This is a genomic window from Cupriavidus sp. PB-02 (genome assembly GCF_058252315.1).
Window position 1 is genome coordinate 2827927 of sequence record NZ_CM177694.1, and the last position, 114915, is coordinate 2942841.

The window sequence follows — 114915 nt, forward strand, 5'->3', positions numbered from 1 at the left end:
AGGACATTGCCAGGTAGTTCATCGGACGGATCACGATCTGGCCGTCTTCCACCACCGGGCGGTCCTTGGTGGCGTGCACGCCCAGGATGGCCGATTGCGGCGGGTTGATGATCGGGGTCGACAGCATCGAGCCGAACACGCCACCGTTGGAGATCGAGAAGGTACCGCCGCTCAGTTCGTCCAGCGACAGCTTGCCGTCACGGGCCTTGACGCCGAACTCGGCGATCTTCTTCTCGATGTCGGCCAGGCTCATCTGGTCGGCATTGCGCAGGATGGGCACCACCAGGCCGCGCGGCGAGCCCACGGCGATACCGATGTCGAAGTAGCCGTGGTAAACGATGTCGTTGCCGTCGATCGAAGCGTTGATCAGCGGGAACTTCTTCAGCGCGTGCACCGCGGCCTTGACGAAGAACGACATGAAGCCCAGCTTCACACCGTGTTCCTTCTCGAAGCGGTCCTTGTACTTGTTGCGCAGGTCCATCACCGGCTTCATGTTCACTTCATTGAAGGTGGTGAGGATGGCGTTGGTGGATTGCGACTGGAGCAGGCGCTCGGCGATACGGGCGCGCAGGCGGCTCATCGGCACGCGCTCTTCCGGGCGGTCGCCCAGCGCGGCAAAGTCGACCGGGGCCGAAACCTGCTGCAGCGCCGGCTTGGCCGCGGCCGGAGCCGGGGCGGCCTTGGCGGCCGGGGCAGCTGCGGCGGCCAGCGCGTCACCCTTGGTGATGCGGCCGTCCTTGCCGGTGCCGGCGACCTGGCCAGCCGACAGGCCGGCTTCGGCCATCAGCTTGGCAGCCGACGGCATGGCCACGCCGCCAGCGGCGGCAGGAGCGGCGGCGGCAGCGGCCGGTGCCGGGGCAGCGGCGGCAGGAGCCGGAGCGGCAGCAGCCGGAGCGGCGGCGCCAGCGGTGGCTTCGGTGTCGATCTTGGCGATGATCTCATCGGCCACGACAGTGTCGCCGTCGTTCTTGACGATCTGCGAGAGCACACCAGCCGACGGGGCCGGCACTTCCAGCACGACCTTGTCGGTTTCGATTTCGATCAGGATTTCGTCCTGGGCGACGGCTTCGCCAGGCTTCTTCTTCCAGTTAAGCATGGTCGCTTCGGCGACCGATTCGGACAGTTGCGGAACCTTGACGTCAACAATAGCCATGGTTGTGAATTCCTCGTGTTATGCGTGTTGTCTTTATGCTGGCAATGCCACGGTGAGCACCTGCGCGCGTCGCCGTGGCTGCCGCTTGATTTACTTGGTCAGAACAAAACCCTTGAGCTTGGCGAAGGCAGCATCCAGCAGCGCCTTCTGTTGCTCGTTGTGCTTTGCGTAGTAGCCCACCGCCGGCGAAGCCGAGGCGGGACGACCGGCATAACCGAGCTTCTGGCCATCCGTCATGTTTTCCATGATGTAGTGCTGCACGAAGAACCAGGCACCCTGGTTCTGCGGCTCATCCTGGCACCACACGATTTCGGTGGCGTTCGGATACTTCTTCAGTTCCGCGGCAACAGCCTTGTGCGGGAACGGGTACAGCTGTTCCAGGCGGATGATCGCGGCGTCGTTGGCCTCGCGTTCCTTGCGCGTGTTGACCAGGTCGTAGTAGACCTTGCCCGAGCACATGATGACGCGCTTGACCTTGCTGGCGTTCAGTTCTTCCTGGTCGGCGATCACGGTCTCGAAGTGGCCCTTGGCCAGCTCCGACAGCGACGACACGGCGTCCTTGTTACGCAGCAGCGACTTCGGCGTCATGATCACCAGCGGCTTGCGGAACAGGCGGATCATCTGGCGGCGCAGCAGGTGGAAGATCTGGGCCGGCGTGGTCGGCTGGCAGACCTGCATGTTGTGGTCCGCGCAGAGCTGCAGGAAGCGCTCGATACGGGCCGAGCTGTGTTCCGGACCCTGGCCTTCGTAGCCGTGCGGCAGCATCAGGGTCAGGCCCGAGGCGCGGCCCCACTTCACTTCGCCCGACGAGATGAACTGGTCGATCACCACCTGGGCGCCGTTGACGAAGTCGCCGAACTGGGCTTCCCAGATCACCAGCGCGTTCGGTTCGGCGGCCGAGTAGCCGTATTCGAAGCCGAGCACGGCCTCTTCGGACAGCACCGAGTCGATCACCGTGAACGGTGCCTGGTTCTCCGACACGTTCTGCAGCGGCACGTAGCTGCCGGCATCCCAGCGCTCGCGGGCCTGGTCGTGCAGCACGGAGTGGCGGTGGGTGAAGGTGCCGCGGCCGGCGTCCTGGCCGGTGATACGCACCGGATAGCCCGACGACACCAGCGAAGCGAAGGCCAGGTGCTCACCCATGCCCCAGTCCAGCGGCTGGTCGCCGCGGCCCATGTTGGCGCGGTCCCTGACGACCTTTTCCACCAGCGGGTGCAGCTTCAGCGTCTCAGGCGTGGTGGTGATCCGTTCAGCCAGGCGCTTCAGTTCGGTCACCGGCACGGCCGTGTCGGCGGCGTCGGTCCACTTGCGGTTCAGGAACGGCATCCAGTCCACGGCGAACTTGTTCTTGAAGTTCGACAGGACGGGGTCGGCGGTGTGCTTGCCGGCGTCCATCGCGGCGCGGTATTCCTTGACCTTCTCGTCGCCGAACTCGGCCGGGACCAGCTTCTGCGCGGCCAGCTTTTCGGCGTACAGCTTGCGCGTGCCGGGGTGCTGGCCAATCTTCTTGTACATCAGCGGCTGCGTGACCGCCGGGGTGTCCTGCTCGTTGTGGCCCAGCTTGCGGAAGCAGATGATGTCGACCACGACGTCCTTGTTGAATTCCATGCGGAAATCAACGGCCAGCTGCATGGCGTACACCACGGCTTCGGGATCGTCGCCGTTCACGTGCAGCACAGGGGCCTCGATCATCTTGACCACGTCCGTGCAGTACAGCGTCGAACGGGCGTCGCGCGGATCGGAGGTGGTGAAGCCGATCTGGTTGTTGATGACGATGTGCATCGTGCCGCCCGTGCCGTAGCCGCGGGTCTGCGCGAGGTTCAGCGTCTCCATCACCACGCCCTGGCCGGCAAAGGCGGCGTCGCCGTGCACTTGCACCGGCAGCACTTCCTTGTGGCCGACTTCGCCGCGGCGTTCCTGGCGGGCCTTGGCCGAGCCTTCCACCACCGGGTTGACGATTTCCAGGTGCGACGGGTTGAACGCCAGCGACAGGTGGACCGGGCCGCCGTCGGTCGAGACATCGCTCGAGAAGCCCTTGTGGTACTTGACGTCACCGGCCGGCAGGTCGTCGACGTGCTTGCCTTCGAATTCGGCGAACAGGTCGGCGGGCATCTTGCCCAGCGTGTTGACCAGCACGTTCAGGCGGCCGCGGTGGGCCATGCCGATCACGATTTCCTGCACACCCTTGCTGCCGGCGTGCTGGACCAGTTCGTCCATCGCGGCGATGAAGCTTTCGCCGCCTTCCAGCGAGAAGCGCTTCTGGCCGACGTACTTGGTGTGGAGGAAGCGCTCCAGGCCTTCGGCCGCGGTCAGGCGGTCGAGGATGTGCTTCTTCTTCTCCAGCGTGAAGACCGGCTTGGAACGCGTGGTTTCCAGGCGCTCCTGCCACCAGCGCTTTTGCGCCTGGTCGCTCACGTACATGAATTCGGCGCCGATGGTGCCGCAGTAGGTTTCGCGCAGGTTGTTGAGCAGATCGCGCAGGCTCATCGACTCCTTGCCAAAGTACGTATTGCTGGCATTGAAGACGATGTCGAGATCAGCTTCGGAAAAACCGTAGAACGCGGGGTCCAGATCCGGCAGGGGCGGACGCTCCTGGCGCTTGAGCGGGTCCAGGTCGGCCCAGTGCGAACCGATGTTGCGGTAGGCGGCGATCAACTGGGTGGCAGCGACGCGCTTGCGGCCCATGTCGGAATCGGCCGAGGCAACGATGGTCTTGATGGGGCCTTGCTTGGCGCGCTCGGCGAACGAGGCAACGATAGGGGCGTGGGCGACATCCCGGCCGTTCGAGCCGTCGACGGCGGGAACGTTCTGCATGGCGTCGAAGTACGAACGCCAGTTGTCGGGAACCGAGGCGGGATTCTGGAGGTAGGCTTCGTACAGTTCTTCGACATACGGGGCGTTACCGCCGAAGAGGTACGAATTGCTCTGATACTGCTGCATCATGGGACGCTCACTATTCTCCGGGAATGCCGGAGTTCAGCGGGTTATTCAACCTTCCGCGACACGGCTTGACCGGTTAGCGGATTGCAAACAACTCTTGGGAGCCCAACTGAGGCGCTTACGCAAACGGCACCATTAGGTGCCGGATGTGCTGGCGTCCTCACAAGGCCCGAAAGGGCAAGTTGTGCGGGGAAGGACCTAAGTCTTCACGGCGGTAAGCATAGCATGTTTGCTTTGCAGGCATGTTGACTTTTCGCGATACGAAACCCTGTGGCACGACAATTCGTCGCGCCATCGGCGTTTTCGCAACATCTGCACAACAATTAGAATCGCGACTCTATCTGGTCCACCGCGTCGGTGATCAGTCCGTCGAGCCCCCATTCAAGCAATTGCGCTGCCCGCGCCGGGTCGTTCACGGTATAGCTGAGCACCCGATAACCAGCCGCATGCGCGGCGGCGATGACGTCGGCATCGAGCTCACGGTGGTTGGCATCCAGCGCCACGCAGCCCAGCCGGCACAGCCGCTCAGGCCAGTCCGAGGGCAGCTTGTCGAGCAGCAGCGCGCGCGGCAGGTCAGGCGCCACGCGCGCGGCCGCGGCCAGTGCCTCTTCGGAAAAGGACGACAGTAGCGGCGGCACCGCGGCGCCCGCCCACAGCGATTGCGCATCGAGCGCCACCGCCGCGCCGGTGCGGTCCTCGGTACCGGGCACCGGCTTGATCTCGAGATTGACCATAAAGCCGTTGGCCTGCGTATAGCGCGCGATGGCGGCCAGCGTCGGCACCGGCTCGCCGGCGTAGGCCGCGCTGTGCCAGCTGCCGGCGTCGAGGTGCGCGAGCTCGCCCAGCGTCAGCGCATCCACCCTGCCCTTGCCACTGGTGGTGCGGTCGAGCGTGGCGTCGTGCATCAGCACCGCCTTGCCATCTGCCGACAGCTTCACGTCGAACTCGAACATCCGGTAGCCGAAGCCCGCGCCATGGCGGAACGCGGCCAGCGTGTTCTCTGGCGCGAGCTTGCCGGCGCCGCGATGCGCGATGTAGCGGGGATACGGCCAGGCCTGCGCTGCCTGCTGAGTGTCTGCTGCGTGTGCCATGTCAGGCCTCGATGCGCTTGCCGGTGTCCGGCGCAAAGAAATGCAGGTGGTCGGCCGATGACGTCACCGGCAGCCGGTCGCCGGCGCGCACGCGCGCATGGCTTTCCAGACGCACCACCACCGGCTGGCCGCCGAGCGAGCCATAGGCGAAGGAGTCCGCACCGAGCGCCTCGACCACGCGCACATCGACTTCAGCGATAGCCTCGTGCGTCGCGCACGGCTCGATATGCTCCGGCCGCAACCCGAGCAGCGCCTGCTCCGGCAGGTGCAGCCCCATCGGCAAGTGACCCAGCGTGGCCGTGGCCGCGTCGCTGCCCTCCTTCGCCACCACGCGCATCTGCGCGCTGCTGTCGCCGGCGGCGTTGCGCACTACCGGGATCAGGTTCATCGGCGGCGAGCCGATAAAGCCGGCGACAAAGGTGCTGGCCGGGCGCGAATAGACTTCCAGCGGCGTGCCGATCTGCTCCACGCGTCCTGCGTTGAGCACCATCATGCGGTCGGCCAGCGTCATCGCCTCAACCTGGTCGTGGGTCACGTACAGGCTGGTGGTGCCCAGACGGCGGTGCAGTTCCTTCAGCTCCAGCCGCATCTGCACGCGCAGCTTGGCGTCCAGGTTGGACAGCGGCTCATCGAACAGGAATACCGCCGGCTCGCGCACGATGGCGCGGCCCATGGCCACGCGCTGGCGCTGTCCGCCCGAGAGCTGGCGCGGCTTGCGCTCCAGCAGCGGCGCCAGTTCCAGGATGCCGGCAGCGTGTTTCACGCGCTGCTCGATCTCGGCCTTGGGCATGCCGCGGATCTTCAGGCCGTAGGCCATGTTGTCGTACACGCTCATATGCGGATAGAGCGCGTAGTTCTGGAACACCATGGCGATGTCCCGCTCGGCCGGCTCCAGGTCGTTGACGACCTTCGCGCCGATATGGATCTCGCCACCGGTGATGGTTTCCAGACCCGCCACCATGCGCAGCAGCGTGGACTTGCCGCAGCCCGAGGGGCCGACGATGACGATGAACTCGCCGTCGGCGATCTCCATGTCGATGCCGTGCACCACCTGGACGTTGCCGGCGTAGGTTTTCTGAACGTTGCGAAGCGACAGTTTTGCCATTGCTTTTTTCCTGCGGGCGACCGGCGTCCTCAGACGCCTTGTCGCATCGCCTTATTTTTCCGTTTCGACCAGGCCCTTGACGAACCACTTCTGCATCAGCACCACCACCACCGCCGGCGGGATCATCGCCAGCATCACGGTGGCCATCACCAGGTTCCAGTCTGTGGCCGCGTCACCCGAGCGCGAGATCATCTGCGTCACGCCCACCACCACCGGCGTCATCGACTTCTGCGTCGTGATCAGGAGCGGCCACAGGTACTGGTTCCAGCCGTAGATAAACTGGATCACAAAGAGCGCCGCGATGCTGGTGCGCGACAGCGGCAGCACCACGTCCCAGAAGAAGCGCAGCGGCCCGGCGCCGTCGATCCGCGCGGCCTCGGCCAGTTCGTCCGGGATCGTCAGGAAGAACTGGCGGAACAGGAAGGTGGCGGTGGCCGATGCGATGATCGGGATGGTCAGGCCGAAATAGCTGTCGAGCATGCCCAGGTCGGACACCACCTTGTAGGTCGGCAGGATCCGCACCTCAACCGGCAGCATCAGCGTGATGAAGATCAGCCAGAAGAAGGTCTTGCGCAGCGGGAACTTGAAATAGACGATGGCGAAGGCCGAGATGATCGAAATCGCGATCTTCCCGAGCGCGATGCCCAGCGCCATGATCAGGCTGTTCTTCATCATGGTCGAGACCGGCGAAGCGGCCTCGCCCACGCCCTGGAACAGCACGGTGCGATAGTTCTCGAACAGGTGGCTGCCGGGGATCAGTGTCATCGGCGCATCAAGCACCTCCTCGGCGGTCAGCGTGGATGCCACGAAGGTCAGGTACACCGGAAACACCACCACCACGATGCCGAGGATCAGCACCACGTGGGTCAGGAAATCCAGGAGGGGACGTCGTTCTACCATGGGTGTCTCCGTCAGTACTGGACCTTGCGTTCCACGTAGCGGAACTGCACCACGGTCAGCGCGATCACGATCACCATCAGCACCACCGACTGCGCGGCGGAGCCACCGATATCCATGCCGCGGAAGCCGTCATGGAAGACCTTGTACACCAGCGTGTTGGTCGAATTGAAGGGGCCGCCGTGCGTGACCGCGTCGATGATCGCGAAGGTGTCAAAGAACGCGTAGACCACGTTGATCACCATCAGGAAGAACGTGGTCGGCGACAGCAGCGGGAAGATGATCGACCAGAACCGGCGCCACGGGCCGGCACCGTCGATGGCCGCGGCCTCGATCAGCGAGCGCGGGATGCTCTGCAGCCCGGCGAGGAAGAACAGGAAGTTGTAGCTGATCTGCTTCCAGGCCGCAGCCAGCACCACCAGCAGCAGCGCCTGGTTGCCGTTGAGCAGGAAGTTCCACTCGATGCCCATCTTGCGCAGCGCGTAGGACACCACGCCCAGCGTCGGGTTGAACATGAACATCCACAGCACGCCGGCCACCGCCGGCGCGACCGCATACGGCCAGATCAGCAGGGTCTTGTAGCCCACGGCCGCGCGGATCACGCGGTCGGCAAAGTAGGCCAGCGCCAGCGCGGTGGACAACCCCACCACCGTGACACCGATGGCGAAGATCGCCGTGATCTGGAACGACTCCACATACAGCGAGTCGTTCCACAGCATGCGGAAGTTGTCGAGGCCGACGAACTCCAGGTTGATGCCGAAGGCATCCTGCTGCAGCATAGATTGGTACAGCGCCTGCCCGGCTGGCAGGAAGAAAAAGATCAGCGTGATCGCGATCTGCGGCAAGACCAGCAGATACGGCAGCCACGGCGAGCGGAAAACAACGCGTTTTTCCATAGACGGATTCCGGCGGATGCCGCGGGTCGCGGCATCGGACTAGGTACAAAGCTGCAGCCGGCCCGATGAGGCCGGCCACAATGCAAGCGGGCGGAGGTTTCGCCGCCGCCCGCTTGTCACATCAGCTTGCTGGCAATGCCGCGCTTACTCGCGCGCGGTCTTCTGGAAGCGTTCCAGCAGGTCGTTGCCGCGGGCAACGGCCGAGTCCAGCGCTGCCTTGGGCTCCTTCTTGCCGGCCCAGACGGCTTCCAGCTCCTCGTCCACCACGGTGCGGATCTGCACCAGATTGCCCAGGCGCACGCCGCGCGACTTGTCGGTGGTCTTGACCACCATCTGCTGCACCGACACATCGGCACCCGGGTTCTTGTCGTAGTAGCCCGACTTCTTGGTCAGTTCGTAGGCCGCCGTCGTCACCGGCAGGTAGCCGGTGGCCTGGTGCCAGTCGGACTGGATCTCAGGGCGCGACAGGTAATTGAAGAACTTGGCCACGCCCTTGTACTCTTCCGGCTTCTTGCCGCCCATCACCCACAGCGAAGCGCCGCCGATGATAGTGTTCTGCGGCGCGCCCTGCACGTCCGGGTAGTACGGCAGCTGCGCCACCGCGAACGCAAACTTGGCGTTCTTGCGGATATTGGCCAGCGATGCCGACGAGCCGGTGAACATCGCGCATTCGCCGTTATAGAACTTGGCCTGCGACTCGGCCTTGCGGCCGCCGTAGCTGAAGTAGCCCTTCTTCACCATGTCCTGCAGGTTGGTGATGTGCTTGACATGCAGCGGGCTGTTGAACACGAGGCGCGCATCGGTGCCACCGAAGCCGTTGTTCTTGGTCGCGTACAGCGTGTTGTGCCAGGCCGAGAAGCTCTCCAGGTGGACCCAGCCCTGCCAGTCGGTGGTGTAGGCGCAGTTGGTGCCAGAGGCCTTGAGCTTGGCCGAGTACTGCATCACTTCCGGCCAGGTCTTGGGCGGCTTCTCCGGGTCCAGGCCGGCCTTCTTGAAGGCGTCCTTGTTGTAGTAGAACACCGTGGTCGAGCTGTTGAACGGGAACGACAGCATCTCGCCCTTGGATGAGGTGTAGTAGCCCGCCACCGCCGGGATATAGGCCTTCTGGTCGAATTTCTCGCCGGCGTCCTTCATCACCGCCGACACTGGCTTGATCGCGCCCTTGGCGCTCATCATGGTGGCGGTGCCGACCTCGAACACCTGCAGGATCGCCGGCGCGCCACCGGCGCGGAAGGCGGCGATGCCCGCGGCCATGGTTTCGTCGTAGTTGCCCTTGTTGACCGGCACGATCTTGTAGTCGGACTGGCTGGCGTTGAACTTGTTGGCGATCTCGTTCACCTTGTCGTTCAGCGCGCCTTGCATGGCGTGCCACCATTGGATTTCAACGGCGGCCTGGGCGCTGCCGGCCCCGCTCAGGGCTGCCAGCGCTGCGAATTTGAGCGCGGTACGGGAAAAGGACATCAGTGGCTCCTGGTGTTGTCTGGTGGTCGGTCGAAAATCCCGACACTATGTGATTCTTTTATGACAGCGGCATGTTACGCCTGTCGCACCCGGGCAAGCAAATCAGCAACTTCACCAGTACGCGGCATTTTGCAGTGCAATAACGGACGAAGACGACGGGAGCCCAGTTACAATGGCCCGCCATGCAATCCCTGAACAAGCTCTCTAATTCCGTGCTGCAGCGCGTGCGCGGCGTGCTGACCGACATCGACGGCACGCTGACCACCGACGGGCGTCTGCCCGCCTCCACCTACCTGGCGCTCGACGGCCTGCGTCAGGCCGGCCTGCATGTGATCCCAGTCACCGGGCGCTGCATCGCCTGGGCGGAAATTCTGACCCGGCTGTGGCCGGTCGACGCGATCATCGGCGAAAACGGGGCCTTCTATTCGCACCTGAACAATGGCCGGCTGCAAACCCGTTTTCTCGACGATGCCGAGACCCGCGCGCGCAACCTGAAGCGAATCCATGCGCTGGGCGAGCGGATCCTGCGCGAGGTGCCGGGCTGCGCGCTGGCGTCAGACCAGGCCTGGCATGCGGCCGACCTGGCGATCGATCATGCGGAAGATGTAGAGCCGTTGCCTGAGGAGGCCGTGGCGCGCATTGCCGAAATCATGCGCGAAACCGGCATGACCGCCACCGTCAGTTCTATTCACGTCAATGGTTGGTTCGGCCGGCATGACAAGCTGTCGATGAGCAAGCTGTGCGTGGCCGAGTTGCTTGGCGAAGACCTGGACGCACGCCACGACGAATGGCTGTTCATCGGTGATTCGGCCAACGATGCGACCATGTTCGCGCATTTTCCGCTGTCGGTCGGGGTGGCCAATGTGCGGGACATCCTGCCGCAGCTTCCGGTGCCGCCGGCTTTTATCACGGCTGCCGCGGGCGGTGAGGGCTTTGCCGAGATGGCGCAGCGGCTGGTCGAGGCGCGCGGCTGAAGCGTCGGCGCAAGAAAAAGGCCGGGATCCCGGCCTTTTTCTTTGGTGCACTGCCCGCTCAGTCGAAGCCCAGTTCCTGCAGCTTGCGCGTGATGGTATTGCGCCCGATGCCGAGGCGGGTCGCGGCCTCGACGCGGCGGCCTCGCGTCACGCCCAGTGCGGCCTCGAGCACTGCCTTCTCGAAGCGCCGCGTCAGCACGTCCATGACCTCCGGCTGGCCAGACTCCAGCATCGCGCGGGCCTCGCCGGCCAGCAGGCTTTCCCAGCCGGCCGCGGTCGAAACCGGCGCGGCCGTCGCCACCGGTCCAGCCCGTACTGCGGTGGCGGTGTCGCCCTCCGCCACCGGCATGGCAAACCCACCATAGTCGGCCAGCTCGTGCGCGCCTTCGTATTCGGCTGTACGCACCTCGGCAACACGCTCCGGCCGCGGCGCATTGATGGGCTCCGACGTCCCTGCTTCCAGCATCTCGCGCGGCAGGTCCTTGACCTCGATGGTCTGCGCCGGCGCCATCACGGTCAGCCAGTTGCACAGGTTCTCAAGCTGGCGCACGTTGCCGGGGAACGGCAGCGTGCTGACGTAGACCAGCGCCTCGTCGGACATGCGCTTGGGCTCGACGCCCAGTTCCTTGGCACTCTTCTGCAGGAAATGACGGGCCAGCAATGTGATGTCTTCCGGGCGTTCGCGCAGGGGCGGCAGGCGCAGCCGGATCACGTTCAGGCGGTGGAACAAGTCCTCGCGGAACAGCCCTTCCTTGACGCGCAGCTCCAGATTCTGGTGCGTTGCAGCAATGACGCGGACATTGGCGCGCAGCGGGTTGTGGCCGCCGACGCGATAGAAGTTGCCATCGGACAGCACACGCAGCAGGCGCGTCTGCAGGTCGAACGGCATGTCGCCGATTTCATCGAGGAACAGCGTGCCGCCCTCGGCCTGCTCGAAGCGCCCCCGACGCATGGTCTGCGCGCCCGTGAAGGCGCCGCGCTCATGGCCGAACAGTTCGGATTCCAGCAGGTCCTTGGGGATGGCCGCGGTATTGAGCGCGATAAAAGGCCCGTTGGCGCGCGGGCTGTGCTTGTGCAGCGCGCGCGCGACCAGTTCCTTGCCGGTGCCGGACTCGCCGGTGATCATCACCGTCACGTTGGACTGCGACAGGCGCCCGATCGCGCGGAACACGTCCTGCATCGCCGGCGCCTGGCCGAGGATCTCGGGCGCGTCGACCAGGCGGTCGTCCAGCTCTTCCTCGCGCAGGCTTTCCTCCAGCGCGCGGCGGATCAGTTCGACGGCCTTGTCGACATCGAAGGGCTTGGCCAGGTATTCGAAGGCGCCGCCCTGGAACGCGGCCACGGCGCTGTCCAGGTCCGAGTACGCGGTCATCACGATGACCGGCAGTCCCGGATGACGCGCCTTGAGGGCCTGCAGCAGGTCCAGGCCGGAGCCGCCCGGCATGCGGATATCGGAGATCAGCACCTGCGGCTGGTCTTCCTCCAGCGCGGCGAGCACGTCCCGCACATTGGTGAAGCTGCGCGAGAGCAGGCTTTCACGGGCAAGGGCCTTTTCCAGGACCCAGCGGATTGATTGATCGTCGTCGACTATCCAGATCGGCTTCATGTGCGTCGCTTGTCTGCTCGGTGTCATTTGGTCTTCCGCATGGCCCGCCCACGGCGGGTACACGATCGCTCGCGGACGCCAGCGAAGCGGCTGGTGCAACGAGCTAGTGCAGCGGCAGCAGGATGCGGAAGTCGGTACAGCCCGGCCTGCTCTCGCATTCGATCAAGCCCTCGTGCTGCTGCACGAAGGTTTGAGCGAGTGTGAGACCGAGACCGCTGCCGCCATCCCTACCCGATACCAGTGGATAGAAAATGCGTTCGCGAATGTCTTCGGGGATTCCCGGGCCGTTGTCGATCACATGCAAGTCCAATGCCAGCTTGAACAGCCGCTTCGCAATCGTGACCTGGCGTGCGACGCGCGTGCGCAGCACGATCTGCGCATCACCGCGCGCGATGTGGTCGGCCAGCGCCTGCGCGGCGTTGTGCACGATGTTAAGCACCGCCTGGATCAACTGCTCCATGTCGCCCTGCAGCTCGGGCAGGCTGGCGTCGTAGTCGCGCACAATGTCCAGCCCGTTCGGAAACTCCGCCAACACCACCGAGCGCACGCGCTCGAGCACCTCGTGGATATTCAGGCTCGACACGATATGCGGATGCCGGTGCGGCTCGAGCAGCCGGTCCACCAGCGTCTGCAGCCGGTCCGATTCCTTGATGATGACCTGCGTGTACTCGCGCAGCGAGCGCTCGGGCAGCTCGAACTCCAGCAGCTGCGCCGCGCCGCGGATGCCACCGAGCGGGTTCTTGATCTCGTGGGCCAGGTTGCGGATGAGTTCTTTGTTGGCGGCGGTGAGGTCGAGGATGCGCTCTTCGCGGTCGCTGCGCACCTTCTGTTCGTTGGGCAGGATCTCCACCACCACGGTGTCGCCGACCGTTTCCAGCGCGGCGATCACCACGTGCACGTGGAGCGGCTCCTGCAGCGGCGGATGCAGGACCAGGTCCTGCCGGCGCACGTCGAACTGCCGCGTGACCACGGTATCGAGCATGCTTTGCAGCTCGTCGGAGCGGCCAAACAGGTCGGGCAGCTTCAGCTCGACCATGCCTTTGCGCGACACACCGAAGGTCGCCTCGGCGGCCGGATTCGCGTAGACCACCTGCAGCCCCGGCTGCCGTACCAGCAGCACCGGGTTGGCCACCACGTCGAGGCCGGCATGGTAGGCCACTGCCCCCATGCTCAGCACCTGGGCACTGGCCTCGGGCTGGGCCAGGCCTGGCGCCGGCGTCTCGCCACCGGCGCCGCTGACCTTGCGCGACACACCGCGAATCAGACGACGCATAAGACTAGTCCTTCAGGTTGCCAAGCTCGCGCCGCAGCGACGCCGCATTGGCCTCGCTGCGCGAGATGTCGTCGCGCAGCGCCGCTGTGCGATCGAGGTATTTCTGATAATTGCGCTCATTACCCTGACGCTCCGGCTGGCCGTTGTTGTACTCGGTACGCAGCGCCTGCAGCTTGGCCTCTTCGGCCTGCAGCTCCTGCGTGAGCACCGCGCGGCGCTCGCTGTCGCGGCTCTTCTGCGTGGCGCTGTCCACACGCGGAAAGCTGGTGTTGCTGGACGTGGCGCTGCTACCGCTCTTCGCCGACGGTGCCGCCACGCGTCCGCCCGGCACGGTCACCACCTCGGGCAGGTTCAGCTTCTTGCAGCCCTTGCCGGCATTGCCGTTGCGGTACTCCGGTACCCCATTGGGTCCGGTGCAGACATAGACATCGGAGGACTGCGCACGCGGCTGGCCCGCCCAAGTACCGAGCGCCAGCGCCACGGCACTCACCAGAACAGGGAATCCGATACGAATTTGGTGCAATGACGTGGCCCGACTGGCAGTGCGCGAAGTGGCGTCCATGGACATGGCTTGAGGTTTGAACAGGGATGGGATCGGGATAGGATCGGATTCCCCATTCTAGCGAGCAAAGCAAAAAGGGACAGCCGAAGCCGCCCCTTTCTGGTGCAACTGTTGCCCGATCACAACCTGCGTCATTCCCGGGCGAGGGCCACTTACAGCGAGTAGTACATCTCGAACTCGATCGGGTGCGTGGTCATGCGGAAACGCGTGACTTCTTCCATCTTCAGTTCGATGTAGGCATCGATCATCGAGTTCGAGAACACGCCGCCGCGGGTCAGGAACTCGCGGTCGTTGTCCAGGTACTCCAGCGACTGATCCAGGCTCGAGCAGACGGTCGGGATCTTTGCATCCTCTTCCGGCGGCAGGTCATACAGGTTCTTGTCGGCGGCTTCGCCCGGGTGGATCTTGTTCATCACGCCGTCCAGGCCGGCCATCAGCAGTGCCGAGAAGCCCAGGTACGGGTTCATCAGCGGATCCGGGAAGCGGGTCTCGATGCGGCGGCCCTTCGGGTTGGCCACATACGGGATACGGATCGAAGCCGAACGGTTGCGGGCCGAGTAAGCCAGCTTCACCGGAGCCTCGAAGCCCGGCACCAGGCGCTTGTACGAGTTCGTCCCCGGGTTGGTGATGGCGTTCAGCGCGCGGGCGTGCTTGATGATGCCGCCGATGTAGTACAGCGCGAATTCCGACAGGCCGGCGTAGCCGTTGCCAGCGAACAGGTTCTGGCCGTCCTTCCACACGGACTGATGCACATGCATGCCCGAGCCGTTGTCGCCAACCACCGGCTTCGGCATGAAGGTAGCGGTCTTGCCGTAGGTGTGGGCGACGTTCTGGATCACGTACTTCTGCAGCTGGGTCCAGTCGGCGCGCTGCACCAGCGTGCTGAACTTGGTGCCGATTTCGTTCTGGCCCTGGCCGGCCACTTCGTGGTGGTGGACTTCAACGGGGATGCCCAGCGATTCCAGGATCAGGCACATTTCCGAACGCATGTCCTGGAAGGTGTCGATCGGGGCAACCGGGAAGTAGCCGCCCTTCTTGCCCGGACGGTGGCCGCTGTTGCCGTGCTCGAATTCCTTGCCCGACGACCACGGGGCTTCTTCGGAATGGATCTTCACGAAGCTGCCTTGCATGTCGACGTTCCAGGTCACGCCGTCGAAGATGAAGAATTCGGGTTCCGGGCCAAAGTAAGCGGTGTCGCCCAGGCCGGTGCTCTTCAGGTAGGCTTCGGCGCGCTTGGCGATCGAGCGCGGGTCGCGGTCATAGCCCTTGCCGTCCGACGGCTCGACTACGTCGCAAGTCAGCACCAGCGTCGGTTCTTCGTAGAACGGATCGACGTTGGCGGTATTCGGATCCGGCATCAGCAGCATGTCCGAAGCTTCGATACCCTTCCAGCCGGCAATCGACGAACCGTCGAAGGCGTGGCCGCTTTCGAACTTGTCTTCATCGAAGTGCGACACGGGCACGGAGACGTGTTGCTCCTTGCCTTTGGTATCGGTGAAACGGAAATCGACGAACTTGACGTCGTTTTCCTTCACCAGCTTCATCACGTCTGCAACGCTGTGGGCCATGCCAATCTCCTGGATATTCGGCGGAAGTCTGAGAAAGCCAATTCTTGGGCCTGTCGCCACCGGCACCGCTGCATAGTTGCCGCGCCGATCCGACCAGCCACGAAAGGACGAGGAATGTTAGCAGAAAGCATGCCAAGCAAACGCAACCTCTGCCACGCCCGGCCCGAAAAATGTGCAAGTCCGGGCGAACCGCGCACCGTGGCGGGGTTGGCGAGTAATGTCGAGCGACGACAATTCCCTGCCGGGTGGCGCACCAATAACACGCGAAAACGCGTGGCACCTCCCTATAAAACACCACAATGGTGCAATCAGCAAGTTGTCGCACCGTATCAGTGCGTACGCACCAAAATCGACCGGAACCTGCCCGCCGGTGACGCACTCCCGCGAGCAATCAGTCGCCGGGCCTTCGTGGCGCTATAGAATAGTGTGCTGCGGTCCTTCCGTCCGCCCCGGTTTGCCCCTATTCCATCCCTGTAATTTGTCACGCAGATGACCACCCGAGACGATCTCCTTCAGGCTGCCAGCCAGCGCCAGCAACAAAGCCAGCTCCCGTATTTCGGCGCGCTGTCTCCGCAGGAAGCCTATGCGCTGCTGCAGAACGACCCTTCCGCCGTGCTGGTCGACGTGCGCACACAGGCCGAACTGGACTGGGTGGGCGGCGTCGACTTGCCCGACGCGCAGTTTGCGCACGTCGAGTGGATGACCTATCCGGGCGGCGCGCAGAACGGCCGCTTCATCGACGAACTGAAAGCACGCGTGCCGGCCGATGTGCCGGTGCTGTTCCTGTGCCGCAGCGCCGCGCGTTCCAAGCACGCCGCGCGCGTGGCCACCGAAGCCGGCTACCGCTTCGCCATGGACGTGCTGGAGGGTTTCGAGGGCAACCGCGATGCGCAGCACCACCGCAAGACCGTCGAGGGCTGGTGCATGCACGGCCTGCCGTGGCACGGCGCCTGAGCGCCGCCGCGGCGTGAATGAAGAAGGGGCAGCCTGGGCTGCCCCTTTGTTTTTACTGCGCAGTGCGCCGTGCCCAGGCCTGCGCCTATGCCTGCGCGGATTCCCGCGCAGGTTGCTCCACCGTTTCGAAGCCCATCGCCTGCACACCCTCGAGCAGCATCGCATAGGCCGGGGCGACCAGCTCGGCCGGGCCCTTGACGCCCAGGTCGATATGCCGGCGCGCGAAGCGGTCACCACGTTGCACGTCGCCCACCGACGGCAGGCTGAACACGCGCACGCCTGGATGCGCCGCCTCGACCTTCTCCATCAGCGGCGTCAGCGTGGACTCGGGCGCCTCGAACACATAGAAGGCGCGCTCCTGCTGCCGCACCTGGTGGAACAGGTGCGCATACTCGTGGTCCAGCACCCACTCCATCATCGGCCACGCCATCACCGGAAAGCCCGGCATGAAGTGGTGATGCGCCACCGAGAAGCCGGGGATGCGGTTGTAGCTGTTGGGGATGATGCGCGCGCCCTCGGGAAACTCGCCCATCTTGAAACGGTGCTGGTTCTCCGGCAGGTTCAGGTCCGCCTTGATCGGGTCGCCGTTGGCAGTCTCGGCGATGCGCAGCGCGATCTGCTCGCGCGCCTCGGGATGCAGCGCCAGCGGCACGCCCAGCGCGGCGGCGGCGCACTGGCGGGTGTGGTCGTCCGGCGTGGCGCCGATGCCGCCGGTGCAGAAGACCACGTCTGAACCAGCGAACGTGCGCCGCAGCGTGGCGGTGATGCGGGCGCGGTCGTCGCCGACATACTCCGCCCAGTCCAGCGCCAGGCCGCGCGCGCCCAGCAGTTCGATGGTACGGCGCAGGTGCTTGTCTTCGCGCCGCCCCGACAGAATCTCGTCGCCAATGACGATCAGGCCAAAACCCATATTGCCCTCGCTTCAGGAATTTTCGATGCGGCGCACGTCCGACGGCGCCAGGTCGATCACATCGCCGCCCGGCGCCGGGCCGGCCGCCTGCGGGGCCGGTACCGCGGCACGCTCGGCACGCAGTTGCGCCAGCGCGCGCAGGCAGAAGTGGCCGAACCACAGCGCCGAGAAGATAAAGATCAGCACGTAGAGCCACAGCGTGCCGGCCAGCACGAACGGGAACAGGAAGATCACCGCCGCCGACGACACCCACAGCAGCGTCGGCGCCGAGCCCAGCAGGCCCACCGCCACGCCGATCACCAGCAGCGGCGTGCGGTGGCGGCGCACCAGCGTCTTGCGCTCTTCGGCACTGGCATGGTCGGCGAGCGCGTCATAGGTCATCACGCGGTAGGTCAGCCAGCCCCACAGCACCGGCGGGATCAGCGCAAAGAATGGCGGGATCAGCCACAGCGGCAGCGTCACCACCACCAGCAACAGGAAGACGACGGTGCTGCCGAGCGAGTGCAACACGCTGCCGAGCACACTGCCGCCATGGGACTTGCTCAGATCGGGATAGCCGCGCTCGAGATGACGCACTACCGCCGGCACCGAGAACACGCCGATAAACATCAGCATGGAGGCAATCACCAGCGGGACCGCCAGCGCCGCGACAAACAGCGGCGCCACCACGGCCCGCATCGACTGCAGGCCGAACCAGTCCAGCACGCTGTAGATCCAGCTGGTCAGGATGGAGGTTTCGAGGAAGCCGCGCGTGGCGGTCATGATGGGGTCCCAGCCCCACCACAGGAGGCCGCCCCACAGCAGCGTGGCCAGGACGAAAGGCAGCACGGTCAGCATCAGCATGCGGGGATGCAACTGGCTGACGAGGGCGCGGCCAAACGAGCGGAAAATATCGTTCATGCAGTCGATGGCAAACAGGAGGAAAGGCGCCGGGCGCGGCGGAAGTCCGTATGGAAGTCCAGATGTGCCGGACCGGCGGCGACCCGGAACACTAGCATACGCCACTTGCCGCCGCGGCGCGCCATCGGGCGCCGCGGGTGGAGGAATGCCTCGAAACCGCCCGCTTCAGCGCAGCCGCAGCAGGCGCTTGATGCCGTACCACTGGTGGGCCAGGAAGCCCGCGCCGTAGTCGTGGCCCTTGCCCACCGGTGGTGGCAGCTGATCGCGGATGCCGGTCGGGTGGTAGGTCTCGGTGAACACCGCAGTGCCGAACAGCATGTCCCACCACGGGAAGATCACGCCGAAGTTGCAGCCGCCCAGGCGCGTCGGGGCGCCGTTTGCTTCATGCCCGATACCTACCGCGTGGTGGGTGCGGTGAAAGCGCGGCGAAATCAGCAGGCGCTCGCCGAGCGCACCGAAATGCAGCCGCACGTTGGCATGCTGCAGGCTCTGCAGCAGCTGCGACAGCGCCACCAGCAGCACATACTGCGACGGCTCCACGCCAACGCCCAGCGCCACCAGCGCGAACACGAAGTCGCGCAGCATGTCGTCGAGCAGGTGGTTGCGGTTGTCGCTCCATAGCGTCATCTGGCGCTGGCTGTGGTGCACCGCGTGCAGGTGCCACCACCAGCGAAACGTGTGCGACAGTCGGTGGTACCAGTAGTCGAGCAGGTCGAACAGCAGCAGGTAGACGTAGAAGCTGACCAGCGGCACCGAGGTCACGCCCGGCCACCAGTCTTCGACGTTGATGCGGTGCCAGCCCATCAGCCGCACGTGGCCTTCGATGGCGTCGGTCAGCGGCGCCAGCAGGAAGAACATGGCCAGCCGGAACAGCCCCAGCCGATGGATCACCGTATAGAACATGTCGGTGCGGATCGCGGCGCGGTCGGCCACCGGCTCGACCGGGCGCCACTTCTCCAGCGGGCCCAGGATCAGCGCCATCACGACAAGCTGCACCAGCCCCACCAGCAGCCATTCCGTGCCGGTGAAGGCCTCCTCGGCATAGCGGCCAAACCCGAGGTCGTAGACCACGGGCAGCACCACGCCCTGGAACAGCGCGCCTTCGACCAGGCCGATCCAACCGTTGAGCGTCTCCCACATTACCGCCTGCCCTCCTGTTGTCCGTTGGCCTTCGCCGTGCTTGCCGCGTGGCGGGCAATCCAGTCACGGTAGGCCGGATGCTCGCGCAGCGTCGCGAAGCAGAAGCCCTTGCGCTCCAGGCCGGCGAGCAGCGGCTCCAGCACGCCGGGCGCCCAGGGGTCCTTGCGCGACCAGATGCCCAGGTGCGCCATGGTGATGTCGCCGTCGCGCAGGTTGGCCAGCGCGCGCTCGAGCAGCACCGCATTGGGATACCGGTCCGACGCCAGCTCATCGCCCAGAAAACCCGGCGGTGCCCAGCCGACGTGGCGGAAGCCGCACTGCTCGCCCCACTGCAGCGTCTGCGGTGCGGTGCGCCCGCCCGGAGCGCGCCACAGCGGCACCATGTCGGCGCCGGTCATGCCGCGAAAGGCCTCGGCGCTGCGGCGCAACTCGCGGCAGAAGCCGGCGGCGTCCATCGCCATGTCCTTGCCCGCCTGCGCGCCGAACTGCGGCCGCATGGTCACCTGCCCAGCGCGCACGCCGCGCAGGTAGACGTGGTCGAAAGTATGTGTGCCGAAGGCGTGGCCATCCGCCACCAGCGCCTTCCAGTACGGCGCCCAGGACGAATCGAGCGAGCTGTCCTGGCGCACCGTGGGCTCGTTGGCCAGGAAGAAGGTGGCGCGGATATGGTGGCGGCGCAGCGTGTCGGCGATCAACTGCGCCTGGCTCATGCTGCCGGTATCGAAGGTCAGGTACAGCGTGCCGGCCGGGCAGGACTTTGCTGCAGGCTGGCCGGCGTCGGCCGCCTGCAGCGCGGACGGCAACGCGCAGGCGAGCGCCAGCGCGGCCAGGATCTTCCTGAGCCGCCCGGATCGCGAAGCCTTGGTGTCGCGCATGGTTCCTGCCCTGCCTCGTTCAATACAGCGGCGCGCGCGTGCGGAAATAGATACCGTGCGGCGAGCGCCCGACGCGCACGGTCTTGACCAGCTTGCGATTTGCCACGTCGATCAGGCCGACCGAGCGCGCCCAGCGGAAGGTGACCCACAGCGTCTTGCCGTCGGCGGTCAGTTCCATGTCGTCCGGGCCTGGCGGCAGGCCGGTGATATCGCCTATCTTGGTCAGCGTCTGCTGGTCGATGATGCTGATGCTGCCGGTCACGCGGTTGCTCAGGAACAGGTGGCGCTTGTCGCCCACGGCGCGGAAGTTGTGCGCGCCCTTGCCGGTCTGGATCTGCTTGACCACGGTGCGGGTGCGCCAGTCGATCACGGCCACATAATCCGCGCCAGTCATGCCGACCAGCAGGTATTTCTGGTCCGGCGTGACCCAGATGCCCGCCGGCGCCGAGCCGGTCTCCATGCGCCACATCACGTTCTGCGTGACCAGGTCGATGGCGACCACCTCGTTGGAATCCTGCAGCGTAATAAAGGCGATGCGGCTGTCAGTGGTAAAGGCGATATGGCTGGGGGTTTTGGCCAGCGGAAACTGCTTGGCCAGCTTCAGCGCCTTGCCGTCCCAGCGATACAGGTCGACCCGGTCGAGCCGGTTGCCGGTGGCGACGAACCACTTCTGGTCCGGCGAAAAGCCGATCTGGTACGGGTCGTCGATATTCGGCACGCGCTGCTGAACCTTGCCGCTGACCGGATCCAGGAACACCAGGTCATTGCCGACCGCATTGGCGACGATCAGCGATTTGTCGTCCGGCGTCGCGATCAGATGGTGCGGCTCCTTGCCGATCGGGAAGGTGTCGAGAACCTTCTGCGAATCCTTGTCGATCAGCGTGACCGTTGCATCACCCGAATTGAGGATCACCACCACTTCCGCCGATGCCGGTGCGGCCAGCAGGCCCAGCGCCAGGGCGCCCACCGTGATCCCACCAGCCACAACACGACGCAATGCGAACATAAGACCCGCTAAGAGAATACCGAACCGGCGATTCTAACGTTTGGGCGCGGCAATCCGCTGACGTCCCGGCTGACGACAGACAAGAATTCAGCAGAATGTTGCGCCGGCACGACCAACGGCCGCTCACAGCGGCTCCCGGCTGCTCAGCGCTGCATCGATTCCCACACTTTCTGCAGCCGCTTGACCGACATCGGCACTGGGGTGCGCAGCTCCTGGGCGAACAGCGCGATGCGCAGCTCCTCCAGCATCCAGCGGAATTCCTCCAGCCGCGCATCCTCGCCGCCCCGGCCCTGGGTGCGGAGCTGTTTTTCCGCCCGCTGCCACTGCTGCACCAGCGGCGCCATCTCCTGCACGCGCTGGCTGTCGCGCCCCGGGTCACCCTTGAGCTTGTCCACGCGCATGGCGATGCCCTTCAGGTAGCGCGGGAAATGAACCAGCTGCATGTATGGGTTCTCGTCGATAAAGCGCTTGCCCATCAGCCGGCCAATCTGGCTTTCCATGTCTGCGTAGGCCGCGGGGAACGGCTTGGCCTGCAGCAGCTTGCGCGGCAGGCTGGCGTATTCGGCAAGGATGGCGCCCACCAGCCGCGCGATTTCCTGAGCCAGCAGCGACAGCCGGGTGCGCCCTTCGTCCTTGCGGGCATTGAACTCGGCCTCGTTGCGCGGCAGCGGCGCCTGCAGGCAGGCACGTTCCAGCGCCAGCATGACGATCTGGTCGCGCAGCATTTCCTGCGTGCCCAGCGTCATGTACTGCATCGCCATCTGCTGCAGGCCCGGGATGTTCTTCTCGATGAACTTGACCTGCTCGCGCAGCTGCAGCGCGAACAGCCGGCGCAGCCCCAGGTAGTGGATGCGGGCCGCTTCCTGCGGGTCGTCGAAGACTTCCACGTCGCAGTGTGTGCTGCGGTCGACCAGTGCCGGGTAGCCGAACAGGGTCTGGCTGCCCTTGCGGATCTCCAGCAGCTCGGGCAGTTCGCCGAAGCTCCAGCCGGTCAGGTTCTCATACTTGCCAGGCTCGGCCGCGGCCAGCGGCGCCGCCTGGTCCGGGGACTGGGTGGCCGCCTGTGCCGCCGCTTGTGCCGCGACCCGCTGGAACGATTGCTGCGCCTGCCCGCCCAGCTCGCCACGGAGCTGGGCCAGATTGCGGCCCATATCAAGCTGGCGGCCGTGCTCGTCGATCACCTTGAAGTTCATCGAGTGGTGCGCGGGCAGCGTTTCCAGCTTGAAATCGGCGCGCTTGACCATGGTGCCAGTCTGCTCGCGGATATCGGCAATCAGCACGTCGAGCAACTCGCCCTCGCCGAACGGCTGGCGCGCGACAAACCCCGCTGCGTACTCCGGCAGCGGCACGCAGTGGCGGCGCAGCTTCTGCGGCAGCGACTTGAGCAGCAGGTGCACCTTCTCCTTGATCATGCCCGGCACCAGCCAGTCGGCGCGCTCCTGCCGCACCTGGTTGAGCGCGTACAGCGGCACGGTCAGCGTCACGCCGTCGCGGTGGCTGCCCGGCTCGAAGTGGTAAGTCAGCCCCATGTCGACCCCGGCCACGTTCATGGCCTTGGGGAACAGATCGGTGGTGATGCCGGCCGCCTCGTGCCGCATCAGCTCGTCGCGGTTCAGGTAGAGCAGCTTGCGGTCTTTGGCGCTTTCGGCCTGGTACCACTGCTCGAAGGTGGCCTGCTGGTTGATATCCGCCGGGATCGCGCCATCGTAGAAGGCGTAGATCAGCTCGTCGTCGACGAGCACGTCCTGGCGGCGCGACTTGTGCTCCAGGTTCTCGATCTCGCGCACCAGGCGCTGGTTATGGGCGTAGAACGGCAGGCGCGTGTCGAACTCGCCCTCGACCAGCGCGCGGCGGATAAAGAGCTCGCGTGCTTCCTTCGGGTTCATCGGCCCGTAGTGGACGCGGCGATGCTGATAGACCACCAGACCGTACAGCGTGGCGCGTTCCAGCGCCAGCACCTGGCCGGCCTTCTTTTCCCAGTGCGGGTCGCTCCAGCTCACCTTGAGCAGGTGGCCGCCGATTTGCTCGAGCCACTCGGGCTCGATGCGCGCGAGGGTGCGCGCGAACAGCCTGCTGGTTTCGACCAGCTCGGCGGCCACGATCCAGCGCCCCACCTTGCGCGCGATCAGCGAGCCCGGCCACAGGTGGAACTTGATGCCGCGCGCGCCCAGGTATTCGCGGCCCTTGCCGTCACCGTCCTCGATGCGGCAGCCGACGTTCCCGAGCAAACCCGTCAGCAGGGCCTTGTGGACCTGCTCGTAGGTGGGCTCGCTGTCGTTCAGCCGCCAGCCTTGCTCCGTGACCGTGGTCAGCAACTGCGAATGGACATCGCGCCACTCGCGCAGGCGCAGGTGCGACAGGAAGTTGGCCCGGCACTGGTCCTGCAGCTGGCGGTTGGACTTCTTGTGCGCGACCGCGTCCTCGAACCACTTCCACAGCTTGACCCAGCCCAGGAACTCGGACTTCTCGTCCATGAACTTGCGATGCGCCTGGTCGGCGGCTTCCTGCGCTTCCTGCGGGCGGTCGCGCGGGTCCTGCACCGATAGTGCGCTGGCGATGATCAGCACCTCGCGCAGGCAATGGTGCTCGCGCGCCGCGAGAATCATGCGCGCAACGCGCGGGTCCAGCGGCAGCTTGGCCAGCTGGCGGCCGGTGCCGGTGAGCTGATTGGCGTCGTCGACCGCGCCCAGTTCCTGCAAGAGCTGGTAGCCGTCGGCGACGGCGCGGCCCAGCGGTGGCTCGATAAACGGGAACGCCTCGATATCGGTCAGCCGTAGCGCCTTCATGCGCAGGATCACCGCGGCCAGCGACGAGCGCAGGATCTCTGGATCGGTGAAGCGCGGCCGACCGGCGAAATCGGTCTCTTCATACAGCCGGATGCACACGCCGTTGGCCACGCGACCGCAACGGCCGGCGCGCTGGTTGGCGGCGGCCTGCGAGATCGCCTCGACCTGCAGTTGCTCGACCTTGTTGCGGTAGGAGTAGCGCTTGACGCGCGCCAGCCCGGTATCGACCACGTAGCGGATGCCCGGCACCGTCAGCGAGGTTTCGGCGACATTGGTCGCCAGCACGATGCGGCGTGCGTTCGACGGCTTGAACACCCGCTCCTGCTCCTGCACCGACAGCCGCGCGAACAGCGGCAGGATTTCGGTATGCGGCGGATGGTGCTTGCGCAGCGCCTCGGCGGCTTCGCGGATCTCGCGCTCGCCGGGCAGGAACACCAGCACATCGCCGGGGCCCACGCGGCACAGTTCGTCCACGGCCTCGACGATGCCGTCGTAGAGGTCGCGCTCGCGTGCCTGAGCATTGCGCGGCACGCCACCGGGAGGCACGTCCTCGGTGATCGGGCGGTAGCGGACTTCCACGGGGTACAGCCGGCCGCTGACCTCGATCACCGGCGCCGGCTTGCCGTTCGATGCGAAATGCCCGGCAAAGCGCTGCGCATCGATCGTCGCCGACGTGATGATCACCTTCAGGTCCGGCCGCTTCGGCAGGATCTGGCGCAGGTAGCCGATCAGGAAGTCGATGTTCAGGCTGCGCTCGTGCGCCTCGTCGATGATGAGGGTGTCGTACGCGCGCAGCAGCGGATCGTTCTGGGTTTCGGCCAGCAAAATGCCATCGGTCATCAGCTTGACCGACGCGCCCGACGACATGGTGTCGTTGAAGCGCACCTGATAGCCCACATGCTCGCCCAGCGGCGTGCCGAGTTCCTGCGCGATGCGCTTGGCCGTCGAGGTGGCAGCGATACGCCGGGGCTGCGTGTGGCCGATCAGCCCCCCACCCTCGCGACCCGGGCCACGCCCGATCGACAGGCAGATCTTGGGGAGCTGCGTGGTCTTGCCCGAGCCGGTCTCGCCCGACACGATCACCACCTGGCTGGCCAGCAGCGCCGCGGCGATCTCGTCGCGGCGGGCCGAGACCGGCAGGGCCTCGGGGAAGGTAATCGGCGGCAACGGGTTGACGGGCCGCGGCGGCCGCGGCGGCCGCGCCTCGCGGGGCCCGCGCGGCTGGCGCTGGCCGGGCTCGCCGGCTGGACGGCCGGCGGCGGGTTCGGGACGGCCGGCTGGCTGTTTTGCCGGCCCCCTGGCCTGATCTCTGGCCGGCCGGGACTGGGCTGGGGACGCGGACTGGCCGACACCGGCGCTCTGGCGCGGGGAGGCGGGCTTGGGGGGCTGGACTGGACGTTGCTCTGACATTGGCCGGGATTATAATCCGCGGCATGAACGCCAGAACCGACGCGCCCCAGCCGGCGCCCTCCTCTTCCGCACCGGGGGAGCCGCCCGCCACGGCCGAACTGCCCCTGCCCGCCCCGGCCTCCGCCGTGCCCGCCACCGCACCGGTGGTCGCCAGCGCCGACGCCATCGACCGCAGCGGCCCCGACCACCAGCAGTTCGTCGACTGGCTGCGCATGGTGGCACCGTACATCCACGCCTTCCGCGGCAAGACGTTCGTGATCGCATTCGCGGGCGAACTGGTCAAGTCGGGCGTGCTCAATGCGCTGGTCAACGACGTCGCGCTGCTGCACGCGATGGGCATGCAGATCGTGCTGGTGCACGGCTCGCGCCCGCAGGTGGAGGAGCAACTGGCGCTGCGCCAGGTCGAGTCGCAATTCGTCGACGGCGTGCGCATCACCGACAACGCCGCGCTCGAATGCGCCAAGGAAGCCGCCGGCGAACTGCGCCTGGACATCGAGGCCGCCTTCAGCCAGGGCCTGCCCAATACGCCGATGGCCGGCGCCCAGCTCTCGGTGATTTCCGGCAACTTCGTCACCGCGCGCCCGGTCGGCATCGTCAACGGCACCGACTACCAGCACACCGGCCTGGTGCGCAAGATCGACGCCGAGTCGGTGCGCATGTCGCTGTCGCACGGCAAGGTGGTGCTGCTGTCGCCGCTGGGCTTCTCGCCCACCGGCCAGGCCTTCAACCTGTCGATGGAAGACGTGGCCAGCGCCACCGCCACGGCGATGAAGGCCGACAAGCTGATTTTTATCACCGAGGTGCCGGGCGTGCCCGACCCGGTCGGCAAGCTGATGCAGGAAATGTCGCTGCGCACCGCGGTCGAGCGCCTGCAGAACAACCACCTGCCGCCGGATGTGGCCAACTACCTGCAGCACCTGGTCAAGGCGCTCAAGGGCGGCGTGCCGCGCGCGCACCTGATCCCCTACTCGCTCGACGGCTCGGTGCTGCTGGAGCTGTTCCTGCATGACGGTGTCGGCACCATGCTGTCCGACACCGACCTGGAAAGCCTGCGCGAAGCCACGCTCGACGACGTCGGCGGCATCGTGCAGCTGATCGAGCCGCTGGAGCAGGACGGCACGCTGGTGCCGCGCGGACGCCACCTGATCGAGCGCGATATCGGCAACTTCTCGGTGATCGAGCACGACGGCGTGCTGTTCGGCTGCGCCGCGCTGTACGACTACCCGCGCGAGAACATGGGCGAGATGGCCTGCCTGACCGTATCGCAGGAAGCCCAGGGCACCGGCGATGGCGAGCGCCTGCTCAAGCGCATCGAGCGCCGCGCCCGCGCGCTCGGCCTGGAAAAGCTGTTCGTGCTCACCACCCGCACCGAGCACTGGTTCCTCAAGCGCGGCTTCGTGCACGCCAACGTCGACGACCTGCCCGAGGACAAGCGCAAGCTCTACAACTGGCAGCGCAAGTCGATGGTGCTGATGAAAAAGCTGTAACGCCGTAGGGGCAATCGCCGCCGCGCCGCGCCCGGCCGCCCCGCTTGGCTACAATAGCGCCAGCGCCTCAGCAAAGTCTAACGAACGTACAAGGAGTCCCCATGGCCCGCACGGTCCATTGCATCAAGCTGAACAAGGAAGCCGAAGGCCTCGACTTCCCGCCGCTGCCCGGCGAACTGGGCAAGAAGATCTGGCAAAGCGTGTCGAAGGAAGCCTGGGCCGGCTGGCTCAAGCACCAGACCATGCTGATCAACGAGAACCGCCTGAACATGGCCGACGCCCGCGCGCGCCAGTACCTGCTCAAGCAGACCGAGAAGTACTTCTTCGGCGAAGGTGCCGACCAGGCGCAGGGCTACGTGCCGCCACAGTCCTGAACTGGACCGCCGGCAATGACAAAGGGGTGCCTCAGGCACCCCTTTTTGCTGTGTAGCGGACGACTGCGTTCAGTAGTTGGTACGCTGCACGCCGTCGCCGGTACCCAGCAGCAGCACATCCGCGCCTCGCAGCGCGAACAGGCCCACCGTGACCACGCCCGGCACCTGGTTGATGGCCGACTCCAGGCCACGCGGGTCGTCGATCTTCAGCCCGGCCACATCCAGGATCACATTGCCGTTGTCGGTCTTGTAGATGCCACCTTCCTTGGTCATGCGCAGGCGCGGCTGGCCGCCCAGGGCCTGCAGCTTGCGCGCGACCGCGGCACGTGCCATCGGAATCACCTCGACCGGCAGCGGGAACGTGCCCATGGTCTGGACCAGCTTGCTGCCGTCGGCGATGCAGACGAAGCGCTTTGCCACCGAGGCCACGATCTTTTCGCGCGTGAGCGCGCCACCGCCGCCCTTGATCATGGCGCCGCTGGCGTCGATCTCGTCGGCGCCGTCGACGTACACGGGAATCTCATCCACTTCATTCAGGTCAAGCACCTTGAAGCCGTGCTGCTGCAGGCGGCGCGTGGAAGCCTCGGAGCTCGACACCGCACCCGCGAAACGCTCCTTGAACGCCGCCACGGCGTCAATGAAGAGGTTCGCGGTGGAGCCGGTGCCCACGCCGAGCACGGCGCCTTCGGGAACTTCCTGCTTCACGTAGTCGGCGGCGGCTTGCGCCACCAGCGCCTTGAGTTCATCCTGAGTCATGACAACAGCCAGATTGCGTTGGGGGGAAAACGCACAGTGTAGCGGATTGCGGCGGCATGGCTCGCGGGCGACGGTACAATGGACCAGACCCGGGCAGCCTGTACGCCCCTCGGATGCCCGCAGACAATTCAGCCCACGACATAGCGACCATGAACCAGCTCGAACAACTCAAGCAGTTCACCACGGTGGTGGCCGATACCGGCGACTTCCAGCTGATGAAGCAATACACCCCGAAGGACGCGACCACCAATCCGTCGCTGATCCTGAAGGCGGTGCAGAAACCCGAATACCGGCACCTGCTGGAGCAGGCCGTGCGGGACCACCACGGCAACGGCGGCGTGGATGCGGTGATGGACGAAGTGCTGATCGCCTTCGGCTGCGAGATCCTGGCGATCGTGCCCGGACGCGTGTCGACCGAGGTCGATGCGCGCCTGTCGTTCAATACCGAAGCCACCGTGGCCAAGGCGCGCCACCTGATCCAGCTCTACGAGCAGCGCGGCATCGCGCGCGAGCGCGTGCTGATCAAGATCGCCTCCACCTGGGAAGGCATCCGCGCGGCCGAGATCCTGCAGCGCGACGGCATCCGCTGCAATATGACGCTGCTGTTCTCGCTGGTGCAGGCGGTGGCCTGCGCCGAGGCCGGCGCGCAGCTGATCTCGCCCTTCGTCGGCCGCATCTTCGACTGGTACAAGAAGCAGGCCGGCGAGCAGTGGGACCCGGTCGCCAACGGCGGCGACAACGACCCGGGCGTGCGCTCGGTGCGCCAGATCTACGACTACTACAAGAAGTTCGGGTACCCGACCGAGGTGATGGGCGCAAGCTTCCGCAGCACCGCGCAGATCCTGTCGCTGGCCGGCTGCGACCTGCTGACCATCAGCCCGGAGCTGCTCGAGCAACTGGCCGCCGGCCAGGGCCCGGTCGAGCACAAGCTGTCGGTGGACCAGGCGCAGGCCGCCAATATCGCCCGCATTGCGGCCGACGAGCCGTCCTTCCGCTGGCAGCTCAATGAAGATGCGATGGCCACCGAGAAGCTGGCCGAAGGCATCCGCCTGTTCGCGGCGGATGCGGTCAAGCTGGAAAAGCTGATCGGGGAGATCGCTAAGTAAGGGAAGTCCGGGCGCCCCCGCCCGGACCCAGGCTCAGCCGGCCGAGGGTGCCGGTTGCGACCACAGCAGAGGCAGGCATTCCCCTGCCGCTGCCGTCAGCAAGAGATCCGCGGTCTGGTCCAGCGCCGACGGCTGTGGATTCACCACGATCACCGGCGCGCCATGCTCGCTGGCCACACCCGGCAAACCCGCCGCCGGATACACCAGCCCCGAGGTGCCGACCACCAGGCACAGGTCGCAGGTCTGCGCCGCGTGCTCGGCGCGGTAGCGGGCCACGCGCGGCAGGTCTTCCCCAAACCACACCACACCCGGGCGCATCAGTGCGCCGCAGAGGTCGCAGCGCGGCGGCATGCCCGGCAGCGCGGTGGCCTCGTTGCAGCGCCCGCATCCGTCCAGCCACTTGTTGGCGAACAGGTTGCCGTGCAGCTCGATCACGTGTTCGCTGCCGGCGCGCTGGTGCAGGCCGTCAACGTTCTGGGTCACCAGCGTGACCCGCTTCTGCGCGGCCAGCGCCACCAGCGCGTGGTGCGCCGGATTGGGCTGCACGGCCGCGACCAGGTCGCGCCGGTGCAGGTACCACTCCCACACCAGTGCAGGCTGGCGGCGGTAGGCGCCTTCGCTCGCGAGCTCTTCCGGGTCGAACTGCTCCCACAGGCCGGTCATGGCATCGCGGAAGGTCGGCACGCCGGACTCGGCCGAAATGCCGGCGCCGGTCAGCACGAAGATATTGTTCGCGCCGGCGATCAGCCGGCGCGCTTCCTCAAGTCCCGGCTGAGCGGAGATATGGGAATCGCCTGCCATGCGTTCAGCGCGGCAGCCGCCGCTGGCGCACCGCCTCGTACAGGCACACGCCGCTGGCCACCGAGACGTTCAGGCTTTCCACGCCACCCGCCATCGGGATGCCGACCAGCTCGTCGCACGTCTCGCGCGTCAGGCGGCGCATGCCCTCGCCTTCTGCGCCCATCACGATCGCGGTCGGGCCCTTGAAGTCGATGTCGTACAGCGATTTCTCGGTGCCGTCGGCGGTACCGATCACCCAGATGCCGCGCTCCTGCAGTTCGCGCAGCGTGCGCGCCAGGTTGGTCACGGTGATATAGGGCACGGTCTCGGCCGCGCCGCTGGCGACCTTGGCCACGGTGGCATTGAGGCCGACGCTGCGGTCCTTGGGTGCGATCACGGCGTGCGCGCCGGCGCCATCGGCCACGCGCAGGCAGGCGCCCAGGTTGTGCGGATCGGTGACGCCGTCTAGCACCAGCAGCAGCGGCGTGCCCTCGATGCCGTCGAGCAGTTCATCCAGGTTCAGCGCCAGCGCCACGTCTTCGGCGCGCGCCACCACGCCCTGGTGGCGGTCGGTGCCGGCCATGCCGCGCAGGCGCTCGGCATCGACGGGATGCAGGCGCACGCCCAGGCTCTCGGCCAGGCGGACGAAGTCCTGCATGCGCCGGTCGCGGCGGGCGGATTCGATATAGACGTCGGTCACGCCTTTTGCGTCTTGGCGCAGGCGTGCGGTCACGGCGTGAAAGCCGATCAGGAGTTTGTTTTTGGCCATGGGCGCGATTGTACTCGCCCCGGCCCGCACCGCCGCGCAAGGTGCGGCTGTGGGGGGCGGCGGCCATTGCGGCCGCCGCAGGCTTCAGCGCTTGCGCGGGGTGCGCGAGGTCTTGGCGGCCGACTTGCCCGCCGGCTTGGCCGATCGCGACTTAGAGGCCGGCTTGCGCGGTTTTTCCAGGTGCGAGGGCTTGGGCTTGGCGGCGCGCTTGGCCGGCTTGCCGCCGGTCTTGACGTGCGGCTTGAGCGGTGTGATCACGGCCTCGAACACCGGCTGCTCTTCGATCACGCGGTCCAGCGTCTCGTCGAACGATTCCTCCGGCTTGGACGAACCGCCCAGCAGTGCCGCCAGCTGGCGGCCCTTCTTGCGCGCCGGCACCGCATGGGCGGCCGGTACGCGCGGCTGAGTTTCAGTGCCCGGAACGCGGGCACGCAGGGTTTTCGCCGAGGGCTCCTGCACCAGGCGGAAATCGATCTTGCGTGCATCCAGGTCCACACGCGACACCTGCACGCGCACGCGGTCGGTCAGGCGGTAGCGGATGCCGGTGCGTTCGCCGCGCAGTTCGTTGCGGGCCTCGTCGTACTGGAAGTAATCGCTGCCCAGTTCGGTGACGTGGACCAGGCCTTCGACATACAGCTCGTCGAGCTGCACGAAGATGCCGAACGAGGTCACGGCGCTGATCGTGCCGGCGAAGTCACTGCCGAGCTTGTCGCGCATGAAGTAGCACTTGAGCCAGGCCTCGACATCGCGTGAGGCCTCGTCGGCACGGCGCTCGTTGGCCGAGCAGTGCAGGCCGAGCTCGTCCCAGATCGCCTCATTGCGCTTGGCGCGCGCCGCCGTCAATTCGGCCTTCTGCTCGGCGTCCTTGGCCTGCAGCTTGCGCGCCTTGGGCGAGATCGCCGTATTCAGTTCGGTGCCGTGGGCAAAGGCCGGCTGGTACTTGGTATGCGCCAGCACTGCCTTGATCGCGCGGTGCACCAGCAGGTCCGGATAGCGGCGGATCGGGCTGGTGAAGTGCGCATAGGCTTCATACGACAGGCCGAAGTGGCCGATATTGTCCGGGCTGTAGACCGCCTGCTGCATCGAGCGCAGCAGCATGGTCTGCAGCATCGGCGCGTCGGGGCGGGACTTGATCTTGTCCATCACCTCGGCGTAGTCCGAGGCCTGCGGCTTGTCGCCGCCGCCGAGCGACAGGCCGGCGGTGCGCAGGAACTCGCGCAGGTTCTTCAGCTTTTCTTCGCTGGGGCCGGCGTGGATCCGGTACAGCGCCGGGTGCTTGAAGCGTTCGAGGAAGTCGGCCGCGCACACGTTGGCGGTCAGCATGCATTCCTCGATCAGCCGGTGCGCGTCGTTGCGCGTGCGCGGCAGGATCTGCTCGATCTTGCCCTGCGCGTTGCAAACGATATAGGTCTCGGTGGTATCGAAGTCGATCGCGCCGCGCGCGCGCCGCGCCTTGAGCAGTACCTGGAACAGCTCGTACAGGTTCTGCAGGTGCGGTACCAGTTCGCTGCGCTTGTGCGCCTCGGGGCCCTTGGTGTTGGACAAGACCGACCAGACCTCGTTGTAGGTCAGGCGTGCAGTCGAGTGCATCACGGCCGGATAGAACTGATAGCCCTTGATTTCGCCCTTGGCGGTGATCACCGTATCGCACACCATGCACAGCCGGTCCACGGCGGGGTTGAGCGAGCACAGGCCATTGGACAGCTTCTCCGGCAGCATCGGTATCACCCGCCGCGGGAAGTAGACCGAGGTGGCACGATCCAGCGCATCGGCATCCAGCGGCGTCCCAGGGCGCACGTAGTGCGACACGTCGGCGATCGCCACGATCAGGCGCCAGCCCTTGGCGCGGCCTATCCTGACCGGCTCGCAGTAGACCGCGTCGTCGAAGTCGCGCGAGTCTTCGCCGTCGATGGTCACCAGCGGGATATCGCGCAGGTCGATGCGGTGGTCCAGGTCGGCCTGGCGCACCTCGTCGGGCAGCGCGGCGGCTTCCTGGGCGGCTGCGGGCGAGAACGCATGCGGCACGCCGTACTTGCGCACTGCGATCTCGATCTCCATGCCGGGATCGTCGATGTCGCCCAGCACTTCCACCACGCGGCCCACCGGCTGCACGTAGCGGTCGGGGTACTCGATCAGCTCGACGCTGACCACCTGCCCCACGCGCGCCTTGCCCTGGGCCTTGGGCGGGATCAGGATGTCCTGGCTGATGCGCTTGTCCTCGGGCGCCACCACCAGCACGCCGCCCTCGCTGAGCAGGCGGCCGATGACGAAGCGGTTGGCGCGCTCGATGATCTCGACGATCTGCCCTTCGGGCCGGCCGCGGCGGTCGTAGCCCACCACGCGCACCTGCGCGCGGTCATTGTGCATGGCCTTCTGCAGTTCGCGTTCGGGCAGGAAGATATCGTCCTCGCCGTCGTCGCGGATCAGGAAGCCGAAGCCGTCGCGGTGGCCTTGCACCCGGCCGGTGACGAAGTTCGGCTGGTGGGCCAGCTCATAGCGGCCCTTGCGGTTCAGTTCGATCTGGCCGTCGCGTTCCATCGCCGCCAGGCGCTTCTGGAAGCCGTCATGCTCCTTGCGCGTGACTGCCAGGGACTTGGCGATATCGCCGGCCGACAGAGGGGATCCCGAGGTTCTCAGCACGCCCAGGATTTCTTCCCGGCTGGGGATCGGATAGCTGTTCTGATTCAATTTTTTCTGGAAACTATTTGACAAAATTCTCGCGCTCCCTATAATGAGCGCTTCGGTTGTTTCGACACCTGCCCAGGTGGCGGAATTGGTAGACGCACTAGGTTCAGGTCCTAGCGGTGGCAACACTGTGGAGGTTCGAGTCCTCTCCTGGGCACCAGATCACCGGAAAACCCGCAGCGCTTTCAAGCCCTGCGGGTTTTTTGTTTTTGACGCTTGGTTCGCGTACCAGATCCGGCAACTTGCACTCCTTGCTTGGCGGCACTGCGTGCCGCGGTGTCATACCTGTGAGCGTAAGGGGTTTTTCCCGTCCGCGAAACCGCGCACCGTACCCCGCGCGGCAGCCGAACCACAACGGAACGGCAATGTCGAGGAGTGTAACAGCTTCAGTGGCGATTCCGGCATTCCGGCCAGGATCTCGATGGCGGACTATGCCATCGCGATGCCCGACGAGATCGAGAAGCTGGCGCAATCGCACCAGCGTTTCACGGTCGGCTACTGAAGCCTTCCGGTGCCGTGCCCCGGGCAGAGCGCCACGGGCATGGCAAGTGGCGGCGTCGTTCAGTCGCGCGCGCCGTCGTCCAGCAGGCTGGCGCGCTTGCCGCGCTTGAGCCAGGCGGCCAGGTTGTGCGGGCGCAGCGTGTCGTACTCTTCGAACGGCTGGTGGATCCAGGGGTTCGACTCCAGGAAGGTCACGTGGTAGTCCGGCTCGACCTTAGAGCACGCCTTGTACCACAGCACCGCCGAGCGCACCTCGGTCACCGCCGGGTAGCGTTCCTTCAGGTGGCGGCCCACGCGCTCGAGCGTGATGCCCGAATCCACCAGGTCGTCGACCAGCAGGATCTTGCCGGTCAGTTCGCCGCGGGTCATGGTGATGTACTGCGCGATATCCAGGTCGCCCTGCTGCGTGCCGGCAGCCTCGCGGTAGCTGCTGGTGGCCAGAATGGCCAGCGGCACGTCGAAGATGCGCGACATCTGATCGCCCACGCGCAGCCCGCCGCGCGCCAGGCACAGGATCTTGTCGAACTTCCAGCCCGACTCATGCACGTTCAGCGACAGGCGTGCGATCAGGCGATGGTATTCGTCCCAGGACACCCACAGGTTCTCGTCATCGTTCGTAGGCAGGTTCATGGCTTTACTCTTTGTATCTTCGCGGTCGGTTGACCGATGTGGCTCGGCCCGCTTGCGCGGGCCGATTGTCTGTAGCAGTTCGCGGCGCTCATGGCGCCACGCCTTGCGTATTACGTTGCCAGGTCAGGCCTTGTACGGGTGACGCAGCAGGATGGTCTCGTCGCGGTCCGGGCCGGTCGAGATCATGTCGATCGGGATGCCGACCACTTCTTCCACGCGCTTCAGGTAGACGCGGGCCGCCTCGGGGAGCGCGTCCCACTCCTTCACGCCGAAAGTCGATTCGTTCCAGCCGGGGAATTCCTCGTACACCGGCTCGCAGCGCGCGACGGCGTCAGAGCCGCGCGGCAGGATGTCGACGGTCTTGCCGTCCAGCGCGTAGCCGACGCACAGCTTGATGCTTTCCAGGCCGTCGAGCACGTCCAGCTTGGTCATGCACAGGCCCGACACGCCGTTGATCTGCACCGAACGCTTGAGCGCGGCGGCATCGAGCCAGCCGGTGCGGCGCGGACGGCCCGTGACCGAGCCGAATTCCTTGCCGATATTGGCCAGGCGCACGCCAACCGGATCCTGACGCGACGGGTTGTCGTTGTCGTACAGCTCGCTGGGGAACGGGCCCGCGCCCACGCGCGTGCAATAGGCCTTGGTGATGCCCAGGATGTAATTCAGGCGGCCCGGGCCGACGCCGGCACCCGCGGCGGCCGCACCGGCCACGCAGTTGCTCGAGGTCACGTACGGATAGGTGCCGTGGTCCACGTCCAGCAGCGTGCCTTGCGCGCCTTCGAACATCAGGTTGCCGCCGGCGGCGTTGACCGCGTACAGCTCGGCCGACACGTCGGCCACCATCGGCGCCAGGCGCGGCGCATAGGCCAGCGCCTCGTCCAGCGTCTGCTGGAAGTCCACGGCTTCGGCGCCCAGGTACTGGGTCAGCATGAAGTTGTGAAGGTCGAGGTTTTCGCGCAGGCGTTCGGCGAACTGCTTGGGATCGAACAGGTCCTGCACGCGCAGCGCGCGGCGGGCGACCTTGTCTTCATAGGCCGGGCCGATGCCGCGGCCGGTGGTGCCGATCTTGGCTGCGCCACGGCGGGCTTCGCGCGCCTTGTCGATGGCGACGTGGTACGGCAGGATCAGCGTTGCCGCTTCCGAGATGCGCAGGCGGCTCTGCACCTGCAGACCGGCGGCTTCGAGTTCTTCGATTTCACGGAACAGTGCTTCGGGCGACAGCACCACACCGTTGCCGATGTAGCAGACCGTGCCGTCGCGCATGATGCCCGAGGGGATCAGGCGCAGAATGGTCTTCTTGCCGCCGATGATCAGGGTGTGGCCAGCGTTGTGGCCGCCCTGAAACCTCACCACGCCCTTTGCCTGGTCGGTAAGCCAATCGACGATTTTTCCTTTGCCTTCGTCACCCCACTGGGTGCCGATCACGACGACATTGCGTCCCTGGCCTACTGCGGATGCGGACATATTGCTTTGGTCAATAGGTTAAAAACGTATTCTACTCTTGTTGCCGGGCGATTCCCGATTTTTGGGCTGCCCTGACCCCAGTGCGTCAGCGCGGCACCACGGCCCAGCCGTCGTCCTGGCGTACCAGTTGCCGGTCGCAGTTGAACTCGTCCAGCTCGTGGGTATGGCCGGGCAGTGACTGGATCACGATCTCGCCTGCGGCACGCAGCGTGGAAATGGCGGCACGCAGTGCCGGATCCGCATCCCAGGGCGCGAAAATCGCCTGCGCACGCACTTCCACGGGCGACAAGGCCGCCACTTCGCGCAGATCCAGCGAAAAACCGGTCGCGGGCCGTGCGCGGCCGAAGGCCTCGCCCACCTTGTCATAGCGGCCGCCCCGCGCAACGTAATTGGGCAGGCCCGCCACGTAGGCCGCGAACATCACTCCGCTGTGATAGTGATAGCCGCGCAAATCCGACAGGTCGATGTTGACGCTGGCGCCGCGCACCTGCACCGCCAGCGCGGCCAGCTCGTCCAGCGCGCGACCGATGGCGGGGCTGGCCGGCAGCGTCGCGCGGGCGCGGTCCAGCACGTCCACGCCGCCATAGAGCGTCGGCAGCGCCAGCAGCGCATCGCGCTCGGTCTGCGGCAGGCCCACGGTCAGCTCGCGCAGCGCGGGCACATCCTTGGTTTCGAGCGCGGCAAAGAGCGCGTCCTCGATCTTGCGAATCGACGGCAGTCCGGCCAGCAGTGCCTCCAGGATGCCGGCGTGGCACAGGTCGATGCGGATCTCCGACAGCCCGGCCGCCTGCAGCGCGGCCAGCATCAGTTCCTGGATCTCGACGTCGGCTTCCAGGCCGGCATGGCCATAGATCTCGGCACCGATCTGGATCGGCTCGCGTGTTGCATGGAAGCCCGCCGGGCGCGCGTGCAGCACGTTGCCGGCGTAGCACAGGCGGGTCACGCCGGGGCGATTCAGCAGGTGGGCGTCAATGCGCGCGACCTGCGGCGTGATATCGGCACGCAGGCCCATGGTGCGGCCCGACAGCTGGTCGACCAGCTTGAGCGTGCGCAAGTCCAGGTCATGGCCGGTGCCAGTCAGCAACGACTCCAGGTATTCCAGCATCGGCGGCATCACCAGCTCATAGCCGTAGGTGCGGAACAGGTCCAGCATGCGGCGGCGCAGTTCCTCGATCTTGCGCGCTTCCGACGGCAGCACGTCGGCAATGTTTTCTGGCAGCAGCCAATGGTTGGACATGGTGAATCTCTTCTCGGTCATTCGGTTGGTCCCGCGGGCGCAGCGCCCTCGGGTGCCGGGCCTCGCCCGGGATCATTGTTGCCGCGGTCGTTGCGGTCGTTGCGCCCTCCGCGCGACCGCGCCATCACTCCACGGCGATGGGTTCCATGAGGGCTCCAGCCGGACAAAACCCCGGCAAGCCGGGGTTTCGTCTTTCCGCCACACGGACCAGCGAGTGCGCTAGCGCTTGGCTCCGGACCCGCCGGAGGCGCCCGCCGCGGCACCACCGCTGGAACGCATATAGCGGAAGAAGTCAGAGTTGGGCTCCAGCACCAGTACGTCGCGCTTGTCGCGGAAGGTGTTGCGGTAGGCCTCCATGCTGCGCCAGAACTGCGCGAACTGCGGATCGCGGCCGAACGCGTCGGCATAGATCTGCGAAGCCTTGGCATCGCCCTCGCCCTTGATCACCTGCGCGTCGCGATAGGCCTCGGCCAGCACCACTTCGCGCTGGCGGTCGGCATCGGCGCGGATCTTCTCGCCCTCGGCGGCGCCGGTGGAACGCAGCTCGTTGGCCACGCGCTTGCGCTCGGCTTCCATGCGGCGGTACACCGATTCGCTGATCGCGGGCAGCAGGTCGACGCGCTTGAGGCGCACGTCCAGGATCTCCACGCCCACCGACTTGGCGTATTCGCTCATGGCGTTGCGGATGGCCTGCATCACCTGCTCGCGCTCGCCGGCGACCACGTCGGCCACGGTGCGCTTGCCGAACTCCTCGCGCGCCACGGAGTCGATCCGCTGCGTCATGCGGTCCTGCGCGCCGCGGACGTTGCCACCGAAGGCGACGAAGAACTTGCGCGGATCGGTGATGCGCCATTTGACGAACCAGTCCACCACCATGCTCTTCTTCTCGGCGGTCAGGAAACGCTCGCTGGCGGCCCCGTCGATGGTCTGCAGGCGGCGGTCCATGAACACCACGTTCTGGAACGGCGGCGGCAGCTTGAAGTGCAGGCCGGGCTCGCGCACCACCTGCTTGATCTCGCCGAAGGCGAACACCACGGCGTACTGGCGCTGGTCGACCACGAACAGCATGGACGAGGCCACGGCCAGCAGGATGAAAAAGCCGATCGTGAAGGAAATCAGTCGGTTCATGACGGTCTCCTCAGCGCGAGTCGCGGTCGCGGTTGCGCAGCGCCTCGCGCGACCGGGTGTCCGGCGAGGCGTCCGGCGCGGGCGCCGGCGTTCCGGCGGCGCCCGGCGTTGCCGGCGTGCCGGGCTGGCCCTGCGCCATCAGCTTGTCCAGCGGCAGGTAGAGGAGGTTGTTGCCCTGGCGCGCATCCACCAGCACCTTGGTCGAATTGGTGTAGATCTGCTGCATGGTTTCGAGATAGATGCGGTCGCGGGTCACCTGCGGCGCCTTGGCGTATTCGGACTGCACTGAGCGGAAGCGTGAGGCATCGCCCTGAGCCTGCGCCACCACGCGCGAGCGGTAGGCTTCGGACTCTTCCTTCAGGCGGGCGGCCGCACCCTTGGCGCGCGGGATGATGTCATTGGCATAGGCCTGGCCTTCACTGATGGCGCGCTCGCGGTCCTGGCTGGCCTTGTTGACGTCATCGAACGCGGCCTGCACCTGCTCGGGCGGCTGCACGCTCTGCACGTTCACGGAAAGCACGCGGATGCCGGTCTTGTACGCCGACAGGATCGCCTGGATCGACTTGGCCAGCCCCTGCGCGATCTCCTCACGGCTCTCGTACAGCACCGCGTCCATCTTGTTGCGGCCGACGATCTCGCGCACTGAAGTCTCGGCGGCCTGCGTCACCAGTTCCTCGTCGCCGCCGCGGTCGGTCTTGTTGAAGAACAGGAATTCGGTGGCATCCTGAATCACGTACTGCACGGTGAAGCGCACGTCGATGATGTTCTCGTCCTGCGTCAGCATCGACGAGTCCTTCAGGTTGCTGTCCTTGATCGACGTGGAGCGGCCCACCTCGACCGAACGCACCGCCGACAGGTTGACGATCTCGGCCGCCTGGACCGGCCAGGGCAGGCGCCAGTTGATGCCGGGGCCGGCGGAGTACTTGAACTTGCCGAACTGCAGGATCACCGCGGTCTGGCCTTCCTGCACCATGAAGAAGCCGCTGGCGAGCCAGATCCCGACCACCGCGGCGACGATCACGCCGACACCCACGCCCGAGCTCTTGCCGGGGGTGCGCGGGCCGCCAAAGCCCTGGTTGCCGCCGCCGCCGTTTTCCTTGCGGCCCAGCAGGCCGTTCAGGCGGCGATTGAAGTCGCGCCACAACTCGTCAAGGTCGGGCGGGCCGCCGTCCTGCTGCGGGCGCTGGTTCTGCTGACGGTTGTCGTCGCGGCCATCCTTCTTGTCATCGTCGTCCCCGTTCCGACCCCAGCGCGGATCGTTCAGCGAGAAGATGGCGCGCAGGCGCTGCCAGCCCGCGCGCAGCGCGGGGCGGCTGCCTGGTGTCAGGCTCGAGTCGGCATTCCGGGGAAACTGGGGCATGAAGTGCACGGGTCCGGGGAAGTTTGTAACAGGGGGATTCTAGCAGTCATCTGCGCCACTTTTTGCCAATTCGCGCAATCGTAGCGCCAATGGACGGAAAACGGTCAGGAGCTGCGCGATTCCCCCGCGCCTGCTTCGCTGCCATCGCCGCTCTCGCCGGCATGGCCAATCTGGTCATCGTCATCGTACTCGACGCCCTCTTCGCTCTCCTCGCCCTGGTCCGCATCGCCATACAGCGGGACGTCGGCCAGTCGGGGATCGTAAGGCGGCGGCTCGGATGGCCGGCTCGCCAGCCATTGGGCCACCTCCACCACCGACTCGCGCAGCGCATCGATGCCAATGCCTTCGCGCGCGCTGAGGAAGACGCGGGTGGGGACGCCGTCCTCGTCGCGCTCGATGCGCGGGCCCTGCTCCATCAGCTCGGGCGCCGCGTCGATCTTGTTCATCACCACGATCTGCGGGATGTCCGAGGCATTGATTTCCGCCAGCACACGGTTGACCTGCTCGATCTGTTCGTGCCGCACGGGGCTCGATGCGTCCACCACATGAAGCAGCAGGTCGGCGTGGACGGTTTCTTCGAGCGTGGCGCGGAACGCCGCCACCAGTTGCGTGGGCAGGTCGCGGATAAAGCCGACGGTGTCGGACAGCACCACGTTGCCCAGCCCGTCCAGGAACAGCCGGCGCGAGGTGGTGTCGAGCGTGGCAAACAGCTGGTCCGCCGCATAGGCGCGCGCCTTGGTCAGCGCGTTGAACAGCGTCGACTTGCCCGCGTTGGTATAGCCTACCAGCGAGATGCTGAGCGTGTCGTTGCGCGCGCGGGCGCGCCGCTGCGTGCTGTGCTGGCGCTGCAGTCGCGACAGATCGGACTTGAGGCGCTTGGCGCGCTCGTCCAGCATGCGGCGGTCCAGTTCGAGCTGGCGCTCACCCGGCCCCCCGCGCATGCCGATACCGCCCTTCTGCCGCTCCAGGTGGCTCCAGGCGCGGACCAGCCGCGAGGCGCGGTACTGCACCTGCGCCAGTTCCACCTGCACCTTGCCCACGTGGCTCTGCGCGCGCTGGCCGAAGATATCCAGGATCAGGCCGGTACGGTCGATCACGTGGCGGTTCAGGAAGCGCTCCAGGTTGCGCTGCTGCGCCGGGCTCAGGGCGTGGTTGAACACGACCACGTCGGCGTCGAGCGCATCGGCGGCTTCCCTCAGTTCTTCGGCCTTGCCCGAGCCGATGAACAGCGCCGGGTCGGGCCGCGAACGGCGGCCCGTCAGCGTGTGCACCGGCAACGAGCCGGCTGTGGAGGTCAGCAGCGCGAGTTCGCTGAGGCTTTCCTGAAAGTCATGCTTGCCGAAATCGACGCCGACAAGAATGGCGCGCGAGGGTGCGGTGTTGGAAGTGGCTCTGGGATCCAAGGGAGGGCGCGAAGGCGCTGGGGAATACGGGTTCAGGGGAATGTCTTGCGGAGGTCTGGCACTGCCCTGGCCCCTGCCAGGTCAGGCCAACGCGCGAGGCGCAAGGTGATGCCGGAGGTTGCGGCAGCGGCAGCGGCGGCGGCTGAGTGCGCGGCCGCCGGGCCGCGATGCACCGGGCGCAACGGCAACCCGGTGCCGGGCATCGAAACGGCGCCGCGTGGCGCCCGGTCGATGCCGTCAGTCGGCGGCCGCGCGCTGTGGCGGCCGCGAGGCAGTTCAGGCCTCAGCAGAGTCATCCACGCGGAAATTGACCGCGCGCGCCGGAACGACGGTAGAGATCGCATGCTTGTAGACCATCTGCGTCACGGTGTTGCGCAGCAGGACGACGTACTGGTCGAACGATTCGATATTGCCTTGCAGCTTGATGCCATTGACGAGGTAGATGGACACCGGTACGTGCTCTTTGCGCAGCGCATTCAGGAACGGGTCTTGTAGCAGTTGCCCTTTGTTGCTCATGGCACACTCCAAATTTATAGGTTTAGTGATGGATGATGGGGACGGAAGTCCCCGGTTCAAGTCAATCAGCGCAAAAACGCGCCAGAAAAAAGATCAAAAACGGTACCAAGTCGGCGTCAATGCACAGGGAACCCCCCTGCTACCGTGAATTTAGCCGCAGTTCCAAACGAACGCAAACGAAAACTTGCCCCGCAAAGGATCCGTTTCCGGACTCAATCCTTCGAGTCCGCATACGGATTTTTGTTCGTGCGGAATTCGATGCGAAGGGGTGTGCCCTTGAGCTTGAAGGCCGCACGGAAACGGTTTTCCAGGTAGCGCCGGTAGGTTTCGGCAACGCCTGACAGCGCATTGCCGTGGACCACGATAATGGGCGGATTCGAGCCGCCCTGGTGCGCGTAACGCAGCTTGGGCCGCGATGCGCCGACGCGCTTGGGCTGCTGGAATTCGACAGCTTCCTGCAGCACGCGCGTCAGCTGCGGTGTCGGCAGCTTGACCATCGCCGCGGCATAGGCGTCGTCGACCGAGCGCAGCAGCGCGCCGATGCCGGTGCGCTCGCGCGCCGACACAAAATGGAAATTCGCAAAATTCAGAAACTGCAGCTTGCGCTCCAGGTCGTGCTTGATGCGATCGCGGGTATGGCCGTCGAGCCCGTCCCATTTGTTGACGCCGACCACCAGCGCACGCCCGGATTCGACAATAAAACCGGCAATATGTGCGTCCTGGTCGGAAATGTCTTGTTGCGCATCGAGCAGCAGGATCACGACATTGGCGTCGGCGATCGACTGCAGCGTCTTGACCACTGAAAATTTTTCAATCGCCTCGAACACCTTGCCGCGCCGACGCAGGCCTGCTGTATCGATCAGCGTATAGGGCTTGCCGCCGCGCTCGAACTCCACATAGATGGCGTCGCGCGTGGTGCCGGGCATGTCGAACGCGATCACGCGCTCTTCACCGATCAGGGTGTTGACCAGCGTGGATTTCCCCACATTGGGGCGTCCGACGATGGCGATCTTGACGCCCTTGCCGCCATCGGGCACTTCCTCGGCCAGCTCGGGCCGCTCCTGGACCGCCAGCTCCAGCGCTTCGTCGACGAGCTCGCCCACGCCGTCGCCATGGGCAGCGGAGATCGCGTACGGATCGCCCATGCCCAGCTCGTAGAAGTCGGCTGCCACCGAGGTGTACTTCATGCCCTCGGCCTTGTTCACCGCCAGCATGATGCGCCGGCCGGTCTTGCGCAGGTAGTCGGCGATGGCGCGGTCCTGCGGCGCCAGGCCCAGGCGGCCGTCGACGATAAAGATCACCACGTCGGCCTCGACCACCGCCTGCTTGGTCTGCTTGGCCATCTCGGCGACGATGCCTTCCTTGACCACCGGCTCGAAGCCGCCGGTATCGATGGCGATGAACGGACGCTCGCCGATGCGCCCTTCGCCGTAGTGGCGGTCGCGCGTCAGGCCCGGCAGGTCGGCGACGAGGGCGTCGCGCGAGCGGGTCATGCGGTTGAATAGCGTCGACTTCCCTACATTGGGGCGGCCGACTAGTGCGATTACTGGTTTCATGCAATAAACGGAAACGGGGGCCGGCACATGCCGCCCCCCGGTAGCTCCGGAGTCAATGGATCCGACGGCAGTCCGCGCCTTATCGGCACGGATTGCCGCTTGTCCTGTCGCGCGCGCCGCCGGTCACGGGACCCGCTGCGCAATTTGCCGCACGACCAAGGATCATGCTACCGGATTAGGCGCCGACCGTACCGACAGGTGTACGGCAGCGCGCATTGGATGCCCGTCAGCCAGGCTGGTACCCGTAGACGTCGCCGTCGCGGGTCTGGATCACCAGGGTCTGGCCCGCCACGACCGGCGCGGCGGTGATGGCGCTGCCATCGGTCTTCATGCGCGCGATGACCTGGCCGTCTTCGCGCGACAGGAAGTGGACATAGCCTTCGAAGTCGCCCATCACCACCGAGCGGCCCAGCGCCAGCGGCGCACCCAGGCGGCGGTTGCGCAGCTCGTCGTTCTTCCAGCGTTCGTTGCCATTCTGGCGGTCGAAAGCATGCACCACCGACCGTTCGTCGCTGGCGTAAAGCGCATTGTCATCCTGCGCGGGACCGCTCGGCGACGAGAAATCCTTGCCCCACTGCGGCTGGCCACTGGACAGCTCCAGGCAGGCGACGCGACCCTGGAAGGTGGTGGCGCAGACCTGGCGACCATTCACCATCGGCTGGCCGGTGACGTCGTTCAGGCGCTCGATCTCCGACACGCCCTTCGGATACGAAACCGTGCTTTCCCAGCGCAGCACGCCGTTGCCCGGCGTCAGCACGCCCAGCTTGCCGCCGGGGAAGCCCATCACGATGCCGTCGCCGGCGAACACCATGCCCATTGCCGCGCGCAGGTTCAGCGGCGTCTGCGAGCGCTGGTAGATCCAGCGGCGCTCCCCGGTCTGGGCATCGAGGCCTAACACACGCGTGTCGGTGGTGCGCACCACCACCAGGCCATTGCCGACCAGCGGCGCCGACAGCACCTCGCCATTGACCTGCTTCTTCCAGATCTGCTTGCCGCTGGCGTCGAAGGCGTAGATCGCGCCCTTCTCGCCCGCGACCGCGGTCACGGAGCCGTCGCTGCCGGGGCCCGAGGTCAGGTCCAGATCAGTCTTGGCCTTCCACAGCACGCGGCCCGAGGCGCCTTCCAGCGCGATCACGTTGCCGTTGTTGGACGACACGTAGACGTTGTTGCCCGCCGCGGCCGGCTGCATCGAATACGGGCCGCTCTTGCCCACATCGGCCTTCCACGCCTGGCGCACCGTCAGCGTGCCCGACACCGGCTTGAGTTGGGCGGGCGGGTGCTTGTTTTCCTTGCTGAACAGCGCGCAGCCGCCCAGCGCGGCCAGGCAAGCGGCAGCCGCCAGCGCGCGGGCCATGGTGCGGGCGGGCTGGCGATGTACGGCACGGGAAAGCACTGACATCATAAGGTTTCGATCCTGGTTTTACGGTCCGCTGGTTTTACGGTGATTGGCACAAGTCGAGGGCGGCCCACTCAGGCCGTGCCCAGCGCATCGAGCTTGAACTGGATGATCTGGCGCATCGCCGGCTCGGCCTCGCCCAGCTTGTCGAGCGCCTTGCGATAGGCCACGCGCGCATCGTCGCGCTTGTCCTGCGCGGCGAGCAGGTCGCCGCGGCGGTCGGCATACAGCGCCACGAACGCTGCCGGCGGTTCGTCCTTGAGCAGCGCCAGGCCCTTGTCGTAGGCCTTCTCGTCCAGCAGCACGCCGGCCAGCCGCACGCGCGCCAGGTGCGAGTATTCTGCGTCGCCGTGGTCGATGGCCCACTGCAGCTGGCTCTTGGCCGCGGCCAGGTCGCCCGCATCGTACAGCACGCGGCCTGCGACCAGCGCGCTCATCTGGCCATAGGCGGTGCGGCCGTACTTGTCTTCCAGGTCGGTCGCGGCGCGCTTGATGCGCTCGATGTCGCGCGCCTCGGCAGCCTTGAGCACCTGCTCGTACAGCACCGCGGCCTCGCCGGCCTGCCTGCGTTCCCAGTACTTCCAGCCGTTCCAGCCGGCGAACGCCAGCAGCGCGACGATCAGCACCCAGGTCAGCGCATTGCCGTACTGGCGCCACCAGGCCTTCAGATTCTCAAGCTGTTCCTGTTCTTCTAGATCGTAAGCCATGTCGAGGCAATCACCTGCGTTGGGTTGGGTACTCGTGTACTGGGGTTTTCCGGCTGGCCAGCGCGCGATTTATTCGCTGGCGCCGACCATGGCGTCGATCAGGTAATCGACCAGTTCCTCGGCCGGCACGGTGGCCTGTTGCCCACCGCCTTCGGCCTGCTCGCGCTGGCGAAGTTCCTTGACCTGGACCACGCCGGCGGCCACTTCGTCCTCGCCAATGATAACGGCATAGGCCGCGCCACTTGCGTCGGCCCGCTTCATCTGCGACTTGAAGCTGCCGCCCTTGCCGTCGGCGCTGGCGTGCAGCACCACGTCCAGGCCCGCATCGCGCAGCCGTTCCGCAGCGATCATCCCCTGCTGCGCGGCGGCCTCGCCCTGGTGCACCAGGTAGACGTCGCAGCCCACCGCCTCGGGCACCACGCCCTCTTCGCGGATCAGCTCGATGATGCGCTCGATGCCCATGGCCCAGCCGCACGCGGGCGCGGACTTCCCACCCATCTGCGCGATCAGCGGGTCATAGCGCCCGCCCCCGGCGATGGTGCCCTGCGCGCCCAGCTTGTCGGTGATCCACTCGAACACCGTCAGGTTGTAGTAGTCCAGGCCGCGCACCAGGCGCGGGTTGATCTTGAACGGAATGTTGTTGGCCTTGAGCAGGCGCTGCACGCCCTCGAAGTGTGCCAGCGATTCTTCGCCCAGGAAATCGATCAGCTTGGGCGCGTTGGCAGCCATCTCCTGCAGCGCCGGGTTCTTGGTGTCCAGCACGCGCAGCGGGTTGGTGTACAGGCGGCGCTTGCTGTCGTCGTCCAGGATGTCCTGGAAGCCTTCCAGGTACTTGATCAGCTGTTCGCGGTGGGCGGCGCGCTCATCGGCCTGCCCCAGCGAATTGATCTCCAGGCGCACGCCGGTCAGGCCCAGGTCGTCCCAAAGGCGCTGGCACATCAGGATGATCTCGGCGTCGACGTCCGGGCCGGCAAAGCCCAGTGCCTCGGCGCCGAGCTGGTGGAACTGGCGGTAGCGGCCGCGCTGCGGGCGCTCGTGGCGGAACATCGGGCCGGTGTACCACAGGCGCTTGGGGCCGTCGTACAGCAGGTTGTGCTCGATGGTGGCGCGCACGGCCGCGGCGGTGCCTTCCGGGCGCAGCGTGAGCTGCTCGCCATTGAGCGAATCGGTGAAGGAGTACATCTCCTTCTCGACGATGTCGGTCACCTCACCGATGCCGCGCACGAACAGCTGCGTGTGCTCGACGATCGGCGTGCGGATCTGCTGGTAGCCATAGGCACGCAGCATGGCGCGCGCGGCATTCTCGAAATGCTCCCACAGCGGCGCGTCCGCCGGCAGCATGTCGTTCATGCCCTTTACGCCCTGCAGGGCCTTGGCGGGGCGCACTTTCTCCCCAGCCTTCAGTTCGGTCTTCTCACCGCCTGCGGCGGCCACGTTCTCGGATTGCGTCATTCTGTTCTTGTCAGGCTGCTGGCACCCGGCCGGTCCGGCTCAGGCTGCCACTTCTTTGTCGGCCCGCGCAACGCCCGGGCCGTAATGCGTGCGAACGTACTCATCTACGATCGCCTGGAATTCCTCGGAAATGCGCTCTCCGCGCAGCGTCTTCACCTTGACGCCGTCGACGAACACCGGCGCCGCCGGCGATTCGCCCGAACCCGGCAGCGAGATGCCGATGTTGGCGTGCTTGCTCTCACCCGGGCCGTTGACGATGCAGCCCATCACGGCCACGTCCATTTCCTCGACGCCCGGATAGGCGGTCTTCCATTGCGGCATCTGCTCGCGCAGGTAGGCCTGGATGCTGGCCGCCAGCTCCTGGAATACCGTGCTGGTGGTGCGGCCGCAGCCCGGGCATGCAATCACCATTGGGGTGAAGTTGCGCAGGCCCATGGTCTGCAGGATTTCCTGCCCCACGTACACTTCCTTCTCGCGCGGCGCGCCAGGTTCCGGCGTCAGCGAAATGCGGATGGTGTCGCCGATGCCTTCCTGCAGCAGCACCGACAGCGCCGCGGTCGAGGCCACGATGCCCTTGCTGCCCATGCCGGCCTCGGTCAGGCCGAGGTGCAACGCGTAGTCGCAGCGGCGCGCCAGCTCGCGGTACACCGCGACCAGTTCCTGCACCTGCGACACCTTGCACGACAGGATGATCTGGTCGCCCGGCAGGCCGATCTCCTCGGCCTTCTTCGCCGAATCGATGGCCGAGGTGATCAGTGCCTCGATCATCACGCTCTGTGCCGGCCACGGTTCGGCACGCCCGGCGTTCTCGTCCATGATGCGCGCCAGCAGGTCCTGGTCCAGGCTGCCCCAGTTCACGCCGATGCGCACCGGCTTGTTGTAGCGGCACGCCATCTCGATCATCTGCGCGAACTGCGTGTCGCGCTTCGCGCCCTGGCCCACGTTGCCGGGGTTGATGCGGTACTTGGACAGCGCCTCGGCGCAGGCCGGATAGTCCTGCAGCAGCTTGTGGCCGTTGTAGTGGAAGTCGCCCACCAGCGGCACATCCACGCCCATGCGGTCGAGCTGCTCGCGAATCGACGGCACCGCGGCGGCCGCCTCGGGCGTGTTCACCGTGATGCGCACGATCTCCGAACCCGCGCGCGCCAGTTCCTTGACCTGGATCGCCGTGCCGATGGCATCGACCGTATCCGTGTTGGTCATCGACTGCACGCGCACCGGCGCGCCGCCGCCGATGGTGACCACGTTGTCGCCCCACGCGACGCGCGCCTGGCGCGTCTGGCGGCGCGGCAGCGGACCGGCCAGGACAGGAAGACAGAGCTGTTGGTTCATAGCGTTACCACCTTGCAAAGACGCACCTCGCCGCACCTTGCGCGCCCTCGTCAGGGCAGCGTGAGGCGCGCCACGTTGTTGCGGTTGGCTGCCTTCAGGTCGACCGGCTCGCCATTGCGGGTCATCGACTCGATGCCCTTGACGTTGCCGATCACCACCTTGTACGGGGGCGTGCCGCCGCCGGCCACGGACTGGCCGGCCTTGGCGGTACCGCCCAGCACCACCTTGCCGTTCTTGTCCCGGATTTCATACCAGGTGTCGGAAGCAAAGCGGATCTGCAGTTCGCCCGCGCCTGCTGCGACTGCCGGTGCCGCCGGTGCCGCCGGTGCTACCGGCGCAACGGGAGCAGGCGCAGCGGCAGGCGGCACCACAGCTGCCGATGCCGTAGCAGCAGGAGCCGCCTGGGCAGGCACCGCCACGGCGCTGGCGGGCACTGTCTCGGCGGACGGCGCCGGCGAATCGGCTCCGGCCATCACCGGCGGCAGCGCCGCCGTGACCGTGCCGGGCTCCGTGCCCGGCGCGGCTGCATGTTCTTCCGCCACCGGGGTCTCGGCCGCGGCGCTGCGCGTTTCGATCCAGTGGCGGATGTGGTCCAGCCCGAACCAGCCGCCCGCGGCCAGCCCCACCGCCACCAGCGCCAGCCAGATCCAGCGCCCGCCCGTGCCGCCGGAGCGGAATCGGTTGCGGTCGTCGAAGGCCGCATTGATGCCGCCCTCGCGCTGGCGTGCGATTTCCGCCACCTGCACCACCTGGCGCGGCTGGAAGCGCGCCAGCAGCGGGTCGATATCGACATGCAGCATGCGCGCATAGGCGCGCATCACGCCCTTGGCGAAGGTCACGTCGGGCACCGCCTGGAGATCGCCGGCTTCGATCGCGCGCAGCTTGGTCGCCGCCACCTTCAGGCGCGCGCTGACGTCTTCCACTGACATTCGCTGCGCCTCGCGCTCGCGCGCCAGTGCCGCGCCGATCTCGCGCGCGGCGGCTTCGCGGTCTCCTTCGTGCGCGCCCCCGCCGACGTGTTGCGTCGGTACGGCCTGGCCTGCGGCGCGGTCGTGCTCACTCATCCCATGCTCCTTGTTCGTAGGCGGTCAACTCACGCGAATCGGGGAAACGGCTGCGCAGTTGCGCCCCCAGCGCATCCTGCATGCGGCTGTCGCCCTGACGGTGGGCAATACGCGCTCCCAGCCAGAGGGATTGCGCACTGACAAACTGGCTGCTGTTGACGCGCTGGGCATACTGCCGCGCCTGCGCGAAGTCGCCGCGCCGGTAATAGACCAGCGCGAGGGTGGTGTTGGCCACCGGGTTGTTGCGGTCGTAGCCGAGCGCGGCCTTCAGGTTCTGTTCCGCTTCGGCGCTGTTGCCGCGGCGCAGCTCGCACGCGCCCAGGCTGATCATCGGCTTGACCGGGCCGCCGGCCGACGGCGCCGACGCGGCGCGCTGCAGCATCGGCACGGCCTCGGCATAACGGCCTTCCTGGCACAGGAACCAGCCGTAGTTGTTAAGCAGGTCGCCGTCGTTGCCGCGCATCGACACCGCGGTGCGGAAGCTGTCATCGGCGAGCGCACGCTCATTCATGTTCATGTAGATCAGCGCGCGCACATGGTAGGCATCGGCCAGCGACGGATCGATGGCGATGGCCTGCTTGATCTCGTCAAGCGCGACCGCGTTCTGGCCGGCCTCGAGATAGTTTGTGGCCAGCTGCAGCCGGATGCCGGCGCGGCGCCTTGCATCGGTCTGGTCGGAAGCGGCCTGGAGATCCTGCGCCGGCGTATGCGGCAGCTGGCAGCCGGACAACATCAGCAGCCCCAACAGGGCCGCAGCGATCAGACGGATCATGCAGGGCGAGCCTCCCGAGACTGGCCGGCGGCAGTGACCGGCACCAGTGGCGTGATCTTGCCGAACTTGCCGCGCTCGGCCAGGCGGGTGCGGTCCTTCACTTCCCCGGCCAGCTGGCCGCAGGCGGCGTCGATATCGTCGCCGCGCGTCTTGCGGATGGTGGTCACGATGCCCGCGTCCATCAGCACCTGCGCGAAACGCCGGATCTGTTCGTTGTTGGAGCGCTTCAGGCCCGATTCCGGGAAGGGGTTGAACGGGATCAGGTTGAACTTGCACGGCACATCGGCCACGAGCTTCAGCAGTTCTCGCGCATGCTCGACGCCGTCGTTGACGCCATCCAGCATGCAGTATTCGAAAGTAATGAAATCGCGCGGCGCGAATTCCAGGTAGCGGCGGCATGCCGCCATCAGTTCGGCCAGCGGGTACTTCTTGTTCAGCGGCACCAGAACGTCGCGCAGGGCGTCGTTGGACGCGTGCAGCGACACGGCGAGGGCCACCGGCAGATCTTTGGACAGCCGGTCCATCATCGGCACCACGCCGGAGGTGGACAGCGTCACGCGACGGCGCGACAGGCCGTAGGCGTTGTCGTCGAGCATCAGGCGCATGGCCGGCACGACGGCATCGTAGTTCAGCAACGGCTCGCCCATGCCCATCATCACCACATTGGAGATGACGCGGTCATCCTTGGGGCCGCGGCCCAGTTGCTCGCGCATGGCAAACTCGGCCATCCACAGCTGCCCGATGATCTCACCGGTGCTGAGGTTGCGCGAGAAGCCCTGCTTGCCGGTCGAGCAGAACCGGCAGTTGACGGCACAGCCAGCCTGCGAGGAAACGCACAGCGTGCCGCGCGTTTCCTCTGGGATGTAGACCGTTTCCACCGCATTGCCCTGGCCCACGTCTAGCAGCCACTTGCGCGTGCCGTCGGCCGACAGGTTGTCGGTGATGACGGCAGGCGCGCGGATCTCGGCCCGCGTCGCGAGCTTTTCGCGCAGCGACTTGGCGAGATCCGACATGGCGTCGAAGCGGCTGGCACCGTAGTGGTGGATCCAGCGTTGCAGTTGCCGCGCACGGAACGGCTTCTCGCCGAGCTCGCCGCAATAAGCGGTGAGCGCGTCCGCGTCGAGGTCGAGCAGGTTGACGAGGTCGTTCATGGCGGCAAACTCAGCTTCGGTGTCAGTCTAGTCCTGGCAGCAGCGCCAAACAATCAGCGGCTGTAGACGTGCATGCCCGGGAAGAAGAACGACACTTCCACGGCAGCGGTTTCAGCAGCGTCCGAGCCGTGCACGGCGTTGGCGTCGATGCTGTCGGCGAAGTCGGCGCGGATGGTGCCCTTGTCGGCCTTCTTCGGGTCGGTGGCGCCCATCAGCTCACGATTCTTGACGATGGCGTTTTCACCTTCCAGGGCCTGGATCATGACCGGACCGGAAATCATGAAGTCCACCAGGTCCTTGAAGAACGGACGCTCCTTGTGGACAGCGTAGAACTGCTCGGCTTCGCCGCGCGACAGGTGCACCATCTTGGCAGCAATGATCTTCAGGCCGGCGGCCTCGAAACGGGCGTAGATCTGGCCGATAACGTTCTTGGCCACGGCATCCGGCTTGATAATCGACAGGGTGCGTTCGATCGCCATGAAAAACTCCGAAAAATGAAGGGGTTACAAATGGATTAAACGTGGGATTCTACCACGAAGACTATGACGCTTTCGAGGGCCTTCCCCGCTCTGTCGCGAGTCTTGCCGGCGTTGCGGCGCCGGCCGGCATCAAGTAACACGAAGAGCACATTACATCCTTGTCATGTCCGGAACGCGACGGGTCGATGCGCGTCCAACGTGAGCGGCGGCCAAGTGGCGCGAAGCACGGTTTGGCGTGTCTTCTGGGTTACCCCGCCCTTGCAATTCGCCCGCCCAGATGCCACATTGACGATGGTTCCGTCCGGAGTCGATCCGAATGATTGGATTTCCGGCGCCTCACCGTTTTGAGACAGGAGTCACCATGGATAACAAGCTGAATACCTACGGTTTCGGCAACAGTGCGTCGACCGTCACTGACGTCGTCGTTCGCAACCGGGTCTTGCGCAACACTTACTGGCTGCTGGCCCTCTCGATGATCCCCACCGTGCTCGGCGCGTGGATCGGCGTGGCCACCGGCTTCAGCTTCATGGCGGGCAACCCCTTCCTGTCGCTGATCCTGTTCCTGGGCATTGCGTTCGGGTTCTTCTACGGCATCGAGAAGACCAAGAACAGCAGCATGGGCGTGGTCCTGCTGCTGGCCTTCACGTTCTTCATGGGGCTGATGCTGTCGCGGCTGATCGGCGTGACACTGCAATTCTCGAACGGGCCGGCGCTGATCATGTATGCCTTTGGCGGCACGGCGGCGGTATTCGGCGCAATGGCCACCATCGCCACGGTCAGCAAGCGTGATTTCTCCGGCCTGGGCAAGTTCCTGTTCGTCGGCGTGATCCTGCTGATCCTGGCCAGCGTCGCCAATATCTGGCTGCAGCTGCCCTCGCTGATGATCACGGTTTCGGTGATCGCCATCGGTATCTTCTCGGCGTACATCCTGTTCGATGTGCAGCGCGTGGTGAATGGCGGCGAGACCAACTACATCACCGCCACGCTGGCGATCTACCTGGACGTGTACAACGTCTTCGTCAACCTGCTGGCGCTGCTGGGCATCTTCGGCGGCAGCCGCGAGTGACGACAAACGCCGCAGCATGAAAAACCGGCCTGTTGGCCGGTTTTTCTTTGGGCGCCAGCTGATGGATGGGCCGGTTCAGCCGCGGTCGAACACCGCGATCGATTCCACGTGCGAGGTGTGCGGGAACATGTTGACCACGCCCGCGCCGCTCAGCCGGTAGCCCGCCTCGTGCACCAGCAGGCCGGCGTCGCGCGCCAGCGTCGCGGGGCTGCATGAGACATAGACGATGCGCTGCGGAAGCACGTCGCTGCCCTGCTGCGCCAGTTCGCCCAGCGCTTTGCACACCGCCAGCGCGCCCTCGCGCGGCGGATCCACCAGCCAGCGGTCGAAGCGGCCCAGCGCAGCGATATCTTCGGCGGTGACTTCGAACAGGTTGCGGCAGGCAAACTCGGTCTTGTCGGCCAGGCCGTTGTAGCCGGCATTGGCCAGCGCGCGCGTGGTCAGCGCCTCGCTGCCCTCGATGCCCATCACCGACTTGCCCTGCGTTGCCAGCGGCAGCGTGAAGTTACCGATGCCGCAGAACAGGTCGAGCAGCCGGTCCTGCGGCTGCGCGTCGAGCAGGCGCAGCGCGCGGCCAATCAGCACGCGGTTGATCTGATGGTTGACCTGGGTGAAGTCGGTCGGCTTGAACGGCATGCGGATGCCGAATTCCGGCAGCGTGTAGGCCAGCTCGACGTCGGTCGGGTAGAACGGGTAGACCGTGTCCGGGCCCTTGGGCTGCAACCAGAACTGCACCTTGTAGTCGTCGGCATAGGCGCGCAGCAGGTCCTTGTCGGCATCGGTCAGCGGTTCCAGGATGCGCAGCACCAGCGCGGTCACTTCCTGGCCGACGGCCAGCTCGATCTGCGGCATGCGGTCGCGAATCGACAGGCCGGCCACCAGCTCGCGCAGCGGCACCAGCATCGCCGACACGTGCGGCGGCAGGATCTCGCAGCGAGTCATGTCGGCCACGTAGCTGCTCTTTCGCTCATGGAAGCCGACCAGCACGCCGCCCTTCTTGACCACGTGGCGCACGGTCAGCCGCGCGCGGTAACGGTAGCCCCAGTCCGGCCCGGCGATCGGGCGGAACACCACGTCCGGCTTCACTTTCGACAGGTGCCACAGGTTGTCTTCCAGCACGCGCTGCTTGATTGCCAGCTGTGCACGCGAATCCAGATGCTGCATCGAGCACCCGCCGCAGACGCCGAAATGCTGGCAGCCGGGCTTGACGCGCATCACCGATTCCTGCCGGATCTCGACGAGATGGGCCTGTTCATAGCTGGGCTTGCGGCGGAAGCTGCGATAGCTGACGGTTTCGCCGGGCAGCGCGCCTTCGACAAAGATCACCTTGCCGGGCGTGCCGTCCTCGTTCACCAGGCGGCCGACGCCGCGGGCTTCCATGTCGAGGCTCTCGATCGACACGACCGGGTCCGCTGCCGGCGTGCCAGTGTTAGCGGCAACGCGGCCACGGGGCTCTTTTGCGCCGGGAGCGGCACTTGCCTCGGCAGTGGCGGCCGGGCCTGCAGGCGTTTCTTGTAGGGAGGACACGACTTGGGACACCAGATGAAACCTGACGTATTGTTTGCGAAAGCGGGATTGTATGCCAGTCCGGGCCAGCGCCGGTGGCGGCGTCCCGACGATCCGACGGAGACGGCAAATGGAACTGATTTCGTGGAATATCCAGTGGGGCCGCGGCGCCGACGGGCGCGTGAGCCTGCAGCGGCAAATCGAGACCATGCGCGGCATCGCTGACGCCGACGTGATCTGCCTGCAGGAAGTTACGCGCGGCTTCGGCGAATTGCGCGGCGGGCCGGGCGAGGACCAGGTGGCGGAACTGACCGCGCTGCTGCCAGGCTTTCATGTGCTCTATGCACCGGGCGTGGACCGGCGCACTACCAGCGGCGGCCTGAAGCAATTCGGCAACCTGCTTGCCACCCGCCTGCCAGTGCGCGAAGTCTTCCACCATGCCCTGCCCTGGCCGGCGGACCCGCAGGTGGCGTCGATGCCGCGCGTGGCGCTGGAAGTGACGGTCGAGGCCGGCACGCATCTGCTGCGCGTGATCTGCACGCACCTGGAGTATTACTCGGCACACCAGCGCGCCGCCCAGGCCGAAGCCTTGCGCGACTGGCACGTTCAGGCATGCGACCATGCGCGCCGCCCGGGCCGCAGCGAAAAATGGCCGGGCCCGTTCACGCCCGAGCCTCGCCCGGCCGAGGCCATCCTGTGCGGCGACTTCAACAGCAAACCCGACGATATCGCCTATCGCCGCATGCTGGAGCCGTTCGAAAATGCCACGCCGCCCTGGCGCGACGCCTGGCTGCATGCGCATCCCGGCCAGCCGCACGCGCCAACCTGCGCGATACACGACAAGGAGCAATGGCCGGAGGCGCCGTTCGCCTGCGATTTCATGTTCTTGACGGACAACCTCGCCGCGCGCATCCGGCGCTGCGAGGTCGATGCGGATACCGCCCACTCGGACCACCAGCCGATCCTGCTGTCGCTGGATCTGTGATGCCGACCGGCGCGCTCAGTCCTCGAGGTCTTCGGCTTCCGGGGTGAGACGCTGCAGCCGGAACGCCTGCAGGTATTCCATCCACTGCTCGCCGGGCAGCTCAGCCAGCGATTCCTGGACGAATTCCATCTCGACGTCGAACTCGCGCGGCGACAACCCGCCGCGCATCAGCTGGAAGCGGCAGTACATCAGGTAGGTGTTGACGACGTCGGTCTCGCAGTAGGCGCGGATCTCGTCAAGCTGGCCAGCCTGGTAGGCCTGCCAGACCTTGCTGCCGTCCATCCCCATCTTGCCCGGGAAGCCGCACAGCTTGGCCAGGTCATCCAGCGGCGCGCTGGCGCGGGGCTGGTACATCGCCAGCAGGTCCATCAGGTCCAGGTGCCGCATGTGGTAGCGGCTGATGTAGTTGTTCCACTTGAAGTCGCGGCTGTCGTCCTCGCGGCCCTCGCCCATTTCCCAGTAGCGTGGCGCGGTGACGCCGTTGACCAGGCCACGGTAATGCAGCACCGGCAGGTCGAAGCCGCCGCCGTTCCATGAAACCAGTTGCGGACTGTAGCGCGCGATCAGTTCGTAGAACTTCTGGATCAGCGTGGCCTCGTTGTCTTCCGTGGTGCCGAGCGAGCCGACGTGGAACACGCCCGAGCCATCGCGATGCGTGCGCCGCAGCACGCAGGAAATCGCGGCGACGCGCTGCAGGTAGTGCGGAAGGAAATCGCTACCGGTCTTTTCCCGGCGGGCAGAGAACGCATGCTCGGCGACTTCGGCGTCGCTCATCGCATCGGGGTGGTCATGCAAACGGCGCAGGCCGGCGACATCGGGAATGGTCTCGATGTCGAATACCAGCACAGGGGTCATAGAACGGCGTCCTTCCTGACACCTTGCGAAGCGAAATGCCGCTTGAGCTTGACCAGCGCCTCCTGCTGGATCTGGCGCACGCGCTCGCGCGTGAGGCCCATTTCCTCGGCGAGCTCTTCCAGCGTGGCGGGCTCGATATGGTTGAGGCCGAAGCGGCGCTCCACCACGTAGCGATGCTTTTCCGACAGGCGCGCCAGCCAGAGCTTCATCAGCCCTTCCAGCTCGCGGTGTGCCACCTCCTGGTCAGGGGCGGCGTTGTGCTCGTCGGAGAGGAAATCCAGGAGGCTCGAGCCGGGATCGAGATCGAACGGCGTATCGAGCGAGGTGGTATGTTCGTTGAGTGCCAGGACGTCCTGCACTTCGTCCGGCGTCTTGCCCAGCAGGTGGGCGATGTCTTCCAGGCTGGCGTCGCGCCCGTCGGTGCCGCCCTTCTCCAGATGGCGCTTGGCGCGCAGCACCTGGTTCAGTTCGCGGATCACGTGGACCGGCAGGCGGACCGTGCGCGCCTGGTTCATGATGGCGCGCTCGATGCTCTGGCGGATCCACCACGTGGCATACGTCGAGAAGCGGAAACCGCGCGACGGATCGAATTTCTCGATCGCGTGCATCAGGCCGAGGTTGCCTTCCTCGATCAGGTCCAGCAGCGGCACGCCGCGATTGAGGTAGCCCTTGGCGATGCTGACCACCAGCCGCAGGTTGCGCTCGATCATGACCTGGCGCGCGGCAAAGTCGCCGTCCTTGGCCAGCGTGGAGAAATGCAGTTCTTCCGGCGCGGACAGGAGCGGCTTGATGCTGATGCGGTTCAGGTAATGCTGGACTGTGTCGGCGGCCAGCTCAGTATGCAGCACCGAGCGGAAGTCGTCGTGCTCGGCGGCCGCGCCGTCGGTACCGTTCTCTGCCTCGCTCTCTTCCTCGTCTTCCGCGTCGTCATCGTCGTCGTCGCGCAACTGGCGTTCGTTGTCGTCGGCGAGCAGGTCCGCCTCGCGCAGGCCCACCGTAGCGGACGTGGCGATCGGCTCGTCGGTAACAGGAATCAGTTCAGCAGCGAGATCGGGCTCGAAGGCTTCCGCATCGGCGCGCTCGTCGGGATGTGCCACACCAGCCTTCACTTCCGGCTGCTTGGGACGGCGAGCCCTGCTGACGATTCCGGAGGAGACGGTTTTCTGGCGTGGCATGAACCCTCACTGTGGCGGCAGGTACCGCATCGGATCAACCGGTTTTCCGTTCTTGCGAACTTCGAAGTGAAGCTTCACCCGGTCGGTATCGCTGTTGCCCATCTCAGCAATCTTCTGGCCTTTCCGGACCGCGGATTGCTCTGTCACAAGCACCTTGTCGTTGTGCCCGTACGCAGTAAGAAATGTCTCGTTGTGTTTGATGATGACAAGATTCCCGTAGCCGCGCAAGGGGCCTACGTGAATCACCCGGCCATCGTCCGCTGCCAGCACCGCATCACCTTTCTTGCCCGCAATATCGATGCCTTTATTGGCCTTGTCATCGAATTTACCGACCATCTGGCCGGTCGCCGGCCACGCCAGCTTCATCGAGCCATCGGCGACTGGCGCCGACGGGATGGCGGCCGCAGCAGCCGGCGCAACCGGTGCCGCAACCGGTGCCGCAGCCGTAGCCGCCGGCGGCACCGGGGCGCCAGCCGGACGGGCCTGGTCGATCGGCTGCCCCTGCACCGTACCGGGCGCCACCGGCATGGTGGTCACGCCGGGTGCAGTGTTGACGTCGGCACCTGGCGGCACGATGCGCAACAACTGCCCAACTTCAATCTGGTTCACATTGCTCAGGTTGTTCCACGCCGCTACATCGCGATAAGACTGGCCGTTTTCCAGCGCGATACGGTAAAGGGTATCGCCTCGCTTGACCCGATAGTATCCGGGCGGTGCCGGCTCCTGCGACGCCGTGGCGGTGCCGGAGATGGAAGTACGGTCCACCACGGGGGCCGGCATCGGCGAACTGGCGCAGGCGGCCAGCAGGGCCGTCAGCGCGGAAGCCGCAAAAAGTTGTCCGGCGCGTGCGAAATATTGCGATTTCACGATGTTGTGCATAGTTCGACTCAGATGGTGCCCGATTTTAAGGGCACAAAGAAAACGGCTTCAAGCGCGGTTCGGTGAAAGCGATGGCGGTTGCGCCGCTCGATCAGCAGCAATTGCTGCGTGACGGTCTGGCCGGGCACGCCTGCCGGCGGCACCACCGCCACCGGGGCGATCAACCGCCCGCCGATCGCCAGTTGCTCCAGCAGCGCCTCGGGCACCTCCATGCCGGCGGCGGCCAGGATGATGGCCGAGAACGGCGCCGCCTGCGGCAGCCCGAGCATGCCATCGCCGTAGTGCAGGCGCAGGTTGGGCACGCGCAGCGGGCGCAGGTTGGCCTTGGCCTGCTCGTGCAGCGGCCGGATGCGCTCGATCGAGAAGACTTCGCGCGCGACCTGGCTCAGCACCGCGGCCTGGTAGCCGCAGCCGGTGCCGATCTCCAGCACGCGCTCCAGCGGCGCGTCGGCCGCCAGCCCTTCACGCAGCAGCTCGATCATGCGCGCCACCACCGAGGGCTTGGAAATGGTCTGCTGGTGGCCGATCGGCAGCGCAGCGTCCTCATACGCCTGCGATGCCAGCCCCGGCTCGACGAACAGGTGGCGCGGCACCGTGGCGATGGCCGACAGCACGCGCTCGTCGCGGATGCCCGCGGCGCGCAGCCGCCCGGCCAGCGCCACGCGCGCGCGCGCCGAGGCCATGCCGCCACCGCCGGCCGTGGCGGCCGAGGCGCGCTGCTCGACCTTGCTGGCGGGAGCCGGCACGGGCGCCGGTGCTGCGGTCCGCGGCAGCCGCGGCTTGGCGGGCTTGGGAGCGGGCGCGGCCGGCCGCGGCGTTCCGACCGCGGGCATGCCGGCGGTGCGCGCCGGTGCAGGCTTGCGTTCGACGACCGCGTCCAGCGGCAGCGGAAACTTGTTGCGAGGGGGCGTGGAACTCATCGGGGGCGCGACACAGCGGGACGGTGGCTTACTTAAGCCACTGGTCGAGCGCGTCGAGCTGTCCGCGGTGGGTCAGGTCGAGCTGCAACGGCGTCAGCGAGACATAGCCTGCCGCGGTGGCATGGAAATCCGTGCCTTCGCTGGCATCGCGCGCATCGCCCGCCGGACCGATCCAGTAGTTGGTGTCGCCGCGCGGGTTGACCTGCGTGATCACCGGCTGCGACGGATGGCGCTTGCCCAGCCGCGTGGCGCGATACCCCTTGATATGTTCGAACGGCAGGTTCGGGATATTGACGTTGAGCAGAAACGGCTCGGTGTGCGGCTTGGCAATGATGCGCTCCACCACGGTGCGCGCCACGCGCGCCGCGGCGTCGAGGTGCTCCCAGCCCTTGTGGACCTGCGAGAAGGCCACCGACGGAATGCCGAGCAGGTAGCCTTCGATGGCGGCGGCGACGGTGCCGGAGTACAGCACGTCCTCGCCCATGTTCTGTCCCTGGTTGATGCCGGACACCACCAGGTCGGGTTTTTCGTCGAGCAGGCCCGTCAGCGCGATATGCACGCAGTCGGTGGGCGTGCCGTTGACGAAGCGGAAACCCTTCTGCACGCCTTCGCGCGCTTCATAGATCGACAGCGGGCGCTGCAGCGTCAGCGAGTTGGAGGCGCCGCTGTGGTTCTGCTCCGGCGCAATGACCGTGATACGGCCCAGCGGCGCGAGCGCAGCATGCAAAACGGCCAGTCCCGGCGCGAGATAACCGTCATCGTTGGCGAGAAGGATATGCATGGCGCGATTGTACCTGAGCGGAACGTCACAAGCGGCCCGCGAGCCGCCTCAAAATGCGCGCTGCCGGGGCGCTTCCGGTGCTACGGTACGCCATTGGCGGTGGCCGGCACGGAACAGAACGATCGTGCTATTTCTGCGCTACACTTGCCCTGCCCGCCCGCAAGCTGCTTCACTGGCGCGGGACGCGACCTATATCACTGGAGACATGATGAAAGCCGTACTGTGCAAAGCCTGGGGCCCGCCCGATTCGCTGACCATCGAAACCCTGCCCGACCTGGTGCCCGGCAAGGGTGAAGTTGTCATCGACGTGAAGGCGGCCGCCGTCAACTTCCCGGATGTGCTCATCATCCAGAACAAATACCAGGCCAAGCCTGAACTGCCGTTCAGCCCGGGCTCCGAACTGGCGGGCGTGGTCAATGCGGTCGGCGAAGGCGTCACCCACGTCAAGCCGGGCGACAAGGTGATCGCCTACCTGGGCAACGGCGCGTTCGCCACCCAGGCCAAGGCGCCGGCGGCGTCGGTGGTGCCGATGCCGCCCGGCATCGATTTCGAGACCGCGGCGGCCTTCACGCTGACCTACGGCACTTCGCACCACGCGGTCATCGACCGGGGTGAACTGAAGGCCGGCCAGACCATGCTGGTGCTGGGCGCCGCCGGCGGCGTGGGCCTGGCGGCGATCGAGATCGGCAAGGCCATCGGCGCGCGCGTGATCGCCGCGGCCTCGACCGACGAGAAGCTGGCGGTGTGCAAGGAGCACGGCGCCGATGCTCTGATCAACTACAGCACCGAAGACCTGCGCGAGCGCATCAAGGCGCTGACCGACGGCAAGGGCCCGGATGTGATCTATGACCCGGTGGGCGGGATCTATGCCGAACCGGCCTTCCGCTCGATCGGCTGGCGCGGCCGCTACCTGGTGGTGGGTTTTGCCAACGGCGAGATCCCGAAGCTGCCGCTGAACCTGGCGCTGCTCAAGGGCGCGTCGCTGGTGGGCGTGTTCTGGGGCGACTTCGTGCGGCGCGAGCCCAAGGCCAACCAGGCCAATATGGCGCAGATGCTAGGCTGGATGAAGGAAGGCAAGATCCGCCCGCATATCTCGGCGCGCTATCCGCTCGAGCAGGCCCCGCAGGCGCTCAAGGACATGGAAGCGCGCAAGGTCACCGGCAAGATCGTGATCGTGCCCTGAGGGGCTTTGATGCATCGGCGCGCGCCAGGCGTGCGCCGACAAAAGAAGGGCGCAGAGCGTGGGGCAACACGCCCCAAGCTGCCTGCCGTCCTTGACGGCGCACACCCCTACGCCGGGCGGCAGGCAGTTCCGAATCAGCCTTTCCGTCCTCCTCAGAACCGGTGCTGCAGCCCGGCAATCACGCCGGTCTGGTTGTTGGCGAAACCGGCAAAGTAGCGCGACACGCTGACGGCGAAGCGCGCGAGAACAGCCCGTCCTTGCAACCGCCGGTCGCGGTCGACGAGGTCGCCCACGGGGAGAGGCCTGGGGTGAGGGCCCGGCGTGTCAACGGAGTTCAGGCCGGTGGTGTGCCAGTGCCTGCCTCGCCCCTCTCCAGCAAGCGGGAAAGGGAAGCAAACCGCCGGTCTGCAGGACTCGCCCGTAGTCATGCTGCCCTTAGCTTGCCTCAGAGCTTCTCCGTCTCCCCGCTCGTCGGCTGCCACTTCATCAGCCGCTTCTCGACCAGCCCCACCATCCAGTCCAGCACAAGCGCGAACGCCGTCAGTACCACGATGCCGGCAAACACGGTATTGATGTCGAAGGTCCCTTCGGCCTGCAAGATCAGGTAGCCCACGCCGCGCGCCGAGCCCAGGTACTCGCCCACCACCGCGCCGACAAAAGCCAGGCCCACTGAGGTATGCAGCGACGAGAACACCCAGCTGGTCGCGCTCGGCAGGTACACGTGGCGCAGCAGCTGCTGCTGATTGGCCCCCAGCATGCGCGCATTGGCCAGCACCACCGGGCTCACTTCCTTGACGCCCTGGTAGACGTTGAAGAAGACGATAAAGAAGACCAGTGTCACCGCCAGCGCCACCTTGGACCAGATGCCCAGACCGAACCACACCGCGAAGATTGGCGCCAGGATCACGCGCGGCATCGAGTTCATCGCCTTCACGTAGGGATCGAGGATGGCCGAGGTCAGCGGGCTCAGCGCCAGCCACAGCCCCACGCCCAGCCCCGCCACCGTGCCGATGCCGAAGGCCAGCACGGTCTCGATCAGCGTCACGCCCAGGTGCAGGTAGATATCGCGCTCGACGAAAAACCAGTTCCAGATCCGCTGCGCCACCATCAGCGGTTCGCCAAAGAAAAAGGCGACCTGCTGCGAGCGCGTGGCCAGGTGCCACACACCGAGGATCACCACCAGGACGAGCAACTGCCACACGCGCAGCATGCCCTTGGAGTCGTTTCGGAATGCCATCGTGAATTCAGGTCTTGTTGTGATGGGAAGGCTCAGGCCACCTTGAGCTGCTGGGCATAGCCCTTGAGCACTTCTTCGCGCAGCACGTCCCAGATCGCGGCGTGCAGCTCGACAAAGCGCGGATGGTTGCGGATCTCGGCCACGTCGCGCGGGCGCGGCAGGTCGATCGCGAACTCGCCGATCGGGTGCGTGCCCGGGCCGGCCGACAGCACAACGACGCGGTCGCTCATGGCGATGGCCTCGTCCAGGTCGTGGGTGATGAACAGCACCGCCTTGCGCTTGGCGGCCCACAGCTCGAGCACCTCGTTTTCCATCAGCTGGCGGGTCTGGATATCGAGCGCCGAGAACGGCTCGTCCATCAGGATGATGTCCGGATCCAGCACCAGCGTCTGCGCCAGGGCCACGCGCTTGCGCATGCCGCCCGAAAGCTGGTGCGGATAGCGGTCGCCGAAGCCGCCCAGGCCGACGCGGCGCAGCCATTCCTCGCCCTGCTGCACGGCCTCGGCGCGTGCCACGCCGCGGAACTCCAGGCCGGCGACGACGTTATCCAGCGCGCTGCGCCAGGGCATCAGCGCCTCGGTCTGGAACATATAGCCGGCGCGCCGGTTGATGCCGCGCAGCGGCTCGCCGAACACGCGCACCTCGCCGCTGGAAGGCCCCAACAGGCCGGCGCCGACGTTCAGCAGCGTGGACTTGCCGCAGCCGGTCGGGCCAACCACGGAAACGAACTCGCCGGGCTGGATCGACAGCGTGACGTCCTTGACCGCGGTATAGCGCTGGCTGCGGTCATCGCGCGAGACAAAGGTGCAGGTGACCTTGTCGAGGGAAAGTGCGGGAATGCTCATGGTGAACCGTCTCAGTCCCGTCGTGGCGGCGCCAGGGGTGCGGCGCGGGCGGGTGATGATGGATGGGCCGTCAATGCCGCAAAGCAAAGGCCCGCTGCGGGCAGCGGGCCGATGATATCGACGGCAAGGGTATTACTTGTACTTGGCGTTGGCCTTCTGCACGAAGGCGTTGGTATAGGTCTCTTCCAGCTTGATCGACTTGCCCTTCAGCTCGGCGTCGAACTGGCCCAGCGCGTTCAGTGCGGTGCGCGGGCCGTCGGCAGGCATGGTGCCGTCCGGCGAGATCGCTTCCTTGACCTTTTCCCACGCGGCCAGGTACAGCGCGCGGTCACCCAGCAGGTAGCTTTCGGGCACGGTCTTGACGATATCCGACGGGCCCGCCTTCTGCAGCCACTTGAGCGCGCGCACCATGGCATTGGTCAGCGCCTGCGTGGTGTTGGGGTTCTGCTGGATAAAGGCCTGCGAAGCATACAGGCAACCCGACGGCATATTGCCGCCGAACACCGCCTGGGTGTCCTTGAGCGTACGGGTGTCCGAGGCGACGCGCACTTCATTCTTCTGCGTCAGCATCGAGATCACCGGATCCAGGTTGGCCATCGCATCGATCTGGCCCGAACGCATCGCGGCCACCGCGCCGGCGCTGGCGCCCACGCCGATGAACGACACATCCGACGGCTTGAGCCCGGACTTGGCCAGCACGAAGTTGGCCATCATATTGGTCGACGAACCCGGCGCGGTCACGCCGATCTTCTTGCCCTTCAGGTCGGCGATCGACTTGAAGTTGGGCATGGTCTTGTTCGACACCACCAGCACGATCTGCGGGGCGCGGCCCTGTAGCACGAATTCCTGATAGCGCTGGCCCTTGGCCTGCAGGTTGATGGTGTGCTCGTACGCGCCCGAGACCACGTCGGCGCTGCCGCCTACCACGGCCTGCAGCGCCTTGGCGCCACCGGCGAAGTCGACGATCTCGACCTCCAGGCCTTCTTCCTTGAAGTAGCCCAGGCGCTCGGCGATGGTCAGCGGCAGGTAGTAGAAGAGGTTCTTGCCGCCCACTGCGATGGTGACCTTAGTCTTCTCCGGCTTGCCCTGCGCCTGCGCATGGCCGAAGGTGAACCAGCCGGCCAGGAACAGCGCCAGCGCGATCAGGAATTGTTTCCAGAATTTCTTGTTATACATGCGTATCTCCTACCCGTTTGGACTGGAACGGCAACGCGGCCGAAGCCATGGCAAGGGGGCGCGCCGCCGTGCGGCAAGTTGCGATGCTACTGGGAGGAACGCGGGTCCGCATCGGTATCAATACCTAGCGAATCCGGCCCGACAGGCAAACCCGCGAGCTTAGCGCCCTGACCTTTCGATCACCTTGCCGCGTCCTTCCTATTCGGCGTGGATGTTGGCGGACTTGATCACCTTGGCCCAGCGCTCCAGCTCAGCCTTCTGGTATTGCGCCAGTTGCTGCGGGTTCATGTACTTGGCCTCGGCGCCCAGTTCCTCGGCCTTCTTGCGGAAGGCTTCGGTGCGCACGATCTTGTCGATCTCGCCGGTGAGCTTGTCGATCACCGCCTTGGGCGTGCCCGCCGGCGCGTACATCGCGAACCACGACGACACATCCAGGTCAGGGTAACCGGCCTCGGGCGCCGACGGCACGTCCTTCAGGCTGGGCAGGCGGGTCTTGCTGGTGACCACCAGCGGGCGCAGCTTGCCGGCGGCGATATGGCCCATTAGCGGCGGCGGCGTGGTCATGGTCAGGTCGACCGAACCACCCAGCAGGTCGGTCATGGCCGGGCCGGTGCCCTTGTACGGCACGTGCGTGATTTTCGTGCCGGCCATCTGGTTCAGCAGCTCGGTCGAGACGTGCTGCAGCGAGCCGTTGCCCGACGACGCGTAGTTGAGCTTGTCCGGGTTGGCCTTGGCGTACGCCACCAGTTCTTTCAGCGATTTGACCGGCAGGCCCTGGCGCACCACCAGCACCTGCGGCGCCGACAGGATATTGGCCACGGGGGCAAAGTCCTTGACCGGATCCCACGACAGGTTCTTCACCAGCAACGGCGTAATCACGTGAAAGCCCGAGTATTGCAGCATCAGCGTGTAGCCGTCCGGCTTGGCCCGGGCCACCAGTTGCGCGGCGATGCCGCCGTTGCCGCCGGGCTTGTTGTCGACCACCACCGGCTGGCCGAGCGCCTTGGCCAGCGGCTCGGAAATCATCCGCGCCGCCAGGTCGGTGGTGCCGCCTGCCGCGGCCGACACCACCAGCGTCACCGGCCGGCTGGGGTAGCTGCCGTCCTGCGCCAGCGCGGCGGGCGCGAGCCATGCCGAACCCAGCACCGCCAGCGTGGCGGCCACGGCCTTGCGTCGTGCGGGCATGGCGAGCTTGTGTTGAAGGGCTTGCTTCATGAGGGTCTCCGTTATCTCTCAGGGATGCGTTTGTTCTTGTATTGGCGCGGCAATGTCGCCGCAGGGATCGACAGGCTATGGCTGCCCGGCGAAGTGCTCCGCCAGCCAAGCTGGCGGCTGGTGCGTGCGCAGGCGCGGGCCGGCGCTCAGCAACTGGCTGTGGATTTCGCGCCCGACCAGCGCCGGCATGCCGGCGACCACGTCGAGCAGCGCGCCCAGGTCGACGCCGGTCTCGACGCCCATGCAGTCGAACATGTGGACCAGGTCTTCGGTGCTGACATTGCCGCTGGCTCCGGGCGCATACGGGCAGCCGCCCAGGCCGCCGGCGGCCGCGTCGAAGCGCGTCACGCCGGTCTGCCATGCGGCCACGGCATTGGCCAGGCCCATGCCGCGGGTGTTGTGCAGGTGGATGGTCAGGCCGGCATCGGGTAGCGCTTCATGGAACGCCTCGCACAGCGCGGCGACCTGGTTCGGGTAGGCCATGCCGGTGGTGTCGCACAGCGTGATGCCGGCCGCGCCGGCTTCGGCAAAGCGCGTGGCCAGTGCCATCACCGCGCCGGCATCGACCTCGCCCTCGAACGGGCAGCCGAACACCGTCGACAGCGACACGTTGACCGGCACGCCGGCGGCGCCCGCCGCGTCGATCATCGCCAGCAACTGATCCTGCGACTGCTGGCGCGTCATGCGCAGGTTGGCGCGGTTGTGGGTCTCGCTGACCGACATCACCAGATTGACCTCGTCCGGCCGGCACGACAGCGCGCGCTCCAGCCCGCGCAGGTTAGGGACCAGCGCGGTGTAGCGCACGCCCGGGTGGCGCTGCATGCGGTGCATCAGCGCCTCGGCATCGGCCAGCGCGGGGATGGCGCGGGCCGAGGTAAACGAGGTGGCCTCGATGCGGGCAAAGCCGCAGGCCGACAGCGCGTCGAGGAAGGCGACCTTGGCGTCGGTCGACACCACCACCGGCTCGATCTGCAGGCCGTCGCGCGGCGCGACTTCATTGATCTCGACGCGGGTGGGACCGCTCAGTCTGGTGGCGGCGCTCATGCGATCACCTTGCGCGCGCGCAGGTCGGCGATGGCGGCGGCATCGAAGCCGGCCTGCTTCAGCACCGCATTGGTATGCTCGCCGAGCGTCGGCGCGCGGTCATGGATCGCCCCGGGGCTGGCCGACAGCTTGGGCACCACGCCCGGCACCTCGACCGTCAGCCCGCCGGCCGACGTCACCGACTCGATCACGCCGCGGGCGCGGTAGTGCGGGTCTTCGGCAATGTCCTTGACGGTATAGATGCGGCCCGACGGCACCTGCGCCTCACGCAGCACCGCCAACACCGATTCCACCGTCTGCGTGCGGGTCCAGTCGGCGATGGCGGCATCGATCTCGTCGACGCGCTTCACGCGGCCATCGTTCTGCGCCAGCGCCGGATCGTCGGCCAGGTCGGGCCGGCCGATGGCCAGCATCATGCGCTTGAAGATGGCGTCGCCATTGGCCGCCACCAGCACGTATTCGCCGCTGGCGCAGGGGTAGGCATTGGACGGGGCAATGCCTGGCAGCGCGCCGCCGGCGGGCTGGCGCACCGCGCCAAAGGCCGAGTATTCCGGCAGCAGGCTTTCGCTCAGGTTGAACAGCGACTCGTACAGCGCCACGTCGATGACCTGGCCCTCGCCGCCGCGCGCATCGCGCTGATACAGCGCCAGCAGCACGCCCATGGCGCCGTGCAGGCCGGCGATGGTGTCGCCCAGCGACAGGCCGGCGCGCACCGGGGCGCGGCCCGGCTCGCCGGTCAGGTGGCGCAGGCCGGCCATGGCCTCGGCCACCGCGGCAAAGCCCGGCTCGTCCTTCTTCGGGCCGGTCTGGCCGTAGCCCGACACGCGCAGCATGATCAGGCGCGGGTTGTCGGCATGCAGCACATCCCAGCCCAGACCCCATTTCTCCATGGTGCCGGGGCGGAAGTTCTCGATCAGCACGTCGGCCTCGGCTGCCAGCTTGCGCACCAGGGCCTGGCCTTCCGGCTGGCGCAGGTCGATGCAGATCGATTCCTTGTTGCGCGACTGCGCTTCCCACCAGACCGAAGTGCCTTCGTGCAGCATGCGCCATTTGCGCAGCGGGTCGCCCTGCCCCGGCGGCTCCACCTTGATGATGTGGGCGCCGAAGTCGGCCAGGGTCTTGGCCGCGAAGGGGCCGGCGATGAGTTGTCCGAGTTCGAGGACGCGAATGCCCTCGAGGATCTGTTGCGCCATGGGGTGTCTCCGTGCGATGCTGTGTTTTGTTGCAGTGCGGCAGCTGGTGCCGGGCTTGGGAGCCCGGCGCGCCGCGCTTGGCATGGAACGGAGTGTGCCCCAGCGGGGAGCCCGCTAGGAATCGGCAATCGGTGAAGCGGGCTTTCTCGGAACGCGAAAGGCTCCAGAGGGCGCCTCAGCGCCCGGGCGTCAGAACGGCGCCCGGTCCCCGCACAGGTGGGTAATCAGCAGCCGCGCCGACACCGTCAGCCCGGCCGGGTCGCGCAGCCCGATCAGCAGCGAGCGACGCGCCCAGGCGTCCTGCAGCGACACCAGCGACAAGCCCATCGACTTGACGTGCGGCTCTGCGGCGATGCGCGGCAGCACGCCCACGCCCAGCCCGGCCATCACCATGCGGCACATGGCGTCGAAGCTGCGCACCTGGATGCGCAGGCGGAACGGCCGGTCGAGCCGGCTGCTCTCCTCGAGCAGGCGCGCGGCCAGCGAGGTCTCCTGCGGCAGGCTGACGAAGTCGAATTCCAGCGTATCGGCGTAGCGCACGGGGCCGCGCGCGGCCAGCGGATGGTTGGGTGGGGTGATGATGACCAGCTCGTCCTGCCGGTACTCGATCGTCATCAGCCCGGCTGCAGGGGTGCGGTCGGCAAAGATGCCGACGTCGGCGCGGTTCTCGACCAGCGCGGCGACGATGTCGCGACTGTTCTGCTCTTCCAGCTCGATGCGGATGGTCGGATGGTGCTGCATGAACGACGCCAGGTCGTCCGGCAGGAATTGCGTGATCGCCGAGGTGTTGGCACACACGCGCACCTGCCCGCGCACGCCGGAGGCATAGTCCGACATTACGCCGGCCATGCGCTCGACGTCCTGCAGGATGGTCAGTGCGTGGTGGAAGCAGGCCTGCCCGGCCTCGGTCAGTTGCACGCCCGCGGCATGGCGGAAGAACAGCGGCGCGCCCACCGCGGTTTCCAGGTCGGAAATGCGCTTGCTGGCGGCGGCCACGGCCAGGTGCGACTGGCGCGCGCCGGCCGAGATGCTGCCCTGCCGGGCCACGGCCACGAACAAGCCAAGCGTGACGAGATCGAAGCGGGCCAGGTTCATTGGGCAGGCAGGGAGGCGGAGAATTCCGATGAATGGCGCGCGGGCGTGCAGCCCCGCGCGACCCGGCTCAGAGGTTGCGGCGGTCCATCACCGCGCGGGCGATGGTGCCGGCGTCGACGTATTCCAGCTCGCCGCCGACCGGCACGCCGCGCGCCAGGCGCGATACCTTCAGGCCGCGTGCCTTCAGCATTTCGCCGATGTAGTGGGCGGTGGCCTCGCCTTCGCTGGTGAAGTTTGTGGCGACGATGACTTCGCCGACGGGACCGCCCAGTTCCGGCTCGGTGGCGCGCGCCAGCAGCCGGTCCAGGTGGATCTCGCGCGGGCCGATGCCGTCCAGCGGCGACAGCCGACCCATCAGCACGAAGTACTTGCCGCGGTAGGTCAGCGTCTGCTCGATCATGACCTGGTCGGCCGGCGTTTCCACCACGCACAGCAGCGAGCCGTCGCGGCGGTCGTCCAGGCAGGTCGCGCAGATCTCCTGCTCGGTGAAGGTGTTGCAGCGTTCGCAGTGGCGGATATGGTCCGCCGCGCCGCGCAATGCGTCGCCCAGCTTGCGCGCGCCCTCGCGGTCGTGCTGCAGCAGGTGGTAGGCCATGCGCTGGGCGGACTTGGGCCCGACGCCGGGCAGCACCCGCAGCGCCTCGACCAGTGCCTGCAGCGAGGTGGGCGACGAAGCCTTCACGGTAGTCTTCAGAACGGCAGCTTGAAGCCCGGGGGCAGCGGCAGGCCCGAGGTCATCGACCCCATCTTTTCCTGCGTGGTGGCTTCGGCCTTGCGCACGGCGTCGTTGAAGGCGGCGGCGACCAGGTCTTCCAGCAGCTCCTTATCTTCGCCCTCGGCCATCAGGCTGGGGTCGATCGTCACGCGCTTGACGTCGTTCTTGCAGGTCATGACCACCTTGACGAGTCCGGCGCCGGACTGGCCCTCGACCTCGATCTGGGCCAGCTGCTCCTGCATCTTCTTCATGTTTTCCTGCATCTGCTGGGCTTGCTTCATCAGCCCGGCGAGTTGACCTTTCATCATGATGGGACGCTCCTGGATTCGGTAAGAAATTCGGTGGTGGAAATTCGGTAAGGCAAGTGCCTGCGGTCTGCGCGGGCCCGGTCAGGCGGCGCGCGGCTGGATCGAACCGGGCACGATCTGACCGCCAAAGTCGCGCAGCAGCCCCTGCACGAAGGGATCGGCCTCGATCACGGCCTCGGCCTGGCGCTGGCGCTCGGCACGGGCCTCGGCATCAGCCGCCGCCGCGGTGACCGAGACTCCGCCCACTTCGCAGGCTACGCGCACCGGCTCGCCGAAGTGGTCGCACAGCGCCTGCTGCAGCCGCTCGGCCACGCCGTTCTCGCCCAGGGCCGCGACCGGGATGCGCAGGTGGAAGGTACGCCCGACCACCTGTGTCAGTTCGCTCTGGTAGGCAAGTTGCTGCGCCAGGCCCTTCAGTGGCAGGCCGGCGGCCAGTGCCGGCCATTCGCCGCTGAAGACCGGCGGCGTGCCGTCTTCGCCGGCTGCGGGCGGGCGCGGGGCGACGTACTTGGCGGGCTCGGGCGGGGGCGCGGGTTGGGCGGCTTCGCGCACCGGCTCGGCTTCACGCGCGGCCGGGCTTGCTGGCCGTGCCGCGCCGTTGCGCGGGGCGGCACGCACAACCGGTTCGCTGAAGCCGTTGTCGCTATAGCCCGGGTCGCTGTCATAGGGACCGATGACCGGCAGGTCGGGCGGCAGGTCTTCCCACGGCGGCACATCGCTGCCGCCTGCCATTTCCCATGGCGGCACCGATTCCGGTTCGGGCTGGCGCGCGGCAGGCTTCGGCGCGGGCCTTGCGGCAGGCGCGGACGGTTGTGGCGGGGCAGGCTGTGCAGATGCTTGGGCCGGCGGCCTGGCGGTCGGCGCTGCCGGGCGGCTTACTGCCGCGGCGCCGGGCGCGCGCAAGGGCTGGGCCGGCGGGCGCTGCGCGGCGGCGGGCGCTGCCGGCATGGCCGGTGGCGGCGCGTTGCGGGCACCGCCGCGGGCGGCGGAGGCCTGGCGTGCGGCAGCCAGCGCGGCGCGTGCCGGCGACATGGCAACGTCAGGCGCAGGGCGTGCCGGCGCGGCGGGTTCGGCGACCGGTTGCGGCTGTGCGGCGGGTGCCGGCGCGACGGGTTTTGCCGCGGCGGGCATCGCCGCTGCCGTCGCCGGGGCTGCCGGGGCCGCCGTGACGGGACTTGCCGCGGCGGTCGCATGACGGGTTTCGGCAGGCCCGGCCGCCAGCGCCGCGCTGCGCGGACGCGAAGGCGCGGCGCCGCCCTGCCCTTGTGCCGACACTGGCGACGGCTCCGGCGCCGACGACGGCCGGAACGCCAGCATGCGCAGCAGCGTCATGGTGAAGCCGGCGTACTCGTCCGGCGCGAGCGCCAGCTCGCTGCGGCCGAGGTTGGCGATCTGGTAGAACAGCTGCACTTCCTGCGCATCGAACACGCCGGCCAGGCGGCGCACATCGTCCGCTTCGGGCCATTCGTCCTGCACCGAGGCCGGCACGGCCTGCGCCAGCGCCACCTTGTGCAGCAGCGAGCCCAGGTCCTGCAGCGCGCCGGCGAACGACAGGCTGCGGTCGGCCATGGCATCGGCGATGCCCAGCATGGCGGCGCCGTCCTCGGCGGCCAGCGCGTCGAGCAACTGCACCAGGTAACCCTGGTCGATCGCGCCCAGCATGCCGCGCACCGCCTCTTCGGAGACCTGGCCCGCGCTGTAGGCGATGGCCTGGTCGGTCAGCGACAGCGCGTCGCGCATCGAGCCGTGCGCGGCCTGCGCCAGTAGGCGTAGTGCATTGCCGTCGTGGCCAATGCCTTCCTGCGCCAGGATATGGTCCAGGTGCGAAACGATATGCCCGGGCGGCATCTGCTTGAGGTTGAACTGCAGGCAGCGCGACAGCACCGTGACCGGGATTTTCTGCGGATCGGTGGTGGCGAGGATGAACTTGACGTGCCCGGGCGGCTCCTCCAGCGTCTTCAGCATGGCGTTGAAGGCGTGGTTGGTCAGCATGTGCACTTCGTCGATCATGTAGACCTTGAAGCGCCCGGTGCCCGGGGCGTAGACCGCCTTGTCGAGCAGTTGCGCCATCTCGTCGACGCCGCGGTTGGAGGCGGCGTCCATCTCGATGTAGTCGACGAAGCGGCCGCTGTCGATCTCGGTGCAGGCCTTGCACTGGCCGCACGGCTGCGCGGTAATGCCGCCGTTGCCGTCAGGGCCGGTGCAGTTCAGGGCCTTGGCCAGGATCCGCGAGAGCGTGGTCTTGCCGACCCCGCGCGTACCGGTGAACAGGTAGGCATGGTGCAGCCGCTGTTGTTCCAGCGCGTGCGTGAGCGCGCGGACCACGTGCTCCTGGCCGACCAGCGTGGTGAAATCCCTGGGGCGCCATTTGCGCGCTAGAACTTGATAACTCATGGCGGCGATTGTAGCAAATGGCGACCGCCCGGAGCCTGCCGGGGCCCCGGACTTTGCTGCTTGCCAGGGAAGCCAGCCGCCAGGGCCCCGCCGCAGGCTTCAGCCGCACTCGCCCACGTAGCCGCAATTGGCGCATTTCGCACAGCCGTCAACCTTGTGCAGGGCGTGCGCGCCACACTCCGGGCACGGCTTGCCGGTGCCGACGCCAGGTGTGACCACCCCGGCGCCGGCCTGGACGCCAGCGTCCACTTCGGCGGCAAGCGCCGCCGTGCCGCCCTCGCGCTGCGCCAGCCGCACAGCCAGCGCCGCCACCGGCACCTGCCCGCCCTCGGCATCGAGGAAGCCGCGCTTGATCAGGATGCGCTGCAGCGCATAGCTGAGCGCAGCCACCTCCGAGTCATGGAAGCGCGGCACCTCGGTGCCATCCTGGCGCACCAGCGTACCGTAGCGCACCGTGCCCTTGTCCCACACCACGTTGCGCATGTCGGCCAGCGCCTTGGCCACCGAGCCGCCCGAGCGCGCCACCATCGACAGCAGCCGCATGGTGGAGGTGATCCACTGCTGGCCCTCGCTGCGCTGCCCCGCCGGCATGAAGAACTCCACCGGGCGCTCGATCGCCACCGGCTTGCCTTCGACCACGCCGGCCACGCGCATGAAATTGACAGTCAGGTAGACGGTCTTGTGGCCTTCATAGGTCAGGTACTCGACCTTGGAGGTCACGCCTTCCAGGTCGCCGACGGGCCGGCTGTTGAAGGGGCGCACCAGCGGGTTGTCGTCGGCCACTGCCGCGGCTGGCGCTGTCGGCGCCTCGACCGACAGCACGGCGCCGAGCACGGAATTCGGGCGGTAAGTCGCCAGGCCCTTGAGCCCGGCCTGCCACGCCTCGAGGTAAAGATTGCGGAAGGCTTCATACGGGTAGTCCTCCGGCACGTTGACTGTCTTGCTGATGCTGGTGTCGATATAGGGCTGCACCGCCTCCAGCATGCGCATATGATCCAGCGCCGACATTTGCAGCGCGGTGACGAACGCGTCCGGCAACTGCGCCATATCAGACCCCATGTGACGGTAGAGCCTCCAGGCGTGGTCCGCCACCTCGAAGCTGCGGTAGCTGTTGTCCGGCATCCGCTTGCGGCGGTTATAGGTCCACGAGAACGCCGGCTCGATGCCGTTGGAGGCGTTGTCGGCAAAGGCGAGCGTGATGGTGCCGGTCGGTGCGATCGACAGCAGGTGCGAGTTGCGCAGGCCATGGCGCGCAATGGCGTCGCGCACGGTCTCGGGCAGCCGGCTGGCAAACCCGCTCTGCAGGTAGGCGTTGGCATCGAACAGCGGGAAGGCACCCTTCTCGACCGCGAGTTCGGTCGACGCCAGGTAGGCCTCGTCGCGCATGCGTTCGGCGATCTGCGCCGCCAGCTTGCGCGCCGGTTCGGTGTCGTAGCGCAGGCCCAGCATCACCAGCGCGCTGCCAAGGCCAAGGAAGCCCAGGCCAACGCGCCGCTTGGCGTGGGCTTCGGCCTGCTGTTCCGGCAACGGCCAGAAGGTCACGGCGAGCACATTGTCGAGCATGCGCGTGGCCACGCGCACCACCTCGGCAAAGGCATCGAAATCGAACTGGGCCTGCGACGAGAACGGCTGGCGCACGAAGCGCGTCAGGTTGATCGAGCCCAGGCAGCAGCAGCCGTAAGGCGGCAGCGGCTGCTCGGCGCAGGGGTTGGTGGCCTCGATGCGCTCGCAGTAATAGAGGTTGTTGTCGGCATTGATGCGCGACAGGAACAGGATGCCAGGCTCGGCATGGTCGTAGGTCGCCTGCATGACCTGGTCCCACAGGTGGCGCGCCGGCACGCGGCGGTAGACCCACTGGCCGTCGTCGCGGCGATAGGCGCCGGCGGCGATCATGTCCGCGCCGGGCTCGGCTTCATGCACCAGCTCGACTTCGCCGTCGGCCTGCACCGCCTGCATGAATTCGTCGGTGACGCCGATGGAGATATTGAAGTTGCTCAGGTCGCCCTTGTCCTTGGCGTGGATAAAGCTCTCGATATCGGGATGGTCGCAGCGCAGCACGCCCATCTGCGCGCCGCGGCGCGCGCCGGCGGATTCCACCGTGGCGCAGGATGCATCGAACACCCTCATGAACGATACCGGCCCCGACGCGCGCGAATGCGTGGCGCGCACCAGCGCGCCGGCCGGGCGGATCGCCGAGAAGTCATAGCCCACGCCGCCACCGCGGCGCATGGTTTCGGCGGCCTGCGCCACCGCGGTGTAGATGCTGGGGCGGCCTTCGCGTGGCTCGGACACCGAATCGCCCACCGGCTGCACGAAGCAGTTGATCAGCGTGGCCTGGATGCCGGTGCCGGCCGCTGAATTGATGCGCCCGGCCGGCACGAAGCCGTTTTCCTGTGCCCACAGGAAGCGCGCGCTCCAGGCCTCGCGCTGGTCTTCCGGCTCGGCCTGCGCCAGCGCGCGCGCGACGCGCTGCCTGACATCGGAGATGGTGCGCTCTTCGCCCTTGGCGTATTTCTCGATCAGGACTTCGGTGGAGATTTCCTGCGGCGCCATGGCACCGCGAATGATCTGGTCGTTTGCGTTCATGTCTTGGCTCACCACGCTGTGCGGGTTGGGTGGATCGTTGTTTCTGCACGCACTTGCCTGCGCGCTGCGCCGCGCTGCCCGCGGCGGCCTGTCATGGTCAGGCCACAGTGGCCTGGCCCGCCTGCGCAAGATCAAGCCGCTGCATCGCCGCGCCCAACGACCCACCGAGGCAAAGGCAAATTCGACGGGACCTGCCGGTCTGGGTTACAATGCCGCTCGGACGGGCCTCCTCGCATGGTGGCGCGGTCAACCTGGTCAGGTCGGGAACGAAGCAGCCACAGCCGTTTTCCGCCAGTGCCGAGGGTCAGGCTCGTCCACCTCTACTTTCCCCTTTGCAGTACCCTCCCCCACCTTCGCAATACCCATCGGATCCGGCACGCGTTTCGTCGCTTGCAGCGCAGTCCCTGTCACTTTAGTACAGCGGGCCGGCGGCCGTGCGCCGCAAGGCCCATTTTGCGCCGATTTTTCCACCCTGTCCGGCGCACAATCCGTTCAGAACAACGAGCCTTGCTGTGCCAGCATGGGCTGCACCAGGCGCTCGGCCGGAATCCACTCGCCGTCCGCCGTGGCCACGCCGGCCTCGATGCGCTTGCCCGGGAACATCGGCGCGACCGCCGCCACATAGCGGCCCAACTGCGCGCGATAGGCGGCATGCTCCTGCGGCAGCAGACGCAGCTTGTAGTCGACGATCACCACGCGGTCCTCGAATTCCACCAACCGGTCGATACGCAGCAGCCGGCCGCGCGCATCATAGAGTTCGACTTCGTTGCGCGCCTCGCCCGCCGTCAGCAGCGGTGCGAGCGCAGGTGCTTGCAGCATTGCGCCTACCGCCTCCACCGCCTCTTCCACCTGTTGCCGCCACGCCTGCCGTGCCTGTTCGGTGTGCGCGCCCGACAAAGGGAACCAGCGCAGCACCGTATCCATGTCCGGAACGCCCGCAAAGGCTTCCGGATAGCGGGTCAGGCGCTCGAGCAGCGCGTGCACCAGTTCACCGTGGCGCGCGGCTGCGGCGTTGAAGACGATGCCGTCGTCCTCGGCTTCAGGCGCGCCCTCTTCCTCGAACGCAATCGACTGGCCCTCGTCGACCGCATCGCGGTAGCGCAGCCGGAAATCGGTGAAGCGCACCGGCTCGCTCAGGCGCGCAAGCGTCGGAGCGCGGTTCTGCGCATCGGCTTGTTCGCCGGGATAGGCCGGCACCATCTCGCCGACGCCGGCGGCCTGCAGCCGCACATACCAGCTGCCTGCGATCTCGGCATTGGCATCGCCTGAACTGCTGCGGCTGGCGCGGCCCTTGACGCCGCTGACCAGCAGGCCCTGTTGCGCGCGCGTCATGGCCACGTACAGCAGGTTCCAGTTCTCGCGCTCGGTGAGCGCCACCTCGGCCTCGAACAGCGGCGCACGCGCCAGCCCGCGCTCGCTGCGCTTGCCGTAGGCCGAGAAATGCCGTGGCACCGGCGACGACGGCGGCCAGTCGACCAGGATGCCGCCCTTGTCCGCGGCGGGCTCACTGTGGTTGGCGTCCAGCAGCACCACGAACGGCGCCTCCAGCCCCTTGGCCGCGTGCACGGTCAGGATATGGACCGCATCGAGGCCGGCATAGGCGGGATCGTCCTCGGCCGGCTCGACGTCTTCGGCGCTCTCGCCCATGCCGCCTTCGTCCGGGCTTTCGCCCTCGTCGCCGCGGCGGATTTCCTGCAGTTCGTCGATGAACTTTGGCAGGCTCGGATAACGGCCGCCGTCGAGGTCCAGCGACAGCTTCAGGAAGGCATCGAGATTGGCCAGCACCTGCTCGCGGATATCGGGCGGCGCGGCCTCGGCATAGCGCCGCCGGACTTCGCCGCCATGGAAAATCTGGTCGATCAGGTCATGCACCGGCTGGTGCGGCGCGATGCGCAGCCACTGGCGCAGCCGCGGCACGCCTTCGCGCAGCGCGTCCGACACGTGTTCAGGCAGGCCACCTGCCTCGATCCGCGACCACCAGCTGCCCTCGCCTTCGATCTGCGCCATCGCTACCAGGTCATCATCGGTGGCGCCAACCAGCGGGCTCTTGAGCACGTGGGCGAGGTCCAGGTCCGATTCCGGCGTCATCAGGAACGCCAGCAGCGCCGACAGGTCGAGGGCTTCGAGCGTGGCCAGCAGCCCGCCGCGGCGGGGGCTCAGGCACGGGATGCCGGCCTCGCGCAGCGCGCGCTCGTAGTCGGCCAGATGGGTCTTGCGGCGCACCAGCAGGTGCATGTCGCTCCAGCGCGCGGGACGGGTCGTGCCGCCTTCGTGGACCGGCACGTTGTCTCGCACCTGGCGCAGCCACGCGGCTACGCGCCGGCCTTCTTCCAGGCGCAGCGAATCGCCGGCCTGCCGGCGTGGCTGCAGCAGGGTGTCGCGATGGGCCGATGCCTCTTCGGCTTGCGCGTCGTCGGCGTCGTCCACGGACGCTTCCGCCTTGTCCTCCGGTTCCACCAGCGGCAGCAGCCAGACCGGGCCGCCGCCATCGGCAAGCGCCGAGGTCTGGGTCTCGTAGAGCGGATAGCGTCCCTCGGTGCGCGCCGCATCGAACACGGCATTGACCCAGTCCAGCACTTCAGCACGGTTGCGCCGCGTGCGGTTGGTGCGCAGTACGGTGGCGCCGAACGCGCTGCGCAGCATCTCGCCGGCCGCGCCGAACAGGCGTGCATCGGCACGCCGGAAGCGATAGATCGACTGCTTGGGGTCGCCGACCAGGAACACTGTCGGCCGCTCGCCCAAACCGGCATAACCGGCCAGCCAGCCCTGCAGGATGCGCCATTGCAGCGGGTTGGTGTCCTGGAACTCGTCGAGCAGCAGATGGCGGTAGCGCGCATCGAGCCGCACCTGCAGGTAGGTGGCGGTCTCTTCGTCGGACATCAGCCGCGCGGCCTGCCATTCGAGATCCGCGAAGTCCATCGCGCGCTGATCGTGCTTGTGCTGCTGGTAGCGCGTCAGCAGCGCGTCGCCGATGCAGAACAGCGCCTTGTTGATCGCCAGCACCGCGGCCTCGCAGCAACGCGCGCTGATATCGTCGAGCATTGCGCAGATCGACGCATGCTCGTCCATCAGCGCATCGACCATGCCTTCGCCACCGGCGGCCTTGACCAGCGCGGCGGTGCGCCGCAGCGAACGCGGCTCGCCCGCGGTGGTGAAGAACGCGGCGCGCAGCTGCGCGAACACGCGCTCGCACGCCTTGCCGGGCTGGGCGCCGCTTTCGCGCCAGGCAGTGATCGCCATCAGCGCATCGGTGATGCGGGTGGCGTGGGTCTGTTCGGTCTTGCCGCCGGCGCCCAGGCGCAGCGCCAGCGTTTCGCAGGCATCGCGCCAGCCTTCGTCGGCCAGCGCCTGCAGCAGGACGTCGCCCTGCGCGTCTTCGCCGAGGCAATCGGACAGCGCCTGCATCGGGTCGCCGCCCTCCTGCATCGCCCACCATTCGCTACGCGCGTGGAACATGGCGTCTAGCAGCGCGCGCGCCTGGAAGTCGCCGACGGTATCAACCAGCGTTTCCCAGGCGGCGCGCAGGTCTTCGTATTGCGGCGTGGCTAGCGCGCGCCAGACCGGGGCCCAGGCTTCGCGCTTCATGCGCAGCGCGTCTTCGCGCAATGCCGCGCCCGGCACGATGCCCGACGCCAGCGGCGCGCCGCGCAGCAGTGTGCCGAACCAGCCGTGGAAGGTGTCGATCGCCATGCGCCCGGGCGCGGCCAGCACCTGCGCGTGCAGGCCGCGCGCGCGCGGCAGCGCATCGCGCGCGGCCTCCGGGGTCAGGCCGCGCTGCACCAGCGCGGCGACCACGTCCTCATCGCTGTCGCGCGAGAGTTGGGCCAGCACTTCCAGCAGGCGGTCGCGCATCTCTTCCGCGGCCTTGCGCGTGAAGGTAATCGCCAGGATCTCGTGCGGCGCGGCGCCGGCCAGCAGCAGGCGTACCAGCCGCGCCACCAGCAGCCAGGTCTTGCCGCTGCCGGCGCAGGCCTCGACCACGACCGAGCGGGCGGGGTCGCAGGCCGCGCGTGTGAACTCGGCCTCGGAAACCGGGTTGCCGTCGCGCTGGTAGGGCTGGACCTGGGCGTGGAGTGGATCGTGGACCATCATGATGTCAGCACCGGCACGGCGGTGGATTCCCAGAAGCCCTTGCGGCACAGGCCGCGGGCGGTGCAATACAGGCAGGCGGAGGCATCGCCGAACGCGGGCAGCTTCGCGCCCTGGCGCAGGCGCATCACGTCGTTGCGCATCTGCCGTTCCAGCCAGGTGACGGCGGCTTCGAAATCGGGCAGGCCGACTTCGCGCTGCGCGGCCGGGGTGCCTTCACGGGCGCCCTCCAGCGAGACCCAGCTGCCGCCGACCGCGTCAGCCCGCAGCAGGCCGTAGAACGGCAACTGGCAGTCTTCCTCGACTTCGGCCAGCTTGCGCTTGAGCCGGGTGGCGCTTTGGGTCTTGTAGTCGAGCACGGCGTGCGCGCCGTCCGGGCCCTGGTCGAGCCGATCGATACGGCCGGTCAGGCGCAGCGGCTGGCCGTCGGGCATTGGCAGGTCGATGCCCGCGTCGAGCTCGCCGCCGCGCCAGAACCAGCCCTCGGCCTCGCGCGCGGACTGCCAGGCGACGTAGGACGCCATCACCTCGCGCCAGCGCCGGTAGTAGGCAATGGCATTGCCGTCCTCGGCCATCAGCGCGCCGAACACGTCGTCGGAGATCTCGCGCAGGCGCGCGAGGCGCTGCTCTTCAGAGAGCGTCTCGCCGCGCTCGCGCCGCGCCTGCAGATGCTTGTGGTAGCGCAGCAGAACGCGATGCAGGTGTTCGCCGATCTCGCGCTTCTCCAGCTCGTCGCTGACCGTTTCAAGGCCGGCCAGGCCCAGCATGCGGCCGGCAAAGAACTGGTACGGGCAGCGGCGCAGCATGTTGTAGGCCTGCGCGCTCCAGCGCACCGGCACCAGCTCCGCCGCGGCCTCGGGCGCCGGCATGCCGCGGACATCGGCAAACGTCTCGTGCGCCTGCGGTGCAGCGTTGGCCTCGATGCTGACACCACTGCGCGTGCAGCACGCCGCCAGCCGTTCGATCCAGCCCGACACATGGTGCGGTTCGCCGCGGCTGCCGTAGCGTTGCCACGTCATCACCACGTCGGCGTTGTTCAACAGCACTTCGGCGAGGTCGCGCGCCTGTTGTGCAAAGCGGGCCTCGCGGTCTTCCAGGTCCAGCTCGCGCCGCATCTGGTTGGAGAAGAACATTAGCTCGGCGGCACTGGACGGCAGCTGCGCGTCATCGCAGCCGACGATCACCACGCCCTCGAAACGACGCATGCGTGCGCCGTTCAGCGGCAGGATGGTGATGCGCGCCGGGCCGCTGGCCGAGGGCTCTTTATAGGCGACCGATTCGAGCAGCGCCGCCAGCATCGCGCGGAATTCGCCCTGCGACAGCGTGGCATGCCCGCCGGTCTCGTCCTGCGGCAGCTCCTGCAGCCGCGCCAGCGCATCGAGCAGCTGGCTGCCGGCATCGTCAGCGGCCAGCGCCGTACGCATGCCAAGCGTGTCGAGCATGCCGTCGAGCCGTTCCAGCCAGGTGGCGAGCGGATGCTGGGCGAGGCCGCGCGGCCAGCGCGCGGCCTCGTCGGCGAGCAAGGCGATCAGTCCGCGTGCCGCGCTGCGTGGCGCTTCGCCCGCGTCCTCCTCTTCGGCAGACGCTTGCGGCACGGTTGTCGGTTCGCTGCCGAACAGTTGGCGCAGCCGCGCCCAGCCGCCGGTAATGCCTTCGCGGCGTACCTGGCGCTCCAGCAGCGCGATGGCCGCGCCGCGCTTGGCAACATCCGGCAGGCAGAACGGGCTCTTGAGCAGGTCGAGCAGCGCGGCGGTATCGCCGTCGCGCACCAGCAGGTCGAACCAGCGCATCAGCGCGGCGGCGGCGCGCGTGGTGGACAGCTTCCAGCCGGTCTCGTCGCGCACCGGCGCACCGGCGCGCGCCAGCAAGGCGCGCGCGCGCCGTGCCACCACGCGGTCGTGCGCGACCAGCGCGACATTGCGGCGGCCTTCGTTGAGCCACTGCACCAGCTGCGCGGCGGCGGCCGCGGCCTCATCCTCGAAGCGCGCGCTGCCGACCACGCGGATGGCGGGTCGTTGCGGCGGCAGCGCGGGCATGGCGGGGAGCGGTGATGCGGCTTCGGCGTTGTCGGTGTCGTTGGCGATTTGCGCTTCCGGCCAGAGCGCCAGCAGCGTCTGGTACCAGTCGGCATCCGTCTCGCCCTGCCCGGTCCAGTCATAGCCGACCTGCATCACCGGCACCAGCTCGGCGGCATCGCGCAGGAACGCGGCTTCCAGCGGCGTGGGCGGCGTCGGGGCGATCCAGATCACCGGGCCGCGCAGCTGCTGCGACAGCTCGCGCAAGGCGCGGCGCCGCGCGGGCAGCGGATCGTCCGGCCCGGACAACGCCTGCCAGAATGCCAGCACGATGCGCGCCTCTTCGCCGAGGAAGCGCTCCGACAGGTGCGAATAGGTCCGCTCCAGCGCCCCTTGCAGCAACCCGGCGCGGTCGTCGCCATCGATCTCGTCGTCGCGGATGGCAGCGTCCTCAAGCCAGCGCGCATTGAGTTCGTCGCAAATCGCAAGCAGCGTCTGCGACAGCCCCCACGCCGCGGTCTCGTTCTGCGCGCCGAAGGCACGGCGCAGCCAGTCCTGCCCGCGCACCGCCTGTTGCACCGCCAGCAGGCGTGCGGCATGGCTGCGCACCGGCGTGCCGTCGGGCGGCAGGTCAAGCAGCCAGTGGCCCAGCGTCAGCACGCGCGGCAGCAGCCGCGGGCGGCCCGCGGCGCGCGCGGCTGCATCCAGTGCCTGGCGCACGCCGGGGATCTGCGCGGCGGTAGGCACCACCACGTGCGCGCCGGCCTCGGGCGCGCCGCAGCGGTCGAGGAAATACCAGGCAGCGGCAGCCGCCTGGTCGAGGAAATCAGGGCCAGGGCGAAAGCGTAGCGACGTCATTTGGCGCAAGCGGGGCGCGTGGGCCGCAGTCCGGCATGGCTGCGGGGACTGCGTCGGTCGGAGAAGGTGTCAGGCAGCAACGGAAAAATACAGGGTCGCCGCCTGCCGGCCCGGCAGGCGGCGAAAACAATGCGAAGCAAGCGCGCGGCGCTCAGTGCGGGCCGCCTTCCAGGCGCGCACGGATCTCGCGCGCGGTCTCGAGCAGGCCTTCATAACCGGAGCGCGCATGCTCGGGCAGGTCCGGATCGCCCACCAGCGTGCCGAGGGTTTCGATGATGCTGTAGACCAGGCCCTTGGCCGCACCGCTGGCGATGCTGTTGGTCTCGACGGCACTGCTGATATGGTCCAGCGCATCGCTCAGGTGGTCTACATCCGGCCCCTGGCCGGACTCGGGCTCGGGCTGCTGCAAAGGCTTGCGGGGATCGGTGTTCATATCGATGACCTTGTCAGTGACGCGGGGCGCAAGATTGGTCCGCGGCGCGCGCCATGCGGACACAGGCGCCGCGGACCGCTTCTATTCTACGCGCCCGCCACGCGGATTCATCACAACGTGCTGAGCGCTTCAAGTGCATCCGATGGCACACCCGCCCCGATTGCCCGAATCTCTCGACGCCATTGAAAATAAGCATTTCAACGAATTGCCGGATTGCAGCAGAATTCATCCCGTTGCCGGCGGCTTTTCAGCCGCCTTGCCAGGGCCGTCTTGAAAATCGGCAAACTGGTAACATATCGACAGCACCGGGCGCGGCAGCGGCCTCCCTAGCCTGCCAGAAAGGCGGCAAAGGGGTCGCCCGACGGGTCCGCGCAATCTCGTGTAAGGTAACGGTTCGGCCCAGCCTTCAACATAAAAAGCGAAACCAGAGGTTTTCCGCCATGAGCGAACAAATCAAGTATGTGAGCGACGCCTCCTTCGACGCTGACGTCCTCCAGTCCGACAAGCCCGTCCTGCTCGATTTCTGGGCCGAATGGTGCGGCCCCTGCAAGATGATCGCGCCGATCCTGGACGAAGTCGCCAAGGACTACGGCGACAAGCTGCAGGTCGCCAAGCTCAACGTCGATGAAAACCAGCAGGTGCCGGCCAAGTTCGGCATCCGCGGCATCCCGACGCTGATCCTGTTCAAGAACGGCGCGGTCGCGGCCCAGAAGGTCGGCGCGCTGTCCAAGTCGCAACTGACCGCCTTCCTCGACGGCAACCTGTAAGCTGCGCGCCGGAACCCGACCCAGGCGTTCCGGTTTTTGTCGCGATCCGACGTGCGTGCGCCACACCCTGGCGCACCGGTCGGATTGTGCTAAGATGCCACCAACAACTCCCCGAGCGTTCGCTCATTTTTCCCCCTTCCCTTTAGGTCTCGCCCGTCCGGGCCATCTGTACCCCTCGTCTATGCACCTGACAGAACTCAAATCGCTTCACGTGTCTGCGCTTCTCGAAATGGCGGCTACGCTCGAGATCGACAACGCACAGCGGATGCGCAAACAGGAACTGATGTTTGCGATCCTGAAGAAGCGCGCCAAGATGGGCGAAACCATCTTCGGAGACGGCACGCTGGAAGTTCTGCCTGACGGCTTCGGCTTCCTGCGCTCGCCGGAGACTTCGTACCTGGCCAGCACGGACGATATCTATATCAGCCCGTCGCAGATCCGCCGCTTCAACCTGCATACCGGCGATTCGATCGAAGGCGAGGTACGCACGCCCAAGGACGGCGAGCGCTACTTTGCGCTGGTGAAGGTGGACAAGGTCAACGGGAACCCGCCCGAGGCGGTCAAGAACCGCATCATGTTCGAGAACCTGACGCCGCTGCACCCGAACCGGCCGCTCACACTCGAACGCGATATCAAGGCGGAAGAAAACATCACCGGCCGCATCATCGACATGATCGCGCCGATCGGCCGCGGCCAGCGCGCGCTGCTGGTGGCCTCGCCCAAATCCGGCAAGACCGTGATGCTGCAACACATTGCACACGCGATCGCCAACAATCATCCGGAAGCCGACCTGTTCGTGCTGCTGATCGATGAGCGTCCGGAAGAAGTGACCGAGATGCAGCGTTCGGTGCGCGGCGAAGTGGTCGCGTCCACCTTCGACGAACCGGCCATCCGCCACGTGCAGGTTGCCGAAATGGTGATCGAGAAGGCCAAGCGCCTGGTCGAACTGAAGCGTGACGTGGTGATCCTACTGGACTCGATCACGCGCCTGGCGCGCGCGTACAACACGGTGGTGCCGGCCTCGGGCAAGGTGCTGACCGGCGGTGTGGACGCCAACGCGCTGCAGCGCCCGAAGCGCTTCTTCGGCGCGGCGCGCAACCTGGAAGAAGGCGGTTCGCTGACCATCATCGCCACCGCGCTGATCGAAACCGGCAGCCGCATGGACGATGTGATCTATGAAGAGTTCAAGGGCACCGGTAATATGGAAGTGCACCTGGAGCGCCGCCTCGCGGAGAAGCGCGTCTATCCGTCGATCAACCTGAACAAGTCCGGCACACGGCGCGAAGAACTGCTGATCAAGCCGGAAATCCTGCAGAAGATCTGGGTGCTGCGCAAGTTCATCTCCGACATGGACGAAGTGCAGGCGATGGAATTCATCATGGACAAGATGAAGGCCACGAAAAACAACGCGGAGTTTTTCGATATGATGCGCAGAGGCGGCTAAAGCCCTCGCTGCAACATCGCCGCAAGGCGGACAGGAAGGCGTGCCATGGCGCGCTTTTTTGTTGCCTGATGATTTCCCTGCGCGCCCGACCGCACCGGCGCTTGGACCATGCTCGGCAAACTGACCTCATTCCTGCGCACCCGCTCCAGGGCCCGCAAGCTGGAGCACTACGCGATCCCCGACGCGCTGTGGATGCGCACGGTCGCCACGCTGCCGTTCGTGCAGCGCTATGGCAGCGAAGACCTGGCAGCGCTGCGCGAACTGGCCACGCTGTTTATCGCCGAGAAGGAATACTCCACCGCGCACGATCTGCCCCTGGTCGACGAGATGGTGGTCAGCGTCGCGGTGCAGGCCTGCGTGCCGATCCTGAAGCTGGGGCTGCCGTGGTATCGCGGCTGGCACGGCATCGTGCTCTACCCGGGCGAGTTCATCATCCGCCGGACCGAGCAGGACGAGATCGGGCTGGTGCATGGCGTGGTGGAGGAAGCCAGCGGCGAAGCGTGGGAACACGGGCCGGTGATCCTGTCCTGGCAGGACGTGCACACGCCCGGCGGCGGCATCGACAGCGAGCATGAACTGCCGGCCGACACCTACAACGTGGTAATCCACGAATTCGCCCACAAGCTCGACATGCTGGACGGCGAGCCCGACGGCGTGCCGCCCTTCTCGCGCGTACTGCATCCGGACATCGATGCCGAGGCCTGGGCTCAGACCTTCCTGACCGAATACGACCGCTTTGCCGAAGCGTGGGACGCACGCAAGGAATCCGACTGGGAGCATCCCGAGCGGTTGCCGCCGGCGCTTCGCGTCATCGACCCATATGGCAGCGAGGCGCCGAGCGAGTTCTTTGCAGTGACGTCTGAGGCGTTTTTTGTCGAGCCCGCCGGCCTGGCGCGGCACTGGCCAGTGATATACCAGTCGCTGGCATCGTTCTACCGGCAAGACCCCGCCTCGATGTGCCGCTAAAGTTATATCCCATGTGCTTGAGAGCGCGTAGCAATATGCTTGAGCCCCTTCCCCAAGTCTTTGCTTTTCTGCCATAATTCCAGTTTGCCCGTTACCGGCAAGTGGTTCGTTCGTCGCCGCGTCGTGCCCTCGGCAGAGAATCAGCGGATTGCAACGGACTGGCTACCCAACCAGAAAGGACTCATCATGAAAGAAGGCATTCACCCGAATTACCGCGAAGTCGTGTTCCAGGACATGTCCAGCGACTTCAGCTTCATCACCCGCTCGACCATCCAGACCAAGGACAAGATCGTGAAGGACGGCAAGGAATACCCGCTGGCCAAGATCGAAGTCTCGTCGGAATCGCACCCGTTCTACACCGGCACCCAGAAGATCATGGACACGGCCGGCCGCGTCGAGAAGTTCCGCCAGAAGTTCGGCAACAAGCTGGGCAAGGCTGCAAAGTAATCGCTTTCGGCGAACCCCGCTTCGCGCGGCCCGCGGACAGATACTCCGAGGCCCCGCGAACCAGCAAAGAGGCAGCATCGGCTGCCTCTTTTGCTTTGGTGCCTGCCATGACGGCTGGCGCCGCAGTACCAATCAGATTTCCCTCACGCCCGTGAGGCCTCTACGCCATGCCACGGCCCGCGCGGCCGCCGCATGCGCGATACTGTGGCCTTCGCGCCATTGCGCCCCGGCCCGACCCGAGCATCGATGCGTCAAGCCAACACCTCACCCGTCCAGTTGACCGCTGCCGCGACCGGCGCACTGCCGCGCGCCCTGCTGCTGGCGATCTGCATCATCTACGGCCTGGTCGGCCTGTTCGGCCGCGACCCGTGGAAGAACGAGGATGCCGCCGGCTTCGGCGTGATGTGGCAACTGGCCACTGGCGGCCTGCACGACTGGCTGATGCCCAATATCGCCGGGCGCCCGTACAGCGAGGACGGCCCGCTGGTGTTCTGGATCGGCGCAATCATGATCCGCGGCTTCGGCGGCTGGCTGGGCGCGGCCGATGCCGCGCGGCTGGCCACCGCGCTGTTCTTCTTCGCAACCTGCGCCTGCATCTGGTACACCACCTACCTGCTGGGCCGGCGCGACGAGGTCCAGCCCTTTGCCTATGCCTTCGGCGGCCAGCCCAACGCGCGCGACTACGGCCGTACGCTTGCCGACGGCGCGCTGCTGATCTTCCTCGCCTGCGTGGGCCTGGCCATGCGCGGCCACGAAACCACGCCGCAGGTGGGCCAGGTCGCCTTTATCGCGCTGGCGCTGTACGGCATGGTGCGCAGTCTCGACAAGCCGATCCAGGGCAGCCTGATCTATGGCGCCGCGCTCGGTGGCCTGGCGTTGGCGAGCGGCCCGCTGCTGCCGCTGGCGATGCTCGGCGGCACCGTGGTCTGCGCGCTGGTGTGCCGACCGCTGCCGTGGCAGCGCCTGTTCGCCATCGGCATTCCGCTCGCCCTGCTGATCGTGCTGGCGTGGCTGACCGCGACCTACTTCGGCGCGGCCGACCGCAACGAGGCGGTCACCTTTATCCGCGAGTGGTCGCGCTACGATCGCCGCAGCTATGGCTCGCCGAACATGCAGACCTTCGGCTTCAACATGCGCAACCTGTTCCTGTACGCGTGGCCGGTGTGGCCGATCGCGGGCTGGGCCTGGATCGCATGGGCCGGCATGCGCCGCGCGCCCCACGTGGCGATGCCGCTGGCGCTGCTGCTGCCGGTGCTGGTGCTGCTGTTCCTGCAACGCAGCGCCGGCGACGTGCAGTTCATCCTGCTGCTGCCGCCGATGGCGGTGCTGGCCGCGTTTGCGCTGCCCACGCTGGCGCGCGGCGTGATCAACGCGATCGACTGGTTCGCGCTGCTGTTCTTCACCATCTTCGGCGGCACGGTCTGGTTTATGTGGGTCGCCAAGACCACCGGCTGGCCGCCGCGCATCGCGCGCAACATCTTCCGCCAGTTGCCCGGCTACCAGCATGAATTCACCGTCGCGGCGGTGCTGTTCGCGCTGGTCGCGACCGCCGCCTGGGTGCTGATCGTGCGCTGGCGGCTGTCGCGCGCGCCCAAGCAGATCTGGCGCCCGGTGGTGATTTCCGCAGCGGGCACCACACTGATGTGGGTGATGGCGATGACGCTGTGGCTGCCGTCGATCAACTACGGCAAGACCTATCGCGACGTGGCACAGGCCGCGGCGATGGCGCTGCCGCCCGCTTACCAGTGCGTGCAGCCGATCCGCATGGGCGACGCGCAGCTGGCTTCGTTTGCCTACTTCGGCCATATCCGCTTCGGCGGGCCGGGCGATGGCTGCGATGTGCTGTTGCGCCATGACTCGGTGGACTATGGCGAGCCGGGCAATATCTCGCATTTCGAATGGCGGCTGATCTGGGAAGGCCGCCGCCCCGCGGACCGCGACGAGCGCTTCCGCATGTATCGCCTGGTCGATACCGCGCGTGCCATCCATCCGCGCCCCGACCTGCCTCGGCGCCGCCTGCCGCGCCAGCCCTGATTCAACGACTCGCACGACACGTCCCGCAGCGCCTGTAGCGCCAATAGCATCAGTAGCGCCATCGAACCAACCCGGCCGCAGGCGGCCGCAGGGGCCCGGGATCGTGCCCTGACCAAGCCTGCCGAGCCTGAATGACCCTGCTCCAAGACCTCCGCCGCATTGGCAGCCTGGCCGCGCCGGTGCTGGCCGGCCAACTGGCCGTTATCGCCTTTGGCGTCATCGATACCGTGATGGCGGGCCGCGCCTCGGCCACCGACCTGGCGGCCGTGGGCCTGGGCGGCTCGATCTACATCACGATCTATATCAGCCTGATGGGTGTGCTGCAGGCGCTCGCGCCCATCGCGGGCCAGCTCTATGGCGCAGGCCGGGTCGAGGCGATCGGCGCGGAAGTGCGCCAGGCCGCGTGGCTGGGCGCCGCGCTGGCGATTCCCGGCGTGCTGCTGCTGGCCTTCCCGGCGCCCTTGCTTGCCCTTTCCAAGGCTTCGCCGGAACTGGTCGACAAGGCCACCACCTACCTGCATTTCGGCGCCTTCGGGCTGCCGGCGGCGCTGGGCTTCCGCATCTATTCCGCGCTGAACAATGCGCTGTCGCGCCCGCTCATGGTCACGGTGCTGCAGATCGGCGGCCTGTTGCTGAAGGTGCCGCTCAACGCCTGGTTTATCCACGGCGGGCTGGGCGTGCCGGCGATGGGCGGACCCGGCTGCGGGCTGGCCTCGACGCTGATCAGCTGGGCCTGGTGCATCGCCGGGCTGCTGATCCTGCGCTACAGCCGCGCCTATCGTCCACTGCGCATCTTCGATACCTGGAGTTGGCCGGCGGCCGCGCCGCTGCGCGCGCTGCTGCGCCTTGGCGTGCCGATGGGCCTGACTTACCTGATCGAGATCACCTCGTTCACGCTGATGTCGATCTTTATCACGCGGCTGGGGACGGTCACGCTCGCCGGGCACCAGATCATCGCCAACCTAGGCGCGGTGGCCTACATGCTGCCCCTGTCGCTGGCGATCGCCACCTCGACGCTGGTGGCCCAGCATATCGGCGCGCGCGACCTGGCCGGCGCCAGCCGGCTCGCCTGGCGCGGCATCCGGCTGGCGGCGGGGCTGGCCATGTTGACCGGGGCGCTACTGTGGCTGCTGCGCGAGCCGGTGCTGCACGCCTACGCCAGCGACCCGGCGGTGGTCGCGGCGGCGCTGCCGCTGGTGTTGTTCGTTGCCTTCTACCAGGCCTTCGACGCCGTGCAGGTGATGACGGCCTTTATCCTGCGTGCGTACAAGATCGCGCTGATTCCCACGCTGATCTATGCCGGGTCGCTGTGGGGCATCGGCCTGGGCGGCGGCTATATGCTGGGGTTCGGGCTGATCGACGGCTTGCCGGCGTTTACGCGCGGCGCGGCTGGCTTCTGGCTGGCCAACAGCGTGAGCCTGGCGATTGCGGGTGTGCTGCTGGTGCGGTATTTCACGCGGGTCAGCGCGAATCCTGAGAACTGAGGCAGAAAAAACCCACATGGCGGATAACCGTGCGGGTTTAGCTTTGGTGCAGTTCGCTGCCATAGCAGTTGGACCTGAAAATAAAAACGCCCGCTTGCGCGGGCGTTTCAAATTGGCGGAGTGGACGGGACTCGAACCCGCGACCCCCGGCGTGACAGGCCGGTATTCTAACCGACTGAACTACCACTCCTTAGTCGGCGCCGTCTCGAGCATTCGCTTTTTGACGACTGGCTGAGCGTCTGATTACGCCCTGCTTGTTATGGCGTCCCCTAGGGGATTCGAACCCCTGTACTCACCGTGAAAGGGTGATGTCCTAGGCCTCTAGACGAAGGGGACAGAAACTTGTTTTTCAACGCGTTTTCTGTCTTGCGCTGGAAAGTCGGCTATTGTAGCAGGCTTTTTCGCGCCCGGGAAGCTTCTTTTCGATGCTTCCCGAATTTCTTGGTGGAGCTAAGCGGGATCGAACCGCTGACCTCTTGCATGCCATGCAAGCGCTCTCCCAGCTGAGCTATAGCCCCGTATCCGGTACTGCTGGAACACCTTCCCCGCCTACTGCTTAGCGCAGCATTTGCAGCGAAGACAGGATTATATAGTGATTTTCGCAACGGATGCAATACTTTTTATTGCTTCCACGGCGATTAACGACATAATCCCTCACCCTAAAAGAAAAACCCGCATGGTGATTAACCATGCGGGTTTAGTTTTGGCGGAGTGGACGGGACTCGAACCCGCGACCCCCGGCGTGACAGGCCGGTATTCTAACCGACTGAACTACCACTCCTTAGTCGGCGCCGTCTCGAGCATTCGCTTTTTGACGACTGGCTGGGCGTCTGATTACGCCCTGCTTGTTATGGCGTCCCCTAGGGGATTCGAACCCCTGTACTCACCGTGAAAGGGTGATGTCCTAGGCCTCTAGACGAAGGGGACAGAAACTTGTTTTTCAACACGTTCCGTCTGGCGCCACCCGATACTGCCTGGATGACTCCGAAATCTTGGTGGAGCTAAGCGGGATCGAACCGCTGACCTCTTGCATGCCATGCAAGCGCTCTCCCAGCTGAGCTATAGCCCCATGGTACTGCGATTTACTGCAACTTGCTTTGTTTTCGCCTGACTTAACCACCGTTTCAAGCGAAGCCAAGATTATATATCAACCACTAATCTTTGCAAGCTCCCGTTTTAACTTTTTCGCTTTCTCTTCACATTAAATCTGCTCGGAGACTCGCGGATCCGCCAGCCCGCTTGGTCAGGGACCGCGCTGCAGGGAGAACGAGATTATGCGCAAGTCCGGCCAGGAGCGCAAGCCCCCGGCCGGACTTTTGCAGGATTTTTTTACGCGCCTGCGGCCAGACGGCGCAGCACCGTGTCGCGGCCGAACAGCTCCAACACCGCGTCGATGCTCGGCGTCTGCAACTGCCCCGCCACCAGCAGGCGCACCGGCATCGCAAGCTTGGGCATCTTCAGGCCGAACTCGGCCAGCACGGCCTTGAAAGTGGCGTTGATAGCCTCGCGCTTCCACTCGGGCAGTGCGGCAAGCTGACTGGCCAGTGCGGCCAACGCGGGCTGGATCTCCGGCGTCAGGTGCTCGGCCTTGAGGGTGGCGTCAGGCTGCGGCTCGCCGCGATAGAACAGCAGCGCGGCCTGCGCGACTTCCTTCAGCGTATTGGCGCGGTCCTTCACCAGCGCCACCACGCCGACCAGGTCGGCCCCTTCCACCTTGCCGCCGAGCGCCTCGATAAACGGCTGCGTCAGCGTGGCCAGGCGCTGGTTGTCGCCGACCTTGATGTAGTGGTTGTTGAGCCAGGCCAGCTTCTCGGGGTTGTACTGCGCGGGTGACTTGCCCAGGTGCTCCAGGTCGAACCATTCGACGAACTGCTCGCGCGAGAAGATCTCGGCATCGCCGTGGGCCCAGCCCAGGCGCGCCAGGTAGTTCAGCACGGCTTCTGGCAGGTAGCCCTCGTCGCGATAGCCCGTCACAGCCATGGCACCGTGGCGCTTGCTCATCTTCTCGCCCTGCTCGTTGAGCACGGTCGGCAGGTGAGCGTAGACCGGCGGCGTGCCGCCCAGCGCGCGGATGATGTTGATCTGGCGCGGCGTGTTGTTGACGTGGTCGTCGCCGCGGATCACGTGGGTGATCTTCATGTCGAGGTCGTCCACCACCACGCAGAAGTTGTACGTGGGCGTACCGTCCGGGCGTGCGATCACCAGGTCGTCCAGCTCGTCGTTTGAGATCTCGATGCGGCCCTTGACCGCGTCGTCCCACACCACGCTGCCGCCGATCGGATTCTTGAAGCGGATCACCGGATCGACGCCGGCCGGCGGCTCGGGCAGGACCTTGCCCGGCTCGGGGCGCCAGAAGCCGTTGTAGCGCGGCTTCTCGCCACGCTCGCGCTGGGCTTCGCGCAGGGCGTCCAGCTCTGCCGTGCTCATGTAGCAGCGGTAGGCCAGGCCAGCCTCGACCATCTGCGCGACCACTTCGCGATAGCGGTCCATACGCTGCATCTGGTAGAACGGGCCTTCGTCGATATCCATCTCCAGCCAGGCCATGCTCTCGAGGATCACGTCGACCGCTTCCTGCGACGAACGCTCGACGTCGGTGTCTTCAATACGCAGGATGAAGTCGCCCTTCATGCGGCGGGCGAAGGCCCAGGGGTAGAGCGCGGAGCGGATATTGCCGAGGTGGATGAAACCGGTCGGGCTCGGCGCAAAGCGGGTGCGGACGCGTTGGGTCATGGTCAGGGGCAGAAACAAGAAAGCCCGCGCGCAGCGGCGCGCGGGCTGGTATGTGCAGGCTTTGCATTATACCAATGCGATTCCCCCCTACCCCGCCCCTGTGCCGGGCGCGCGCGGAATCATTTATGCTTGCGCCGGTCTGAGATCGTGCCGGCCGCAAAGAAGCGCAAAGTCAGGCGCGCCTGAGCCGCGCCCGCATCACATGCCACCGCATGCCGGTCCCACCTGGTTACTATCCCGCTTCATGCAACGACGTCATTTCCTCGGCATTTCCGCGGCCGCCCTGCTGGCGGGCTGCTCGTTCGGCCCGCGCCCGGCGCCGCCGGTAGCGGCCACCCCGCCCACGCCTCGCCTGGTCAAGATCGGGCTCGCGCTGGGCGGCGGCGCCGCGCGCGGCTTCGCACATATCGGCGTGATCAAGGCGCTCGAAGCCCAGGGCATCCATGCCGACCTGGTAACCGGCACCAGCGCCGGCGCGGTGGTCGCCGCGCTGTACGCCAGCGGTCTGGACGGCTTCAAGCTGAACAAGCTGGCGCTGACCATGGACGAAGCGGCCATCGCCGACTGGGCCCTGCCCTTCGGCACCCGCTTCGGCGGCTGGCTCAAGGGCGAGGCGCTGCAGAACTACGTGAACCGGCTGGTGCAGAACCGGCCGATCGAAGCGATGAAGCTGCCGCTGGGCATCGTCGCCACCGACCTGAAGAGCGGCGAGAAGATCCTGTTCCGCCGCGGCAACACCGGGCAGGCGGTGCGCGCTTCGAGCAGCGTGCCGGGCGTGTTCCAGCCGGTATTGATCCAGGGGCACGACTATGTCGATGGCGGCCTGGTCGAGCCGGTACCGGTGGATTCCGCGCGCAGCATGGGCGCGGACTTCATTATCGCGGTCAATATCTCGGCCGATCCGTCTGCGCAGAAGAATGCCGGCCAGAGCGGCGTATTGCTGCAGACCACGGCGATCATGGGCCAGTCGATCAACAAGATGGCGCTGGCACGCGCCGATGTGGTGATCCGCCCCGAGCTGCCCGACATGGGCGGCAGCGACTTCAACGCCCGCAACCGCGCGGTGCTGGCGGGCGAACAGGCCGTCGCGGCGGTGATGGCAACGCTGCGCCAGAAGCTGGAACAGGCGCGGCTGCAGCGGGCGGGCACCGTCGCCCCACAATAGCCTCGCGCATTGCGCGGCAAACAAAGAAGGACTGCCGCAGCAGTCCTTCTTTGTTTGGGCGTACCGAAAGCTCAGCCGCCGTACAGCGTGGCGCGGCCGGCCTTGGGATCGTAGCGCTTGAGCGTCTCGACCATGTCGCCGAAGCTTTCGCTGCGGCTGCCGCCTTCCTTGTCGTCGATGCGGCGGGCGCCGTTGTAGCGGGTCACCCAGTACGCCGCACGCATGTCGTCGACACGGATCTTGCTGCCCGTGGACGGGGCATGCACGAACTTGTTGTCGCCGATATAGATGCCGACATGCGAGAAGGTCTGGCGCATGGTGTTGAAGAACACCAGGTCGCCCGGACGCAGGTCGGTCACCGCGACGTTGGTGCCGACACGGCTGATTTCGACAGAGCGGCGCGGCAGCATGAAGCCGAAGGTGTCATGGAACACGTAGCGGACAAAGCCGCTGCAGTCCAGGCCGGATTCGGGGCTGTTGCCGCCGAAGCGGTAACGCACGCCGATCAGGCCCAGCGCATTCATGACCAGGTCGCCAGCCTTGCTGGCAACGTTGCTGGTGGAATTCACCACCGACGACAGCAAGCCGCGCTTGCCTTCCGCATGCGAGTCCGCGGCCGGGGCCGTGGCATCGATACGGGCGTCGGCATCCTTGAATACCGTGTCCGCCAGCACCCCATTCGACACAGTCGCACCGCAGGCAATGGCAATCCCCACGGCGGCGCGCGCCAGGGAATGAAGTACCGATCGCTGCATTGGTTCTCCCGTTGATCGTTCCAAAGCAAGCCCCGGCACAAGACCGGGGCGGCTGAGGCATCTGTGAAATTCGTGTGAACTTCCGGGAGCGAACCCTACGCAACATCCGCGCCAGCCAATTCCCTGGCAATCGCACCAGAAACGTGCCTCGCACGCGTCAATGCGTCGGACGGACCACCCCCAAAACTAGTTCTCGCGGGATGGTAAAGGGTTGGCATTCACATGTCAAAGTCCGTTACAAATTCCACGGATTTGGCTTGTGAATCAACGATATAGACCGAATTTCGCATCTTGTTTATCGGATAGCGCATATCAAACGGTGCTAGCCGAACGGGCCTGCGGCGTTGTTGCGCAGCACCCATGCTCAGGCCGCGCCGACCTGCGCCGCGGCCATCAGCTTGCGGGTATACGGATGCTGCGGCGCACCGAGCACCGCCTCGGTTTCGCCCGCCTCGACCACCTCCCCCGCCTTCATCACCAGCACGCGGTGCGCCATCGCACGGATCACGGCCAGGTCGTGGCTGATAAACAGGTAGCTGAGGTTGTACTTGTGCTGCAACTGCGACAGCAGCGCCAGCACCTGCTGCTGGATCGAGACATCCAGCGCCGAGGTCGGCTCGTCCAGCACCAGGATCTGGGGCTTGAGGATCAGCACCCGCGCGATCGCGATGCGCTGGCGCTGCCCCCCCGAGAACTCGTGCGGATAGCGCCCTAGCGCGGTGCGGTCCATGCCAACCTCGCGCAGCGCCTCGATCACGCGCTGGCGCGTGGCCTCGCGCGACAGCCCGGGCTGATGCAACGCCAGGCCCTCGCCCACGATCTGCTCGATGGTCATGCGCGGCGCCAGCGAGCCGAACGGGTCCTGGAACACCACCTGCATGCGCGAGCGCAGCTGGCAACGGTCCTTGCGGGTGGCGTCGTCGAAGCTGCGGCCAAGGAAATGGATGGTGCCGCCGCTCTTGCGCTGCAGCGCCAGCACCGTATGCGCCAGCGTGGTCTTGCCCGAACCGGACTCGCCGACGATGCCGACGGTCTCGCCCTCGCGCAACTGGAAGTCCACGTCCTTGACCGCCGCGAACTGGTCCTTGCCGAACCAGCCGGCCAGCCCGCGGCGTTTGCGCGCGTAGCTGACGCTGAGGTTGCGCGCCTCCAGCAGCACCGGCGCCAGCGGCACCAGCGGCAGCACCTCGCGCTTGGGGCGGCTGTCGATCAGCTTGCGGGTATACGGGTGCTGAGGCGCGGCGAACACTTGCGCGGTCTCGCCGGTCTCGACCAGCACGCCCTTCTCCATCACGCCCACGCGCTGGGCAAAGGCACGCACCAGGTTGAGGTCATGGGTAATCAGCATCACTGCCATGCCGAACTCGGCCTGCAGGTCGCGCAGCAGATCCAGGATCTGGGCGCGGATGGTGACGTCCAGCGCCGTGGTCGGCTCGTCGGCCAGCAGCAGCTTGGGACGGCAGGCCAATGCCATGGCGATCATCGCGCGCTGGCGCTGGCCGCCGGAAAGCTGGTGCGGAAAGCTGTCGAAGCGGTGCGCGGCGTCGCTGATGCCGGTGCGCTCCAGCAGCGCGATGGCGCGCTCGCGCGCGGCGCGGCGGTCCAGGTCTTCGTGCAGCGCCAGCGTCTCGACGATCTGGTTGCCGATCGTATACAGGGGGTTCAGCGCGGTCATCGGCTCCTGGAAGATCATCGCGATGTCGGCGCCGCGGATCGCGCGCATCTCGCGGTCCGATACGTCCAGCAGGTTCTTGCCCTCGAAGCGGATCGCGCCATCGTAGTAGGCGTCCTCCACCAGCCGCAGCATCGCCAGCGCGGTCACGGTCTTGCCGGAGCCCGACTCGCCGACCAGCGCATAGCGCTCGCCGGCGCGCAGGTCGAAGCTGACCTCGCGCACCGCGCGCGTGGCATGCTCGCCGTGGCCGAAGGTGACGGACAGCTTGTCCACACACATCAGCGTGGAGCCAGGGGCCGGGGCCGCCGCTGCCGGGCAAATCTCAGGTTGGAGCACGGGAGACACGGCGGTCATGGCGTGACCTCCGGCGCCGCCCCGGTCGGCGCACCCGCCGGGACCTTGGGTTCAACCCGGCCGCGCAGCGCAGCCAGGCCCAGGCGGGTGTCGAAGGCATCGCGCAGCGCATCGCCCATGAAGGTCAGCAGCATCAGCGTCACCACCAGCACAGTAAAGGTCGACAGCGAAATCCACCAGGCATCCAGGTTGCCCTTGCCCTGCGCCAGCAGCTCACCCAGGCTGGGCGTGGTCGGAGGCACGCCCAGGCCGAGGAAGTCCAGGCTGGTCAGCGCCAGGATCGCGGCGCTCATGCGGAACGGCAGAAAGGTGATCACCGGGGTCAGGCTGTTGGGCAGGATATGGCGCCACATGATCTGCATATTCGAGAGGCCCAGCGCACGCGCGGCCTTGACGTAGTCGAGCGAGCGGTTGCGGTAGAACTCGGCGCGCACGTAGTCGGACAGGCCCATCCAGCCGAACAGCGACAGCAGGATGATCAGCAGCGCCAGGCTGGGTTCGAAGATCGAGGCGAAGATGATCAGCAGGTACAGCTCCGGCATCGAACTCCAGATTTCGATGGCCCGCTGCGAGAACAGGTCGAAGCGCCCGCCGAAGAAGCCCATCAACGCCCCGGTCAGCGTGCCGACCAGCACGCCGAGCACGGTCAGCGCCAGCCCGAACAGCACCGACACGCGAAAGCCGTACAGCAGCCGCGCCAGGATGTCGCGGCCGCGGTCGTCGGTGCCGAGCCAATTGTCGGCCGACGGCGGCGCCGGGTTCGGCTCCTTGGCGAAGTAGTTGAGCGAATCGTACGAATACCGGTTCAGCGGGAAGACCGCAAAGTTGCCGTTGCTGGTGATGCGGTCGCGGATAAACGGATCGAGATAGTCGGCCGGCGTCGGGAAATCGCCGTCGAATGCGGTCTCGGGGTAGACCTTGACGATCGGGAAGTAATACTCGCCCTGGTAGCGCACCACCAGCGGCCGGTTGCTGGACAGCAGCTCGGCGCCCAGGCTCAGCACGAAGATGATCACGAAGATCACCAGGCTCCAGTAGCCGCGCCGGTTGCGGCGGAAGCGCTGCCAGGCGCGCTGGCGCGGCGAGGGCGAATGCGGCAGGCCGTTGGGCACCGCGTGCGTGAACGGTTTCATCGGTGCAAGCCCTCGAAATGGATGCGCGGGTCCACCAGCACGTAGCAGACATCGGAGATCAGGCGCGTGACCAGCCCGATCAGCGTGAACAGGTAGAGCGTGCCCAGCACCACCGGATAGTCGCGGCGCAGCACCGCCTCATACGACAGCAAACCCAGCCCATCCAGCGAGAACAGCGTCTCGATCAGCAGCGAGCCGGTGAAGAAGGCGCCGATGAATGCCGCCGGGAAGCCGGTGACCAGCGGGATCAGGGCGTTGCGGAACACATGTTTCCACAGCACCCGGCGCTCGCCCAGGCCCTTGGCGCGCGCGGTCAGCACGTACTGCTTGCGAATTTCCTCCAGGAAAGCGTTCTTGGTCAGCATGGTGACCACCGCGAAGCTCCCCACCACCGACGCCGTGATCGGCAGCACCAGGTGCCACAGGTAGTCCATCACCTTGCCCATCAGCGACAGCTGGTCCCAGTTGTCCGAGGTCAGCCCGCGCAGCGGGAACCACTGCACAAAGGTGCCACCGCCGAACAGCACCAGCAGCAGCACACCCAGCACGAAGCCCGGGATGGCATAGCCGACCAGCACGATGATGCTGGTCACCACATCGAAACGACTGCCCGCCCGGATCGCCTTCGAGATACCGAGCGGCACCGATATCAGGTAGGTCAGGAAGAAGGTCCACAAACCCAGGCTGATGGAGACCGGCAGCTTGGACTTGACCAGCTCCCACACGCTGCGGTGCTGGAAGTAGCTCTGGCCCAGGTCGAACTGGGCAAAGCGCTTGAGCATCAGGAAGTAGCGCTCCAGCGGCGGCTTGTCGAAGCCGTACAGCTCCTGGATCTCCTTGATCTTGTCGGGGTCGACGCCGCGGCGCCCGCGGTATTCGGCACCGCCGCCGCTGGCTTCGCCGGCGCCGCCCCGCCCTTTCAGTTCCATCATCATCTGCTCGACCGGGCCGCCCGGCACGAACTGGATCACCACAAAGGTCAGCGTGATGACCCCGATCAGCGTCGGGATCATCAGCAGAATGCGCTTGAGCAGGTAGGCAAGCATCGGCCGGTCCTCTTCCTTGTGCTTGGGGTCGCCGGGCGCGTCAGCGCCCTTGCGGCTTGACGTCCTTGCGCCACCAGTGGCTCAGGACCCAGCCTTCGGCCGTATAGAAATAGGGAAGCCGTTCCGGGTACGCCAGTTCCTTGCGGTATGAGACCCGGTGCGACGCGCTGTACCAGTTCGGCACGATGTAGTAGCCATGCATCAGCACGCGGTCCAGCGCGCGCCCGGCAGTGATCAGCTCCTGCCGGGTATGGGCACGCAGCACGTTGTCCACCAGTTGGTCGACCTCCGGCGACTTGAGCCCGAACAGGTTGTCCGAGCCCGGCGTGCCGGCGGCCTCGCTGGAAAAGCGGTCGCGCAGCTCGTTGCCGGGGCTTTGCGAGTCGGGGAAACGGATCGACACCATGTCGAAGTCGAAGTCTTCCAGCCGCTTCTGGTACAGCGCAAAGTCCGTGGTGCGCTGGTTCACCTGGATGCCGAGCTTTTCCAGGTTGCGCACATAGGTGGTGATGACGCGGCTCATGGCGCCGCCGTCGTCCAGGAACTCGAATACCAGCGGCTCGCCCTTGGCGTTGCGCAGCGCGCCGTCGGTATAGGTCCAGCCGGCCTGGGCCAGGAGGCGCCGCGCCAGGCGCAGGTTGTCGCGCAAGGAGCGCGGCGCCGCGGTGCTCGGTTGCACCACGTCCGGGCCGAACACCTCCTGCGGCAGCTGGGCGCGCAGCGGCTCGAGCAGCGCCAGCTCACCGGGGCCGGGGCGGCCGTCGAAGGTCGCGCTCGCCGCCAGCTCGCTGTTGGAGAACCAGCTGTCGAGGCGCCTGTAGGCGCCGTAGAACAGTTGACGGTTCAGCCATTCGAAATCCAGCGCCAGGATCAGTGCCTGGCGCACGCGCACGTCCTGGAACACCGGCTTGCGCATATTCATCACGAAGCCCTGCATGCCCGCGCCGTTGCGGTGCGGGAAGTCGGTCTTGATCAGCTCGCCACTGCGGAAGCGCGTGCCCTGGTAGCTCTTGGCCCAGTTCTTGGCGCGATATTCGACGATGGCGTCGAACTCGCCCGCCTTGTAGGCCTCCAGCTTGGCGGTCTCGTCCTTGTACAGGCGGTAGACCACGCGCGCGAAATTGAAGGTACCCCGACGCACCGCCAGGTCCTTGCCCCAGTATTTGGGGTCGCGCTTGAAGATGATGCCGCGGCCGGCGTCGTAGCGCTCGATCAGGTAGGGACCGCTGGTAATCGGCGGCTCGAAGGTCAGCTTCGCGAACGGCACCGCGGCCGTCCATTTCTTCGAGAACACCGGCAGCGCGCCGACGATCAGCGGCAGCTCGCGATTGCGCTGCTTGAAGTCATAGCGCAGCGTGCGCTCGCCGGTCACGACCACGTCCTTCACGTCCGTGCACATGCTGCGGTAGCCGGGGCTCGAGGCCTTGCTCATCAGCATGTCATAAGAATGCTTGACGTCTGACGCGAGCACCGGGTCGCCATTGGAGAAGCGCGCTTGCGGCCGGATGCGGAAAGTGACTGACATCTCGTCCGGCGCCACCGTGACGTCCTCCGCCAGCAGGCCGTAGGCGCTGGCGGTCTCGTCGGCGCTGCTGACGAGCAGCGACTCGAACATCAGCGCATTGAGCCCGGGCGCCGAGGTGCCCTTAAGCGTGAACGGATTGAACTTGTCGAAACTGGTGCGCCGGTCCGGATTGGCGAGCGTCAGCGTGCCGCCGGCCGGTGCATTCGGATTGACGTAGTCGAAGTGCCGGAAATCCGCGCTGTACTTCAAGTCCCCGTGCAGCGCAAAGCCATGCGCCGCCATTGCCGAAACGGGACACAGGAAGACCCCCGCCGCCAGCATCATCGCCAGCCAATACTGCAGTACCGCATCCCGCCGGAAGCACTGCCATGCCGCCTGAAGCGGCCAACGTGCTTGAATAGGCATCCCGTTGGATTCCTCCACTATGACCTCTGGGGTCCCGGCGTTCTGCGGCCGGGCCAAGTATGAGACAATTTTACATGCGTCCGGGGTGGCCCCAGCCATCCGGACATTCCCTCTGCGCGGCGCAATAAAACGGTCGCAGGACAGCAAAGGCATGCGCACGGCCGCACGGCGGACGCAGGAAGCGTGCCTGATACACCACCTTGGAGAACTTATGGGATTTCTGGCAGGTAAGCGGATCCTTATCACCGGCTTGCTCTCGAACCGCTCGATCGCCTACGGCATCGCGTCGGCGTGCAAACGCGAAGGCGCCGAGCTCGCCTTCACCTATGTCGGCGAACGGTTCAAGGACCGGATCAGCGACTTTGCCAAGGAATTCGGCAGCGACCTGGTATTCGAATGCGACGTCGGCAGCGACGAGCAGATCGCCGCGACCTTCGCGGCGCTGGGCCAGCGCTGGGAGAAGTTCGACGGGCTGGTGCACTCGATCGGCTTCGCGCCGCGCGAAGCGATCGCCGGCGACTTCCTGGAAGGCCTGTCGCGCGAAGGCTTCCGCGTCGCCCATGACATTTCCGCCTACAGCTTCCCGGCGCTGGCCAAGGCCGCGCTGCCGCTGCTGTCGGACAAGGCTTCGTTGCTGACGCTGACCTACCTGGGCGCCGAGCGCGTGGTCCCCAACTACAACACCATGGGGCTGGCCAAGGCCTCGCTGGAAGCCAGCGTGCGCTACCTGGCCTCGTCGGTGGGCCCGCGCGGCATCCGCGCCAACGGCATCTCGGCCGGCCCGATCAAGACCCTGGCCGCCTCTGGCATCAAGGGCTTCGGTAAGTTGCTGGGCCACTTCGAGCAAGCCGCGCCGCTGCGCCGCAACGTCACCATCGAAGAAGTCGGCAACGTGGCCGCCTTCCTGCTGTCCGACCTGGCCAGCGGCGTGACCGGTGAAATCACCTATGTCGACGGCGGCTTCAATGTGGTCGGCGCGAGCGTGGCGGACGCAGAGTAAGCCAGGCCCGCCAGCCCGCATGAGAAAGGTGCCCAATCGGGCACTTTTTTTTGGCCGCGAGGCCTGCAGCGTGCGGCGCCGGCGCTGTTTGTTGCGCTACGCTGCCGCAGTGGCGCCGCGACGATCCATGTCGAGCATCGACCAGGCATAGATCCCCAGCCCGCCCAGTGCCAGCAGCAGGCCCACCCAGCCGGTCGACGTCCAGCCATAGCCGGCCGCGATGGTCACGCCGCCCAGCCACGCACCAAGCGCATTGGCCATGTTGAAGGCAGAGTGGTTGAGCGCGGCCGCCAGCGTCTGCGCATCCCCCGCCACGTCCATCAGCCGGATCTGCAGCGCCGGGCCGAGCGCCACCGCGGTGCCCACCAGCAGTACGTTGAAGGAAGCCAGCCACGCATGCGGCGCGGTGAAGGTGAAGGCCGCCAGCACCAGCGCCGTCCACACCAGCACGCCGCCGATGGTCGGCATCAGCGCCTTGTCCGCCAAGCGCGCGCCGGCAAGGTTGCCAGCCACCATGCCGACGCCGAACAGCGCCAGCACTATCGGGATGCCGGCCGCCGGCATATGCGCGAGCTCCAGCATGGTCGGCTTGATATAGCTGAACACCGAGAACATGCCGCCGAAGCCGATCGCGCCGATGCCCAGCGTCAGCCACACCTGCTTGCGCCTGAGCGCCGACAGCTCGCGCAGCGGGCTGGCATGCCGGTCGGCCGGCACGAACGGCACCCAGCGCCACACCAGCAGCGCGGTCAGCGCGCCGATGGCGCCGACGATCAGGAAGGCGGAGCGCCAGCCCAGCCAGGTGCCAACCGTGGCCGCGATCGGCACGCCCACCAGCGTGGCGATGGTCAGGCCGAGCATCACCAGCCCCACCGCCTGCGCGCGCCGCTCTCGTGCCACCAGGCTGGCGGCGACCAGCGCCGCCACGCCGAAGTACGTGCCATGCGGAAAGCCCGTCAGCAGGCGCGCGACCAGCATCGACAGGTAGGAAGGCGCCAGCGCGCTGGCGATATTGCCGGCGGCAAACATGGCCATCAACGCGATCAGCAGGTTGCGCCGCGGCCAGCGCGCGCCCAGCACGGCCAGAAGCGGCGCACCGATCACCACGCCCAGCGCATAGGCGCTGATCAGATGGCCGGCTTCCGGGATCGAGATTGCAAGGTCGCGCGCGGCATCCGGCAGCAGGCCCATGATGACGAACTCGCCGGTGCCGATGGCGAAGCTGCCGACGCCAAGCGCGAGCAGCGGCAGCCGGCCGGTGCTGCGGGGCGCTTCAGTGTCTGCGACGGGGAAAAGGGAAGACTGGGCGCCGCGGACCGTATCCGCGGCGGATTGTGCATGTGGGGCGGCCATGTACAGGATCGCAAGGTGTTCTTCGGATTGCCGCCCGCTGACGGGCGGGGTCCGGGCCCTCGCCTCTGATGCTCCAGCGTGCTCCTGTGCGGCGCGCAGGTCGTATTGTGCGGCAAAACGGCAAAACGTGCCGGCGCCTGCCCCCTACGCCGTGGCTGCTACGGCGCTCAATGCTGCAACTGGTAGCGCGCGAGCCAGTGCGCATATGGCGCCGCCACAGCGCGATCCGATTGATTTGGGAATGCTCGGGGCGGTTGCGGGCGGCGTTGCGCCGTCCGGTTGCAGCGACGCGGCCGCAGGAGCGGAGAAATGGGCGTCAACCAGACGCTGGCGCGTCCTAGAGGACTCGAACCTCTGACCGCTCGCTTAGAAGGCGAGTGCTCTATCCAACTGAGCTAAGGACGCGAAGGCGTGCATTCTACCGCAGCGCCGCCGCCGGGTAAAAAGCGAAGTGACAGGCGCCGCGCATCAGGAAGCGACGCGCGGTCGGCCGCGCGTGCCGTAGCGGCCATCGGCTACGGCGGCCTCGCTGCCCGCAGCGCTTGCCGCGGGGTGCATCGACACGCAGTTGCGCCCCTTCAGCTTGGCATCGTAGAGGGCGCGGTCGGCACGGCGCATCAGCGCGTCGGCACCCTCGCCGGCCTGGCGCACAGCCAGGCCGATGCTGACCGTGTAGGCGATCGGATCTGGCTCCGACGGGCACGGCGTGGCGCGCACCGATGTGGCCAGCCGCATGCAGGTCAACCTGCCATTCTCCAGCGCGGTATCGGGCATCACGATGGCGAACTCCTCCCCGCCCAGGCGCCCCGCCACGTCGCGCGCACCGCAGGCCTTGCGCAGCAGCCCGGCAAAGTGCCGCAGCACGCTGTCACCGGCCAGGTGTCCGTAGACATCGTTGATCGCCTTGAAATGGTCCAGGTCGACGAACGCCACCGTCAGCGGCTGGCGTTGCCGCTCGGCCTGCAGGCACGCCGCTTCGAGTTCTTCCCAGAACGCGCCCCGCAGCAGCACGTCGGTCAGGTCGTCATGCCGGGCGCGCCGCTCCAGCATGCGGCGCAGACGGTCGTGCGCCATCAGCGCAAAGCTGACCGAGGCGCCCACCAGCGCAAAGACATTGAGCATGGCCAGCTCGCCATCCCACGGTATCGGCCGCGGCCAGGCCCCGCCCTGCACCACTGTGGCCAGCGGCAGCGCCAGTGTCCACGCATTGATGCCCGCCGCGGCGGTGACGATCAGCACCAGCGACAGCGCCGCCAGCCGGCCCGTGCCGCGCGTGGATGGCACCGATGGCACAATGCTACGCGCCAGGTCGAGCAGCAGCAGGATATGGCATGCCGTCAGCAGCGGCTGCACTGCCGGCAGCGCCGGTGGCGCAACCATGTATTGCGGCGCCAGGTCCAGCCACGCCACGCCGGCGCCCGCCGCCAGGTTCAGCGCCAGCATCGGCGCGGTGCGGCCGGGCCGCCCCGCAAAGTGCCGCACGCCTACCGCCATCACCGACAGCGCCGCCAGCAGCGCCAGATCGGTCGCCTCCGGCACCAGCCACAACGGCCGCAGCTCCTGAACGGCGGACAGCACCGAAGCCATCGCCGCCGCCACATTCCCCAGCGCCCACGACGTCAGGCCGCTGCGGTCCATGCCGGCGGACCGGCGCAATACGACGCAAACCACCGCCATCTGCAGGGCAAACAAGCCCGCGATGAGCACAACTATGTGCGACTGAAACATCTTCATCCCGTCCAAGGCGACAAGCGGCGCTCCGCATGGCGCCACCCCTCCCTTTCTTGTACCGGTCCTGTGCCGGACCGTTGTGATAGTTCCCGCATCCTGGATCAGGCCGTTCCGGCGGCTGCCGCCCGGCAGGCGCAGACGCGCCGATGCGCTCTCCGGGGCGCGGGAGCGCTGTTCTTGTTGTGGTGATCAGGTCAGTCCGGAAGGAAAACGCAAACCGGGCGTTCCCAATAGCACGCCGGTCGGACTGGAGCGGTGCACGGATTATCGCAGCGCGCAAACCCAAGTCAAGCCAAAGCGCCCCCGCCAGAAGGGGGAGAACGCTTGCCACGCAACACCGCGGTGCGGTGCGCATCACCACATCTGATTGACCGCGCTCCCGGGAGCGGGCTACAATCGTCAGCTTCGGGGCGTAGCGCAGCCTGGTAGCGCATCTGATTTGGGATCAGAGGGTCGCATGTTCGAATCATGTCGCCCCGACCAGTTTTAAGCTTTGAGAATGACGGCCTGGACAGCAATGTCCGGGCCGTTTTTCTTTGGAACGCTTATTTTGGGTGCAGCCGCATTCTCACCACCGCGGCAACAACTCGGGCCAGATCAGCGCCGCCGCAGTCAGTATCAGCACTATCGCGACCAGCACGAGTCCCCGCATCGGACCATCGTTGCGGGCTTCGCCTTTGGGCACCCACGGCGGTGGGACACCTGCCTGCGCGGGCGCCGGAGGTGGGGGTGGCTGCTCAGCGCCGGCGGCCGACGCGTGCTTCGCGGCACGCGACACGAAATCCGGCTGGGCCAGCAGGAAACCCATCGGGGTCGACTGGCTGACAGCACCCATATGCTGGAACAGCAATTTGGACAGCGCCAGGCAATCGTCCAGCGCGATTTGCGGGCGGGGCCTGAAGATGCGCAGGTGCTCGCACAGTGTATCGAGCTTGTGGTTGGGGGCATGGAAGTACTGGGACCAGCGCACCTGCCGGACCGAGCAGCGCCAGCGCTTGCGCTGTATGTCGGGCAGCACTTTTTCGAGCATGCGGGCGTTGAATTCGGCCCCATGCGCCACCAGCACATCAGCGTCGTCGACGATGGCGCGGATGGCTTCGACGTCGAAACGCTGGCCGCGCAGCATCTCGGTAGTCAGGCCGTGCACGCAGGTGGCGGCCTCGCTGATCGCCACGGTGGGCTCCTGCGAACCGTAGTAGTCGGTAATCTCCCGCACGAGGCTGCCCGCACGCGGCGCTACTTCGACAAGTAGCAGGCCGATGCTGACGGGCTCGTCCGCTGGCGTGAGCCCCGTGGTTTCCGTACTGACGATTGCCACCCGCATGGGTACTCCGGTGTGGCCGTCCGCAAGGCTTGTTGGCAGCGGCCGCTCTGATCGTTTGCCTCTAGGTTAGTGCGGGCGCGCCAAACGTCATATCAACCAGATGGGCTAGCCGAAGGCGCCAGCCGGATGGATGCCGGCTGGTGCCTCCTATCCGCCGTGCCGCTCAGGCCGGCTGCCGGTCCGGCATGTCGTTGCGCCGTCGCTCGAGGTTGCAATACACATCCGCCGCCACCAGCCCGAACAGCGCATGGGCGAACAGGCTCTCCCAGCCACGGGCCTCGTCGAACCAGTTGAAATAGCGCCCGAACACATAGAAGTTGATCAGGTACACCACTACGCCGAACACTATGCCGACCACCGAGGCCAGGGCCATGCTTGAATCCAGTCGGAACGACGAAAGGATCAAGGCCAGCGCCGCGGCCAGGATAATCGACAGTGCGAAGTGAACGGTACCCGCGGACAGCACGATGGTCCAGTTGAAGGCATCGGCCGACAGAGCTTCTCGCCCGAGGATGATGGCTGCCACCATCTTCACCGTCCCCCAGGCGCCCTGATACAGCAGGAAGCGCGCAGTCAGCAGCTCAAGCACCATGTATGCCGCGCCGGCGATCAGGCCCGCCATCACGGCGGCCCGCCAGTCCGGCTTGCAGCGGACATAGCGGTGCGATTCCAGATGGAGTTCCATGGCAGTCTCCTTGCGAGATGCGGCCCGGCAGGCCGTACGAGTTAGTTCTAGCTCATACGACGCAAATACCAAGCGGCCACGTCGCCCTCAGGTGCGCCGTACATCACCACCCCAGCCCACTTATGTTGCGTTGCCCGAACCTGCGCTGCGGACCTGCGCCGGCAATGCTGCAACTGCGTACGTGGTATACTCGCGTAGTAGCCCCCGGGGTGTCCGTGCATCCCCTGTAACCGGGCGTTCTCACCAGCGCGCTTTCGCGAGCGCACAGCAGCCGCCGGCGCGGGCCCATCCGCGACGACATACAAACTGGCGAACCACCGGGTACACCTGCCCGCCCATCCTGCGTAGCGCACGGCCGCCCCGGCCGTCACCGGCAAGGCCGGCGCACGCAATCCGCGCCAGCCATGCGATACCGCTGACAGGACCGAGCACAGGCCGCGCGCGCCGCAAGCCGCGTGAGCTTGCTCCGAACCACCCCAGAGGCACGCTTCGCCGCCAGCGGCGATATGTGCCCCGGCTCCGTGTCGCGCCAATGTGGCGGCCGAGCCGACAGGAATTTTTGATAACGCAATCATGCAGCCTTTGCTGGCTGCCGAAAAGGAAGACAGATTGGCTAAGGAAGAACTCATTGAATTTGGCGGCGTGGTGTCGGAAGCCCTGCCTGACAACCGCTATCGGGTCACGCTGGAAAACGGCGTGGAAATCTGGGCATACGCTTCGGGCAAGATGCAGAAGCACCGCATTCGCATCCTGGCCGGCGACCGTGTCACCCTTGAAATGTCGCCCTACGACCTGACCAAGGGACGCATCAACTTCCGCCACAAGTCCTGAGTTTTTGCACGGCCGCGGCGGCGCTGAAGGCGCCGCCGGGCCTGCTGCGCTTGCACGCCCACGCGCTGTCACACCGCTGACACCGCGCGCGGACACACTTTCGGGCTGCCCACCGGCAGCCTGTTTTCGTTTACGTGCCGTCGTTGGCGCCAGCGCCGATGGCCCTGCGGAAAAGCCTGTCGCTTGCGCCGGTCGGGCCGCGTCACCATACTCGAAGCACGCACCCCTGCCCAGCCCGACATGAACCTGATCCTGTGGCGCCACGCCGAAGCCGAAGCCCTCCCCGACGCGCTCAGCCTGAGCCGCCATGCCGACCTGCAGCGTCCGCTCACCCGCCGCGGCCGCAGGCAGGCAGAAGCCTCGGCCAAATGGCTGCGCGCGCATCTGCCCGCCGATACCCGCGTGCTGTGCAGCCCCGCGGTGCGCGCGCGTGAGACGGCGGCCGCGCTGACCGGCGAGCCGGAGATCGTCGAGGCGCTCTCGCCCGGCGCCGATGTCAGCGCGGTACTGGCCGCCGTGGAATGGCCCGAGCGGCCCGAGCATGTGGTGGTGGTCGGGCACCAGCCCTGGATCGGCCGCGTGGCCAGCCTGCTGCTGGCCGGCACCGAAATGGAGTGGAGCGTGCGCAAGAGCGGCGTGTGGTGGCTCACCGGCCGCACCCGCGAAAGCGAAGCGCAGACCGTGCTGCGCGCGGTGGTGAATCCCGAATTTCTCTGAGGACTTGCTCAGGCGTTCCTGACGCCGGGCGACAGCGCCTCAAGCGCGCCGAATGCCGGCCACGCCCATTCCACGCGGCTCGGCCGCGTCACCTCACTCCCCATCGCTATCCCACAAAATCAGAAATTGCTGATGGCCTGCGGAATCTCCCGTCCCTAGAGTCGCTACGGTGTCGCCTGCGCGGTGCCGGGCTCGCCCTGCCCCGTGCATGGGCGCCGACCGCAGGTGTCACGGATTCCCCATGAACCGCCCGCCCCACCGCCAGCCCCGCCACGAGGCCCTCACCGCGCTGGCGGACCCATCACACGAAGATCCCCAGTCTCCCGCCGCGGCGCGCACCGTCACGGAAGCGTCATCGGCGGGTCACGGCACTGTCACCGGGCCTGACTACATTGCATCGCAACAGTTTCGTCACCAAAAGGACATACTGATGCGAGACCTCCCGACGCCTACCCAGCCGCTCTTCGACTCTCTGCCCAATGGCCTCGGCGGCCAGACGGCGCGGAGGCGTCTTCCTCGTCAATCGGATACGGCAAATGAGTCGCCTGCTCTCAGCGTGGCGTGGGCGCGCCACCAGGACGAAGTAGTCGAGGCGCAGCGCCTGCGCTACAAGGTGTTTGCCGAGGAGATGGGCGCGCGCCTGACATCCTCGGTGCCCGAACTGGACATCGACATGTTCGATGCCTACTGCGACCACCTGATCGTGCGCGACCTGGCCACGCTGCGCGTGGTCGGCACCTACCGCGTGCTGCCGCCGCACCAGGCCAAGCGGATGGGCTGCCTGTACGCGGAATCGGAATTCGACCTGGTGCGCCTGGCGCACCTGCGCCCCAAGATGCTGGAACTGGGCCGCTCGTGCGTGCACCGCGACTACCGTTCGGGCAGCGTGATCATGGCCCTGTGGGGCGGCCTGGGCGAGTACCTGCAGCGCTGGGGCATCGAGTCGATGCTGGGCTGCGCCAGCGTGCCCATGAGCGACGGCGGCCACTACGCGGCCAGCCTGCACCGCCTGTTCACCGAGCGCTCGCTGGCGCCAATCGAGTACCACGCTTTCCCGCGCCTGCCGCTGCCGGTCGAGGACCTGAACCAGCAGCTGGAGGTGGAGCCGCCCGCACTGATCAAGGGCTACCTGCGCCTGGGCGCCAAGATCTGCGGCCAGCCGGCCTGGGACCCGGACTTCAACGTGGCGGACTTCCTGACGCTGCTGCGCGTGAACGACATGAACCCGCGCTACGCCCGCCACTTCCTGGGCCTGAACAACGCCGCCTGAGCGGCGGCTTCCCTTCGGCCGCCTCCCCGGCGGCCGCTTTCCCCGCGCTCAGTCGTCTCAGTCGTAGACAACCTTGTAGCGCTTGCCGATCCGCTGCCATTCGTCGGCCTCCTGCGCGAGGCTGTATTCGATCAGCGGATTGGCCTCGATCCACGTCTTCGGCAGCTTCACCGTGAAGCCCTCGTCCAGTGCTTCGGCCAGCTGGCTGACGCGGATATCGGGCAAGGCCACGTCCGAGCGGCGGCGGCACAGCACGAAGGCCAGCCGCAGGCTGAACAGCATGCGCCAGTCGACGAACTTGCCGCTGCCCGAGAGCTTGCCGAGCTTGCCCGCATGGCCCAGCAGCAGCGTCGCCAGCCGCGCCTGGTCGGTCTTGGAAAAACCTGGCATGTCCGCGTGCGTGGCGATATAAGCCGAATGCTTGTGGTAGCCGCTGTGCGAGATCGACATGCCGATCTCATGCAGGCTGGCGGCCCAGCCCAGCAGCAGCAGGTTGTCCTCGCGCCGTTCGTTGGCAGGTTCCGGGAACTGTGCCAGCAGCGCCTGCGCGGTGCCGCGCACCCGTGCGGACTGGGCCCGGTCCACGCCATAGCGCCGCATGAACTGGTCGACCGTGACCGTGCGCATGTCCTCGTGGTGGCTGCGCCCGAGCAGGTCGTACAGCACGCCAAGGCGCAGCGCGCCGTCGGTGACGTCCATGCGGTCGATATCGAGTTCGGCAAACACGCCGAGCATGATCGACAGGCCGCCGGGCAGCACCGGGATGCGGTCCGGCTTGAGACCGGTCAGCTTGACGCGGTTAGTGTTTTCAGCCTTGATCAGCGCGCGCTTGAGCCGCTCCAGCCCCTCGCGCGTGATGCCGTGCTCAGACGGGTTGTCATTCATGCCGTTGAGCTCGATCAACTCGGCCAGCGCGCGCGCGGTGCCTGACGAGCCCACCGCCTGCTCCCAGCCGGCGGCGCGGTACTGGCGCACCAGCACCTGGATCTCGCGGCGCGCGGCCAGTTCGGCCTGCTTCATCGCGTAGTCATCGACATTGCCGCTGGGGAAGAACTGGCGGCTGTGCGAGACACAGCCGATATACAGGCTCTCCATCAGCTTGGACTGATAGCCACTGCCGATGATGAACTCGGTCGAGCCGCCGCCGATATCGACCACCAACCGGTTGCCCTGGCACGCCGGCGCATCATGCGAGGCGCCGAGGTAGATCAGCCGCGCCTCTTCGCGCCCTGCGATAACTTCGATCGGGAAGCCGAGGGCGCTTTCGGCCTCGATCAGGAATTCCGACGCATTCTTGGCCACGCGCAGGGTGTTGGTGGCCACGGCGCGCACCTGGTTGGGCGCGAAGTCGCGCAGCCGGTCGCCGAAGCGTCGCAGCGCGTCGATGCCGCGGCGGCGCGCGGGCTGGTCCAGGTATTTGTCGGGCGTCAGGCCGGCGGCCAGGCGCACCGGCTCGCGCAGCGCGTCGACCTGGAAGATCTGGCTGGCCGGGCCGCTGGCGGTAGGGGTTTCGTCCACCCGCCCGATCATCAGGCGGAAGCTGTTCGAGCCCATGTCGACGGCGGCCAGCAGGCGTGGGGAATTGTTCATCGTGTGATTGGAGGGCTGGTTCGCGTTGGCGTTGCGCGTTCATGCGATGGCGGCGGGTGCATGGTAGTGCCTCCGGCCGGCGCTCGCGCCCGGGAAAAATATGTCGTTGTCATGTCCACATCATGACAAAATCAAACTGTCATGAAAATGACACGTTGCTATGGAAAAGTCGCCACATTACCAAAGAAAGCCCATGCTCATGTCGACGACTCCGCCCAGTACGCTGCTCAATCGCGAACTGGGCATCCTGGAATTCAACGCTCGCGTCCTGGCGCAAGCGGCGGACCCGAAGATCCCACTGCTGGAGCGGCTGAAATTCATCTGCATCGTGTCCAGCAATCTGGACGAATTTTTTGAAATCCGCATGGCAGGCCTGAAAGAACAGATGCGCGACAACGCGTCGGGCCTGACGCCGGACGGCCTTTCTTTCCAGCAGACCTACCGGCTTGTCACCGAGCGCACGCAACGGCTTGTTGCTTCGCAGTATGACATGCTGCAGAACACCATCTTTCCACTTCTTGAAAAAGAAGGGGTCTTTTTCCACCTGACCACCACCTGGACCGACGCCCAGCGCGAATGGGCGCGCGAGTTCTTCACGCGCGAGCTGGCGCCGGTGCTGACCCCGATCGCACTGGACCCGGCCCACCCTTTTCCGCGCGTGCTCAACAAGAGCCTGAACTTCGTGGTGGAACTGTCCGGCAAGGACGCCTTCGGGCGCGAGGCCGACCTCGCCATCGTGCAGGCGCCGCGCGCGCTGCCGCGCGTGGTCAAGATGCCGGAGAAGCTGTCGGGCTACCCGTTCGGCTTCGTGATGCTGTCCTCCTTCATGCAGGGCTTCGTGCACGAGCTGTTTCCGGCAATCGAGGTGCACGGCTGCTTCCAGTTCCGCGTCACGCGCAATTCCGACCTGTTTGTGTCGGAAGACGAAATCACCGACCTGCGCGAGGCATTGCAGGGCGAACTGCCCACGCGCCATTTCGGCGACACCGTGCGACTGGAAATCTCGTCCGACACCCCCAACCCGCTGGCGCGCCGCCTGCTGCTGGAATCAGGGCTGGCCGAGCAGGACCTGTACCGGGTGTCCGGCCCGGTGAACCTGGTGCGCCTGATGCAGATCCCCGACATGGTGGACCGGCCCGCGCTCAAGTACTCGCCGTACGTGCCCGCGCCGGTCAAGGCCTTTGCCACCGGCGCGTCGATGTTCGATGTGATGCGCCAGCAGGACGTGCTGCTGCACCACCCGTACGAGAGCTTCAACTCCGTGCTCGACCTGCTGCAGCTGGCCGCGGCCGACCCCAACGTGGTCGCGATCAAGCAGACGGTCTACCGCACCGGCAACGAGTCGCTGGTGATGGAAGCGCTGATGACCGCCGCGCGCAACGGCAAGGAAGTGACGGTGGTGGTGGAGCTGCTGGCGCGCTTCGACGAGGAAACCAATATCAACTGGGCCGAGCGGCTGGAATCCGCCGGCGCGCACGTAATCTACGGCGTGGTCGGCCACAAGTGCCACGCCAAGATGCTGCTGATCGTGCGGCGCGAGCCCACCGGCCCCAAGGCCAAGCAGGTCAAGCTGCGCCGCTACGCGCACCTGGGCACCGGCAATTACCATCCGCGCACCGCCCGACTCTACACCGACTTCGGCCTGCTGACCGCCAACGAGGCGATCTGCGAAGACGTGCACCACGTGTTCCAGCTGCTGACCGGCACCGCCGGCACCATCCGGCTGAACCACCTGTGGCAGTCGCCCTTCACCATGCAGAGCAACCTGGTCGACCATATCCGCGCCGAGGCCCGCAACGCGCGCGCGGGCAAGCCGGCGCGGATCATCGCCAAGATGAATGCGCTGCTGGAACCGTCGATCATCGACGAGCTCTACAAGGCCTCGCGCGCGGGCGTGAAGATCGACCTGATCGTGCGCGGCGTGTGCGCGCTGATGCCGGGCGTGCCGGGCATGTCGGAAAACATCTCGGTGCGCTCAATTGTCGGGCGCTTCCTGGAGCACCATCGGGTCTACTATTTCCGCGCCGGCGGTGAGGACGTGCTGTACCTGTCCAGCGCCGACTGGATGGATCGCAACCTGTTTCGCCGCGTGGAGGTCGCCTTCCCGGTCTTGGACAGGGCACTGAAGGCGCGCGTCATCAAGGAAAGCCTGCAGGTGCACCTGCGCGATAATGCGTCGGCGTGGATCATGCAGCCGGACGGCAACTACATGCGCAGGCAGACCCGCTCCAAGCATCCGCATGTCAGCCAGAACGACATGCTGGAAATGTTCGGCGGCACGCCGTGAACGGAGCCGCTCGGATGCAAAGGAAAACCCCGCTGCGGCGGGATTTTTCTTTGTGTGTCAGGCTGCGCGCCGCGAGGAATCCGGCGCCTGCGGCGATGTCGTGACGCCCGTGGGAGGTACCGCGGCTATCGTCCCGTCGCCGCCCGCCGACCGCACGCTGCGCTCGAGCGGGAAGATCACCCGGAACACACTGCCGCGGCCAACCTCGCTGGTCACGCGCAAATCGGCATGGTGGCGCGACAGCACGTGCTTGACGATGGCAAGTCCCAGGCCGGTGCCGCCGGTATCGCGCGAGCGGCTGCGGTCGACACGGTAGAAGCGCTCGGTCAGCCGCGGAATATGTTCTGGCGCGATACCCAGTCCGGTATCGGCCACCGAGAACACTGCATGGCCGTCCTCCCAGCCAAGCCGCATCGTGATGCGCCCGCCGTCCGGCGTGTAGCGCACCGCATTGGACACCAGGTTGCCTAGCGCGGACAGCAATTCGGTTTCCGCGCCGCGCAAGCCCACGGTGGTGTCGATCTCGGCCGATACCTGGTGCCGCCCTTGCGACAGCGCCTCGGCGTCGTGCCTGAGATGCGCCACCATCGCCTGCACCGGCACGATGTCGTTGCCCGGCGCCTGCTCATCGCTTTCCAGCCTGGCCAGCGCCAGCAGGTCCTCGACGATGCTCTGCATGCGCACCGACTGCACCAGCATCAGGTCGATATAGCGCCGGCGATCCTCCTCCGATACCGGCAGGTCGCGCACGGTTTCCAGAAAGCCGGTCAGCACCGTCAGCGGCGTCTTCAGCTCGTGCGAGACGTTGGCGACGAAATCGCGGCGCATGGCCTCGGTGTTCTCGAGCTTGGTGATGTCCTGCGTGATGACCAGCTTGCGGTTGTCGCCATACGGCAGGATCTGCACCGCGATCACGCTGTGCTTGTGTTCGCCCATGTCGCGCATCACCAGCGGCTCGTCAAAGCGCTGCCGCGTCAGGTAGTGGACGAACTCGGGCCGGCGGATCAGGTGAGTGATGCGCTGGCGCACATCGCGCCGCGCATTCAGGCCGAAGTGCTGCTCGGCCACGTCGTTGCACCATTCGATCTGGTCGGCGTCGTCCAGCATCAGCACGCCGTTGGGCGAGGCCTGGATCGCCTGGATAAAGCGCGTGTGCTGCTGCTCGACCTGCAGCACCTGGGTGCGCCAGCGCTTGACCAGCCGGTGCAGCCGGTAATAGACCTCGCCCCACAGGCCGAGCGCGCTCGGGATTTCGCCGTAGACCGGCGCGTCCAGCACCTTCCACAAGCGGTTGATCTGGTACAGGTAATAGCAAAGCAGCGAGAACAGCGCGGCGCAGGCAAGCGCCAGCGCCGGCACCGGGCCGAAGGCCAGGTAGATACCGGCGGACAGCACCAGCAGACCGATCAGGATGGCCGCGGAACGGGCCCAGATGACATTCATGCGCAGGGTTCAGGCTTGCGACCCGGATTGTGATAAGGGCCGCTTAGTTGCGACGGAGTGTGCCACGATTTCGCCGCGCCCTGCCAGCAGCGTGGAGATCGGTGGCCGGACCGGGCGACGCGTGCCGCCCGGCCGGCCGGAAGCGTCAGGCGCCGGGGGTGCGCGCCAGCCGGTAGCCGCTGCCGCGCACGGTTTCGATCATATTGCTGTAGCCGCCCGGCGTAAGCGCCGCCCGCAGGCGCTTGATATGGACGTCGACGGTGCGTTCCTCGACAAAGACGTGGTCGCCCCAGACCTGGTCGAGCAATTGCGACCGGCTGTGCACACGCTCCGGATGCGTCATCAGGAAGTGCAGCAGACGGAACTCGGTGGGGCCCAGGTCCAGCTTGATCGGACCGCTGTCGTCCTGCCCGGTGACGCGGTGCGTGGCCGGGTCCAGCCGCAGGCCGTTGATCGCGACCACGTCGTCGGTGAGCTGCGGCGCGCGGCGGCGCAGCACGGCCTTGATCCGCGCCAGCAGTTCCTTGGGCGAGAACGGCTTGGTAACGTAGTCGTCCGCGCCGGCTTCCAGCCCCATCACCTTGTCCTG

General features: G+C 66.6%; 91 protein-coding genes, 9 tRNA genes, 1 other RNA gene and 2 pseudogenes (2 of these 103 cut by a window edge). 24 read left to right on the forward strand and 79 right to left on the reverse strand.

The annotated features are described in order from the left end of the window. The 7 genes from odhB to ugpB form a co-directional block, all read right to left on the reverse strand. A protein-coding gene (gene odhB, locus AC10V3_RS13250) for a 2-oxoglutarate dehydrogenase complex dihydrolipoyllysine-residue succinyltransferase (RefSeq protein ID WP_022535729.1) crosses the window boundary here: on the reverse strand, positions 1-1153 show its 5' portion. 98 nt of this gene lie to the left of the window's left edge; the window shows 1153 of its 1251 coding nt (coding positions 1-1153); the start codon lies at positions 1151-1153; its stop codon lies off the left edge, out of view. Positions 1154-1243: 90 nt separating this feature from the next. After that, positions 1244-4096 carry a 2-oxoglutarate dehydrogenase E1 component gene (locus tag AC10V3_RS13255; RefSeq protein ID WP_022535730.1) on the reverse strand — a complete coding sequence of 951 codons (2853 nt, stop codon included), beginning with the start codon at positions 4094-4096 and terminating at the stop codon, positions 1244-1246. 320 nt (positions 4097-4416) lie between these two features. After that, positions 4417-5184 (reverse strand): glycerophosphodiester phosphodiesterase, encoded by a 768-nt coding sequence (gene ugpQ, locus AC10V3_RS13260; RefSeq protein ID WP_490922310.1) that lies wholly within the window; start codon positions 5182-5184, stop codon positions 4417-4419. Position 5185: 1 nt separating this feature from the next. Next, entirely contained in the window at positions 5186-6289 is a 1104-nt protein-coding gene (locus tag AC10V3_RS13265; RefSeq protein ID WP_022535732.1) for a sn-glycerol-3-phosphate import ATP-binding protein UgpC, read from the reverse strand. 51 nt (positions 6290-6340) lie between these two features. Then, complete coding sequence (gene ugpE, locus AC10V3_RS13270) at positions 6341-7189, reverse strand: sn-glycerol-3-phosphate ABC transporter permease UgpE (RefSeq protein ID WP_022535733.1); 849 nt, start codon at positions 7187-7189, stop codon at positions 6341-6343. Positions 7190-7200: 11 nt separating this feature from the next. Then, positions 7201-8082: a sn-glycerol-3-phosphate ABC transporter permease UgpA gene (gene ugpA, locus AC10V3_RS13275; RefSeq protein ID WP_022535734.1), complete on the reverse strand. Its 882-nt coding sequence runs from the start codon at positions 8080-8082 to the stop codon at positions 7201-7203. Between the two features lie 144 nt (positions 8083-8226). After that, positions 8227-9543, reverse strand: a complete 1317-nt coding sequence (gene ugpB, locus AC10V3_RS13280) for a sn-glycerol-3-phosphate ABC transporter substrate-binding protein UgpB (protein WP_022535735.1) — start codon at positions 9541-9543, stop codon at positions 8227-8229. 182 nt (positions 9544-9725) lie between these two features. On the opposite strand from ugpB, the gene AC10V3_RS13285 reads away from it, so the two are divergent. Further along, complete coding sequence (locus tag AC10V3_RS13285; protein WP_022535736.1) at positions 9726-10517, forward strand: HAD-IIB family hydrolase; 792 nt, start codon at positions 9726-9728, stop codon at positions 10515-10517. A gap of 58 nt (positions 10518-10575) precedes the next feature. Here the strand turns inward: AC10V3_RS13285 and AC10V3_RS13290 are convergent. The 5 genes and pseudogenes from AC10V3_RS13290 to AC10V3_RS13310 all read right to left on the reverse strand — a co-directional run. Then, a pseudogene (locus AC10V3_RS13290) lies at positions 10576-10827 on the reverse strand (helix-turn-helix domain-containing protein); the annotation flags it as partial. A gap of 158 nt (positions 10828-10985) precedes the next feature. Further along, a pseudogene (gene ntrC, locus AC10V3_RS13295) lies at positions 10986-12123 on the reverse strand (nitrogen regulation protein NR(I)); the annotation flags it as partial. Between the two features lie 103 nt (positions 12124-12226). Further along, entirely contained in the window at positions 12227-13396 is a 1170-nt protein-coding gene (gene glnL, locus AC10V3_RS13300; RefSeq protein ID WP_022535738.1) for a nitrogen regulation protein NR(II), read from the reverse strand. A gap of 4 nt (positions 13397-13400) precedes the next feature. After that, positions 13401-13958 carry a hypothetical protein gene (locus tag AC10V3_RS13305; protein WP_041681525.1) on the reverse strand — a complete coding sequence of 186 codons (558 nt, stop codon included), beginning with the start codon at positions 13956-13958 and terminating at the stop codon, positions 13401-13403. Positions 13959-14110: 152 nt separating this feature from the next. After that, entirely contained in the window at positions 14111-15526 is a 1416-nt protein-coding gene (locus AC10V3_RS13310; protein ID WP_022535740.1) for a 3-hydroxylaminophenol mutase, read from the reverse strand. A 489-nt stretch (positions 15527-16015) separates the two neighbouring features. Between AC10V3_RS13310 and AC10V3_RS13315 the strand changes: the two genes are divergently transcribed. Beyond that, complete coding sequence (locus tag AC10V3_RS13315; RefSeq protein ID WP_022535741.1) at positions 16016-16480, forward strand: rhodanese-like domain-containing protein; 465 nt, start codon at positions 16016-16018, stop codon at positions 16478-16480. 85 nt (positions 16481-16565) lie between these two features. Here AC10V3_RS13315 and AC10V3_RS13320 read toward each other — a convergent pair whose 3' ends face one another. From AC10V3_RS13320 to hrpA, 6 genes are all read right to left on the reverse strand, one after another. Further along, positions 16566-17390, reverse strand: coding sequence for a competence/damage-inducible protein A (locus AC10V3_RS13320; RefSeq protein ID WP_022535742.1), 825 nt, complete (start codon positions 17388-17390; stop codon positions 16566-16568). A gap of 12 nt (positions 17391-17402) precedes the next feature. Then, the gene (locus tag AC10V3_RS13325; protein WP_022535743.1) at positions 17403-18290 is read right to left on the reverse strand and encodes an EI24 domain-containing protein; all 888 of its coding nucleotides are present in this window, start codon (positions 18288-18290) and stop codon (positions 17403-17405) included. A gap of 165 nt (positions 18291-18455) precedes the next feature. Next, entirely contained in the window at positions 18456-19430 is a 975-nt protein-coding gene (locus AC10V3_RS13330; RefSeq protein ID WP_022535744.1) for a sterol desaturase family protein, read from the reverse strand. Next, positions 19430-20305 (reverse strand): polysaccharide deacetylase family protein, encoded by an 876-nt coding sequence (locus tag AC10V3_RS13335; RefSeq protein WP_022535745.1) that lies wholly within the window; start codon positions 20303-20305, stop codon positions 19430-19432. The genes AC10V3_RS13330 and AC10V3_RS13335 overlap by 1 nt, the downstream gene beginning before the upstream one ends. A gap of 19 nt (positions 20306-20324) precedes the next feature. Beyond that, positions 20325-21311 carry a YVTN family beta-propeller repeat protein gene (locus AC10V3_RS13340; RefSeq protein ID WP_349604283.1) on the reverse strand — a complete coding sequence of 329 codons (987 nt, stop codon included), beginning with the start codon at positions 21309-21311 and terminating at the stop codon, positions 20325-20327. A gap of 143 nt (positions 21312-21454) precedes the next feature. After that, entirely contained in the window at positions 21455-25507 is a 4053-nt protein-coding gene (gene hrpA / locus AC10V3_RS13345) for an ATP-dependent RNA helicase HrpA (protein WP_349604281.1), read from the reverse strand. Between the two features lie 23 nt (positions 25508-25530). Here hrpA and argA point away from each other — a divergent pair, with 23 nt between their 5' ends. Together argA and AC10V3_RS13355 are read left to right on the forward strand one after the other, a co-directional pair. Further along, positions 25531-26994: an amino-acid N-acetyltransferase gene (gene argA / locus AC10V3_RS13350; RefSeq protein WP_022535748.1), complete on the forward strand. Its 1464-nt coding sequence runs from the start codon at positions 25531-25533 to the stop codon at positions 26992-26994. A 101-nt stretch (positions 26995-27095) separates the two neighbouring features. Continuing rightward, complete coding sequence (locus AC10V3_RS13355; protein WP_012353145.1) at positions 27096-27368, forward strand: oxidative damage protection protein; 273 nt, start codon at positions 27096-27098, stop codon at positions 27366-27368. Positions 27369-27437: 69 nt separating this feature from the next. Here AC10V3_RS13355 and rpiA read toward each other — a convergent pair whose 3' ends face one another. After that, positions 27438-28124: a ribose-5-phosphate isomerase RpiA gene (gene rpiA, locus AC10V3_RS13360; RefSeq protein ID WP_022535749.1), complete on the reverse strand. Its 687-nt coding sequence runs from the start codon at positions 28122-28124 to the stop codon at positions 27438-27440. A gap of 149 nt (positions 28125-28273) precedes the next feature. Here rpiA and tal point away from each other — a divergent pair, with 149 nt between their 5' ends. Further along, positions 28274-29230 (forward strand): transaldolase, encoded by a 957-nt coding sequence (gene tal, locus AC10V3_RS13365; protein ID WP_349604279.1) that lies wholly within the window; start codon positions 28274-28276, stop codon positions 29228-29230. A 33-nt stretch (positions 29231-29263) separates the two neighbouring features. Here tal and AC10V3_RS13370 read toward each other — a convergent pair whose 3' ends face one another. The 3 genes from AC10V3_RS13370 to rnr form a co-directional block, all read right to left on the reverse strand. Then, positions 29264-30031: an SIR2 family NAD-dependent protein deacylase gene (locus AC10V3_RS13370; RefSeq protein WP_022535751.1), complete on the reverse strand. Its 768-nt coding sequence runs from the start codon at positions 30029-30031 to the stop codon at positions 29264-29266. Between the two features lie 4 nt (positions 30032-30035). Further along, positions 30036-30779, reverse strand: coding sequence for a 23S rRNA (guanosine(2251)-2'-O)-methyltransferase RlmB (gene rlmB, locus AC10V3_RS13375; RefSeq protein WP_010809441.1), 744 nt, complete (start codon positions 30777-30779; stop codon positions 30036-30038). Positions 30780-30863: 84 nt separating this feature from the next. Then, positions 30864-33467: a ribonuclease R gene (rnr, locus tag AC10V3_RS13380; protein ID WP_490922313.1), complete on the reverse strand. Its 2604-nt coding sequence runs from the start codon at positions 33465-33467 to the stop codon at positions 30864-30866. A 70-nt stretch (positions 33468-33537) separates the two neighbouring features. Between rnr and AC10V3_RS13385 the strand changes: the two genes are divergently transcribed. Both AC10V3_RS13385 and AC10V3_RS13390 read left to right on the forward strand, forming a co-directional pair. Beyond that, positions 33538-33624: transfer RNA gene (locus tag AC10V3_RS13385), tRNA-Leu, on the forward strand. Then, positions 33595-33966: a hypothetical protein gene (locus AC10V3_RS13390; protein ID WP_349604278.1), complete on the forward strand. Its 372-nt coding sequence runs from the start codon at positions 33595-33597 to the stop codon at positions 33964-33966. The genes AC10V3_RS13385 and AC10V3_RS13390 overlap by 30 nt, the downstream gene beginning before the upstream one ends. Before the next feature lie 59 nt (positions 33967-34025). On the opposite strand, the gene AC10V3_RS13395 is transcribed toward AC10V3_RS13390, so the two are convergent. The 16 genes from AC10V3_RS13395 to ndk form a co-directional block, all read right to left on the reverse strand. Then, entirely contained in the window at positions 34026-34595 is a 570-nt protein-coding gene (locus AC10V3_RS13395; RefSeq protein ID WP_349604277.1) for a phosphoribosyltransferase, read from the reverse strand. A gap of 123 nt (positions 34596-34718) precedes the next feature. Then, complete coding sequence (locus AC10V3_RS13400) at positions 34719-36059, reverse strand: adenylosuccinate synthase (protein WP_349604276.1); 1341 nt, start codon at positions 36057-36059, stop codon at positions 34719-34721. Between the two features lie 85 nt (positions 36060-36144). Continuing rightward, a complete protein-coding gene (locus AC10V3_RS13405; RefSeq protein WP_022535755.1) occupies positions 36145-37296 on the reverse strand; it encodes an ATP phosphoribosyltransferase regulatory subunit in 1152 nt (383 codons plus the stop codon). 219 nt (positions 37297-37515) lie between these two features. Continuing rightward, complete coding sequence (gene hflC / locus AC10V3_RS13410; protein WP_022535756.1) at positions 37516-38424, reverse strand: protease modulator HflC; 909 nt, start codon at positions 38422-38424, stop codon at positions 37516-37518. A gap of 10 nt (positions 38425-38434) precedes the next feature. Then, complete coding sequence (gene hflK, locus AC10V3_RS13415) at positions 38435-39784, reverse strand: FtsH protease activity modulator HflK (protein WP_022535757.1); 1350 nt, start codon at positions 39782-39784, stop codon at positions 38435-38437. A gap of 104 nt (positions 39785-39888) precedes the next feature. Next, complete coding sequence (gene hflX, locus AC10V3_RS13420) at positions 39889-41187, reverse strand: GTPase HflX (RefSeq protein WP_349604273.1); 1299 nt, start codon at positions 41185-41187, stop codon at positions 39889-39891. 276 nt (positions 41188-41463) lie between these two features. Next, complete coding sequence (gene hfq / locus AC10V3_RS13425; RefSeq protein ID WP_012353158.1) at positions 41464-41703, reverse strand: RNA chaperone Hfq; 240 nt, start codon at positions 41701-41703, stop codon at positions 41464-41466. A gap of 212 nt (positions 41704-41915) precedes the next feature. Beyond that, positions 41916-43259: a ribosome biogenesis GTPase Der gene (gene der / locus AC10V3_RS13430; RefSeq protein ID WP_022535759.1), complete on the reverse strand. Its 1344-nt coding sequence runs from the start codon at positions 43257-43259 to the stop codon at positions 41916-41918. Between the two features lie 226 nt (positions 43260-43485). After that, positions 43486-44661 carry an outer membrane protein assembly factor BamB gene (gene bamB, locus AC10V3_RS13435; RefSeq protein WP_349604271.1) on the reverse strand — a complete coding sequence of 392 codons (1176 nt, stop codon included), beginning with the start codon at positions 44659-44661 and terminating at the stop codon, positions 43486-43488. A 68-nt stretch (positions 44662-44729) separates the two neighbouring features. Next, positions 44730-45362, reverse strand: a complete 633-nt coding sequence (locus tag AC10V3_RS13440) for a YfgM family protein (RefSeq protein WP_022535761.1) — start codon at positions 45360-45362, stop codon at positions 44730-44732. A gap of 69 nt (positions 45363-45431) precedes the next feature. Continuing rightward, positions 45432-46814, reverse strand: a complete 1383-nt coding sequence (gene hisS, locus AC10V3_RS13445) for a histidine--tRNA ligase (protein ID WP_349604268.1) — start codon at positions 46812-46814, stop codon at positions 45432-45434. Between the two features lie 39 nt (positions 46815-46853). After that, positions 46854-48146, reverse strand: a complete 1293-nt coding sequence (gene ispG / locus AC10V3_RS13450) for a flavodoxin-dependent (E)-4-hydroxy-3-methylbut-2-enyl-diphosphate synthase (protein ID WP_022535763.1) — start codon at positions 48144-48146, stop codon at positions 46854-46856. Positions 48147-48196: 50 nt separating this feature from the next. After that, entirely contained in the window at positions 48197-49210 is a 1014-nt protein-coding gene (locus AC10V3_RS13455) for a RodZ domain-containing protein (protein ID WP_349604265.1), read from the reverse strand. Beyond that, entirely contained in the window at positions 49203-49982 is a 780-nt protein-coding gene (gene pilW, locus AC10V3_RS13460; protein ID WP_349604264.1) for a type IV pilus biogenesis/stability protein PilW, read from the reverse strand. Before pilW ends, AC10V3_RS13455 begins: the two co-directional genes overlap by 8 nt. After that, positions 49979-51133 carry a dual-specificity RNA methyltransferase RlmN gene (gene rlmN, locus AC10V3_RS13465; protein ID WP_022535766.1) on the reverse strand — a complete coding sequence of 385 codons (1155 nt, stop codon included), beginning with the start codon at positions 51131-51133 and terminating at the stop codon, positions 49979-49981. The genes pilW and rlmN overlap by 4 nt, the downstream gene beginning before the upstream one ends. 53 nt (positions 51134-51186) lie before the next feature. Beyond that, positions 51187-51612: a nucleoside-diphosphate kinase gene (ndk, locus tag AC10V3_RS13470; RefSeq protein WP_022535767.1), complete on the reverse strand. Its 426-nt coding sequence runs from the start codon at positions 51610-51612 to the stop codon at positions 51187-51189. Positions 51613-51973: 361 nt separating this feature from the next. Between ndk and AC10V3_RS13475 the strand changes: the two genes are divergently transcribed. Further along, positions 51974-52678, forward strand: a complete 705-nt coding sequence (locus AC10V3_RS13475) for a Bax inhibitor-1/YccA family protein (RefSeq protein ID WP_010809421.1) — start codon at positions 51974-51976, stop codon at positions 52676-52678. Positions 52679-52753: 75 nt separating this feature from the next. Here the strand turns inward: AC10V3_RS13475 and rlmD are convergent, their stop codons facing one another. Continuing rightward, positions 52754-54274: a 23S rRNA (uracil(1939)-C(5))-methyltransferase RlmD gene (rlmD, locus tag AC10V3_RS13480; protein ID WP_490923678.1), complete on the reverse strand. Its 1521-nt coding sequence runs from the start codon at positions 54272-54274 to the stop codon at positions 52754-52756. Positions 54275-54314: 40 nt separating this feature from the next. Between rlmD and AC10V3_RS13485 the strand changes: the two genes are divergently transcribed. Further along, positions 54315-55169, forward strand: a complete 855-nt coding sequence (locus AC10V3_RS13485) for an endonuclease/exonuclease/phosphatase family protein (protein WP_349604257.1) — start codon at positions 54315-54317, stop codon at positions 55167-55169. A gap of 15 nt (positions 55170-55184) precedes the next feature. Here the strand turns inward: AC10V3_RS13485 and AC10V3_RS13490 are convergent, their stop codons facing one another. From AC10V3_RS13490 to surE, 5 genes are read right to left on the reverse strand one after another with little or no spacing between them, the layout of a single operon-like run. Next, the gene (locus AC10V3_RS13490) at positions 55185-56024 is read right to left on the reverse strand and encodes a 3'-5' exonuclease (RefSeq protein ID WP_022535770.1); all 840 of its coding nucleotides are present in this window, start codon (positions 56022-56024) and stop codon (positions 55185-55187) included. Further along, positions 56021-57199 (reverse strand): RNA polymerase sigma factor RpoS, encoded by a 1179-nt coding sequence (gene rpoS, locus AC10V3_RS13495; protein WP_022535771.1) that lies wholly within the window; start codon positions 57197-57199, stop codon positions 56021-56023. Before rpoS ends, AC10V3_RS13490 begins: the two co-directional genes overlap by 4 nt. Before the next feature lie 6 nt (positions 57200-57205). Further along, complete coding sequence (locus AC10V3_RS13500) at positions 57206-58078, reverse strand: peptidoglycan DD-metalloendopeptidase family protein (protein WP_022535772.1); 873 nt, start codon at positions 58076-58078, stop codon at positions 57206-57208. 8 nt (positions 58079-58086) lie between these two features. Beyond that, positions 58087-58998: a protein-L-isoaspartate(D-aspartate) O-methyltransferase gene (locus AC10V3_RS13505; RefSeq protein WP_022535773.1), complete on the reverse strand. Its 912-nt coding sequence runs from the start codon at positions 58996-58998 to the stop codon at positions 58087-58089. A gap of 28 nt (positions 58999-59026) precedes the next feature. Further along, complete coding sequence (gene surE, locus AC10V3_RS13510; protein WP_022535774.1) at positions 59027-59779, reverse strand: 5'/3'-nucleotidase SurE; 753 nt, start codon at positions 59777-59779, stop codon at positions 59027-59029. A gap of 208 nt (positions 59780-59987) precedes the next feature. Here surE and AC10V3_RS13515 point away from each other — a divergent pair, with 208 nt between their 5' ends. After that, entirely contained in the window at positions 59988-60962 is a 975-nt protein-coding gene (locus tag AC10V3_RS13515) for an NADPH:quinone oxidoreductase family protein (RefSeq protein ID WP_022535775.1), read from the forward strand. A 152-nt stretch (positions 60963-61114) separates the two neighbouring features. Here AC10V3_RS13515 and AC10V3_RS13520 read toward each other — a convergent pair whose 3' ends face one another. From AC10V3_RS13520 to AC10V3_RS13575, 12 genes are all read right to left on the reverse strand, one after another. Then, the gene (locus tag AC10V3_RS13520) at positions 61115-61255 is read right to left on the reverse strand and encodes a hypothetical protein (protein WP_349604251.1); all 141 of its coding nucleotides are present in this window, start codon (positions 61253-61255) and stop codon (positions 61115-61117) included. A 152-nt stretch (positions 61256-61407) separates the two neighbouring features. Continuing rightward, positions 61408-62199 (reverse strand): ABC transporter permease, encoded by a 792-nt coding sequence (locus tag AC10V3_RS13525; protein WP_022535777.1) that lies wholly within the window; start codon positions 62197-62199, stop codon positions 61408-61410. A 32-nt stretch (positions 62200-62231) separates the two neighbouring features. Further along, complete coding sequence (locus AC10V3_RS13530) at positions 62232-63044, reverse strand: ABC transporter ATP-binding protein (protein WP_022535778.1); 813 nt, start codon at positions 63042-63044, stop codon at positions 62232-62234. Between the two features lie 132 nt (positions 63045-63176). Beyond that, a complete protein-coding gene (locus tag AC10V3_RS13535) occupies positions 63177-64220 on the reverse strand; it encodes an ABC transporter substrate-binding protein (RefSeq protein WP_022535779.1) in 1044 nt (347 codons plus the stop codon). 198 nt (positions 64221-64418) lie between these two features. Then, positions 64419-65435: a Bug family tripartite tricarboxylate transporter substrate binding protein gene (locus tag AC10V3_RS13540; RefSeq protein WP_022535780.1), complete on the reverse strand. Its 1017-nt coding sequence runs from the start codon at positions 65433-65435 to the stop codon at positions 64419-64421. 75 nt (positions 65436-65510) lie between these two features. Beyond that, positions 65511-66479, reverse strand: coding sequence for a hydroxymethylglutaryl-CoA lyase (locus AC10V3_RS13545; RefSeq protein WP_022535781.1), 969 nt, complete (start codon positions 66477-66479; stop codon positions 65511-65513). Continuing rightward, a complete protein-coding gene (locus AC10V3_RS13550) occupies positions 66476-67672 on the reverse strand; it encodes a CaiB/BaiF CoA transferase family protein (RefSeq protein WP_022535782.1) in 1197 nt (398 codons plus the stop codon). Before AC10V3_RS13550 ends, AC10V3_RS13545 begins: the two co-directional genes overlap by 4 nt. A 189-nt stretch (positions 67673-67861) precedes the next feature. Beyond that, the gene (locus AC10V3_RS13555) at positions 67862-68767 is read right to left on the reverse strand and encodes a LysR family transcriptional regulator (RefSeq protein ID WP_022535783.1); all 906 of its coding nucleotides are present in this window, start codon (positions 68765-68767) and stop codon (positions 67862-67864) included. 67 nt (positions 68768-68834) lie between these two features. Further along, on the reverse strand, positions 68835-69449 hold the full coding sequence (gene recR, locus AC10V3_RS13560) for a recombination mediator RecR (RefSeq protein ID WP_022535784.1): 615 nt from the start codon (positions 69447-69449) through the stop codon (positions 68835-68837). 8 nt (positions 69450-69457) lie between these two features. After that, complete coding sequence (locus AC10V3_RS13565; RefSeq protein WP_022535785.1) at positions 69458-69790, reverse strand: YbaB/EbfC family nucleoid-associated protein; 333 nt, start codon at positions 69788-69790, stop codon at positions 69458-69460. Positions 69791-69871: 81 nt separating this feature from the next. Continuing rightward, positions 69872-72184 (reverse strand): DNA polymerase III subunit gamma/tau, encoded by a 2313-nt coding sequence (locus AC10V3_RS13570; RefSeq protein WP_022535786.1) that lies wholly within the window; start codon positions 72182-72184, stop codon positions 69872-69874. A 99-nt stretch (positions 72185-72283) separates the two neighbouring features. Then, positions 72284-74770: an adenosylcobalamin-dependent ribonucleoside-diphosphate reductase gene (locus AC10V3_RS13575; protein ID WP_022535787.1), complete on the reverse strand. Its 2487-nt coding sequence runs from the start codon at positions 74768-74770 to the stop codon at positions 72284-72286. Between the two features lie 219 nt (positions 74771-74989). Between AC10V3_RS13575 and ffs the strand changes: the two genes are divergently transcribed. Further along, an RNA gene (gene ffs, locus AC10V3_RS13580) (signal recognition particle sRNA small type) lies at positions 74990-75088 on the forward strand. A 174-nt stretch (positions 75089-75262) separates the two neighbouring features. Here ffs and AC10V3_RS13585 read toward each other — a convergent pair. From AC10V3_RS13585 to AC10V3_RS13595, 3 genes are all read right to left on the reverse strand, one after another. After that, entirely contained in the window at positions 75263-78862 is a 3600-nt protein-coding gene (locus tag AC10V3_RS13585) for a UvrD-helicase domain-containing protein (RefSeq protein ID WP_041681097.1), read from the reverse strand. Continuing rightward, positions 78859-81732: a PD-(D/E)XK nuclease family protein gene (locus tag AC10V3_RS13590; protein ID WP_454752126.1), complete on the reverse strand. Its 2874-nt coding sequence runs from the start codon at positions 81730-81732 to the stop codon at positions 78859-78861. The genes AC10V3_RS13585 and AC10V3_RS13590 overlap by 4 nt, the downstream gene beginning before the upstream one ends. 151 nt (positions 81733-81883) lie before the next feature. Next, positions 81884-82165, reverse strand: coding sequence for a hypothetical protein (locus AC10V3_RS13595; protein ID WP_022535790.1), 282 nt, complete (start codon positions 82163-82165; stop codon positions 81884-81886). A 440-nt stretch (positions 82166-82605) separates the two neighbouring features. On the opposite strand from AC10V3_RS13595, the gene trxA reads away from it, so the two are divergent. The 6 genes from trxA (at position 82606) to AC10V3_RS13625 (ending at position 89307) form a co-directional block, all read left to right on the forward strand. Beyond that, complete coding sequence (trxA, locus tag AC10V3_RS13600; protein ID WP_022535791.1) at positions 82606-82932, forward strand: thioredoxin TrxA; 327 nt, start codon at positions 82606-82608, stop codon at positions 82930-82932. 181 nt (positions 82933-83113) lie between these two features. Beyond that, a complete protein-coding gene (gene rho, locus AC10V3_RS13605) occupies positions 83114-84376 on the forward strand; it encodes a transcription termination factor Rho (protein WP_022535792.1) in 1263 nt (420 codons plus the stop codon). A gap of 108 nt (positions 84377-84484) precedes the next feature. Further along, the gene (locus AC10V3_RS13610; protein ID WP_022535793.1) at positions 84485-85342 is read left to right on the forward strand and encodes a M90 family metallopeptidase; all 858 of its coding nucleotides are present in this window, start codon (positions 84485-84487) and stop codon (positions 85340-85342) included. Between the two features lie 186 nt (positions 85343-85528). Continuing rightward, positions 85529-85789: a type B 50S ribosomal protein L31 gene (locus tag AC10V3_RS13615; RefSeq protein ID WP_010814268.1), complete on the forward strand. Its 261-nt coding sequence runs from the start codon at positions 85529-85531 to the stop codon at positions 85787-85789. Positions 85790-86035: 246 nt separating this feature from the next. Continuing rightward, on the forward strand, positions 86036-87823 hold the full coding sequence (locus AC10V3_RS13620; RefSeq protein WP_022535794.1) for an ArnT family glycosyltransferase: 1788 nt from the start codon (positions 86036-86038) through the stop codon (positions 87821-87823). 131 nt (positions 87824-87954) lie between these two features. After that, positions 87955-89307, forward strand: a complete 1353-nt coding sequence (locus AC10V3_RS13625) for an MATE family efflux transporter (RefSeq protein ID WP_022535795.1) — start codon at positions 87955-87957, stop codon at positions 89305-89307. Between the two features lie 113 nt (positions 89308-89420). Here AC10V3_RS13625 and AC10V3_RS13630 read toward each other — a convergent pair. The 7 genes from AC10V3_RS13630 to gltX form a co-directional block, all read right to left on the reverse strand. Further along, positions 89421-89497, reverse strand: a tRNA-Asp gene (locus tag AC10V3_RS13630). 70 nt (positions 89498-89567) lie between these two features. Further along, positions 89568-89643: transfer RNA gene (locus AC10V3_RS13635), tRNA-Glu, on the reverse strand. Between the two features lie 106 nt (positions 89644-89749). After that, positions 89750-89825, reverse strand: a tRNA-Ala gene (locus AC10V3_RS13640). 186 nt (positions 89826-90011) lie between these two features. After that, a tRNA-Asp gene (locus AC10V3_RS13645) sits at positions 90012-90088 on the reverse strand. Positions 90089-90158: 70 nt separating this feature from the next. Continuing rightward, positions 90159-90234 (reverse strand) — tRNA-Glu (locus tag AC10V3_RS13650). A gap of 66 nt (positions 90235-90300) precedes the next feature. Continuing rightward, a tRNA-Ala gene (locus AC10V3_RS13655) sits at positions 90301-90376 on the reverse strand. A gap of 260 nt (positions 90377-90636) precedes the next feature. Next, complete coding sequence (gene gltX, locus AC10V3_RS13660; protein ID WP_022535796.1) at positions 90637-92037, reverse strand: glutamate--tRNA ligase; 1401 nt, start codon at positions 92035-92037, stop codon at positions 90637-90639. A gap of 244 nt (positions 92038-92281) precedes the next feature. Here gltX and AC10V3_RS13665 point away from each other — a divergent pair, with 244 nt between their 5' ends. Further along, complete coding sequence (locus tag AC10V3_RS13665) at positions 92282-93202, forward strand: patatin-like phospholipase family protein (RefSeq protein WP_022535797.1); 921 nt, start codon at positions 92282-92284, stop codon at positions 93200-93202. 71 nt (positions 93203-93273) lie between these two features. On the opposite strand, the gene AC10V3_RS13670 is transcribed toward AC10V3_RS13665, so the two are convergent. From AC10V3_RS13670 to AC10V3_RS13690, 5 genes are all read right to left on the reverse strand, one after another. Beyond that, positions 93274-93957, reverse strand: coding sequence for a C40 family peptidase (locus tag AC10V3_RS13670; protein ID WP_022535798.1), 684 nt, complete (start codon positions 93955-93957; stop codon positions 93274-93276). A gap of 364 nt (positions 93958-94321) precedes the next feature. After that, positions 94322-95986 (reverse strand): ABC transporter ATP-binding protein, encoded by a 1665-nt coding sequence (locus tag AC10V3_RS13675; protein WP_022535799.1) that lies wholly within the window; start codon positions 95984-95986, stop codon positions 94322-94324. Next, positions 95983-97119, reverse strand: coding sequence for an ABC transporter permease (locus tag AC10V3_RS13680; RefSeq protein ID WP_022535800.1), 1137 nt, complete (start codon positions 97117-97119; stop codon positions 95983-95985). Before AC10V3_RS13680 ends, AC10V3_RS13675 begins: the two co-directional genes overlap by 4 nt. Then, positions 97116-98165, reverse strand: a complete 1050-nt coding sequence (locus AC10V3_RS13685; RefSeq protein ID WP_022535801.1) for a microcin C ABC transporter permease YejB — start codon at positions 98163-98165, stop codon at positions 97116-97118. The genes AC10V3_RS13680 and AC10V3_RS13685 overlap by 4 nt, the downstream gene beginning before the upstream one ends. Before the next feature lie 40 nt (positions 98166-98205). Continuing rightward, positions 98206-100095, reverse strand: coding sequence for an extracellular solute-binding protein (locus tag AC10V3_RS13690; RefSeq protein WP_454752139.1), 1890 nt, complete (start codon positions 100093-100095; stop codon positions 98206-98208). A 211-nt stretch (positions 100096-100306) separates the two neighbouring features. Between AC10V3_RS13690 and fabI the strand changes: the two genes are divergently transcribed. Then, positions 100307-101095, forward strand: coding sequence for an enoyl-ACP reductase FabI (gene fabI, locus AC10V3_RS13695; protein ID WP_022535803.1), 789 nt, complete (start codon positions 100307-100309; stop codon positions 101093-101095). Between the two features lie 96 nt (positions 101096-101191). Here fabI and AC10V3_RS13700 read toward each other — a convergent pair whose 3' ends face one another. The 3 genes from AC10V3_RS13700 to AC10V3_RS13710 form a co-directional block, all read right to left on the reverse strand. Beyond that, complete coding sequence (locus AC10V3_RS13700) at positions 101192-102448, reverse strand: MFS transporter (protein ID WP_022535804.1); 1257 nt, start codon at positions 102446-102448, stop codon at positions 101192-101194. Between the two features lie 328 nt (positions 102449-102776). Next, positions 102777-102853, reverse strand: a tRNA-Arg gene (locus AC10V3_RS13705). A gap of 63 nt (positions 102854-102916) precedes the next feature. Next, the gene (locus AC10V3_RS13710) at positions 102917-104176 is read right to left on the reverse strand and encodes a GGDEF domain-containing protein (protein ID WP_022535805.1); all 1260 of its coding nucleotides are present in this window, start codon (positions 104174-104176) and stop codon (positions 102917-102919) included. A 409-nt stretch (positions 104177-104585) separates the two neighbouring features. Here AC10V3_RS13710 and AC10V3_RS13715 point away from each other — a divergent pair. Next, positions 104586-104662 (forward strand) — tRNA-Pro (locus tag AC10V3_RS13715). An 85-nt stretch (positions 104663-104747) separates the two neighbouring features. On the opposite strand, the gene AC10V3_RS13720 is transcribed toward AC10V3_RS13715, so the two are convergent. Further along, positions 104748-105503: an exonuclease domain-containing protein gene (locus AC10V3_RS13720; protein ID WP_022535806.1), complete on the reverse strand. Its 756-nt coding sequence runs from the start codon at positions 105501-105503 to the stop codon at positions 104748-104750. A 163-nt stretch (positions 105504-105666) separates the two neighbouring features. Further along, positions 105667-106188, reverse strand: coding sequence for a hypothetical protein (locus tag AC10V3_RS13725; protein WP_022535807.1), 522 nt, complete (start codon positions 106186-106188; stop codon positions 105667-105669). A 609-nt stretch (positions 106189-106797) separates the two neighbouring features. Here AC10V3_RS13725 and infA point away from each other — a divergent pair. The 3 genes from infA (at position 106798) to AC10V3_RS13740 (ending at position 109006) form a co-directional block, all read left to right on the forward strand. Further along, positions 106798-107019 carry a translation initiation factor IF-1 gene (gene infA, locus AC10V3_RS13730; RefSeq protein ID WP_008641674.1) on the forward strand — a complete coding sequence of 74 codons (222 nt, stop codon included), beginning with the start codon at positions 106798-106800 and terminating at the stop codon, positions 107017-107019. Between the two features lie 240 nt (positions 107020-107259). Continuing rightward, positions 107260-107736 carry a SixA phosphatase family protein gene (locus tag AC10V3_RS13735; RefSeq protein ID WP_022535808.1) on the forward strand — a complete coding sequence of 159 codons (477 nt, stop codon included), beginning with the start codon at positions 107260-107262 and terminating at the stop codon, positions 107734-107736. 430 nt (positions 107737-108166) lie between these two features. Then, positions 108167-109006 carry a GNAT family N-acetyltransferase gene (locus tag AC10V3_RS13740; RefSeq protein ID WP_041681098.1) on the forward strand — a complete coding sequence of 280 codons (840 nt, stop codon included), beginning with the start codon at positions 108167-108169 and terminating at the stop codon, positions 109004-109006. Positions 109007-109063: 57 nt separating this feature from the next. On the opposite strand, the gene ppx is transcribed toward AC10V3_RS13740, so the two are convergent. After that, positions 109064-110596 (reverse strand): exopolyphosphatase, encoded by a 1533-nt coding sequence (ppx, locus tag AC10V3_RS13745; protein WP_022535810.1) that lies wholly within the window; start codon positions 110594-110596, stop codon positions 109064-109066. A 160-nt stretch (positions 110597-110756) separates the two neighbouring features. On the opposite strand from ppx, the gene ppk1 reads away from it, so the two are divergent. After that, entirely contained in the window at positions 110757-112883 is a 2127-nt protein-coding gene (gene ppk1 / locus AC10V3_RS13750; RefSeq protein WP_349604236.1) for a polyphosphate kinase 1, read from the forward strand. Between the two features lie 57 nt (positions 112884-112940). Here the strand turns inward: ppk1 and phoR are convergent, their stop codons facing one another. Then, entirely contained in the window at positions 112941-114326 is a 1386-nt protein-coding gene (gene phoR / locus AC10V3_RS13755; RefSeq protein WP_454752207.1) for a phosphate regulon sensor histidine kinase PhoR, read from the reverse strand. A gap of 145 nt (positions 114327-114471) precedes the next feature. Continuing rightward, positions 114472-114915, reverse strand: partial view of a phosphate regulon transcriptional regulator PhoB gene (gene phoB / locus AC10V3_RS13760; protein WP_022535813.1) — the 3' portion only. It continues 264 nt past the right edge of the window; 444 of the gene's 708 nt are visible here — the last part of the coding sequence; its start codon lies beyond the right edge, outside the window — the gene reads right to left on this strand; it ends in the stop codon at positions 114472-114474.

What these genes read in the sequence shown, in the direction of transcription:
- AC10V3_RS13595 (WP_022535790.1), bottom strand. Translation starts at nt 82,165, where the DNA reads ATGAACACCGATCCCCGCAAGCCTTTGCAGCAGCCCGAGCCCGAGTCC.
- AC10V3_RS13540 (WP_022535780.1), bottom strand. Translation starts at nt 65,435, where the DNA reads ATGAAGCAAGCCCTTCAACACAAGCTCGCCATGCCCGCACGACGCAAG.
- AC10V3_RS13735 (WP_022535808.1), top strand. Translation starts at nt 107,260, where the DNA reads ATGAACCTGATCCTGTGGCGCCACGCCGAAGCCGAAGCCCTCCCCGAC.
- AC10V3_RS13680 (WP_022535800.1), bottom strand. Translation starts at nt 97,119, where the DNA reads ATGAAACCGTTCACGCACGCGGTGCCCAACGGCCTGCCGCATTCGCCC.
- AC10V3_RS13315 (WP_022535741.1), top strand. Translation starts at nt 16,016, where the DNA reads ATGACCACCCGAGACGATCTCCTTCAGGCTGCCAGCCAGCGCCAGCAA.
- ugpA (WP_022535734.1), bottom strand. Translation starts at nt 8,082, where the DNA reads ATGGAAAAACGCGTTGTTTTCCGCTCGCCGTGGCTGCCGTATCTGCTG.
- surE (WP_022535774.1), bottom strand. Translation starts at nt 59,779, where the DNA reads ATGCATATCCTTCTCGCCAACGATGACGGTTATCTCGCGCCGGGACTG.
- argA (WP_022535748.1), top strand. Translation starts at nt 25,531, where the DNA reads ATGAACGCCAGAACCGACGCGCCCCAGCCGGCGCCCTCCTCTTCCGCA.
- AC10V3_RS13370 (WP_022535751.1), bottom strand. Translation starts at nt 30,031, where the DNA reads ATGGCAGGCGATTCCCATATCTCCGCTCAGCCGGGACTTGAGGAAGCG.
- AC10V3_RS13265 (WP_022535732.1), bottom strand. Translation starts at nt 6,289, where the DNA reads ATGGCAAAACTGTCGCTTCGCAACGTTCAGAAAACCTACGCCGGCAAC.
- AC10V3_RS13515 (WP_022535775.1), top strand. Translation starts at nt 59,988, where the DNA reads ATGAAAGCCGTACTGTGCAAAGCCTGGGGCCCGCCCGATTCGCTGACC.
- AC10V3_RS13500 (WP_022535772.1), bottom strand. Translation starts at nt 58,078, where the DNA reads ATGCACAACATCGTGAAATCGCAATATTTCGCACGCGCCGGACAACTT.
- AC10V3_RS13530 (WP_022535778.1), bottom strand. Translation starts at nt 63,044, where the DNA reads ATGAGCATTCCCGCACTTTCCCTCGACAAGGTCACCTGCACCTTTGTC.
- rlmB (WP_010809441.1), bottom strand. Translation starts at nt 30,779, where the DNA reads ATGGCCAAAAACAAACTCCTGATCGGCTTTCACGCCGTGACCGCACGC.
- AC10V3_RS13400 (WP_349604276.1), bottom strand. Translation starts at nt 36,059, where the DNA reads ATGTCCGCATCCGCAGTAGGCCAGGGACGCAATGTCGTCGTGATCGGC.
- AC10V3_RS13335 (WP_022535745.1), bottom strand. Translation starts at nt 20,305, where the DNA reads ATGCGCGACACCAAGGCTTCGCGATCCGGGCGGCTCAGGAAGATCCTG.
- AC10V3_RS13525 (WP_022535777.1), bottom strand. Translation starts at nt 62,199, where the DNA reads ATGGCATTCCGAAACGACTCCAAGGGCATGCTGCGCGTGTGGCAGTTG.
- bamB (WP_349604271.1), bottom strand. Translation starts at nt 44,661, where the DNA reads ATGATGTCAGTGCTTTCCCGTGCCGTACATCGCCAGCCCGCCCGCACC.
- AC10V3_RS13700 (WP_022535804.1), bottom strand. Translation starts at nt 102,448, where the DNA reads ATGGCCGCCCCACATGCACAATCCGCCGCGGATACGGTCCGCGGCGCC.
- AC10V3_RS13720 (WP_022535806.1), bottom strand. Translation starts at nt 105,503, where the DNA reads ATGCGGGTGGCAATCGTCAGTACGGAAACCACGGGGCTCACGCCAGCG.
- AC10V3_RS13545 (WP_022535781.1), bottom strand. Translation starts at nt 66,479, where the DNA reads ATGAGCGCCGCCACCAGACTGAGCGGTCCCACCCGCGTCGAGATCAAT.
- rpoS (WP_022535771.1), bottom strand. Translation starts at nt 57,199, where the DNA reads ATGCCACGCCAGAAAACCGTCTCCTCCGGAATCGTCAGCAGGGCTCGC.
- hflK (WP_022535757.1), bottom strand. Translation starts at nt 39,784, where the DNA reads ATGCCCCAGTTTCCCCGGAATGCCGACTCGAGCCTGACACCAGGCAGC.
- AC10V3_RS13575 (WP_022535787.1), bottom strand. Translation starts at nt 74,770, where the DNA reads ATGAACGCAAACGACCAGATCATTCGCGGTGCCATGGCGCCGCAGGAA.
- AC10V3_RS13585 (WP_041681097.1), bottom strand. Translation starts at nt 78,862, where the DNA reads ATGATGGTCCACGATCCACTCCACGCCCAGGTCCAGCCCTACCAGCGC.
- AC10V3_RS13685 (WP_022535801.1), bottom strand. Translation starts at nt 98,165, where the DNA reads ATGCTTGCCTACCTGCTCAAGCGCATTCTGCTGATGATCCCGACGCTG.
- AC10V3_RS13740 (WP_041681098.1), top strand. Translation starts at nt 108,167, where the DNA reads ATGCGAGACCTCCCGACGCCTACCCAGCCGCTCTTCGACTCTCTGCCC.
- AC10V3_RS13615 (WP_010814268.1), top strand. Translation starts at nt 85,529, where the DNA reads ATGAAAGAAGGCATTCACCCGAATTACCGCGAAGTCGTGTTCCAGGAC.
- pilW (WP_349604264.1), bottom strand. Translation starts at nt 49,982, where the DNA reads ATGATCCGTCTGATCGCTGCGGCCCTGTTGGGGCTGCTGATGTTGTCC.
- rpiA (WP_022535749.1), bottom strand. Translation starts at nt 28,124, where the DNA reads ATGACTCAGGATGAACTCAAGGCGCTGGTGGCGCAAGCCGCCGCCGAC.
- AC10V3_RS13255 (WP_022535730.1), bottom strand. Translation starts at nt 4,096, where the DNA reads ATGATGCAGCAGTATCAGAGCAATTCGTACCTCTTCGGCGGTAACGCC.
- hisS (WP_349604268.1), bottom strand. Translation starts at nt 46,814, where the DNA reads ATGACGCAATCCGAGAACGTGGCCGCCGCAGGCGGTGAGAAGACCGAA.
- AC10V3_RS13565 (WP_022535785.1), bottom strand. Translation starts at nt 69,790, where the DNA reads ATGATGAAAGGTCAACTCGCCGGGCTGATGAAGCAAGCCCAGCAGATG.
- AC10V3_RS13535 (WP_022535779.1), bottom strand. Translation starts at nt 64,220, where the DNA reads ATGTATAACAAGAAATTCTGGAAACAATTCCTGATCGCGCTGGCGCTG.
- AC10V3_RS13590 (WP_454752126.1), bottom strand. Translation starts at nt 81,732, where the DNA reads ATGACGTCGCTACGCTTTCGCCCTGGCCCTGATTTCCTCGACCAGGCG.
- der (WP_022535759.1), bottom strand. Translation starts at nt 43,259, where the DNA reads ATGAAACCAGTAATCGCACTAGTCGGCCGCCCCAATGTAGGGAAGTCG.
- AC10V3_RS13330 (WP_022535744.1), bottom strand. Translation starts at nt 19,430, where the DNA reads ATGTGGGAGACGCTCAACGGTTGGATCGGCCTGGTCGAAGGCGCGCTG.
- ugpQ (WP_490922310.1), bottom strand. Translation starts at nt 5,184, where the DNA reads ATGGCACACGCAGCAGACACTCAGCAGGCAGCGCAGGCCTGGCCGTAT.
- AC10V3_RS13670 (WP_022535798.1), bottom strand. Translation starts at nt 93,957, where the DNA reads ATGCAGCGATCGGTACTTCATTCCCTGGCGCGCGCCGCCGTGGGGATT.
- AC10V3_RS13505 (WP_022535773.1), bottom strand. Translation starts at nt 58,998, where the DNA reads ATGAGTTCCACGCCCCCTCGCAACAAGTTTCCGCTGCCGCTGGACGCG.
- AC10V3_RS13625 (WP_022535795.1), top strand. Translation starts at nt 87,955, where the DNA reads ATGACCCTGCTCCAAGACCTCCGCCGCATTGGCAGCCTGGCCGCGCCG.
- AC10V3_RS13710 (WP_022535805.1), bottom strand. Translation starts at nt 104,176, where the DNA reads ATGTTTCAGTCGCACATAGTTGTGCTCATCGCGGGCTTGTTTGCCCTG.
- AC10V3_RS13455 (WP_349604265.1), bottom strand. Translation starts at nt 49,210, where the DNA reads ATGAGTGAGCACGACCGCGCCGCAGGCCAGGCCGTACCGACGCAACAC.
- ppx (WP_022535810.1), bottom strand. Translation starts at nt 110,596, where the DNA reads ATGAACAATTCCCCACGCCTGCTGGCCGCCGTCGACATGGGCTCGAAC.
- rho (WP_022535792.1), top strand. Translation starts at nt 83,114, where the DNA reads ATGCACCTGACAGAACTCAAATCGCTTCACGTGTCTGCGCTTCTCGAA.
- AC10V3_RS13665 (WP_022535797.1), top strand. Translation starts at nt 92,282, where the DNA reads ATGCAACGACGTCATTTCCTCGGCATTTCCGCGGCCGCCCTGCTGGCG.
- AC10V3_RS13305 (WP_041681525.1), bottom strand. Translation starts at nt 13,958, where the DNA reads ATGGACGCCACTTCGCGCACTGCCAGTCGGGCCACGTCATTGCACCAA.
- AC10V3_RS13490 (WP_022535770.1), bottom strand. Translation starts at nt 56,024, where the DNA reads ATGACCCCTGTGCTGGTATTCGACATCGAGACCATTCCCGATGTCGCC.
- AC10V3_RS13610 (WP_022535793.1), top strand. Translation starts at nt 84,485, where the DNA reads ATGCTCGGCAAACTGACCTCATTCCTGCGCACCCGCTCCAGGGCCCGC.
- tal (WP_349604279.1), top strand. Translation starts at nt 28,274, where the DNA reads ATGAACCAGCTCGAACAACTCAAGCAGTTCACCACGGTGGTGGCCGAT.
- hfq (WP_012353158.1), bottom strand. Translation starts at nt 41,703, where the DNA reads ATGAGCAACAAAGGGCAACTGCTACAAGACCCGTTCCTGAATGCGCTG.
- AC10V3_RS13725 (WP_022535807.1), bottom strand. Translation starts at nt 106,188, where the DNA reads ATGGAACTCCATCTGGAATCGCACCGCTATGTCCGCTGCAAGCCGGAC.
- AC10V3_RS13620 (WP_022535794.1), top strand. Translation starts at nt 86,036, where the DNA reads ATGCGTCAAGCCAACACCTCACCCGTCCAGTTGACCGCTGCCGCGACC.
- ugpE (WP_022535733.1), bottom strand. Translation starts at nt 7,189, where the DNA reads ATGGTAGAACGACGTCCCCTCCTGGATTTCCTGACCCACGTGGTGCTG.
- ndk (WP_022535767.1), bottom strand. Translation starts at nt 51,612, where the DNA reads ATGGCGATCGAACGCACCCTGTCGATTATCAAGCCGGATGCCGTGGCC.
- gltX (WP_022535796.1), bottom strand. Translation starts at nt 92,037, where the DNA reads ATGACCCAACGCGTCCGCACCCGCTTTGCGCCGAGCCCGACCGGTTTC.
- AC10V3_RS13325 (WP_022535743.1), bottom strand. Translation starts at nt 18,290, where the DNA reads ATGAACGATATTTTCCGCTCGTTTGGCCGCGCCCTCGTCAGCCAGTTG.
- trxA (WP_022535791.1), top strand. Translation starts at nt 82,606, where the DNA reads ATGAGCGAACAAATCAAGTATGTGAGCGACGCCTCCTTCGACGCTGAC.
- glnL (WP_022535738.1), bottom strand. Translation starts at nt 13,396, where the DNA reads ATGCGTCGTCTGATTCGCGGTGTGTCGCGCAAGGTCAGCGGCGCCGGT.
- ppk1 (WP_349604236.1), top strand. Translation starts at nt 110,757, where the DNA reads ATGGAAAAGTCGCCACATTACCAAAGAAAGCCCATGCTCATGTCGACG.
- AC10V3_RS13485 (WP_349604257.1), top strand. Translation starts at nt 54,315, where the DNA reads ATGGAACTGATTTCGTGGAATATCCAGTGGGGCCGCGGCGCCGACGGG.
- fabI (WP_022535803.1), top strand. Translation starts at nt 100,307, where the DNA reads ATGGGATTTCTGGCAGGTAAGCGGATCCTTATCACCGGCTTGCTCTCG.
- AC10V3_RS13310 (WP_022535740.1), bottom strand. Translation starts at nt 15,526, where the DNA reads ATGGCCCACAGCGTTGCAGACGTGATGAAGCTGGTGAAGGAAAACGAC.
- AC10V3_RS13550 (WP_022535782.1), bottom strand. Translation starts at nt 67,672, where the DNA reads ATGGCGCAACAGATCCTCGAGGGCATTCGCGTCCTCGAACTCGGACAA.
- phoR (WP_454752207.1), bottom strand. Translation starts at nt 114,326, where the DNA reads ATGAATGTCATCTGGGCCCGTTCCGCGGCCATCCTGATCGGTCTGCTG.
- AC10V3_RS13395 (WP_349604277.1), bottom strand. Translation starts at nt 34,595, where the DNA reads ATGAACCTGCCTACGAACGATGACGAGAACCTGTGGGTGTCCTGGGAC.
- AC10V3_RS13570 (WP_022535786.1), bottom strand. Translation starts at nt 72,184, where the DNA reads ATGAGTTATCAAGTTCTAGCGCGCAAATGGCGCCCCAGGGATTTCACC.
- AC10V3_RS13340 (WP_349604283.1), bottom strand. Translation starts at nt 21,311, where the DNA reads ATGTTCGCATTGCGTCGTGTTGTGGCTGGTGGGATCACGGTGGGCGCC.
- AC10V3_RS13285 (WP_022535736.1), top strand. Translation starts at nt 9,726, where the DNA reads ATGCAATCCCTGAACAAGCTCTCTAATTCCGTGCTGCAGCGCGTGCGC.
- AC10V3_RS13475 (WP_010809421.1), top strand. Translation starts at nt 51,974, where the DNA reads ATGGATAACAAGCTGAATACCTACGGTTTCGGCAACAGTGCGTCGACC.
- ispG (WP_022535763.1), bottom strand. Translation starts at nt 48,146, where the DNA reads ATGAACCAACAGCTCTGTCTTCCTGTCCTGGCCGGTCCGCTGCCGCGC.
- AC10V3_RS13555 (WP_022535783.1), bottom strand. Translation starts at nt 68,767, where the DNA reads ATGAACCTGGCCCGCTTCGATCTCGTCACGCTTGGCTTGTTCGTGGCC.
- rlmN (WP_022535766.1), bottom strand. Translation starts at nt 51,133, where the DNA reads ATGAACGACCTCGTCAACCTGCTCGACCTCGACGCGGACGCGCTCACC.
- AC10V3_RS13405 (WP_022535755.1), bottom strand. Translation starts at nt 37,296, where the DNA reads ATGTCCAACCATTGGCTGCTGCCAGAAAACATTGCCGACGTGCTGCCG.
- AC10V3_RS13320 (WP_022535742.1), bottom strand. Translation starts at nt 17,390, where the DNA reads ATGGGTTTTGGCCTGATCGTCATTGGCGACGAGATTCTGTCGGGGCGG.
- AC10V3_RS13355 (WP_012353145.1), top strand. Translation starts at nt 27,096, where the DNA reads ATGGCCCGCACGGTCCATTGCATCAAGCTGAACAAGGAAGCCGAAGGC.
- AC10V3_RS13690 (WP_454752139.1), bottom strand. Translation starts at nt 100,095, where the DNA reads ATGCCTATTCAAGCACGTTGGCCGCTTCAGGCGGCATGGCAGTGCTTC.
- AC10V3_RS13440 (WP_022535761.1), bottom strand. Translation starts at nt 45,362, where the DNA reads ATGGCTTACGATCTAGAAGAACAGGAACAGCTTGAGAATCTGAAGGCC.
- hflC (WP_022535756.1), bottom strand. Translation starts at nt 38,424, where the DNA reads ATGAACCGACTGATTTCCTTCACGATCGGCTTTTTCATCCTGCTGGCC.
- hrpA (WP_349604281.1), bottom strand. Translation starts at nt 25,507, where the DNA reads ATGTCAGAGCAACGTCCAGTCCAGCCCCCCAAGCCCGCCTCCCCGCGC.
- ugpB (WP_022535735.1), bottom strand. Translation starts at nt 9,543, where the DNA reads ATGTCCTTTTCCCGTACCGCGCTCAAATTCGCAGCGCTGGCAGCCCTG.
- AC10V3_RS13675 (WP_022535799.1), bottom strand. Translation starts at nt 95,986, where the DNA reads ATGACCGCCGTGTCTCCCGTGCTCCAACCTGAGATTTGCCCGGCAGCG.